Annotated in this window: 106 protein-coding genes, 1 tRNA gene, 1 pseudogene and 1 riboswitch (1 of these 109 running past the window's edge); of the genes and pseudogenes, 66 read left to right on the forward strand and 42 right to left on the reverse strand. The window is 50.9% G+C overall.

What is annotated here, in order from left to right; genetic code table 11:
- The 4 genes from MUB23_RS13755 to MUB23_RS13770 all read right to left on the reverse strand — a co-directional run.
- On the reverse strand, positions 1 to 117 hold a 117-nt coding region (locus MUB23_RS13755; RefSeq protein WP_244801283.1), incomplete at its 3' end, for a formate--tetrahydrofolate ligase.
- Positions 118 to 184: 67 nt separating this feature from the next.
- Positions 185 to 268, reverse strand: a riboswitch (ZMP/ZTP riboswitch).
- A 147-nt stretch (positions 269 to 415) separates the two neighbouring features.
- Complete coding sequence (locus MUB23_RS13760; protein ID WP_244801198.1) at positions 416 to 1,363, reverse strand: hypothetical protein; 948 nt, start codon at positions 1,361 to 1,363, stop codon at positions 416 to 418.
- A gap of 192 nt (positions 1,364 to 1,555) precedes the next feature.
- On the reverse strand, positions 1,556 to 2,836 hold the full coding sequence (gene serS, locus MUB23_RS13765; protein WP_244801199.1) for a serine--tRNA ligase: 1,281 nt from the start codon (positions 2,834 to 2,836) through the stop codon (positions 1,556 to 1,558).
- A gap of 383 nt (positions 2,837 to 3,219) precedes the next feature.
- Positions 3,220 to 3,543, reverse strand: coding sequence for a hypothetical protein (locus MUB23_RS13770; RefSeq protein WP_244801200.1), 324 nt, complete (start codon positions 3,541 to 3,543; stop codon positions 3,220 to 3,222).
- Positions 3,544 to 3,907: 364 nt separating this feature from the next.
- Between MUB23_RS13770 and MUB23_RS13775 the strand changes: the two genes are divergently transcribed.
- The 26 genes and pseudogenes from MUB23_RS13775 (at position 3,908) to MUB23_RS13900 (ending at position 29,018) form a co-directional block, all read left to right on the forward strand.
- Positions 3,908 to 4,105 (forward strand): helix-turn-helix domain-containing protein, encoded by a 198-nt coding sequence (locus tag MUB23_RS13775; RefSeq protein WP_114000934.1) that lies wholly within the window; start codon positions 3,908 to 3,910, stop codon positions 4,103 to 4,105.
- 71 nt (positions 4,106 to 4,176) lie between these two features.
- The gene (locus MUB23_RS20025) at positions 4,177 to 4,698 is read left to right on the forward strand and encodes a DUF5720 family protein (RefSeq protein ID WP_173735537.1); all 522 of its coding nucleotides are present in this window, start codon (positions 4,177 to 4,179) and stop codon (positions 4,696 to 4,698) included.
- A gap of 170 nt (positions 4,699 to 4,868) precedes the next feature.
- Positions 4,869 to 5,765 (forward strand): DUF6017 domain-containing protein, encoded by an 897-nt coding sequence (locus tag MUB23_RS13785; protein WP_244801201.1) that lies wholly within the window; start codon positions 4,869 to 4,871, stop codon positions 5,763 to 5,765.
- Positions 5,766 to 6,257: a PcfB family protein gene (locus tag MUB23_RS13790; protein WP_117485853.1), complete on the forward strand. Its 492-nt coding sequence runs from the start codon at positions 5,766 to 5,768 to the stop codon at positions 6,255 to 6,257.
- Entirely contained in the window at positions 6,254 to 9,175 is a 2,922-nt protein-coding gene (locus MUB23_RS13795; protein WP_244801202.1) for a DUF4368 domain-containing protein, read from the forward strand. Before MUB23_RS13790 ends, MUB23_RS13795 begins: the two co-directional genes overlap by 4 nt.
- The gene (locus MUB23_RS13800; protein WP_117553333.1) at positions 9,172 to 9,516 is read left to right on the forward strand and encodes a TnpV protein; all 345 of its coding nucleotides are present in this window, start codon (positions 9,172 to 9,174) and stop codon (positions 9,514 to 9,516) included. Before MUB23_RS13795 ends, MUB23_RS13800 begins: the two co-directional genes overlap by 4 nt.
- A gap of 135 nt (positions 9,517 to 9,651) precedes the next feature.
- Positions 9,652 to 10,170 (forward strand): ClbS/DfsB family four-helix bundle protein, encoded by a 519-nt coding sequence (locus MUB23_RS13805; protein WP_117485977.1) that lies wholly within the window; start codon positions 9,652 to 9,654, stop codon positions 10,168 to 10,170.
- A 297-nt stretch (positions 10,171 to 10,467) separates the two neighbouring features.
- A complete protein-coding gene (locus MUB23_RS13810; protein ID WP_015516227.1) occupies positions 10,468 to 10,992 on the forward strand; it encodes a hypothetical protein in 525 nt (174 codons plus the stop codon).
- A gap of 127 nt (positions 10,993 to 11,119) precedes the next feature.
- Positions 11,120 to 11,479 (forward strand): DUF3847 domain-containing protein, encoded by a 360-nt coding sequence (locus MUB23_RS13815; protein ID WP_118106548.1) that lies wholly within the window; start codon positions 11,120 to 11,122, stop codon positions 11,477 to 11,479.
- The gene (mobQ, locus tag MUB23_RS13820; RefSeq protein WP_118106549.1) at positions 11,445 to 12,941 is read left to right on the forward strand and encodes a MobQ family relaxase; all 1,497 of its coding nucleotides are present in this window, start codon (positions 11,445 to 11,447) and stop codon (positions 12,939 to 12,941) included. Before MUB23_RS13815 ends, mobQ begins: the two co-directional genes overlap by 35 nt.
- A complete protein-coding gene (locus MUB23_RS13825; protein ID WP_118106550.1) occupies positions 12,938 to 14,809 on the forward strand; it encodes an AAA family ATPase in 1,872 nt (623 codons plus the stop codon). Before mobQ ends, MUB23_RS13825 begins: the two co-directional genes overlap by 4 nt.
- Before the next feature lie 142 nt (positions 14,810 to 14,951).
- On the forward strand, positions 14,952 to 15,110 hold the full coding sequence (locus tag MUB23_RS13830; protein ID WP_006428300.1) for a transposon-encoded TnpW family protein: 159 nt from the start codon (positions 14,952 to 14,954) through the stop codon (positions 15,108 to 15,110).
- A gap of 41 nt (positions 15,111 to 15,151) precedes the next feature.
- A pseudogene (locus tag MUB23_RS13835) lies at positions 15,152 to 15,967 on the forward strand (VirD4-like conjugal transfer protein, CD1115 family); the annotation flags it as partial.
- Between the two features lie 36 nt (positions 15,968 to 16,003).
- Positions 16,004 to 16,219 carry a Maff2 family mobile element protein gene (locus tag MUB23_RS13840; protein WP_071143480.1) on the forward strand — a complete coding sequence of 72 codons (216 nt, stop codon included), beginning with the start codon at positions 16,004 to 16,006 and terminating at the stop codon, positions 16,217 to 16,219.
- Positions 16,220 to 16,239: 20 nt separating this feature from the next.
- Positions 16,240 to 17,109, forward strand: a complete 870-nt coding sequence (locus MUB23_RS13845; protein ID WP_021739912.1) for a VirB6/TrbL-like conjugal transfer protein, CD1112 family — start codon at positions 16,240 to 16,242, stop codon at positions 17,107 to 17,109.
- Positions 17,110 to 17,123: 14 nt separating this feature from the next.
- Positions 17,124 to 17,558 (forward strand): PrgI family protein, encoded by a 435-nt coding sequence (locus tag MUB23_RS13850; RefSeq protein WP_244801203.1) that lies wholly within the window; start codon positions 17,124 to 17,126, stop codon positions 17,556 to 17,558.
- The gene (locus MUB23_RS13855; protein ID WP_442874116.1) at positions 17,476 to 19,905 is read left to right on the forward strand and encodes a VirB4-like conjugal transfer ATPase, CD1110 family; all 2,430 of its coding nucleotides are present in this window, start codon (positions 17,476 to 17,478) and stop codon (positions 19,903 to 19,905) included. Before MUB23_RS13850 ends, MUB23_RS13855 begins: the two co-directional genes overlap by 83 nt.
- Complete coding sequence (locus MUB23_RS13860) at positions 19,898 to 20,071, forward strand: hypothetical protein (protein ID WP_021739915.1); 174 nt, start codon at positions 19,898 to 19,900, stop codon at positions 20,069 to 20,071. Before MUB23_RS13855 ends, MUB23_RS13860 begins: the two co-directional genes overlap by 8 nt.
- Complete coding sequence (locus MUB23_RS20030; protein WP_244801204.1) at positions 20,064 to 21,086, forward strand: DNA cytosine methyltransferase; 1,023 nt, start codon at positions 20,064 to 20,066, stop codon at positions 21,084 to 21,086. Before MUB23_RS13860 ends, MUB23_RS20030 begins: the two co-directional genes overlap by 8 nt.
- Complete coding sequence (locus tag MUB23_RS13870; protein WP_244801205.1) at positions 21,083 to 23,062, forward strand: C40 family peptidase; 1,980 nt, start codon at positions 21,083 to 21,085, stop codon at positions 23,060 to 23,062. Before MUB23_RS20030 ends, MUB23_RS13870 begins: the two co-directional genes overlap by 4 nt.
- Before the next feature lie 26 nt (positions 23,063 to 23,088).
- The gene (locus tag MUB23_RS13875; RefSeq protein WP_005541834.1) at positions 23,089 to 23,361 is read left to right on the forward strand and encodes a DUF4315 family protein; all 273 of its coding nucleotides are present in this window, start codon (positions 23,089 to 23,091) and stop codon (positions 23,359 to 23,361) included.
- Positions 23,351 to 24,427: a CD1107 family mobile element protein gene (locus MUB23_RS13880; RefSeq protein WP_244801206.1), complete on the forward strand. Its 1,077-nt coding sequence runs from the start codon at positions 23,351 to 23,353 to the stop codon at positions 24,425 to 24,427. Before MUB23_RS13875 ends, MUB23_RS13880 begins: the two co-directional genes overlap by 11 nt.
- On the forward strand, positions 24,417 to 26,519 hold the full coding sequence (locus tag MUB23_RS13885) for a type IA DNA topoisomerase (RefSeq protein ID WP_244801285.1): 2,103 nt from the start codon (positions 24,417 to 24,419) through the stop codon (positions 26,517 to 26,519). Before MUB23_RS13880 ends, MUB23_RS13885 begins: the two co-directional genes overlap by 11 nt.
- The gene (locus tag MUB23_RS13890) at positions 26,506 to 26,985 is read left to right on the forward strand and encodes a hypothetical protein (protein ID WP_244801207.1); all 480 of its coding nucleotides are present in this window, start codon (positions 26,506 to 26,508) and stop codon (positions 26,983 to 26,985) included. Before MUB23_RS13885 ends, MUB23_RS13890 begins: the two co-directional genes overlap by 14 nt.
- Positions 26,986 to 26,997: 12 nt before the next feature.
- Positions 26,998 to 28,824: an antirestriction protein ArdA gene (locus MUB23_RS13895; RefSeq protein ID WP_244801208.1), complete on the forward strand. Its 1,827-nt coding sequence runs from the start codon at positions 26,998 to 27,000 to the stop codon at positions 28,822 to 28,824.
- Complete coding sequence (locus MUB23_RS13900) at positions 28,821 to 29,018, forward strand: hypothetical protein (protein WP_118285723.1); 198 nt, start codon at positions 28,821 to 28,823, stop codon at positions 29,016 to 29,018. The genes MUB23_RS13895 and MUB23_RS13900 overlap by 4 nt, the downstream gene beginning before the upstream one ends.
- Positions 29,019 to 29,446: 428 nt before the next feature.
- On the opposite strand, the gene MUB23_RS13905 is transcribed toward MUB23_RS13900, so the two are convergent.
- The 4 genes from MUB23_RS13905 to MUB23_RS13920 form a co-directional block, all read right to left on the reverse strand.
- On the reverse strand, positions 29,447 to 29,779 hold the full coding sequence (locus tag MUB23_RS13905) for a DUF6050 family protein (protein WP_117513598.1): 333 nt from the start codon (positions 29,777 to 29,779) through the stop codon (positions 29,447 to 29,449).
- A 71-nt stretch (positions 29,780 to 29,850) separates the two neighbouring features.
- Positions 29,851 to 31,194, reverse strand: coding sequence for a relaxase/mobilization nuclease domain-containing protein (locus tag MUB23_RS13910; protein WP_244801209.1), 1,344 nt, complete (start codon positions 31,192 to 31,194; stop codon positions 29,851 to 29,853).
- Positions 31,155 to 31,484 carry a MobC family plasmid mobilization relaxosome protein gene (locus MUB23_RS13915; protein WP_021632164.1) on the reverse strand — a complete coding sequence of 110 codons (330 nt, stop codon included), beginning with the start codon at positions 31,482 to 31,484 and terminating at the stop codon, positions 31,155 to 31,157. The genes MUB23_RS13910 and MUB23_RS13915 overlap by 40 nt, the downstream gene beginning before the upstream one ends.
- A gap of 194 nt (positions 31,485 to 31,678) precedes the next feature.
- Positions 31,679 to 32,047 carry a helix-turn-helix transcriptional regulator gene (locus MUB23_RS13920; RefSeq protein WP_117579787.1) on the reverse strand — a complete coding sequence of 123 codons (369 nt, stop codon included), beginning with the start codon at positions 32,045 to 32,047 and terminating at the stop codon, positions 31,679 to 31,681.
- Between the two features lie 192 nt (positions 32,048 to 32,239).
- Here MUB23_RS13920 and MUB23_RS13925 point away from each other — a divergent pair, with 192 nt between their 5' ends.
- The 13 genes from MUB23_RS13925 to MUB23_RS13985 all read left to right on the forward strand — a co-directional run bounded on the left by MUB23_RS13925 (position 32,240) and on the right by MUB23_RS13985 (position 45,532).
- Positions 32,240 to 33,211, forward strand: a complete 972-nt coding sequence (locus MUB23_RS13925) for a helix-turn-helix domain-containing protein (RefSeq protein ID WP_244801210.1) — start codon at positions 32,240 to 32,242, stop codon at positions 33,209 to 33,211.
- Between the two features lie 119 nt (positions 33,212 to 33,330).
- Positions 33,331 to 34,293, forward strand: a complete 963-nt coding sequence (locus tag MUB23_RS13930; protein ID WP_244801211.1) for an ABC transporter permease — start codon at positions 33,331 to 33,333, stop codon at positions 34,291 to 34,293.
- Positions 34,290 to 35,081 (forward strand): ABC transporter permease, encoded by a 792-nt coding sequence (locus MUB23_RS13935; protein ID WP_244801212.1) that lies wholly within the window; start codon positions 34,290 to 34,292, stop codon positions 35,079 to 35,081. Before MUB23_RS13930 ends, MUB23_RS13935 begins: the two co-directional genes overlap by 4 nt.
- Positions 35,081 to 35,875 carry an ATP-binding cassette domain-containing protein gene (locus MUB23_RS13940; protein ID WP_244801213.1) on the forward strand — a complete coding sequence of 265 codons (795 nt, stop codon included), beginning with the start codon at positions 35,081 to 35,083 and terminating at the stop codon, positions 35,873 to 35,875. Before MUB23_RS13935 ends, MUB23_RS13940 begins: the two co-directional genes overlap by 1 nt.
- Complete coding sequence (locus MUB23_RS13945) at positions 35,857 to 36,555, forward strand: ATP-binding cassette domain-containing protein (protein ID WP_244801214.1); 699 nt, start codon at positions 35,857 to 35,859, stop codon at positions 36,553 to 36,555. The genes MUB23_RS13940 and MUB23_RS13945 overlap by 19 nt, the downstream gene beginning before the upstream one ends.
- Before the next feature lie 30 nt (positions 36,556 to 36,585).
- Complete coding sequence (locus MUB23_RS13950) at positions 36,586 to 38,193, forward strand: ABC transporter substrate-binding protein (protein ID WP_244801215.1); 1,608 nt, start codon at positions 36,586 to 36,588, stop codon at positions 38,191 to 38,193.
- 68 nt (positions 38,194 to 38,261) lie between these two features.
- Positions 38,262 to 40,022 carry an ABC transporter ATP-binding protein gene (locus tag MUB23_RS13955; RefSeq protein ID WP_330641893.1) on the forward strand — a complete coding sequence of 587 codons (1,761 nt, stop codon included), beginning with the start codon at positions 38,262 to 38,264 and terminating at the stop codon, positions 40,020 to 40,022.
- Positions 40,019 to 41,767, forward strand: coding sequence for an ABC transporter ATP-binding protein (locus tag MUB23_RS13960; protein WP_244801216.1), 1,749 nt, complete (start codon positions 40,019 to 40,021; stop codon positions 41,765 to 41,767). Before MUB23_RS13955 ends, MUB23_RS13960 begins: the two co-directional genes overlap by 4 nt.
- Positions 41,768 to 41,818: 51 nt before the next feature.
- A complete protein-coding gene (locus tag MUB23_RS13965) occupies positions 41,819 to 42,196 on the forward strand; it encodes a metal-dependent transcriptional regulator (protein WP_244801217.1) in 378 nt (125 codons plus the stop codon).
- A gap of 517 nt (positions 42,197 to 42,713) precedes the next feature.
- Positions 42,714 to 43,142, forward strand: coding sequence for a sigma-70 family RNA polymerase sigma factor (locus tag MUB23_RS13970; protein ID WP_330641894.1), 429 nt, complete (start codon positions 42,714 to 42,716; stop codon positions 43,140 to 43,142).
- 4 nt (positions 43,143 to 43,146) lie between these two features.
- Positions 43,147 to 43,383, forward strand: coding sequence for a helix-turn-helix domain-containing protein (locus MUB23_RS13975; RefSeq protein WP_244801218.1), 237 nt, complete (start codon positions 43,147 to 43,149; stop codon positions 43,381 to 43,383).
- Between the two features lie 527 nt (positions 43,384 to 43,910).
- Positions 43,911 to 44,117, forward strand: coding sequence for a helix-turn-helix domain-containing protein (locus tag MUB23_RS13980; RefSeq protein ID WP_005541444.1), 207 nt, complete (start codon positions 43,911 to 43,913; stop codon positions 44,115 to 44,117).
- A gap of 20 nt (positions 44,118 to 44,137) precedes the next feature.
- Positions 44,138 to 45,532 (forward strand): site-specific integrase, encoded by a 1,395-nt coding sequence (locus tag MUB23_RS13985; protein WP_172680789.1) that lies wholly within the window; start codon positions 44,138 to 44,140, stop codon positions 45,530 to 45,532.
- A gap of 186 nt (positions 45,533 to 45,718) precedes the next feature.
- Here the strand turns inward: MUB23_RS13985 and MUB23_RS13990 are convergent.
- Positions 45,719 to 45,795 (reverse strand) — tRNA-Arg (locus MUB23_RS13990).
- 333 nt (positions 45,796 to 46,128) lie between these two features.
- On the opposite strand from MUB23_RS13990, the gene MUB23_RS13995 reads away from it, so the two are divergent.
- Genes MUB23_RS13995 through MUB23_RS14005 form a run of 3 tightly spaced genes read left to right on the forward strand, consistent with a single transcriptional unit; the run spans position 46,129 to position 49,923 of the window.
- Complete coding sequence (locus MUB23_RS13995; RefSeq protein ID WP_244801219.1) at positions 46,129 to 46,650, forward strand: (2Fe-2S)-binding protein; 522 nt, start codon at positions 46,129 to 46,131, stop codon at positions 46,648 to 46,650.
- A complete protein-coding gene (locus tag MUB23_RS14000) occupies positions 46,637 to 48,910 on the forward strand; it encodes a xanthine dehydrogenase family protein molybdopterin-binding subunit (protein WP_244801220.1) in 2,274 nt (757 codons plus the stop codon). The genes MUB23_RS13995 and MUB23_RS14000 overlap by 14 nt, the downstream gene beginning before the upstream one ends.
- Positions 48,907 to 49,923, forward strand: coding sequence for an FAD binding domain-containing protein (locus MUB23_RS14005; RefSeq protein WP_244801221.1), 1,017 nt, complete (start codon positions 48,907 to 48,909; stop codon positions 49,921 to 49,923). The genes MUB23_RS14000 and MUB23_RS14005 overlap by 4 nt, the downstream gene beginning before the upstream one ends.
- A 54-nt stretch (positions 49,924 to 49,977) precedes the next feature.
- Here the strand turns inward: MUB23_RS14005 and MUB23_RS14010 are convergent, their stop codons facing one another.
- The 5 genes from MUB23_RS14010 to MUB23_RS14030 form a co-directional block, all read right to left on the reverse strand.
- Entirely contained in the window at positions 49,978 to 51,717 is a 1,740-nt protein-coding gene (locus MUB23_RS14010) for a sodium:solute symporter family protein (RefSeq protein WP_244801222.1), read from the reverse strand.
- A 72-nt stretch (positions 51,718 to 51,789) separates the two neighbouring features.
- The gene (locus MUB23_RS14015; protein WP_244801223.1) at positions 51,790 to 52,503 is read right to left on the reverse strand and encodes an aromatic amino acid lyase; all 714 of its coding nucleotides are present in this window, start codon (positions 52,501 to 52,503) and stop codon (positions 51,790 to 51,792) included.
- A 1-nt stretch (position 52,504) separates the two neighbouring features.
- Positions 52,505 to 52,885 carry an aromatic amino acid lyase gene (locus MUB23_RS14020; RefSeq protein ID WP_244801224.1) on the reverse strand — a complete coding sequence of 127 codons (381 nt, stop codon included), beginning with the start codon at positions 52,883 to 52,885 and terminating at the stop codon, positions 52,505 to 52,507.
- Positions 52,886 to 52,947: 62 nt separating this feature from the next.
- Positions 52,948 to 54,042: an aromatic amino acid ammonia-lyase gene (locus tag MUB23_RS14025; protein ID WP_244801225.1), complete on the reverse strand. Its 1,095-nt coding sequence runs from the start codon at positions 54,040 to 54,042 to the stop codon at positions 52,948 to 52,950.
- Positions 54,043 to 54,075: 33 nt separating this feature from the next.
- Positions 54,076 to 55,347 (reverse strand): aromatic amino acid lyase, encoded by a 1,272-nt coding sequence (locus MUB23_RS14030; protein ID WP_244801226.1) that lies wholly within the window; start codon positions 55,345 to 55,347, stop codon positions 54,076 to 54,078.
- 196 nt (positions 55,348 to 55,543) lie between these two features.
- Between MUB23_RS14030 and MUB23_RS14035 the strand changes: the two genes are divergently transcribed.
- Positions 55,544 to 58,390 (forward strand): AAA family ATPase, encoded by a 2,847-nt coding sequence (locus MUB23_RS14035; RefSeq protein ID WP_244801227.1) that lies wholly within the window; start codon positions 55,544 to 55,546, stop codon positions 58,388 to 58,390.
- Between the two features lie 24 nt (positions 58,391 to 58,414).
- Here the strand turns inward: MUB23_RS14035 and hcp are convergent, their stop codons facing one another.
- From hcp to MUB23_RS14050, 3 genes are all read right to left on the reverse strand, one after another.
- Positions 58,415 to 60,007 (reverse strand): hydroxylamine reductase, encoded by a 1,593-nt coding sequence (hcp, locus tag MUB23_RS14040; RefSeq protein ID WP_244801228.1) that lies wholly within the window; start codon positions 60,005 to 60,007, stop codon positions 58,415 to 58,417.
- A 17-nt stretch (positions 60,008 to 60,024) separates the two neighbouring features.
- Positions 60,025 to 60,372, reverse strand: a complete 348-nt coding sequence (locus tag MUB23_RS14045) for a cupin domain-containing protein (protein ID WP_244801229.1) — start codon at positions 60,370 to 60,372, stop codon at positions 60,025 to 60,027.
- Positions 60,373 to 60,505: 133 nt separating this feature from the next.
- Complete coding sequence (locus MUB23_RS14050) at positions 60,506 to 61,216, reverse strand: 4Fe-4S binding protein (RefSeq protein WP_244801230.1); 711 nt, start codon at positions 61,214 to 61,216, stop codon at positions 60,506 to 60,508.
- Between the two features lie 131 nt (positions 61,217 to 61,347).
- Here MUB23_RS14050 and MUB23_RS14055 point away from each other — a divergent pair, with 131 nt between their 5' ends.
- The 3 genes from MUB23_RS14055 to MUB23_RS14065 all read left to right on the forward strand — a co-directional run bounded on the left by MUB23_RS14055 (position 61,348) and on the right by MUB23_RS14065 (position 64,590).
- On the forward strand, positions 61,348 to 62,025 hold the full coding sequence (locus MUB23_RS14055; RefSeq protein WP_244801231.1) for a Crp/Fnr family transcriptional regulator: 678 nt from the start codon (positions 61,348 to 61,350) through the stop codon (positions 62,023 to 62,025).
- Positions 62,026 to 62,168: 143 nt separating this feature from the next.
- Positions 62,169 to 62,837: a DUF1638 domain-containing protein gene (locus MUB23_RS14060; protein WP_244801232.1), complete on the forward strand. Its 669-nt coding sequence runs from the start codon at positions 62,169 to 62,171 to the stop codon at positions 62,835 to 62,837.
- 22 nt (positions 62,838 to 62,859) lie between these two features.
- Positions 62,860 to 64,590 (forward strand): ASKHA domain-containing protein, encoded by a 1,731-nt coding sequence (locus MUB23_RS14065; protein ID WP_244801233.1) that lies wholly within the window; start codon positions 62,860 to 62,862, stop codon positions 64,588 to 64,590.
- A 118-nt stretch (positions 64,591 to 64,708) separates the two neighbouring features.
- On the opposite strand, the gene MUB23_RS14070 is transcribed toward MUB23_RS14065, so the two are convergent.
- Positions 64,709 to 65,599 (reverse strand): DUF3881 family protein, encoded by an 891-nt coding sequence (locus MUB23_RS14070; RefSeq protein WP_244801234.1) that lies wholly within the window; start codon positions 65,597 to 65,599, stop codon positions 64,709 to 64,711.
- Between the two features lie 219 nt (positions 65,600 to 65,818).
- Between MUB23_RS14070 and gdhA the strand changes: the two genes are divergently transcribed.
- Positions 65,819 to 67,168: an NADP-specific glutamate dehydrogenase gene (gdhA, locus tag MUB23_RS14075; RefSeq protein ID WP_244801235.1), complete on the forward strand. Its 1,350-nt coding sequence runs from the start codon at positions 65,819 to 65,821 to the stop codon at positions 67,166 to 67,168.
- Between the two features lie 78 nt (positions 67,169 to 67,246).
- Here gdhA and MUB23_RS14080 read toward each other — a convergent pair whose 3' ends face one another.
- The 12 genes from MUB23_RS14080 to MUB23_RS14135 all read right to left on the reverse strand — a co-directional run bounded on the left by MUB23_RS14080 (position 67,247) and on the right by MUB23_RS14135 (position 85,352).
- On the reverse strand, positions 67,247 to 67,903 hold the full coding sequence (locus MUB23_RS14080; RefSeq protein WP_244801236.1) for a hypothetical protein: 657 nt from the start codon (positions 67,901 to 67,903) through the stop codon (positions 67,247 to 67,249).
- 1,314 nt (positions 67,904 to 69,217) lie between these two features.
- Entirely contained in the window at positions 69,218 to 69,439 is a 222-nt protein-coding gene (locus MUB23_RS14085; RefSeq protein WP_244801237.1) for a hypothetical protein, read from the reverse strand.
- A gap of 430 nt (positions 69,440 to 69,869) precedes the next feature.
- Positions 69,870 to 71,624 (reverse strand): CocE/NonD family hydrolase, encoded by a 1,755-nt coding sequence (locus MUB23_RS14090; protein WP_244801238.1) that lies wholly within the window; start codon positions 71,622 to 71,624, stop codon positions 69,870 to 69,872.
- A gap of 127 nt (positions 71,625 to 71,751) precedes the next feature.
- A complete protein-coding gene (locus MUB23_RS14095) occupies positions 71,752 to 72,882 on the reverse strand; it encodes a CapA family protein (RefSeq protein ID WP_244801239.1) in 1,131 nt (376 codons plus the stop codon).
- Between the two features lie 232 nt (positions 72,883 to 73,114).
- On the reverse strand, positions 73,115 to 75,505 hold the full coding sequence (locus MUB23_RS14100) for a glycyl radical protein (protein ID WP_244801240.1): 2,391 nt from the start codon (positions 75,503 to 75,505) through the stop codon (positions 73,115 to 73,117).
- A 158-nt stretch (positions 75,506 to 75,663) separates the two neighbouring features.
- A complete protein-coding gene (locus MUB23_RS14105; protein ID WP_244801241.1) occupies positions 75,664 to 77,271 on the reverse strand; it encodes an ABC transporter substrate-binding protein in 1,608 nt (535 codons plus the stop codon).
- 137 nt (positions 77,272 to 77,408) lie between these two features.
- On the reverse strand, positions 77,409 to 78,359 hold the full coding sequence (locus MUB23_RS14110) for an ABC transporter ATP-binding protein (protein ID WP_244801242.1): 951 nt from the start codon (positions 78,357 to 78,359) through the stop codon (positions 77,409 to 77,411).
- A complete protein-coding gene (locus tag MUB23_RS14115; protein WP_244801243.1) occupies positions 78,360 to 79,334 on the reverse strand; it encodes an ABC transporter ATP-binding protein in 975 nt (324 codons plus the stop codon).
- A gap of 10 nt (positions 79,335 to 79,344) precedes the next feature.
- On the reverse strand, positions 79,345 to 80,229 hold the full coding sequence (locus tag MUB23_RS14120) for an ABC transporter permease (RefSeq protein ID WP_244801244.1): 885 nt from the start codon (positions 80,227 to 80,229) through the stop codon (positions 79,345 to 79,347).
- Between the two features lie 2 nt (positions 80,230 to 80,231).
- Positions 80,232 to 81,173: an ABC transporter permease gene (locus tag MUB23_RS14125; protein WP_244801245.1), complete on the reverse strand. Its 942-nt coding sequence runs from the start codon at positions 81,171 to 81,173 to the stop codon at positions 80,232 to 80,234.
- Positions 81,170 to 82,711: a serine hydrolase domain-containing protein gene (locus tag MUB23_RS14130; RefSeq protein ID WP_244801246.1), complete on the reverse strand. Its 1,542-nt coding sequence runs from the start codon at positions 82,709 to 82,711 to the stop codon at positions 81,170 to 81,172. Before MUB23_RS14130 ends, MUB23_RS14125 begins: the two co-directional genes overlap by 4 nt.
- Before the next feature lie 637 nt (positions 82,712 to 83,348).
- Positions 83,349 to 85,352 carry a sigma-54 interaction domain-containing protein gene (locus MUB23_RS14135; protein ID WP_244801247.1) on the reverse strand — a complete coding sequence of 668 codons (2,004 nt, stop codon included), beginning with the start codon at positions 85,350 to 85,352 and terminating at the stop codon, positions 83,349 to 83,351.
- A gap of 200 nt (positions 85,353 to 85,552) precedes the next feature.
- Between MUB23_RS14135 and MUB23_RS14140 the strand changes: the two genes are divergently transcribed.
- From MUB23_RS14140 to MUB23_RS14175, 8 genes are all read left to right on the forward strand, one after another.
- Positions 85,553 to 86,389, forward strand: coding sequence for a MerR family transcriptional regulator (locus MUB23_RS14140; RefSeq protein WP_244801248.1), 837 nt, complete (start codon positions 85,553 to 85,555; stop codon positions 86,387 to 86,389).
- Between the two features lie 63 nt (positions 86,390 to 86,452).
- Positions 86,453 to 87,133 carry a VanZ family protein gene (locus MUB23_RS14145; RefSeq protein WP_244801249.1) on the forward strand — a complete coding sequence of 227 codons (681 nt, stop codon included), beginning with the start codon at positions 86,453 to 86,455 and terminating at the stop codon, positions 87,131 to 87,133.
- Between the two features lie 425 nt (positions 87,134 to 87,558).
- Positions 87,559 to 88,200: a helix-turn-helix domain-containing protein gene (locus MUB23_RS14150; RefSeq protein WP_244801250.1), complete on the forward strand. Its 642-nt coding sequence runs from the start codon at positions 87,559 to 87,561 to the stop codon at positions 88,198 to 88,200.
- Between the two features lie 25 nt (positions 88,201 to 88,225).
- A complete protein-coding gene (locus MUB23_RS14155; protein ID WP_244801251.1) occupies positions 88,226 to 88,537 on the forward strand; it encodes a (2Fe-2S)-binding protein in 312 nt (103 codons plus the stop codon).
- Positions 88,530 to 89,633 (forward strand): NAD(P)/FAD-dependent oxidoreductase, encoded by a 1,104-nt coding sequence (locus MUB23_RS14160; RefSeq protein WP_280515805.1) that lies wholly within the window; start codon positions 88,530 to 88,532, stop codon positions 89,631 to 89,633. Before MUB23_RS14155 ends, MUB23_RS14160 begins: the two co-directional genes overlap by 8 nt.
- Positions 89,627 to 90,127 (forward strand): NADH-quinone oxidoreductase subunit I, encoded by a 501-nt coding sequence (locus MUB23_RS14165; RefSeq protein ID WP_244801252.1) that lies wholly within the window; start codon positions 89,627 to 89,629, stop codon positions 90,125 to 90,127. The genes MUB23_RS14160 and MUB23_RS14165 overlap by 7 nt, the downstream gene beginning before the upstream one ends.
- Positions 90,120 to 90,410: a (2Fe-2S)-binding protein gene (locus tag MUB23_RS14170; RefSeq protein WP_244801253.1), complete on the forward strand. Its 291-nt coding sequence runs from the start codon at positions 90,120 to 90,122 to the stop codon at positions 90,408 to 90,410. The genes MUB23_RS14165 and MUB23_RS14170 overlap by 8 nt, the downstream gene beginning before the upstream one ends.
- On the forward strand, positions 90,407 to 91,552 hold the full coding sequence (locus MUB23_RS14175; protein WP_244801254.1) for an NAD(P)/FAD-dependent oxidoreductase: 1,146 nt from the start codon (positions 90,407 to 90,409) through the stop codon (positions 91,550 to 91,552). Before MUB23_RS14170 ends, MUB23_RS14175 begins: the two co-directional genes overlap by 4 nt.
- Positions 91,553 to 91,673: 121 nt before the next feature.
- Here the strand turns inward: MUB23_RS14175 and MUB23_RS14180 are convergent, their stop codons facing one another.
- The 12 genes from MUB23_RS14180 to rpmH form a co-directional block, all read right to left on the reverse strand.
- Entirely contained in the window at positions 91,674 to 92,192 is a 519-nt protein-coding gene (locus MUB23_RS14180) for a DUF4446 family protein (RefSeq protein WP_244801255.1), read from the reverse strand.
- A 16-nt stretch (positions 92,193 to 92,208) separates the two neighbouring features.
- Positions 92,209 to 93,135, reverse strand: a complete 927-nt coding sequence (locus tag MUB23_RS14185; RefSeq protein ID WP_244801256.1) for a ParB/RepB/Spo0J family partition protein — start codon at positions 93,133 to 93,135, stop codon at positions 92,209 to 92,211.
- Positions 93,132 to 93,908: a ParA family protein gene (locus MUB23_RS14190; protein ID WP_244801257.1), complete on the reverse strand. Its 777-nt coding sequence runs from the start codon at positions 93,906 to 93,908 to the stop codon at positions 93,132 to 93,134. The genes MUB23_RS14185 and MUB23_RS14190 overlap by 4 nt, the downstream gene beginning before the upstream one ends.
- A gap of 788 nt (positions 93,909 to 94,696) precedes the next feature.
- Complete coding sequence (locus tag MUB23_RS14195; protein WP_244801258.1) at positions 94,697 to 95,233, reverse strand: GNAT family N-acetyltransferase; 537 nt, start codon at positions 95,231 to 95,233, stop codon at positions 94,697 to 94,699.
- A 618-nt stretch (positions 95,234 to 95,851) separates the two neighbouring features.
- Positions 95,852 to 96,577, reverse strand: a complete 726-nt coding sequence (gene rsmG / locus MUB23_RS14200) for a 16S rRNA (guanine(527)-N(7))-methyltransferase RsmG (RefSeq protein ID WP_244801259.1) — start codon at positions 96,575 to 96,577, stop codon at positions 95,852 to 95,854.
- A 2-nt stretch (positions 96,578 to 96,579) separates the two neighbouring features.
- Positions 96,580 to 98,463, reverse strand: coding sequence for a tRNA uridine-5-carboxymethylaminomethyl(34) synthesis enzyme MnmG (mnmG, locus tag MUB23_RS14205; protein ID WP_244801260.1), 1,884 nt, complete (start codon positions 98,461 to 98,463; stop codon positions 96,580 to 96,582).
- 15 nt (positions 98,464 to 98,478) lie between these two features.
- Positions 98,479 to 99,849, reverse strand: a complete 1,371-nt coding sequence (mnmE, locus tag MUB23_RS14210) for a tRNA uridine-5-carboxymethylaminomethyl(34) synthesis GTPase MnmE (protein WP_244801261.1) — start codon at positions 99,847 to 99,849, stop codon at positions 98,479 to 98,481.
- Positions 99,850 to 99,979: 130 nt separating this feature from the next.
- Positions 99,980 to 100,672, reverse strand: a complete 693-nt coding sequence (gene jag / locus MUB23_RS14215; RefSeq protein ID WP_244801288.1) for an RNA-binding cell elongation regulator Jag/EloR — start codon at positions 100,670 to 100,672, stop codon at positions 99,980 to 99,982.
- A gap of 11 nt (positions 100,673 to 100,683) precedes the next feature.
- On the reverse strand, positions 100,684 to 101,706 hold the full coding sequence (locus tag MUB23_RS14220; RefSeq protein ID WP_244801262.1) for a YidC/Oxa1 family membrane protein insertase: 1,023 nt from the start codon (positions 101,704 to 101,706) through the stop codon (positions 100,684 to 100,686).
- A gap of 38 nt (positions 101,707 to 101,744) precedes the next feature.
- Positions 101,745 to 101,957 (reverse strand): membrane protein insertion efficiency factor YidD, encoded by a 213-nt coding sequence (gene yidD / locus MUB23_RS14225; RefSeq protein ID WP_244801289.1) that lies wholly within the window; start codon positions 101,955 to 101,957, stop codon positions 101,745 to 101,747.
- Positions 101,957 to 102,307, reverse strand: coding sequence for a ribonuclease P protein component (rnpA, locus tag MUB23_RS14230; protein WP_244801263.1), 351 nt, complete (start codon positions 102,305 to 102,307; stop codon positions 101,957 to 101,959). The genes yidD and rnpA overlap by 1 nt, the downstream gene beginning before the upstream one ends.
- Before the next feature lie 62 nt (positions 102,308 to 102,369).
- Positions 102,370 to 102,504, reverse strand: coding sequence for a 50S ribosomal protein L34 (gene rpmH, locus MUB23_RS14235; protein WP_244801264.1), 135 nt, complete (start codon positions 102,502 to 102,504; stop codon positions 102,370 to 102,372).
- Between the two features lie 359 nt (positions 102,505 to 102,863).
- Between rpmH and dnaA the strand changes: the two genes are divergently transcribed.
- The 11 genes from dnaA to MUB23_RS14290 all read left to right on the forward strand — a co-directional run.
- A complete protein-coding gene (gene dnaA / locus MUB23_RS14240; RefSeq protein ID WP_244801265.1) occupies positions 102,864 to 104,210 on the forward strand; it encodes a chromosomal replication initiator protein DnaA in 1,347 nt (448 codons plus the stop codon).
- A 254-nt stretch (positions 104,211 to 104,464) separates the two neighbouring features.
- Positions 104,465 to 105,571, forward strand: a complete 1,107-nt coding sequence (dnaN, locus tag MUB23_RS14245; RefSeq protein ID WP_244801266.1) for a DNA polymerase III subunit beta — start codon at positions 104,465 to 104,467, stop codon at positions 105,569 to 105,571.
- Between the two features lie 8 nt (positions 105,572 to 105,579).
- Positions 105,580 to 105,789, forward strand: a complete 210-nt coding sequence (locus tag MUB23_RS14250; protein ID WP_244801267.1) for an RNA-binding S4 domain-containing protein — start codon at positions 105,580 to 105,582, stop codon at positions 105,787 to 105,789.
- Positions 105,786 to 106,895: a DNA replication/repair protein RecF gene (gene recF, locus MUB23_RS14255; protein WP_244801268.1), complete on the forward strand. Its 1,110-nt coding sequence runs from the start codon at positions 105,786 to 105,788 to the stop codon at positions 106,893 to 106,895. Before MUB23_RS14250 ends, recF begins: the two co-directional genes overlap by 4 nt.
- On the forward strand, positions 106,870 to 108,792 hold the full coding sequence (gene gyrB / locus MUB23_RS14260) for a DNA topoisomerase (ATP-hydrolyzing) subunit B (RefSeq protein WP_244801269.1): 1,923 nt from the start codon (positions 106,870 to 106,872) through the stop codon (positions 108,790 to 108,792). The genes recF and gyrB overlap by 26 nt, the downstream gene beginning before the upstream one ends.
- A 12-nt stretch (positions 108,793 to 108,804) precedes the next feature.
- Entirely contained in the window at positions 108,805 to 111,309 is a 2,505-nt protein-coding gene (gene gyrA / locus MUB23_RS14265; protein ID WP_244801270.1) for a DNA gyrase subunit A, read from the forward strand.
- Positions 111,310 to 111,318: 9 nt separating this feature from the next.
- On the forward strand, positions 111,319 to 112,206 hold the full coding sequence (locus MUB23_RS14270; RefSeq protein ID WP_244801271.1) for a DegV family protein: 888 nt from the start codon (positions 111,319 to 111,321) through the stop codon (positions 112,204 to 112,206).
- Between the two features lie 11 nt (positions 112,207 to 112,217).
- Positions 112,218 to 113,060, forward strand: coding sequence for a fumarate hydratase (locus MUB23_RS14275; RefSeq protein ID WP_244801272.1), 843 nt, complete (start codon positions 112,218 to 112,220; stop codon positions 113,058 to 113,060).
- Positions 113,060 to 113,611, forward strand: a complete 552-nt coding sequence (locus MUB23_RS14280) for a Fe-S-containing hydro-lyase (protein WP_244801273.1) — start codon at positions 113,060 to 113,062, stop codon at positions 113,609 to 113,611. Before MUB23_RS14275 ends, MUB23_RS14280 begins: the two co-directional genes overlap by 1 nt.
- 71 nt (positions 113,612 to 113,682) lie before the next feature.
- Positions 113,683 to 114,483: a response regulator gene (locus MUB23_RS14285; protein ID WP_244801274.1), complete on the forward strand. Its 801-nt coding sequence runs from the start codon at positions 113,683 to 113,685 to the stop codon at positions 114,481 to 114,483.
- Between the two features lie 435 nt (positions 114,484 to 114,918).
- A protein-coding gene (locus MUB23_RS14290) for a DUF3830 family protein (RefSeq protein WP_244801275.1) crosses the window boundary here: on the forward strand, positions 114,919 to 115,343 show its 5' portion. 19 nt of this gene lie beyond the right edge of the window; the window shows 425 of its 444 coding nt (coding positions 1–425); the start codon lies at positions 114,919 to 114,921; its stop codon lies off the right edge, out of view.

The raw sequence follows: 115,343 nt of genomic DNA on the forward strand, positions 1-115,343 counted from the left end.
TTTGTACTTACCGTAATGTTCGAGATATTTCTCGTCGATTCCTGCGGTCTTTGCGATTTCGGAAATCGGCTGCATTTCAGTCTCCTGCGCAATTTCGATGTCGGATTTGTAGCCCATAACTCTTCTTCTCCTTTACCTATTGGATTCCGCCTTGGAGTAAAAAAGGCACCATTTGAGATAGTTCAAATGATGCCCAGACGGTCGGCTTTTTTACGATCTTGACCCACTGTGGTACTCCACATTTCTCCGTCAGGTATCAAAATCGTTTTGATGGGATCATATTATCATATTCCAAACACTTTGTCAAGAATATATCATATGCGTCACAATATCATCCGGAACCGACTAAAAAGCGACGAACGTCTAAAAAAAAGTTAAAAAATCGGGCAAAAAACAAAAGATAACAAACCCTGTTTTATTTCGTCGTATCCGCCGCCTCCCGGCAAATCTTCTGCCAGTCAGAATCGCTGACCTCGCCCTTCGTGTACAGGCTGTAAGCAGAATCCCCGGTCTTCCAGGCCGCCAGGCGGACTCCATTTTCCGCTGACTGAATCGTAATCTCGATTTTTTCATCGTCGTATTCCGCTTCAATCTTTTCGGAATCCGCTTTCCACTCTTCCTCCACGCCGGGATCAACGCTTCCCGCCGCGCCGCGGAACTGATACTCACAGTCTTTCCAGATGAACCGGATCTCAGCGGTATTTTCCCCCACAATGTAGTAGGTAACGTCATCGCTGTTGTCCGGCTCTGCTATCCGCACGCCAAGGGCAGACAGCCCCTCGCGGTTCTCCACCTGCTTTCTCGGGTTTGCGCCTCCGGCTTCGGTGATCGCAATCAGCTCTTCCACTAGTTTTTGAATGGCTTCCTCCTCGACTTCCGAGGACGTATATAAAGAATAGGTGGATGTCTCATCTGCCCATAGCGCCAGGCGTCCGCCGCTTGCCGTCGTCCGGATCTGCGCAGTTGTGTCCGCTCCGGATACACTCAGCGTCTCCCCCTGGAAATTCTCGTAGACGCCGGAGATATCCTCGCTGCCCGCTGCGCCGCGGAAGCTGTAGTGGGCTCCGTTCAGGATAAAATTCACCTCGGCAACGGTATCCGCGATGATATAGTATTCCACATTTTCCGCCCCTTCTGGCACTCCCAGGGCAGCTTTCAGCGCCGCAAAGTCATCCAGCCCCTGGACCTGCTGCATCGGATTCACCACTGCGACCGTGGTAGCCGCCGTCGGCGCCTCGGTTGCGGCCTGCGCCGGCGCCTGCGAAAACTGAACCGTCTCCCCGTCGCTGGCTCCGCTCTGGCAGCCGGAGAAAGCCAAAGCCGCCGCCAGCACGCCTGCCAATAGAATCTGGTTTTTTTTCATGCTCGTTCCTCCCAAAGTATTCGTTGTCTATTCCCTTATAGTATATCCGTCCGCTTTTGTCAAGCCGGTTTCCGTATTTATCTGCGAAAGGAAGCTTCCTTATAATAAGGAAGCTTCGCAAAAAAGGGCGGCCCGCCAAAAGAGCTGCGGAACCGGCCCAGGATCCCATAGCTTTTGGTTTCCATAAACAGCTTATTGGATTTTCTCCATACCGCCCATATAAGGACGCAATGCTTCCGGGATGTTCACGGTTCCGTCGGCATTCAGATTATTCTCCAGGAAAGCGATCAGCATCCGGGGCGGAGCGACCACCGTGTTGTTCAGCGTGTGAGCCAGGTATTTCTTTCCATCCGCTCCGGCTACGCGGATCTTCAGGCGGCGCGCCTGGGCGTCGCCCAGATTGGAGCAGCTTCCAACCTCAAAATACTTTTTCTGACGGGGAGACCAGGCTTCCACGTCCACGGATTTCACTTTCAGGTCGGCCAGATCGCCGGAGCAGCACTCCAGGGTCCGAACCGGAATATCCAGGGAACGGAACAGATCCACCGTGTTCTGCCACAGCTTGTCAAACCACATCTTGCTCTCCTCCGGCTTGCAGATTACGATCATCTCCTGTTTTTCAAACTGGTGGATCCGGTAGACGCCGCGCTCTTCAATGCCATGAGCCCCTTTCTCCTTCCGGAAACAGGGCGAGTAGCTGGTCAGAGTGTACGGAAGGTTTTCTTCCGGGTTTACGGTATCAATAAATTTTCCGATCATGGAGTGCTCGCTGGTCCCGATCAGATACAAATCCTCACCTTCAATTTTGTACATCATGGCGTCCATCTCGTCAAAGCTCATGACGCCGGTTACCACGTCGCTGCGGATCATAAAAGGCGGCACGCAGTAGGTGAAGCCGCGGCCAATCATGAAATCTCTGGCATAGGAGATCACCGCCGAATGGAGCCTTGCAATATCTCCCATCAGATAATAGAACCCGTTCCCGGCCACCTTTCTGGCACTGTCTAAGTCAAGCCCCTGGAACCGCTCCATGATCTCCGCGTGATAGGGAATCTCAAAATCCGGCACAACCGGTTCGCCGAAGCGCTTCACCTCGACGTTCTCGCTGTCGTCCCGGCCGATCGGCACCGAAGGATCAATGATATTCGGGATCGTCATCATGATCTTCCTGATCTTCTCTTCCACTTCCTTTTCCCGCTGGGTCAGCTCGTCTACCCGACCGGCGTTGGCGGCAACCTGTACCTTCACCGCCTCAGCTTCCTCCCGTTTTCCCTGACCCATCAGGGCTCCGATCTGCTTAGAAAGCTTATTGCGGTCCGCGCGAAGGGCTTCCACTTCCTTCTTTATGTCCCGGTTCTCCTGATCCAGGGCAATGACTTCGTCCACCAGCGGCAGCTTCCGGTCTTGGAATTTATTCCGGATATTCTGCTTCACCGCCTCCGGGTTCTCCCGTAAAAATTTGATGTCTAACATAACGAACCTCCTCATTCTATTTCATTGTAATAAAAATCGATCCTTGCGTGCGCTTCCATAGCGGAGCGTTTTTCATTTCCTATAAAATGAAAAAGAGTTCTCCCCCCATATGGGACGGAGAACTCCGCGTTGCCACCCAAGTTGCCGGTAACCGGCCACCTCACATGCGCTGTACGGGGCGCTCCCCTCCGGCTTTTCGCCGGCTGCTCGGAAAAGTGGAACAAGACGTCTCGCCGCCGGTTCGCACCAACCACCGGTTCTCTGAACGGCTCTCCCGTCTCTTAGCTTTCCTCAAACGCATTTTCAATATCATTACCGTATTACCGGCCATTTTGTCCAAATATGGAATAAATTATACCTCCTGGACGAGAAAAAAACAAGTCCTAAAACAGGGAGACCACAACACATGCTTTTATATTTTTGATGGGAAATCCGCAGGCAGATGCTTCGAATAGTCCCTTAACGGGAACGCCTCTTACGTTTTTTTGGACCCCATAGGCAAACAGCGCAAGCGCAAGCAGGTCAAAAAGTGCAAGCACCGTATCTTTTAAATAGTACCCTTGCCAAAATAAGACGATCGTAAGGACAATAAAACAGGTGAGAAGACTTACGTTGATCCCAATATAAAGAATTTGCTTCTTGTTATTCAACCGTTCTCCCAATATTGTTTCTATGATTCCACCGAAATATTCCATAAGAAATTCCATCTAATCCCCCTCTCATCATAGACGGCAAAATATTTTAAAAAACGCCGAAAACCTTTCTCTCAAAAGTTTCGGCGTAATCTTTCGTGTTCCCGAGGTGATTCGAACACCCGACCTACCGCTTAGGAGTATGGCTTACCATGTGATACACGGTTCGGATGTAACTTCCAATATCATCCCTTACGCAGAATGACTTGTAGTAAACGAACTTTATGGTGCAAAACACCTATTCTGACGCAGTTTTATGTGTCCGTTGGGTGGTCCTATTAGCAAATTCTTAGCAAGAGGACACCCCGCCAAAGCCGATTGCTACTGCCATTCTTCACTCCCTTAGTCAAAATGACAAGGCAAATACATGGAGGTTACTATGGACAAGAAAGAGAAAAAGTCACTGCCGGAACCGCGCACATACACCGTGGAACAGATTGCAGCCATGCTCAACATTGGCCGCACAACCGCATATCAGCTCGTCAAGCAGGAGGAGTTCAGGATCGTCCGCATAGGCAATGCGATCCGCGTTTCAAAGAAATCTTTTGACGAGTGGCTGGAAAGTTTGGAATTGTGAATATCGCAAGAAACGCCGTAGGCTCAAAAACCTATGGCGTTTTTTTATACCCATTTTGAAGGAGGCTGGCAATGAAACTGACAGAAGCAGAAATGAGGATGGTGTTTCAGATTGAAAGTACCAATCAGAACGCTGCCCTGAATGAGATTTACATGACATGGCGCTATGCGCCGAACCAGGCAGTAAAAGAAACGGCGGAAAGCCTTCTGGACAAGCTCCGCCCACTGTCGGATCAGGAGTGTATGGATTTGATCCGCAAGGTGCAGGCCGAATACCGTCTGCCGGAGAAAGCCCGCACCATCGGGGAAATGCTGGCAGAGGCCAGACAGCAATCCGGGGCGCAGAAGTTATCCGGCCATGACATTATGGCTTTGGAGCGTTTCGACCCGGCGACCAGACACATGATCGTCTTTGATGTTCTTACCCATGACTCGCCTGTTGGCTGGAAGGGTGAGAAAATGCGCCTGTTCCTGACCGACACCGGATACAGCAAGGCTTTGGAAAATCAGGAAAAGGGGCATATCAAAATCCGTAACCATGCGAAGGTGCTTTCCGGCGATCTCCACTATGACCATAAAGACCGTGAGAGGTAGCCGCCCCCCAAATGTATCAAAATCAGTTGGATATCTTCTGTTTCTTCCTCCGTGGCTTGCGTTCTGAACAGGACGTGGATGTTTTCCCATGCGGGAGGCTATGAAGGCGTACAGACAGATAAACCGCTCAAAATCAACACTTTTTATTTTCACAGGAAGGAGGTGCGAAGATGGCTGTTTTTCGTATTGAAAAGACCCGTGATTATACGGTCATGTCGAACCATCACTTAAAAGATCGGACGCTGACCCTGAAATCCAAGGGGCTGCTGTCCATGATGTTGTCGCTCCCTGACGAGTGGAATTACACCACCAGAGGTCTTGCGGCGATCTGCCGGGAAGGTGTGGACAGCATCGGTGCGGCATTGAAGGAGTTGGAAACCCACGGGTATATCCGGCGCACCCAGCTTCGGGATGAAAAAGGCAAGATCACGGATACCGAGTATGTCATTTACGAAATGCCTCAGTGCGAGCCGCCGTCAAGCCCAGGTACGCCTTTACCGGGTACGGCAAAGCCATATACGGAAAACCCGGATATGGGTATCCCGGATACGGCGGAACCGTGTACGGAAAACCCCGCACAATTAAATACTAATCAAACAAAGACTGATTTATCAAGTACGGAACTATCAAATCCTATCCCATCAAATCCCCCTACCTCCGCAGGGGTAAGGATGGGAACGGATCGGATGGGAGCCAGAGAATGTTATCGTGAAGTGATTTTGGATAACATCGAGTACAGCTATCTGGTGCAGGACAGCCATATCGACCGTGAGCAGCTTGACGAGATCGTTGACCTGATCGTGGACACCGTATGTTCTGCCCGCAAAGTCATCCGCATTGCCGGAGACGATTATCCAGCAGAGGTGGTAAAGTCCCGGTTTATGAAGCTGGACAGTTCCCATGTTCAGTATGTTATGGACTGCATGAAGGACAACACCACCTATGTCCGCAATATCAAGAAATACCTTCTGGCGGCACTGTATAACGCCCCGACCACCATCAACAGCTACTATTCTTCCCTGGTGCAGCACGATATGTACGGGGACGGGCAAAGGGGGCGAGGCTAAATGCAGGAGGAAGTAACGCGGGGCGCCGTAACGCTCATTGTTGACGGAGCCAAGCTAAGTGAGCAGGTCTTTGAAAAGGCCGTCAAAAAGTTCCTGGAGGAAATCCAGAAAAGCCAGAAACCCAAAATCTACCGCGGCAGGCAGAGTCTTAAACAACTTGCCAGCCAGAACGCCGGTCTTGCCAATATCGAGATCAGTGACAAGAATATCAAGGCCTTCTCCCGTGTGGCGAAGAAATACCATGTGGATTTTGCCTTGAAGAAGGACACCACTGCAGAGCAGCCCCGTTACCTGGTCTTTTTCAAAAGCCGGGATGCGGACGCCATCACAGCGGCATTTCAGGAGTTTGCCAGCCGGAAAATGAGCCGTGAGGAAAAGCCCTCCATCCGGGAGCGGCTGACCCAGGCGAAGGAACAGGCGGCGGAGAAAACGGAACACCGCACCATTGACCGGGAAAAAGTAAAGGTCAAAGATCGGAGCGTGCAGAGATGAATATGAAAAAATTGTTTTTGCTGAACCTTCCGTATCTTCTGTTCGTGTATCCCTTCGATAAGCTGGCACAGGCTTTCCGGCTTGCGCCCGGCGCTGACCTCTCCGGCAAGCTGCTCTCCATCGGAGACGGCTTCACGGCAGCATTTTCCTCCCCGTGGCTCAGTTTCCAGCCAACGGACCTTCTGATCGGCATAGCCGGTGCGGTGGTCCTTCGCATGGCGGTCTACCTGAAAGGCAAAAACGCCAAGAAATACCGCCACGGAATCGAGTATGGTTCTGCCCGCTGGGGTACGGCGGCAGATATCGCTCCCTACATGGATAAGGACTTTTTCCAGAACATCCCTATGACGCAGACGGAGCGGATTACGATGGCGAGCCGTCCAAAGCAGCCGAAGTATGCCAGAAACAAAAACATTCTGGTGATCGGCGGTTCCGGCAGCGGCAAGACGCGGTTCTTCTGCAAGCCATCTCTGCTGCAAGCCCATTCGTCCTATGTCTGCACCGATCCGAAAGGGACCTTGCTGCCGGAGATCGGCACTTTCCTGGAACGGAAGAAATACCGTATCAAATGCCTCAACCTGATAAACTTCCGAAAATCCATGAAATACAATCCGCTGGCTTATATCCGATCAGAGAAAGATATCTTAAAGCTGGTGAACGCCCTGATTATGAACACGAAGGGCGAAGGCGAAAAATCTTCGGAAGATTTCTGGGTCAAAGCAGAACGCCTCTATTATTCCGCACTGATCGGCTACATCTGGTATGAGGCCACGGAGGAAGAAAAGAACTTCATCACACTTCTGGACCTTATCAATGCCAGTGAAGCCAGAGAGGATGACGAAACTTATCAAAGCCCGGTGGACCTGCTCTTTTCTCAGTTGGAGGAACGGGAGCCGGACCACTTTGCCGTCAAGCAGTACCGCAAATTCAAGATGGCGGCGGGTGTTGTATGCTCTAAAAGACTTCTTAATCAAGCGGTTGGGAAGTCTCTTAGAACACACAACCTAAAACCGAAGAAAGGAGCGCAAGTTATGAGAAAAAACGAGAAAATCACTGCTCTGTATGAACGATTGAGCCGTGATGACTTTGGCAAAGATGATGACCAGCAGCGTGAGAGCAATTCCATTTCCAATCAAAAGGCTATGTTGGAGGAGTTCGCCGCACGGCAGGGGTTTACGAACATTGTCCATTTCACGGACGATGGCATTAGTGGTACTTGCTTTGACCGTCCCGGATTTTTGGCAATGATGAAAGAAGTGGAAGCCGGGAATGTGGAGTACCTGTGTATCAAGGACATGAGCCGCATGGGTCGTGACTATCTGAAAGTCGGTCAGATTATGGAAATCCTGCGTCAGCGTGGCGTGCGCCTTATCGCCATCAATGACGGCGTGGACAGCGCCAGAGGGGACGATGATTTTACCCCTTTCCGCAACATTATGAACGAATACTACGCCAGAGACACCAGCCGTAAAATCCGTTCCACTTTTCAATTCAAAGGCAAGTCCGGCAAGCACCTCACAGGCACGGTTATTTACGGCTATCTCTGGAACGAAGCCAGAGACCAATGGTTGGTTGACCCCGAAGCCGCCGAAGTGGTAAAGCGTATCTTTTCCATGACGATTGACGGCTACGGTCCGTATCAGATCGCCAGCAAGCTGAAAGAAGAAAAAATCCTCATTCCGTCCGCTTACCTTGCCCGGCACGGCGAGGGTGTGAATAAAAACAAGACTTTCAAAGATGTGTACGGCTGGGGTTCTTCCACCATCTGCAACATTCTTGAAAAGCGTGAATATCTGGGACACACCATCAACTTCAAGACCCGAAAGCACTTCAAGGACAAGAAAAGCCATTATGTCCCGGAGGACGAATGGACGATTTTCGAGAATACCCATGAAGCTATCATTGACCAGCAGACCTTTGACCTTGTGCAGAAAATCCGTGGGAATGTCAGACGCTACCCGGACGGCTGGGGCGAAGCAGCTCCCCTCACAGGCTTGCTTTATTGTGCCGATTGCGGCGGCAAGATGTATGTCCACCGCACCAACAACGGCAAGCGCATTTCTCAATACACCTGCTCACAGTACACCAAAGTTCCTTGCGGAACGCTCTGCAAGACCCAGCACCGTATCAATGAAGATGTGGTACTGTCCCTTGTCTCGGAAATGCTCAAAGCCATTGCCGAGTATGCGAAGCATGACCGAGCCGAGTTTGTCCGTGTGGTGCAGGAAGCGCAGTCCAGCCAGCAGACCACAGAGGTCAGGAAACAGCGGACACGCCTTGCCACAGCAAAGCAGAGAGTTTCCGAGCTGGAAGTCCTGCTCTGCAAAATCTATGAGGACAACATTTTAGGAAAGCTGTCCGACAGCAGATACGCCACTCTGGACGCTCAATACGCAAAGGAGCAAGCCGAGCTTACCGCTGAAATCTCTGCTCTGGAAAAGGCTGTCAAGAGCTATGAAACGCACGAAAAGGACGCTGACCGTTTTATCGCTCTGATTGATAAATATGAGAACTTCGACAAGCTGACCATTGCCATGCTCAACGAGTTTATCGAGAAAATCCTTGTGCATGAGCGTGACCGCAAAGGCAGTATACAGACCACACAGGAGGTCGAGATTTACTTCAATTTTGTTGGGCGATTCGTTCCCCCGGCGTTTGGAGAAGTGGAGCTGACCCCGGAAGAATTAGAGGAAATCCGCAAGCGTGAGGAACGCAAGGACAGGCTTCATCAGAACTACTTGAAGCGGAAAGCCAGCGGAGCGCAGAAGCGATACGAGGACAAAATCAAGGGGAGAAAAAAGGCAGAAATCGAAGCCAAGAAAGCCGCCATTCGTGCGGAGGACATTGCAAAGGGAGTGTTCGTCCCTGTCAGCAGTTTACCGCAGAGAGAGCCGATGAAAGGAGTGCAATCAGCATGAATATCACTTACACACAGAACGGAGATTATCTTATCCCGAACATCGTTATCCGCAAGACAAAGCCCCTCGGACACCACGGCAGACTTCGCAAAGCATATTTGGAAATGCGCCGCCCGATACTGTTCAATGAGCTGGTGCTATCCGACAAGCTCTTTGAGCATTGCGCCGAGATTGACGAAGCGGCACGAAACCGCATGGAGCTGATCGTGCGGTCACTGGCAAAGCAGTACGGCGTGACCGAACAGCTGAAAGCCGAAAACCAAATGGAATGGGTGCGGCAGATGAACGCTTGCAAGGCACAGGCAGATGAGATTGTGAAAGCGGAATTGATTTATGATTGAGTGAGAAAGTCCGGGCAGAAAACCGTCCGGACTTTTCTCATACAGTCCAAAGTTGCGGTAGAATTGTTCACAAGTTTTATGGTATAATTTGAATACGAAATTGAGAAACAAATCGGAATTTGAGGAGATAGAATAGTGAGAACATATGTGAATAAAGACGAACTTAAAAACGAGATAAATAAAAGCTTTGCAAAGTATATATCAGAATTTAATGATATTCCAGAATCCTTAAAAGATGAGAGAATTGATGAGGTTGATCGAACTCCTGCAGAAAATCTTGCTTATCAGGTTGGATGGACAGCGCTCATTCTTAAATGGGAAGCAGACGAAAGAAAGGGTATTCAGGTCAAAACTCCCTCTGATAACTTTAAGTGGAATCAGCTTGGTGAATTATATCAGTGGTTCACAGATACATATGCGCACCTGTCACTGCAAGAGTTGAAAGATATGTTGAATGAGAATATCAATTCTATTTATGCAATGATTGATTCGCTAAGTGAGGAAGAATTATTCAAACCACATATGAGAAAATGGGCTGACGAGGCAACTAAAACAGCTGTCTGGGAAGTATACAAATTCATACATGTTAACACAGTTGCTCCATTCGGAACCTTTAGAACTAAGATTAGAAAATGGAAAAAGATAGCACTATAACTTCAAGTTTGTCGAGAAGTTAAGCCGGAGCAAATCCCTTTAGGAACTAAAGGGCGCACTTCTATACTCTCTGTCGAGAGTAGTGCGTCCTGCGGAGCTTCATTCTCCGTCAGCAGAAGAAAACTGCATGACCGAGAATGTTGCGTCACTTCGTTCCGTCAAGGTGGCTACACCCCCTTGCGCCGCTAAAGCGGCTATCCCCTGTGGACTTGCCGTCCGCAAACGGTTTTGACAAACCGTTCGCCGCCAGCAAGTTTGAAAATCAAGAATCTTAATTTGATAAAGGAGTGTGATTCTATGAAAAAGAAATTACCCATAATCCTCTTGGGTGTTATTTTGGCTTGTGTGTTGGTTTTCGGTTTCCTTTATGCAAACAATGACATTGGTAAAACCGCAAACAGTTTAGAAGCAGACATTCGCCAATCTCAAAAAATTTTGGATGATTGGATTGTTGATGGAAGCATTTCCGACACAATGGCTGCATTTATTTCTTACCCACAGGACAAGACAGACCACACTTTTTCTGTCTATGTAAATCGCCCTGGCTTGTCTTTTGGATATTTCTTCCGTGGTGGTGGAGATATAGTTGAGGTTGATGATTACATTGCAGAGTTTGTTGTTGAGGGAAATAACGAAAGGGCATTTATCTCAATGAATACCCAAAATATTGTTCGACTTGAAGTAGATGATGGCAACGGCATTCAGGTGATTGATATTGATAGTGGCAAGCCTTTCGCCATTGTCCTGCCCCTCAATGTAGGAAACATCTGTTTCTATGATACGAATGGAAATGTTGTGGAATATCTTCGCCAACAACTTTGACCAACTTCAATTTACCGAACTGAACACAACAACTGAATACCGAAAAACTGACCGTTGACTGGTCGCACTATGCGAAAAGTTGACGGTCTTTTTTTATCCCCAAAATCAAAAAAGGAGGTCAATCCCAATGGCAAAACCGAAAACCCTTGAACAGCTCCGAGCCGAAAAGGAACGAGCCGAGACGCAGCTTGCACAGGAACAGCACAAACTTGAGCGTCTGGAGAACCGAAAGAAGTATCTTGAGAAAGGCGAACGCACCAAGCGCACCCACCGCCTTTGCAATCTGGGCGGCACGGTTGAGAGCCTTGCCCCGGAGATCAAAGATCTCACACGCACCGAAATGACAGAGCTGATGGAACACATCTTTTCTCTGTCCGAAGTCCAGCGAGCCGTCCGTCACATGGCGATTACCCACATCAGCCAAGCAAACAGAGAAAAGGAGTTGAAAGCCGATGGCACTATTTCATCTGAGCGTCACGCAGACTAAGCGAAGCGCAGGACAGTCCGCTATCGCTTCTGCTGCCTACCGAGCCGGGGAGCGATTGTATAGCGAGTATTACGGCGAATACAGCGACTACACCCGCAAGGGCGGCGTGATCTGCTCTGACATTCTCCTGCCGTCCCATGCACCGCCCGAATACGCAGACCGCCAGACCCTATGGAACGCCGTGGAAAAAGCCGAGCGTGGAAAGAACGCCCAGCTTGCATACAGCTTTGACATTGCCTTGCAGAATGAATTTTCCCTTGAGGAAAACATCGCTCTTGCAAGGCAATTTTTGTTGGAGAACTTTGTGAGCCGTGGCATGGTGGTTGACTTCGCCGTACACCAGCCAGACCGGGAGGACGGCGGCATACCAAACCCGCATTTTCATGTGCTTTGCCCCATCCGCCCCATCGAGCAGAACGGCAAATGGGGACTAAAGCAACGCCGGGTGTATGAGCTGGACGAGGACGGCAACCGTATCCGAGACGCAGACGGAAAGTTTGTGTTCAACGCCGTTCCCACTACCGACTGGGGCAGTCCAGAAACGCTGGAACATTGGCGGCAGACATGGGCGGAACTATGCAACGCCAAGTTTGCGGAGAAAGGGCTTGATGTTCGTATCGACCACCGAAGCTATGAGCGTCAGGGCGTGGAGCTTCTTCCCACCGTCCATGAGGGCGCAACCGTCCGGGCAATGGAGAAGAAAGGCATACGCACCGAGAAAGGCGAGTTCAACCGCTGGATCAGAGCAACCAATGCCGTTATCCGGGACATCAAGAAGAAAATCGCTCTCCTGTTTGATTGGATTGCCGAAGCGAAAGCGGAGCTTGCCAAGCCGCAGGCACCCAACCTTGTTTCTCTGCTGAACGCCTACTACACCCAGCGCAAAGCCGGGGCTTATTCCCAGAAAGGCAAAATCAGCAACCTAAAGGAGATGAACGAGACTTTCAATTATCTCCGGGCAAACGGCATTTACAACCTTGAAGATTTGGAAAGCCGTGTCAATGAACACAGCTCCACCACAGAGAGCTTGAAGAAAACGCTGGACGGGCAGACCGCACGAATGAAAGAAATCAAGCAGCTCTATGACAGCTCCGCTGCTTTCCAGAACTTGAAGCCTGTCTATGACGGCTTGCAGAAAATCAAGTTTGAGAAGCCCAGAGCCAAGTACAAGGCAGAGCATGAAGCGGAACTGATACAGTTCTACGCCGCCAGACGAAAGCTGACCGGGGAGTTCCCGGACGGCAAGGTGGATATGAAAAAGCTGTCCGACGAGTATGACGAGCTGGAACAGGCGCACGAAACCACCTATGGCGAGTTTAAGGCTGTCAGAGACGATTTACACCGCCTTTGGAAGGTCAAGTCATGCGTAGATACTGCCGCCCGATTTAACGAGCGTACAGAGGAACAAAAGCTCCAAAATCGACCCCAAACACGACAGAAAAAGGAGGAACTATCCCGATGAATTACACCCAAGCACAGATTGACCGGGCAAACGCCGTCAGTCTGGAAGATTTTCTCCGCACACAGGGAGAGACACTTATCAAAAGCGGACGGGAATACCGTTGGAAAGAACATGACAGCCTGACCGTCCGGGGAAACAAGTGGTTTCGCCACAGCCAGAGCAAGGGCGGCTATCCCATTGATTTCGTCATGGAGTTTTACGGCAAGTCCTTTCCCGAAGCTGTTCAGATGTTGACAGGCGAAAACGGCGAGGGACAGACCGAAGCCACCACAGCACCGCCCACAGCGTTCCACTTGCCCTTGCACAACCGAACAGCCGACAGAGCAATTCAATATCTTTGCGAAAGCCGAGGTCTCAACAAAACGCTTGTTGAGACTTTTCTTCTTTCCGGGGATATTTACGAGGACGCAAAGCGGCACAATGTTGTGTTTGTCGGCAGAGACCGAAGCGGTACGCCGAGATACGCCCATGTGCGAGGAACGGCAGACCCATTCAGACAGGACATTGCCGGGTCTGACAAGTCCTATCCGTTCCGCTATGAGGGAAACGGCAATCAGCTCTTTGTCTTTGAAGCACCGATAGACCTTTTGTCCTTTATCTGCCTTTACCCGCAGGACTGGAAAAATCGAAGCTATCTTGCCCTGGGCGGCGTTTCGGGCAAAGCCCTTGACCGTTTCCTTTCTGAACGCAAGGACACCCGAAAAGTGTTCCTCTGCCTTGACAGCGACACCGCAGGAAGCGATGCCTGTACCCGACTGGCACAGTCCATTCCCGGCGAGATCGCCGTCATTCGCCTTGTCCCGGCAAGGAAAGACTGGAACGTTGTTCTCCGTCAGCAAGGGGACATTCCCAGCCGCAAATTCATAGCCGAGACAATCACGCTGCGAGAGCTGCCCACCGCCCAGCCTGTCCCCATGCTCCGCATGGCAGATGTGGAGCTTACGAGCGTGGATTGGTTATGGTTTCCGTATATTCCCTTTGGAAAGCTGACCATCATACAGGGCAACCCCGGCGAGGGCAAGACCTACTTTGCCATGCGTCTTGCGGCGGCTTGCACCAACCGAAAGCCTTTGCCCGGTATGGAGACAATTGAGCCTTTCAATATCATCTACCAGACCGCAGAGGACGGTCTGGGCGATACCGTCAAGCCCCGGCTGATGGAAGCGGAAGCAGACCTTGAAAGAGTGCTTGTCATTGACGATAGGGACACACCGCTGACCCTTGCCGATGAGCGCATAGCAAGGGCAATCCGTGAGAACAACGCAAGGCTTGTTATCATTGACCCGGTACAGGCGTTTCTGGGCGCAGATGTGGACATGAACAGAGCAAACGAGGTGCGCCCGATATTCCGCAGTTTGGGAGACATTGCACAGGCTACCGGGTGCGCTATCGTGCTGATCGGACACCTGAACAAAGCCGCAGGAACGCAAAGCACCTATCGGGGATTAGGGTCTATCGACATCACGGCGGCAGTCCGCAGTCTGCTCTTTATTGGCAAGCTGAAGGACAGTCCGACAACGAGGGTGCTTATCCATGAGAAAAGCTCCCTTGCGCCGCCCGGACAGTCCCTTGCCTTTTCTCTGGGAGATGAGAAAGGTTTTGAGTGGATAGGGGCTTATGACATTACCGCTGACGAGCTTCTTGCCGGGACAGACACCGCCAAGACCGAGAGCAAGACCGCACAGGCGCAAATGCTCATTCTGGAACTGCTTGCGGACGGAAAGCGTATGCCGAGCGCAGAGTTGGAAAAGGCAGTCAATGAGCATGGGATTTCTTCACGCACCATGAGAACGGCAAAGAGCCGTATCGGGGACAGACTTGTGACCGAGAAAGACAGCACAGCATGGGTCTGCTATCTCCGAAACTGACAACAGGAACACGGCAAGCGTGGCAAAGACGGCAAGGTTTTTATAGATACCTTAATGTTGCCGCCTTGCCTTGTTCCATCATACCGACACCGCCCGATGATGAACAGTCACCGGGCATTTTTCATTTACAGGAGGATTTTGAATGAACAATACCGCAACTAACACCGCCACTTGCCCGACTGTCAGAAAGCAGATCGGCAAGACAACCTATATCGTCCGTGTCCATTTCAGCCAGACCGCAAAAGAGACGATGGAGGACAAAATCAAGCGTCTGCTCCGTGAGGAAGTCCGCAAAATGTGACTTCTTTGTGAATTTGATGAAAAAGTCCTTGACTTTTCGTCTCTGGCAAGACCTTAAAATCCATCCTCATTTCCTGCGGTGCCCGGCTTGCTCCCTTCGATATCAAGGAGCTGCGGGACCTGATGGAATATGACGAACTGGAACTGGATACCCTGGGCGACCAAAAGACAGCGCTGTTTGTGATCCTGTCAGATACGGACAGCACTTTCAATTTCGTGGCCGCCCTCATGTATAGTCAGCTTTTCAATCTGCTCTGCGACAAGGCGGATGACTACTACGGCGGACGGCTGCCCGTTCATGTCCGTCTGATCCTGGACGAGTTTGCCAACATCGGCCAGATACCGAACTTCGATAAGCTGATTGCCACCATCCGAAGCCGTGAGATATCGGCTTCTATTATTTTGCAGTCGCAGAGCCAGTTAAAAACCATCTACAAGGACGCGGCAGATACCATCGTCGGTAACTGTGACAGCACCTTGTTTTTGGGAGGCAAGGAGAAATCCACGCTCAAGGAAATTTCGGAGTTGCTGGGGAAAGAGACCATTGATCTCTATAACCAGTCCGAAAACCGGGGCAGCCAGGTTTCCCACGGCCTCAGTTATCAGAAATTAGGAAAGGAGTTGATGACCCAGGACGAATTGGCAGTGATGGACGGCGGCAAGTGTATCTTCATGCTGCGGGGCGTGCGCCCGTTCCTTTCGGACAAGTACGACCTCACCCAGCACCCGAATTACAGATACACGGCCGACGCCGACCCTAAAAATGTCTTTGACATGGAACGGTACATGAAGAAGCAGCGTGCCGTGGTAAAACCCACGGACACCTTCGATGTGTACGAGATTGACGCAACTACTTAAACCCAAATCAAAAACATTTTTTAGGAGGATTATTTTATGGCATTTTTCAACAGTGCAGTTGGTGTTTTGCAGACTCTCGTAGTGGCCCTGGGCGCAGGTCTTGGTATCTGGGGCGTTATCAACCTTCTGGAAGGTTATGGCCAGGACAACCCTGCTTCCAAAAGCCAGGGTATGAAACAGTTGATGGCTGGCGGCGGTGTCGCCCTCATCGGCATCACCCTTGTACCTCTGCTCTCCGGCCTGTTCGGTTGATCGTCCGGCGGTGATCGCTTATGGGCGGCATACTCGACAAACTCGATGAATGGCTCCGAGGGCTGCTCATCGAGGGGATCACGGGAAACCTGTCGGGCATGTTCGATACGGTCAATACCAAAGTAGGCGAGATCGCCGGTGAAGTGGGACAGACGCCGCTGGCATGGAACAGCGGCGTCTTTTCTATGATCCGAAACCTCTCTGAAACGGTGATCGTTCCAATCGCCGGGGTTATCCTGACATTCGTAATGTGTTATGAGCTGATCCAGCTTGTGACAGAGAAAAATAACCTGCACGATGTAGACACCTGGATGTTCTTCAAGTGGATTTTCAAAACATTCTGTGCCGTTCTCATTGTGACGAACACATGGAATATCGTCATGGGTATCTTCGATGTCGGGCAAAGCGTTGTGAACAGCAGCGCAGGCGTCATCATCGGGAATACCTCCATTGATATCAGCAGCGTCATCACGGATATGGAGGCGCAGCTTGAAGCTCTGGGCACAGGAGAACTGTTCGGACTGTGGTTCCAGTCCCTTTTCGTAGGGCTTACCATGAACGCCCTTTCCATCTGTATCATGCTTGTTATCTACGGTCGCATGATCGAGGTGTATTTGACCACTTCCGTTGGACCGATCCCACTTGCCACCATGACGAACCGGGATTGGAGCCATACGGGGCAGAACTACTTGAAATCCCTGTTTGCATTGGCGTTCCAGGCATTTCTTATCATGGTGTGCGTGGGAATCTACTCTGTTTTGGTACAGAGTATCGCCACGGACGGAAATATCTCAGGCGCGATATGGGCCTGCATGGGCTACACGGTCCTGCTGTGCTTCGCCCTGTTCAAGACCGGCAGCCTCTCTAAGAGCCTGTTCGGAGCGCATTAAGGAGGCTTGATAAATTGGCGTATGTAACCATTCCAAAGGATTTGACGAAAGTAAAATCCAAAGTGCTGTTTGGGCTTACCAAACGGCAGCTTATATGTTTCGGAGCGGCGGCACTCATCGGAGTACCGCTTTTCTTTTTGCTCAGACGCACGGCCAGCAACAGCGCCGCCGCGTTCTGCATGATTATCGTCATGCTCCCGTTCTTTCTGCTTGCCATGTATGAGCGGCACGGCCAACCCCTGGAAGTGGTGGCCGGACAGGTCATCCGCTGTATGTTCCTGCGGACGAAAGAACGGCCTTACCAGACAAACAATTTCTACGCAGCCCTGGAGCGGCAGGCCCAGGCGGAAAAGGAGGTGAAAGCCATTGTTCAGAAAGCGAAAGCCAGAGCCGCAGGCACGGCAGGCGGCAAAACCCACGGTAAAGCTAACCGCCGCGGAAAAGCGTGAGATCAGCCGTATCCTGGAAACCGCCAGAGGCGACGGCAGGGTACATTCCGCACAGGATACCTTACCGTTCCGCCAGATGTATCCGGACGGTCTGTGCAAGCTGGACGACCACACCTGGTCGAAGTGTATCGAGTTCGAGGATGTGAATTATCAGCTTGCAAAGCCTGACGACCAGACGGCGATTTTTGAAGCTCTCTGCGATATGTATAACGCCCATGACGCTTCTATCGGGATGCAGCTTTCCCTTGTGAGCCGCCGCATGAACCGGGAGGATTTTGTAAAGCGTATCGAGATCGCGGCGCAGGGAGATCATTTCGACCATATCCGTGAGCTTTACACACAAATGCTCCGCAAGCAGCTTGAACGGGGCAACAACGGTCTTATCAAAACAAAGTACCTGACACTCACCATCGAGGCACGGGACAGCAAAACCGCACGGGCACGATTTTCTCGGATCGTCATGGATGCCCTCAACCATTTCAAGGTCATGGGTGCTCTGGCAAAAGAGCTTGGCGGCAAGGAGTGGCTGGAAATGCTCCACGGCATCCTGCACCCGGATGGGGAACGGTTTGCCTTTGAATGGAGCTGGCTTGCCCCTTCCGGCCTGTCGGTTCAGGATTTTATCGCACCATCTTCCTTCCGCTTCGGTGAAGCACGGAAGTTCACGATGGCGGATAAATTCTGTGCCGTGTCCTTTCTGCAGATCAGCGCACCGGAAATGGATGACCGTATGCTTACCGAGCTGCTGGATACGGACAGCAGGCTGCTTGTCAGCCTCCATATCCACAGTATGGATCAGAACGAGGCGATCAAAACGGTCAAGCGGAAGATCACCGACATTGACAGTATGAAGATCGATGCACAGAAAAAGGCAGTGCGGGAAGGTTTCGATATGGATATCATCCCCACCGATCTTGCCACCTACGCAGGCGAGGCAAAGAACATCCTCCGTGACCTGCAAAGCAGAAATGAGCGAATGTTCCTAATGACCTTCCTGGTGGTGAACTTTGCAGACAGCAGGCAAAAGCTGGAGAATGACCTTCTCCGTGCGGCAAGCGTGGCACAGAAATATAACTGCTCCCTGGTGCGGCTGGACTTCCAGCAAGAGGACGGCTTCGTGTCGGCTCTGCCCCTGGGTGTCAACCGCATTAAGATACAGCGCGGGCTTACCACTTCGGCGGTGGCGGTGTTCGTTCCCTTCACCACACAGGAGATTTTCCACGGTGGCGAAGCTCTCTACTACGGGCTCAATGCCACTTCCGGCAACATGATCCTTGCCGACCGCAAAAAGCTGAAAACACCCAACGGCATGATCTTAGGTACGCCCGGCAGCGGCAAGAGCTTTTCCGCAAAGCGTTCCATCGTTGGGGTATTCCTGAACACAAAGGACGATATCCTGATCTGCGATCCGGAGGCGGAATACTTTCCGCTGGTGAATCGTCTGGAAGGACAGGTCATCAAAATCTCTCCAACCAGTACGCAGTATGTGAACCCTATGGATATCAATCTCAATTACAGCGAAGATGATAACCCGCTGGCGTTGAAATCTGACTTTATCCTGTCGTTCTGTGAACTGGCGGCAGGCGGCCGGAACGGTCTGGAGCCGGTGGAAAAGACGGTCATTGACCGTGCCGTGCGGATCGTGTACCGCCCCTATATCGCAGACCCACGCCCGGAGAATATGCCGCTGCTGGAAGATTTGTATGACGAGATCAAACGGCAGCCGGAGCCGGAGGCACAGCGGATTGCGGCGGCACTGGAACTGTATGTGCATGGCAGCCTGAATGTTTTTAACCACCGTACCAACGTGGATATCAACAACCGCATTGTCTGCTTCGATATCAAGGAGCTGGGAAAGCAGCTCAAAAGCCTGGGTATGCTGGTGATCCAGGACCAGGTATGGAACCGTGTTTCCCAGAACCGGGATCAGGGCAAATCTACCTGGTATTTCGTGGACGAGTTCCACCTTCTGCTGCGCGGCGAGGTTGGTTCCTGGAGCGTGGAGATTTGGAAACGCTTTCGTAAATGGGGCGGTATTCCCACGGGGATCACGCAGAACATCAAGGACTTGCTTTCCTCCCCGGAAATCGAGAATATCTTTGAAAACAGCGATTTTGTGTACCTTCTGAACCAGGCCAGCGGAGACAGGAAAATCCTCTGCGAGCGCCTGAATATCTCCAACCAGCAGGCGGCGCATATCAGCAACGCAGGCCCCGGCGAGGGGCTGATCTTCTTCGGTAATGTGATCCTTCCTTTTGTGGATGACTTCCCGAAGGACAATGAACTTTACAGCATTATGACGACAAAACTTGGTGAAACCGGGAAAGGAGAAAACGAACATGAATGATCCCCGCTATTTGCATACAGAAGAAAAACAGGAGGGCGAAACCTTCTTTGATGTGATGAACCGGCTGATTGCCAGAAGCAAGGCGGTCACGGCGGATATGGAGGCGGTCCTTGCGGAGCTGGAAAGTGAGATCGAACCGTTCCGTGCGCCGAAGGACCATGAATAAACTGAACCATGTGAGCCTGTTTTCCGGCATTGGCGGTCTGGACCTGGCGGCGGAGGCTGCCGGGTTTGAAACCGTCTGCCAGTGTGAGTGGGCGGATTTTCCGCACTCCGTCCTCTCCGCACGATGGCCGGATGTTCCCAGGTTCCGGGATATTACTACTTTTACGAAGGAGGCGTTTTTTGAAAAAACAGGACTTGAAACAGTTACCGTTATCTCAGGCGGCTTTCCCTGTCAGCCCTTCTCCACCGCCGGAAAACGGAAGGGCTTTGCGGATGAACGCTACCTGTGGCCGGAAATGTGCCGCGTTATTACCGAGCTGCGGCCCCGTTGGGTGCTTGGGGAAAATGTTGCTGGCTTCATCAATATGGGGCTCGACAAAACGATCTTTGACCTGGCAAAAGCGGGATACGCTGTTCTCCCATTCGTATTTCCGGCTTGCGGCGTCGGCGCATGGCATGAGCGCCAGCGAACTTTTATCGTCGCGGCTGATGTTTCCCACACCCCTTGCCTCCGACAACAACACCGCCAGGGACGCGGCAAGCCTGGATGTGTTCCTGTCGGACAATGGGATATTCCGCAAGAGGAACCGAAACGGGGCGATTTGGAGCCTGAGCCTGTCGGCGGCGGTATTCTATCTGACCCCGGTGGCGTCGGACGGTTTCCGTTCGACCTTGAAGCCATCAGCCTTCGATCCGGCGAAGAAGGACGGGAACCTGTCGGCGCAGATCATCTCCCAGGAGCGGCCGGTGTCCGAAACAGCGGCACTGAACCCGGATTGGGTGGAATGGCTCATGGGCTTCCCGAAAGGATGGACGGACGTATCCTCTGGACCGCCGAACCGGAAGGAATCCCCCGCATGACCGAGCGCATGGATGACAGGGCACTGCGGCTGAAAACATTGGGAAATGCGGTCTGCCCGCCCCAGGCATATCCCATTTTCCGCTATATCGCCATGATCGAGAATGGCACCTGCGGTGACTTCTGCCCCTATGGAAAGGAAGGTGACTGCCTATGAGGGAACTGAAAGCGACCGATAAGATCACGCAGAAAATGACCCGTGACGGTGCGGTATCGGAAAACCTTGCCACGGGCGAGGTGGAACATATCAGCAGCCGGGAGCCGGAAACGGAGCTGTCCGCTTCTTCGGAAGAATCCGCTGGTGCTGCGGCTGACCTTGCCCTGCGTGCGGCGGAACACCATGAAAAGAAACGCGCACGAAAGGCGGAAAAGGCTGATACCCAGGCGGTGCGGGATGGTTCTGCCGCAAGGCAGCGCCCGTCCTCCCGCCTGCAATTTATCGAGGAAGAACGTGCCGATCCCGCACTTGGAAAGTACATCGACCGTTCCGACCGTGCGGCGGACAGGCTGGACGCGGCAAAGGCCGCTATCCCCACAAAGAAAGTTCTCCGTACCGAGCATGTTTTTGACGAAGCAGCCGGAAAAGGCAAGATGCAGCTTCACTTTGAAGAAGTGGAGAAACGCCCCAATGGACGCCTGCGGCACAATCCGCTTTCCCGGCCGGTCCATGAGATCGTCCATGCCGCCCATGCGAAGGTGCATGAGGTGGAACAGGAAAATGTGGGTGTTGAGGCTGGACACAAGGGCGAGGTGCTGACGGAACGCGGGCTTGCCTACGGAAAAGGCAAAGTCCGTGCCGCCGTTCACCATCACCGCACAAAGCTCTGGCGTGACGCGGCGAAGGCAGAGCAGGCTTCTTTTAAGGCAAACGCCGACTACCTTTACCAAAAGGCACTGCATGATGATCCTGCATTGGCGGCTTCTAACCCGGTATCCCGCTTTCTGCAGAAACAGCGGATCAAGCGGAACTATGCAAAGGAACTGCGACAGACAGAGAAAACCGCAAAGAACACAGCGGCCACGGCGAAAAGTGCGGCGCAGAAAGCAAAGGACGCATTCAAGGAAACATTCCTCTACATCAAGCACCATAGCCGGGCGGTGCTGCTGGTGATTGGCATTGGCGCCTGTGTTGCCCTGCTGTTTGGCGGGGTATCTTCCTGTTCCATGATGGCGGGCTCCGGCATAGGTAGCGTATTTACTTCCTCTTATCTCTCCGAGGACGCGGATATGCTGGCTGCAGAGGCGGCCTACTGCGAACTGGAGCAGGAACTTCAACACGAGCTGGATCACTATGAGGCTTTGCACTCTGGATATGATGAATACCGTTTTGACCTGGACGAGATCGAGCATGACCCTTATGTGCTGATCTCCATTCTCACGGCGTTCCATGAAGGGGTGTTTACCATCGATGAGGTTCAGGAGGAACTGCAAATGCTCTTTGAAAAGCAGTACATCCTGACGCAGACCGTGGAAGTGGAGGTACGCTATCGGACGGAGACACGGACAGACAGCGAAGGAAATGACTATGACGTGGAAGTACCGTACAACTACTATATCTGCAAGGTGAAGCTGGAAAACTTCGACCTTTCCCATGTGCCGGTCTACATCATGGACGAAGAAACACTTTCCCTGTATGCGGTCTATATGGCAACGCTGGGAAACCGGGAAGATTTGTTCCCAGGCTCCGGCTATGTAGACAAGTACACCAAACCGCCCACCACCTATGATATTCCGCCTTCCGCACTGGAAGATGAAACCTTTGCAGCGCTCATTACCGAGGCGGAGAAGTACATCGGCTATCCCTATGTCTGGGGCGGCAGCAATCCGAACACTTCTTTTGATTGCTCTGGCTTCGTGTCCTGGGTGCTGACGCAAAGCGGCGTCTGCAATACGGGCAGGCTGGGAGCCCAGGGGCTCTACAATATTTCCACCCCGGTATCCTCTGCCAACGCAAGACCCGGCGACCTGATCTTTTTCGTCGGAACTTACGATACACCGGGCGTTTCCCATGTGGGTATCTATGTGGGCGGTGGAAAAATGCTGCACTGCGGCGACCCCATCCAGTATGCAGATATTAACACAAGCTACTGGCAATCCCACTTTTACGCTTTCGGGCGACCGCCCTACAACTAAAAAACGATATGGAGGTAATTTGATTTATGGCAACGACACAGAAGATTCGCAATGACATTGCGAAAACCAAAGAAAAGATTGCGGAGCAGCAGAAACGCCTTCGTGCGCTGGAGGCCCAGCTTGCGGAGGAAGAAAATCTGGAAATCGTCCGCATGGTGAAAGCCGTGAAGATGGACAACAAGGAACTGACCGCCTTCCTGAAAGCCTATGCCAGCGGTATGATCTCCCTGCCGGAAGGTATGCTGCAGGAGGGCAACACCGAGAATGAGGAAACGGAGGGATACGAGGATGAAGCATAACTTTATGACAAAAATGGTATCGGCTCTTTTGGCGGTGGTGCTCAGCACTGCCGCTTTTTCTATCACCGCCTTTGCCAGCGGCGGCGAGGAAAGCACGGAGTCCGTGGCTGAACAGGAAACGGCTGGGGATGTCTCTGATCTGCTTTCCGCTTTGGCAGGCAGCCAGGTCACGGTATCCGTCACCGAGGACGGTATCCAGTTCAGTTCCGGCGAAAATGACTCCGGGCAGACCGGCACCGTCACCACGGGCGGCGGCAATCTAAATGTCCGCACTGGCGCCGGAATGGATTATACCGCCTTCACCCAGCTTCCTAACGGAACGACCGTGAAGGTGATCGGCACGGACGGCGACTGGCTGAAGGTCATCCTGCCGGAAAAGGTCGGCTATGTCTATTCCGGCTACATGACGGTAAGTGACGGCGAGGCTGGTCCCGGAGAAGGTTCTTTCTCTCTGGATGCGGAAACACTGGAAAATCTGCTGGGGATGCTGGGCGGTGGTTTGAATGACGGTGCCGCCCTGACGCCGGACGGGAACCTTTCGCTGATTGACGATATCGGCAGTCCGACCGCCAGCGGCAAGCAGTTTATTACAGTGGAAACGAAGAACGGCAATGTGTTCTATCTCATTATCGACCGTGACGACGAGGGCGAGGAAACCGTGCATTTTCTGAATCAGGTGGATGAAGCCGACCTCATGGCACTCACGGAGGATGGAGAAAAGGCGGAAACACCTATTGTCTGCACCTGTACGGAAAAGTGCCAGGCCGGAGCGGTCAACACTGCTTGCCCGGTCTGCGTAAAAAACCTTAGTGAATGTGTTGGCACAGAACAGAAAGCTGCGGAGCCCACCGAACCGCAGAATCCGGAACCCGAAAAGAAAAGCAATACCGGGGCGATCCTGGCGGTGCTGCTGATCCTTGCAGCCGGAGGCGGTACGGCGGTCTATTTCCTGGTGCTGAAACCGAAGCAGGGAAAGAAAGTTCCCGCTGATCTGGATGATTTCGACCTGGAAGATGAAGAAGAATATCTGACCGAGGACAAGGAAACGGAGGAAAATAATGAGTAAACTGATTATCGCAGAAAAACCGAGTGTGGCAAAATCTATCGCATCGGCCCTGGGTGCTTCATCCAGGGCCGACGGCTTTTATGAGGGCAATGGCCTTCTTGTATCCTGGTGCGTGGGGCACTTGGTATCCCCGATGGATGCGGGCGGCTATGACGAGCGTTTCAAGAAATGGCGTTATGACGATCTTCCCATTCTGCCGGAGCCGTTCCGCTATGTGCTGGCACCGGGCAAGGAGGATGCTTTTGAAAATCTCCGTGCCCTGATGAACCGCCCCGATGTGGATACCATTGTCAATGCCTGTGACGCCGGGCGTGAAGGTGAGCTGATCTTCCGACTGGTGTATGAAATGACCGGATGCCGCAAGCCGGTCCTTCGCCTCTGGATTTCCTCGATGGAGGACAGCGCTATCCGAGAGGGCTTTTCTGACCTGCGCCCCGGCGCCGATTATGAAGCCCTGTATCAATCCGCCCTCTGCCGCCAGAAAGCGGATTGGCTGGTGGGGATCAACGCCACGCGCCTTTTCTCCGTTTTCTATCACCGCACCCTGAATGTGGGCCGTGTTCAGACCCCCACACTGGCAATGCTGGCGGAGCGTGACGCGAAGATCACGCTGTTCCACAAAGAAAAATATCATCTGCTGCGCCTGACGCTGGATGGAGCCGAAGCAGTGTCGGAGAAATTCACTGATCCGGCGAAGGCGGAACAGGCAGCGGCCATGTGCAAGGGTGCGGCCGTCACCTGTACTTCCGTCACGAAGGAGCAGAAGAAGGAACAGCCGCCGAAGCTCTATGATCTTACCACCTTGCAGCGGGAGGCGAACCGCCTGTTCGGATACACGGCGAAGCAGACCCTTGACTACGCCCAGAGCCTCTACGAAAAGAAGCTGCTGACCTATCCCCGCACGGACAGCCGGTATCTGACCTCCGACATGACGGAAACAGCCTCCTGCGTCATCCATCTGGCGGCGAAGGTGCCGCCCTTTGACGGGATCAGCAACTTCTTCCCGCTGGTGGAGGCCATGAGCTCCGACAAGGATGTATCTGACCACCATGCTATCATCCCGACTATGGAGATTGAAAAAGCGGATATCAAGGCTCTGCCTCTGGGTGAGCGCAATTTGTTCCTCCTTGTCTGCTGCAAGCTGCTGTGTGCGTCGGCGGAGCCGTATGTGTATGAGGCAGTCACGGCAACTTTCGACTGCGGCGGCCATTCCTTTACCGCAAAGGGTAAGCGCATCCTCTCCGAAGGCTGGCGGGAGATCGACCGCATTTTCCGTGCCTCCCTGAAAGAAAGACCTGCGGACGGGGACGGCGGCACGCTCCCGGACTTCACCGAAGGGCAGACTTTTGACGGCGCGGAGGTTTCCGTCACCGAGCATTTCACCCAGCCGCCGAAGCCTTACACCGAAGATACCCTCCTGTCCGCTATGGAGAACGCAGGCAAGGATGATATTCCCGATGAGGCGGAGCGAAAAGGTCTTGGCACGCCTGCGACCAGGGCGGCCATCATCGAGAAGCTGGTGGCAGCCGGATTTGTGGAACGCAAGGGCAAGAGCCTGATCCCCACAAAAGCCGGTATCAACCTTGTCACGGTTCTGCCGGAGCCGCTGACCTCTCCCATGCTGACAGCGAAATGGGAACAGAAATTGACGGAGATCGCAAAGGGCGGCACTGACCCGGATACCTTTATGGACGGTATCCGCACGATGGTTCAAGAGATCGTGTCCACCTATTCCTGCATTTCCGAGGACGGCAAAAAGCTGTTTGCCCCGGAGAAGGAAGTGATCGGTACCTGCCCCCGCTGCGGCCAGCCGATCTATGAAGGTAAAAAGAATTTTGCGTGTTCGGATCGGTCCTGCGGTTTTGTCCTCTGGAAAAATGACCGCTTCTGGATGAGCCGCAAGAAGGAGCTGACAAAGAAGATGGCAACGGACCTTCTGAAAAAGGGTCGCACCAATGTCAAGGGAATGTGGTCTGAAAAGAAACAGGCCACTTATGACGCTGCGGTGATCCTGAATGACACGGGCGGCAAGTACATCAATTTTAAGCTGGAATTTCCGAAAAGAAAGGTTGGTGCTGATGGCAGAAAATAAGACTTTAGAACATTTACCCGAAGTGAGGGCGGCGGTGGCTGCCCTCTCCCCGGAGGACCGGGAGGTGCTGGCGGCGGTGCAGGCATCGCCCTTCAAGCTGACAGCGCCGGAGCAGTTCAAGGAGTTTGCGGACAACATCGACTATTTCGTATTTGAGCCCAATATCCACGATCTGAACGATCTGGGCTGGCGGTATCTGGCACAGCACATGGATATGCTGCTGCCCCCGGAACTTCTGAAAGCGATCGACCCTGTTCCTTTTGGCAAGTACGCCATGCAGGAGGAACAGGGCCATTTTACGGAACACGGATATATTTCTCTTTCCGGCGACGAGTGGGTGCATGAACGCCCTGCGGAGCCGGAGAAAAAGCCCTCCATCCGGGAACGGCTGGAACAGGGCAAAAAGGAATGTGCGGAGAAAAACAAGGCGCAGCCCCATAAGGAAAAGTCTGTGCCGGAACTGTAAGGAGGTGCTGATATGCCATATTACGATCACGACAAGGATTATCCCTTTGCCGCCTTTATCACCAATCTTGGAAAGTACAATGAGGGCGAGCTTGTGGGCGAGTGGGTGAAGTTTCCCACCACCGCCGAGGAACTGAAAGAAGTGTTCAAGCGTATTGGGATCGGCCAGAAGGATGACTTCGGACAGCCCTATGAAGAATGGTTCATCACGGACTATGACTGCTATGTGGATGGTCTTTACAGCAAGCTGGGCGAATACGAAAGTCTGGACGAGCTGAATTATCTGGCGTCGAAGCTGGAGGAAATGAGCGAAAGCGAATACGCACAGTTTCAGGCCGGTATGGAAATGGGCGACCATTGCGGCAGCCTGCAGGAGATCATCAACCTCACCGAGAATCTGGATTGCTATGAGGTTTACCCCGATATCCATGACTATGACGATCTGGGCCGCTATTACATCGAAGAACTGGACGTTATGCAGGTGCCAGAGCATTTGCAGAATTACATCGACTATGAGGCCTACGGCCGGGACGTTGCGTTGGAGGAAAACGGCACCTTCACGGATCAGGGCTATGTGCGTGATACGGGTGACAGTTTCCATGAGTATTACGACGGTGAGCGCGGCAGCATCCCCGACGAATACCGGGTGATGGCCTTCCAGGACGATCTTCCCGAAGAAGAAAAATCCGAGTGGGCTATGGATATCGCCTTTGACATGGACGAGTTTTTCCGTCAGAACGATCCGCAGTATGCGGCGGAGCACCCGGAGACACACGCCGCAAAGGAAGAACTGTATGAAAATCTGATGGCCGGACGCATTTCCGCACTGGATGAAAAGCTGGCGGCGCTGGGGCAGACGCAGGAGGACTATCTTCCCTCGGAGATCGAAAAATTCAAGGACGCCACGGGCTATGAGGAATTTCTTGATTTTGACCCGGCGGAGGTCAAGGCAGCTTTGGAGGACCCGGAGAAGTCCCATGCGGATGAAATGCTGTCCGCTGCGGAAAGGGCTGCCTCGGAAAAGATGACTGTGCTTGTAGTGGAACCTATGAAGGAACCCTATGTGAAGGAGATCGACCCCGATCTTCATTCCCTGCAGGCGGAGGTCGGCGGAGACATTGGCGCAACTTATCCCTATTCTGACCCGGTGGCGCTGGTTTGCAATGATGAAGGAAAGCTCATCGGGCTTGACCTGAACCGTGGGCTGCGGGATGAAAATGGAAAAATTTATGATATCGTAGCAGGGACTTTCCTGGTGGTTGGACTTGGTGAGGAAGATTTTGCCTCCCTGTCCCCGGAACTAATCCAGAAATACACGGAACAGTTCAAAACGCCGGAACGATTTATGCAGATCAATGGCAATATCGTTGTTCTCCCTGTCCCGGCAGAGAAGCAAGACCTCGCTTATCTGCCAGACCGTTTTGAAACTGGCGAACGTGTGCAGACACCGAGGGGCAGCTTTCAGGTGACGGCTATGAGCCGGGAGCAGATGGAGGCAGCCGGTTATGGTGTCCACCATATTTCCGATGATGGAAAGTATCTTATCATGGGAAACGGTACACGGGCCTTTGCCGTGGCAGCGGAGCAGCCGGAAAAGGACAATCCTCTCCGCACCGCTGAAATGACGCTGGAGGATGACTACGGCATGATCGACGGCGTTATCAACAACGGCAGACGTGGCGAAGAATTGGAAAAAGCCCAGGAGTACGCAGAACGGACAACGCCGGAGAAGCCTTCCATCCGTGATCGGTTAGAGGACGCAAAACGGGAGTGTGCCGAGCATAAGCCACCGGAGGGCAAGAAGCCCGGTCGTGATGTGCCGGAGCATGACTGCCTATGAGCCGAAGCAAGAAGTGGCGGCTGGAATGGGCGTTCTTCCTGGGCGAGAACGGCAGGCGGCAGTATAACCATATCTGCAAAAAATGTGTTCACGGTTGCAAGCAGAGTTTCCGGGTATGTCTGGTCGCTTGCCCGCATTACAGTTCCAAACGGTCTAAAATCTGTGAGGATAAGGGGGCGAAAAACGCAGAATAATTCCCTGTATTCGTATTTTCAAAGAGAGCCTTTATGATTTTTCATGTGTCGGTCTGCTTGCTGGCACATGAAGAAAAAAGCTTGATTTCAAACACTTTCTGTCACGCAAAACGGGAGTACAGCTTTTCGGTTCGTCCGATCGGCTGTACTCCCGCTTTTTCTTTTTAATCAAATTATTTGAACAGGGGTACAAACTGTACCTCAGTTAGAGAAGGATTTCCATAGTATTTTTTTAGGATTGGATAGGAAAGGATGGATAGCCGCCGTAGTAGGCGTTGTGGGAATGTGCGTAAACTGCCAGGATTGTGAGGCTGTGGGAAAGTTGTTTGCAGACCTGTGGGAAAAGGCTTGTCTTTTTCCATCAGGCTGTGAATGGCTTTTCCATCGGCACGAGCGGCAGTTTTCCATATTTCCATGACGCAAAAAAATCATCCAACGATCAGCCGGTACACTGTCAGCGGCACATACCACACTGCCACAATCAGCCGCCATGCCAGAACGAAACCGCCGATCACGCCGCCGATAATGAAGTTCAACGCAAACAGGGCGATCCCTCCACCCAGGGAGCCGCCGCCCGGCACGATCCAGAGACACATCCGATGAAGTCCAAACGGCAGCCCGCAGAGTATCCAGAGCCATACATAGTCAAGCTCTCCGTTCTTCATGCAGGCGGATTTGAAGATACAATACAGGATCAGCGCCACGATTACGGGCAGTACGCTTTTGAAGAAAAATGCTTTGATTGCTTCGCTTCTTGTCATCGGTAAAACCTCCTTCCGCAGTTCCATTATACAGGATGCCAGGAGCTACGCCCAGCGTCTTTTAGAGAAAATTATTCAAGTTCATGCCGCCGCTGTTGTTCCTGTTCCTTTGGAACGGCCAGCAGCGCATCCACATTTTGCTTGACGGTATCGTATTCCTGGGCTTCGGTTCTTGCGGTTTTGTACTCTGTAAGGAGCCGTTCCTTTTCTGCGTTGAGATTAGCAAGCTCCGTTTTCATGCTTTCCGTTGTCGGCAGCGGCACAGCCCCCAGCCGTTTCAATTCTCTGGCGGCCGCTTCAAAAAGGATGATCTCGCTCTCATGCCCCCGCAGAAACTTTTCTTTGTCATTTGATTTGCGGTATCGGTCATAAAGCGGCTTTAGCTGACGGTAAGTTCCGGCATGCTTCATCACAAGGGCAAGTTCGGCACTTCTGCTTTCTATCCGCTTGATCTCTGCATGAGCGGTATCCCTGCGTGCGGATACTGCGGTCAATTTGCTTTCCAGTTCTCCATAACTGCTTATCCCGTGTTCCGTCAGGAAATTCATGGTCTTGGCGGCCTGTTTCAGATTGTTCAGCTTCGCCCAATGGGTGAAGCCTGCACTCTGCTGTGCCTTGATGTTGTTCTGGATATCAATGAGCAGGCTGATCTTTCCGTTCCGCTGTTTCGGCTGGCGGGAAGGTCTGGAACGTCCGGCAATCCGGGCGGCAAGGGCTTCTTCGGTGTAGTCCACACCCAGGGTTTTCAGACGGGTGAATCGTTCCTGATCCGGCGCTCTGGCGGAGATATATTTGCCCCGCTTGATCTCATAGCCTTCTCTCTGCAGGCGACGAAGCAGTTCTTCTAAATCGGAACAGGCTGGCAGAAGCCGGTCAATGGCAGCTTTCAACTTTGCCTTATAGCTGGTGCCGTTCTGTGCAGCCTGATGTTCAATATAGCTCTTGCCCTTGTCCTGTCCGGGGATGATGACAGACAGACCGTGTTCCTTGCAAAGCCGGTCGGAGGTGCGGCGGATATAGTGATAACTCCGCTTGTTGGAATGATAGTGCTTGTGATCCGCAAAGCTGACCGCATTGAAAATCAGGTGGTTATGAACATGATCTTTGTCTATATGGGTGGTAAGTACAAATTCATACTTGCCGCCCAGGATTTCTTTTGCAAGCTCCATGCCGATCTCATGGGCCTGTTCCGGCGTAACCTCCCCAGGCTGAAAGGCTTGGATCAGGTGACGCCCCAGGTTCGTTCCCTTGTCGATGGCATGGCGGCGGGTCCAGGAAAATTCGATATCCGCAGTTTCGGCGGCACAGCCATAGGAAGAAACAAGCAGCTTTCCGTCCGTCTTTTCCGGGTTACAGATATAGTCAATGGCGGCTTTCAGCGTTGACTTGATAGGATGTGTCTTTGTAACTGCCATATCTCATCCAGCCTTTCCCGTATCTCGTCCATGTCGGCCTGATACGCAGGACCTCCGGCGTTGATCCGCTTGGCAATCTGGTTGATATTCCGACCAATGGCGGAAAGCTCTTTGGTAAATGCCTTGATATCTGCGGTGTCCGTATAGATGATATATCCGTCAATCGCCATCTTGCGGAGGTAAGCGCCATATCTGCGTGTGGGTAACTGGCTCATTTTTTCGTCTATGAGCCGTTTTTCGTCCTCCGTGACATAGAATTTTATTTGAATATTTCGCTTTCGGTTTGCCATGCGCCGCCTCCGTTCTTTATAAGGGTTTGGGACTATCCCAACAAGCAATTTTGAATTTTCGGGTAAGGGACCTGAAAATCTCAAAATTCGCAAGCGGGTACTCGCTTGCTGTGCTTGCTACCGTATCTTATCCCTACTTATAAAGCGTTGCGGAAGCCCCAAAATGCCCGCAAAATAAGAAAAACAGAGGATGTTCAGACACCCTCCGTTTCTTCATTCGGCTTTTCAATTTTTAAGGCCCCGTCAATGGCACCTTCCACGATAGGTAAATACTGTTCCGGGCAGAGCTTTAACTTCTGTCCGACCCGCTGACGCAGCTCGCTTTCCTCCCGCATAACCTCTGGATTGAAATACCGCTCCATCGGCAGACCGCAGATTCTTACAAGCTGAATGATGACCGGCAGGCTGGGGATCGTGCCCTCATTTTCGATGTTGGCAAGATACCTGGTATCAATGTTCACCTTTTCGGCTAAATCTTTTCGTGCAAGGTTCTTCGCCTTCCGTGCTTCTTTTACATCCGCACCGAAGGTTTCAAAGCCAGGGCAGTCTTTAACTTTTGCCATTCAACATCACCCATATACATTCTATATTTCATAGTTTGCACATGGAATGATGCTATATGCTCTTTGCCTACATTTTATAATTCCAAAATCCAAACATGTTTTGAGCATGATAAAAATAGACTTTCCTTTATGATTGTGCTAATATAGTATTGATTACTTATGACTAACTACGAAAGGGAGATGGTTTCCTAAATGCGGCTAATGGAAAACGCAGAAATTGCAAAGTTGGATGTTTTTGGAACTAAAGCAAAAATCATGGAAGAAAACGAAAATGAAACTAAGTACCAAATGCAATGCGATACGCCAAACGGATTTATGCACTGCTACCATCTATTTCCTGGTATTGATTTAGCATATTCAACTTTTGAGGCTTCCTCATGCCGTATGCGAAGTAGAGCGATGCCAAACATTTTAGAAATAGCATACTGTCGTGCCGGAAGATTTGAGTGTGAGTATAAGCATGGCTTTGTTACCTACTTGGGTGAAGGAGATTTCGCGGTTAGCCTTCTATCTCCCGAACGAGAACCACCAGAATTTCCGATTGGATATTACGATGGAGTTGCATTTATTATCGACTTAGATATAACCGGACTGATTTTTGAAAATGTTGTAGAGGGCGTTTCAATAAATCTGAAAGAATTGATAGACAAATTCTGTGACGGCCATTGTTGTTCGATTATTAAGACTCCTCCCAATCTGCGTCATGTGTTTCAAGAAATCTGTGAAGTACGAGATACAGCTCCTATGGGATACTTACGGTTAAAAGTATTGGAGAGTCTTTTTCTGCTTTCCCAGATGCTCCCGCAAGAGAATTTTGAGACTGCTGCATACTATTCCGCTAACCAAATCAAAAAGATTAAAGTACTAAAATGTGAGTTGGCAAACCAATTAGATAGCCGAGAAACATTGAAAAGTATTGCAGATAGATATGGGATGAGTCTTACCGCTTTGAAGGACTGTTTTAAGGCGGTCTACGGGAAACCAATCCACGCATTTCAACGTGAATATAAAATGCAGGCAGCTACCCAACTCTTAGTTACAACAAAGATGTCAATAGCGGAGATAGCTGGAATGGTCGGATACGAAAATCCCAATAAATTTTCCACTGCTTTTAAGGAGATCATAGGGCAATCTCCCAGCGAATACCGAAAGAGTAGAAATTGATTGGCTTTTTGGATAGATTGGGGCTTCTGGGAGTGGAGCAATAATTAAATATGAAGTATCATAAGCTTTGCGGTTAGACTTCTCTAACCGCAAAGCTTATTTTTTTAGGAGGGAAACAAATGAGCAAGGCAACAAGGCGATTTATTGTCAATAAAGTCCTTGAAATGCTGATAACGCTTGTTGTTGTCACGCTGATTTCTTTCCTGCTTGTGCGCCTATCGCCCATTGATCCGGCAGAAGCATATGCTCGCCGATCATTTGCAGCATTTAGCTTTACGGATGAGCAGATGGAGGCTCTGCGGGAAGATATGGGGCTCAATGATCCGCTGCCCGTACAGTATGTGACTTGGGTACGGGATGCACTCCATTTGGATTTTGGAAAATCCTTTGTAAGCGGGCAGCCAGTGTTTGAGAAAGTCACAACGGCTATTGGCATTACAGTAACGATTGTATTGATTTCAGCCGTTATTCAAGCAGTTTTCATTCTTCTATTCGGCTGTCTTTGTTATTTGACAAGAAAAAGAATGATTGGTCATGCACTGATTTTTCTGTGTATTGCAGGGGTGTCCATCCCATCCTTTTTCTTTGCCAGCACCTACCTTGATATTTTTGCTGTCAAGCTCGGCCTGACATCGGTGGCAGGAAACACAGGATTGATGCGATATCTCCCAGCCGCAGTCTGCATTGGTATTGGGTGTATTGCACTGTTTTCACCTATGCTGGCGAATAATATTCAAAAAGAAATGGAGCAGGATAGTGCTTTCTATGCTCGTTGCAGAGGCTTATCAGAAGGAAAAATCTTATTGCGATATGCACTCCCCAACGCAGTAGTAACACTTCTTCCCAGCTTTTGCCAGATGCTCGGGCTTTGTATGGCCGGCTCTGCGATTGTAGAGCGCGTGTTCTCATTACCAGGGCTTGGTTATTTGATTATCGACAGCGTGTTGTATCGGGATTCACCAGTTATCCACGCAACAATTCTGTTTCTTGCATTTTCGCTGGTAATGTTCAATATCCTTTCGGATATATTACGGCGGATTTTGCAACGGGACGCTTCTGCGAGAGAGGGGGCCAGACTATGAGCCGGACAAAACATATTCTCTCGTATTCAATCCCGATTGTAATATTGCTATTTTTCTTGTTTGGATCGTTCTTTGCACCCCACGATCCGACGGCCACAAATATTCGGGGTAAATATCTATCCAGCAGCGCAGAATATCCGTTTGGTACAGACGATTTTGGCCGTTGTGAGTTTTCACGCATTCTCGAAGGCGGGAAAATAACTTTAGGCATTGTGTTGGTAGGATCAGCTATTGTCATTTTGCTTGGTATCTTCTTTGGCATCTTGCTGGCAAAGACGGGACGCCGCAGAAATATTCTTGCAGAAAGTATTTTGAACGCAGTTACAGCGATTCCGCCTGTGGCTTATCTGATTATCTTTATTGGTATTTGGGGGAATAGTATCCCCACCATGTTAGTGGCACTGACGGCATCGCTGGTTCTTCGGATGATTAAGTTGGTTAAAACTTTGATTGAGGGTGAGTACGACAAAGCATACATCATGTGCGCGATTGCCTGCGGTGCAAGCAAAATGCGAATTATGCTGGTACATATCCTTCCCAATATTATCCGTGACGTTGTGCAATTTATTTGCCTTTCCTGTGCAGAAATGATTATTGCGATTTCCGGTTTCTCATTCATCGGTCTTTCTCTGGGTGATGATGTAATTGATTGGGGAGTTATGCTTTCCGATGCGAGGGCATTGGCTGGAACTCATCCGCAGTTGCTCTTTTACCCGATCTTCTTTATTTTTATCAGCTCCCTCTGTTTCAACTACTTAGGGAGGCTTTTGGAAAAGGAGGGGGCCTGATGCTTGAGATTAAAAATCTGACTGTGAAAGTAAAAAATGACACACCGATTTTAACCGATGTCTCATTATCTATTGATGAAGGGACTTGTATTGGACTGACTGGGGCTAGTGGCTCTGGAAAAACAACTTTGATTAAATCCATTATGGGCATGAACAGTGGTGATCTGGAGATCGCACAGGGGCAAATTCTCCTGGATGGAGATAATTTGCTGATACATGGTGTGAAAGAGCGCCGAGCGCTCTGCGGGAAGACGATTGGATTTATTCCACAAAACCCAATGACAGCGTTTTTCCCACACGCAAAGATGGAACGTCAGATTATTGAAACGCTCCGTATGCACACTGGTTTGGACAAGAAACAGGCTCATGCGCTTGCGGAAAATGTGCTGCGGCAAGTCAACCTGACCGATACAAAGCGAGTGCTAAGTGCATATCCTGGAGAGTTATCCGGTGGTATGCTCCAGCGGATTGCTATGGCACTGATTTTGGGGACGAAGCCTAAATATGTTCTGGCAGACGAGCCGACCAGTGCCCTTGATGAAGCAAATCGGGATTTACTGCTGGAGTTGCTGAGAAAATATCAAAAGACAGCAGCGATTTTATTCATCTCCCATGATACTGAGGCAATGAAAGCCCTATGCCCTATCACTCATGTGATGGAACGTGGCAAAATTATTGAAACGCAGGCAACTGAGCAGCTATTCATTCACCCGCAACAGCCATGGACTAAGCGCTTTGCCGAAGCTGCTTGCCACCGAGAGGAGGTGAATTGGAAATGGACCGCATTGAATTAGATAACCTCACCAGAACCTACTATGATGCGCAGGGGGAGACATTTTGTGCATTGGATCATGCCACTCTGATATGGGAGCAGGGTCATAGCATCGCCATTATGGGAGAAAGCGGCAGCGGAAAAAGCACCTTGGCTCGATTGATGATCGGATTGGAACGCCCATCTGAAGGACGCATCCTTATCAATGGCGTAGATACCACAAAATGGGGTTTGCGAGAATGGAGAAAATATCGTGGCAAGATTCAAGCGGTATTTCAGGATGCTGGCGGAACGCTAAATCCATCATGGAGTACATCCAAAAATGTGGAGGAAGCCCTTGTAAATCTGACTGATCTTTCTCCGTCACAGCGAAAAAACCGTATTGCTGAATTGATGGAACAAACCGGTTTATCCAAAAAACTCCTTGATACTCCGGTCCGAAGACTATCTGGCGGGGAACAGCGGCGGCTTGCATTACTGCGCTCCCTATCTATATCACCGGAATTTCTAATTCTGGACGAAGTAACCGCAGGTCTTGACTTGATTTCAACAGAAGCGGTCCTTCAACTTTTGGAGAAATACGAGCAGGAACATGACTGTGCCTATTTAGTCGTTACACATGACCTGCAAATCGCCTCGCGGCTCTGCGAGGTCATATATGAGATCGAACACGGCAAAATTACTAAAAAAGCCGTTCGATAAATATAAAATTACAGAAAGGAACAAAACAAAATGAAACGAACCAAACGTGTTTTGGGCCTCGCTCTTGCCGCTGTTATGTGTATGGGTATGCTTGCTGGCTGTGGCGGGACCAAAAATGCTACAAACGGAACCGAAACGAGCGAAAAGATCTTAAACATCGCCACGATTGGCGAAACAACAACCCTTTCGCCCCTCTATATGATTGCGGATAACCGCCCCACGCAGAAACTACTCTATGAGGGCCTTGTGAAATATGTGGATGGGGAAATCCAGCCGGTGTTGGCGGAAGATTGGAAACTGAGCGATGATGGTACACAGCTTACCTTTTACTTGCGAAAAGGTGTAACCTTCCATGATGGAGAACCTTTTAACGCAGAGGCAGCGATTGCTAATATTGAGTCCTGGCATATCAATCCGTCTTTTACATCACTGCCCGGTGTTGTCAATTATACCAATATTGAGGCGGTGGATGAATACACTATCCGTCTGACCTATGATACACCGTACTTTGCATACATCAACGATTTTTGCTGGCCGGATGTATGCACTATGATTTCTCCTAAACAGATTACGCAGGGTGACTTCCAGACAGTCAACGGATATGCTGGTACCGGCCCCTATATCTATGACGAGTATGTAGCAGGACAGTACACCACTTTTGTTCGTAATGAGAATTATTGGGGTGAGCAGCCCTATTACGACAAGATCGTTGCAAAGTATATCCCGGATAACGCCTCCCGCGTACAGGCATTGAAAACTGGTGAAATTGATTTAATCTATGGCTCCGCTGAACTGAGTTATGAGGACTATAACCAGGCGACTGCTATTGATGGAATTGAGGGTAAATTTGCTCCTTCTGGTTCCACGGTCCGTAATATCATTCTGAATTTCAATGGGAATCTGTCTGATCTGAGTGTACGGCAAGCCTTGGCGTATGCTATCGACAAAGAGGCGATTTCCGAAGGCCTGACCTATGGCTATGAACCTGTGGCGAATACGATTGTTCCTGATGGCACGCCTTACTCAGATATTTGCGGTACAGAGGATTATTCCTATAACGTGGATCGTGCTAATCAGCTTCTTGATGAGGCAGGATGGATCATGAATCAGTCCACCGGCATCCGAGAAAAGAATGGAACGCCGCTTCATGTGGTCTTTACTTGCCCTACTGATGACAGTACCATCGGTTCCATTGCCACATTGTTCCAAAGCCAGCTTGCAGAAGTTGGCATTGAAGTAGAGATTAAGAGCATGGAAAAGATGGAGTGGTATGCAAGTTACATGAATCCTGCAGGATGGGATATTACCGCAATGACTGCTGGTTTCTTCAATTATGCAATGCCACAGTGCTGGTTCTCTGCAATGATGGCTCAGATGCCAGAGGATGTTTCCATCTCGCTGTTAGATAATTCTGATGAGTTTATTTCCGCATTGAGCGAGTTTAAGACCTGCAACGATGATGCCCGTTTGAAGGAACTGTTTGAACTGCTCATCAATACCGATCTCGATCAGGTGTTGGATGTTCCTTTGACCCATCAGATGGATATGATTGTCTACAACACGGACAAAATCGCAGATTATAACTTTGCTTCGGATTATGCTTTCCTGGATGTGACACAGATCACTCCGGCAGAATAACACAGTTTGACGATGCGGGGTGGTCGGGAGGTACCGGCTGCCCCGTATTGCTTTTATGGAGGTGAGAGATGATGAAACAAACACCATCGCCAGTCAAGCGGTTATGGGAGCTGACTGGAACACATCGCAGAGCCTATATGCTCTCTATCATCTTGGCTATCCTGAGCGTGGCCTGTGGGATGATTCCATACTTCGCCATCGCTTATATCATGCTCTGTCTGATTGATGGCGTGACTGCCTTAAACACTTATGCGCTGTGGTGCGGCGTAATATTGCTTGGTTTCACACTGAAACTGTTTTTTTCTACTCTTTCAACAACCGTATCTCATACAGCGACATTCCAGACCTTGAAAGAGATCCGTATTAAAATTGCTGACAAACTCTCACGGGTGCCAATGGGTTACATTATGGATCAATCCTCCGGCCGGTTCAAGGATGTCATCGTTGATCGGGTAGAGAGCATGGAGCCAATCCTCGCGCATCTGGTGCCGGAAATGACATCGAATCTGTTTGTCCCGCTGTGCATTATTGTATATCTGTTTGTTTTAGACTGGCGCATGGCACTGGCTTCTCTTGTGACTCTGCCTATTGGTTTTCTGTGCTACATTGGAATGTCACGGGGGTATAGTGAACGCTTTTCCGGCCTGATGAAACGGGTTCAAAAAATGAACGCAACCATTATCGAGTATGTAGGTGGTATTGAGGTTATCAAAGCATTTAATCAGTCAGCCAACTCTTATCAGAAGTATTCTGATGCAGTAAATGATGATGCCAGTTATGCGGTCGATTGGATGAAGGACACGCAGTTGTTTATGTCCATGAGCAATACTATCTGGCCCAGTGTTTGGCTGGCGGTTCTTCCCATCGGTGCAGTTCTGTATCAACATGGAACCTTGTCTGCCCCGGTCTTTCTGACCATTATGATTTTGTCTCTGGGTATTGTCGGTCCGATTTTGGGAGCGATTAAATTTACTGACAATATTTCGCAGCTTGGCACGATTGTCGGAGAAGTGGGAAATCTGCTGGATGCACCGGAACTGGTGCGGCCGGACCATAATGCTGATATTCACAATCAGTCTATTCAATTCCAGAATGTTTCCTTTTCTTATGACCTGAATGACCCGAAGCCGATATTGGATCATATCAATTTGACAATACAACCTGGAACAATGACGGCTTTAGTTGGGCCTTCCGGTTCAGGCAAATCAACGATTACTAAATTGATTACCGGCTTTTGGGAGGCAACATCCGGCACTATTTCTCTTGGCGGGGTGGATTTGAAAAATATTCCCCTGTCGCAGCTTTCCTCGTATGTGTCCTATGTATCGCAGGATAATTACCTCTTTGATGAAAGTATCCGTGAAAACATTCGTATGGGGAGGTTGTCGGCTACCGATCAAGAAGTGGAAGATGTTGCCCGAAAGTGTGGCTGCCATGACTTCATCATGGACCTGGAGCATGGGTATGACACGATTGTGGGCGGTGCAGGCGGCCACTTATCGGGTGGTGAGCGACAGCGAATTGCCATCGCCAGAGCTATGTTGAAAGATGCTCCTATTATTATCTTCGATGAGGCAACAGCCTACCTTGACCCTGAGAATGAAAGCCTGATTCAAGAAGCTATTTCTAAATTGGTACAGGGCAAAACGCTGATTATGGTCGCTCATCGACTCTATACGGTGACAGGTGCGGATCAGCTTGTGGTGGTGAATCAGGGGCGAATCGAGGCAATCGGCACGCATGAGGAACTTCTGAAAAAATGCCCGCTCTATAAAGAAATGTGGCAGGCTCATATTGGGAGCCGCGATGAAGGAGGTGCAACAGCATGATTACTGCCTTAAAGAAAATATATGCTTTTTCTGGCCACTGGAAAGGGGTTTTGAAAAAGTCAGTGGTGTTCAGCTTGCTGCACTCAATCTTTGATATGTTTCAGATCGGTGCTCTTTTTCTGATCCTCAACGGATTGATGGAAGGAATCAGAGGGCAGGATATTTTGTTCGCGTTTCTGCTTCTTTTGGCAGGAGTGATTGGAAAAATCGTTTGCAGTTATATTTCAGACTTTTCTCAAACAAGAGTTGGCTATTTTATGTGCGCGGATAAGCGCATCCATATAGGCGACAGGATGAAGTATATGCCGATGGGCTACTTTAACAGTCATAGTTTGGGGAATCTGACCTCTACCGTCACCACAACAATCAGCGATGTAGAGAATAATGCGCCATCAGTTCTGATTACAGTGATCCACGGTTTTATCCATGTAACGGTCATTACCATTGTGATGTTTTTCTTCGACTGGAGGATTGGTCTGCTGGCTTGCTTGGGGATTGCGCTGTTTTTGCTCTGTAACTCCGTACTTCAAAAGAAATCACAGGAAGTATCTCCTAAACGGCAGGCGGCACAGGAGGATTTGGTAGGCGCCACACTGGAATATATCCAGGGTATGGGCATTGTAAAGTCTTTCAATCTCGGTGGCAAATCGAACCAGAAAATGAAACAGGCCATTGAGGAAAGCCGCGCACGCAATACCAAACTGGAAACTGTTTTTGGACCTTACGGAATGGTACAACTGTTTGTTTTGCGATTGGCGAGTGTGGCAATCATGTTTTGCTCTATCCTGTTCTATCTGCAAGGCAGCATGACGTTGGTGTACTGCTTGCTGATGTGTGTTGCCTCTTTCTTGATTTTCAGTGAACTGGAGGCGGCGGGGGGAAAGTCCTTTGCCCTTCGGTTAATAGAAAGTTCCATCGACAAGGTGAACGCTATTGACGATACTCCAGTAATGGATTTGTCCGGCAAAGATATTGCTCCGAAAGATACCACGATTGAATTACAGAATGTTGGCTTTTCTTATGGCGATCACCGAATTTTGAACCATGTCAATCTGACGATCCCGGCCAAAACCACTACGGCGATAGTCGGTCCATCTGGCTCCGGTAAAACGACATTGTGCAGCTTGATTACTCGTTTTTGGGATGTAGATGAAGGGTGCATTAAACTGGGCGGCACTGACATACGGGAATATAAGCTGGATAGCTTGCTCTCTAATATCAGCATGGTCTTTCAGAATGTTTTTCTCTTTGCGGATAGCATCGAGAACAATATCAAGTTTGGTAAACCGGATGCCACTCATGAAGAAGTTGTCCGAGCAGCAAAGAGTGCGTGTTGCCATGATTTTATCATGGCACTGCCAAACGGTTATGATACTGTCATTGGCGAGAGTGGTGCTACTTTATCTGGCGGCGAAAAGCAACGTATTTCGATTGCGCGGGCTATCTTGAAGGATACCCCTATCATAATTCTGGATGAAGCAACAAGCAGTGTAGACCCGGAAAACGAGGCAGAACTCCAGCAGGCCATTGAGAAGCTGACAGAGGATAAAACGGTTATTATTATTGCTCATCGGTTGAAAACGGTCCGAAATGCACAGCAGATTGTTGTTATTGCGAATGGCGGAATTGCCCAACGCGGTACACATCAAGAGTTGATGACACAGCCTGGAATTTATGCCGATTTCGTAAATATTAGAGAAAAAGCAGTTAATTGGAAAATATCCAGTAGTAAGATACAGCAATAAAAAGAAACAATGCGTTTTTCTTTACTGGTACGAATGGCATGGGAGAAAGAAATGAATAACAAACAACATACCACCACAGCCGGTGAAGATTACTTAGAATCCGTTCTTATACTTCAAAAGAAACTCGGTATGGTGCGTTCTGTGGATGTTGCCCGGTACATGGAAGTTTCAAAACCCAGCGTATGTTACGCAGTAGGAACTTTACGAGAGGGCGGTTTTTTGACAACAGACGAAAACCATTATATACACCTGACCGACCTTGGCCGGGATGTGGCTGAAAAAATTTACGAACGCCATTGCTTTTTAACAAAGCACCTCATATCCATAGGTGTTGATCCTGAAACGGCGGAGGCTGATGCCTGCCGGATTGAACATGATATTAGCGCAGAAACCTATGAACGGCTGAAAGAATTAGTCACGAAAGAATAATTACATAGCGTATGAACCTGCCCCGTCTACGGGGAAAGAAAAAAACCGTTGGTTGGGGCAGGTGACTTTGCGCGCCTATTTTAAGTTATTACCTTAACGGCGGTTTTGAGAAATCAGAGCCGCCGTTTCTTTGCGCTTGCAGACCAATGACGACTTGCAGAGACACGGTAGCCGATTGGAGGTTATTTTGCCGTGTCCTTCTTTTTGTTTCGCAGTATCCATGATCTGCACCAGTTAAAAAAAGCGTAGCCCCTCCGTCGGAGTCGTCTGGCTTTGAGTATGAACTATACCATGTAAGCACTCTTCTTTATAAAACACTTCTGCGCCCAGCAGGTCCGTTGCGACTTGCTGGGCGCTTTTTGCTGTTTTCCGAGGATAAGCCCGCCTCGAAAAAATTTTTTGAGAAATTTTCAAAAAGGAGGCTTTTAGCGGGTAGCGAATGGCTTTGCGTTCGCCTTGTTAGCGGAAAGGGAGAAAACCACCTCATTCCCCCAGGAAAGGGGGTGAAAAGATGGATATGATCCCACGCAATGACTATGGCGAGCGGTGCCAGTTCGATGCTTACTGCAAGCTGGTACTGTACCATGAGGCAATCGACTACCTCCGGGAAATGCAGAGGCGCCGTGACAGGGAACTGTCATTCAGCGACCTTCCGCAGATGGAGATGGACAAGCTCAGCGTTGTAGATCACTACCCCAGTGACAGATTTACATTCTCGTCCCACGGGTATGACCTGCATATCGAAAACGAGCTTGTGGCTGATGCCTTCGCCGGTTTGTCCGTTCAGGAGCAGAGTATTTTGATCCTGCATTTTGTTCTGGACTTGCCGGATCAGGAGGTTGGCCGCCTTGTTGGAATGTCTCGCAGCGCCGTTCAGCGGCGAAGGGCAAAATCATTGACCGAGCTGCGGATCAAGTTGGCCGCACTCATGCCGAAGGGAGGTTGAAGGTATGAAGAAACCCACTTATAAGGGCAAGGAGCTTCTTCCTCTTTCGGTGATCGACGCGGCCCGTGACGGGGACTCTCAGGCTGTGGATCAGGTACTCCGGTATTATGAGGGCTATATCAATAAGCTCTGCACCCGGACACTTTACGATCCTGACGGCCAGCCCCATGTTCGGGTGGACGAGTACATGAAGCGCCGATTGGAGATCAAGCTCATTCATTCCATTGTTATCATGAGCTGACAAGCCCGGTCTGAAAGCGGAAACAGCTTACCCTTTCCCTGTTTCTCTCTTTTGTGGCCGGAGGCAGCACCTTGACAAAGAAAGCCCGTTGGGAGGCCAACGCCGCAGTATAAGGCAAACGGATACATTCCTGTTTGTGCCGAGCCATACGGTCGGTGCGCCATGACCTCGTTTCAAGTCCGCAGGACGGGACCACTGTAACGGGCGAGCGAACAGCACCAGACCGCAAAGCAAGCGTGGCAGCTTGTGGGCGATGACACACGGGCAGGGTCAAAGATACTCGCGCATTGAACGCCCACAAAGCATTGTGCGCCGCACCCATCAGCATGGGCCGGGGTTAGACTCCCGTGGAGCTGTGCCAGCAGCCGTCCGTAAGCCTACTTTTCTTTTTTGAAAGTTTATGGATAGATCGTAAACTTTTCAATTAGCAGCAGACAAACACGGAGCAGCACGGTAAAATAATAGTGGAAGTTATATTACCCACACATATTCGTGCTGTTCCTTTTCATAACTGAAAGGGGGTTCTCATGTCTCAAACATGGAACGGCACGAAGAAAGAAACCCCTGAAAGAAGGACATATACGGTTGACGATATTGCTCAAATTCTGGGCATCGGAAGAACTTCCGCATATATCCTTGTAAAAGAAGGGCACTTCAAAATCGTGCGAATTGGTAACGCCATACGCATTTCCAAGCGGTCATTTGACGAGTGGCTTGACTCCCTCGACCTGTGATCCAAGAAAGGAAGAACGATATGGCATCTATAATCAAGCGAAAGAAAAACTATTCCGTTGTTTACAACTATGTGGATGAAAACGGAGAAACCAAACAGAAGTGGGAAACCTGGCATACCCACAAAGAGGCCTTGAAGCGCAAGGCGGAAATCGAAAATCAGCAGCACACGGGAACTTTTCTCCCGCCAAGCAATCAGACGATCACCGAGTTCCTTTATGACTTCGTATCTCTTTACGGGGAAAAGAAATGGGGCGTGTCTATGTATGACAGCCAAACGGCGCTGATTGCGAACTATATCAATCCAATCATCGGTGATATGGAGGTACAGGCGGTTACGCCCCGTGCGGTTGATGGTTATATCCAGACCTTGCAGAAAACCAAGTCGGTGTCTACCAAGACCCGAAAGGCCGTTACCACTTATGTCAGCGACAAGACTATTGAAAAGATCATCAAGCTCCTGCGGTGTGCGTTTAAGCAGGCGGTACGATGGGAAATCATTGCAAGAAATCCCTTTGACAATGTGATCCTCCCGAAAACGGAGTATGCGAAACGGGATATCTGGACAGCGGATATGATCCGTCTTGCCCTGGACAAATGCACGGACAGCAAGCTCTATGTAGCAATGAACCTTTCCTTTGCCTGCTCTCTGCGTATGGGTGAAATCCTGGGGCTGACCTGGGAGAACGTCCATATTTCCGATGAAGATATTGCGGCGGATAACGCCTATGTCTACATCGACAAGGAGCTGACACGGGCATCCAAACGGGCGATTGAAACGCTGGGTGAGAAGGATATCTATTACATCTTCACTCCGCTCATGCCGAACACCAGCACAAGGATTATTCTGAAAAAGCCGAAAACCGATTCCAGCATCCGTAAGGTGTGGCTGCCGAAAACACTGGCCTACATTCTGCGGGAATGGAAAAAGTCTCAGGACGAGCTGAAAGGTTTCCTGGGCGACGAGTATCAGGACTTCGATTTGGTCGTGGCACTTCCCAATGGACGCCCCTGCGAGGATCGAATCATCCTCAAAGAGTTTGCAAAGCTCCGTGAGGACGCAGGGCTGCCGAAGGTGGTCTTTCATTCTCTCCGTCATTCCAGTACCACCTACAAACTGAAACTCAACCACGGCGATCTGAAAGCCACCCAGGGCGATACGGGCCATGCCGAGATCGACATGATAACCAGTATCTATGCTCACATTCTGGACGAGGATAGAAAGGTCAATGCTCAGAAATTTGAGACAGCCTTCTATGCCAAGCCTGATCTTCGCAATGTCCGTCCACCGGAGGAACCGGCAAAATCGGAGCCTGCGACCCTGGACCTTGAAAGCCTTGTGGAGCAGCTTCAGAAGTCGCCGGAGCTGGCAAGTGCGCTCGCAGCCCTGATAGCGGCGCAAGCCCCGGCAAAGTGATCCGAAAAATCGAATTAGCAAAACGCAGAATTTCCTTAGCAAATTTCTGAAAAGCGTTCGAGTCCAATTAGCAAATATACATCATGCGGCGTATAAAAATCTCCCGGTAACGGAAGTGAAATTACCGGGAGAAGGAGGAACAAAAAACGCTGCAAACCCCGAAAAAAGGCTTGCAGCGGTGCTTTCTGGCGTCCCAGAGAGGATTTGAACCTCCGACCCCACGCTTAGGAGGCGTGTGCTCTATCCAGCTGAGCTACTGAGACATTTATAAGTTTTATGCAATTTTCAAGGCTCAAAGGAATCGAACAATCTGCCGCTTAGGAGGCGGTCGCTCTATCCTGCTGAGCTACGGAAACAAATAAAATACAATTCCAGCACCGCCGGACAATACGCTGGCGGCTGGCCAATCATCCCAAAAACATCTGTTCCCAGGAACGTTATGAATTATACCACAAAAAACATCCCGGTGCAACCCAATCTTGTCCGGATTCTTCCTTCCCGGCGCAACCCTGGTTGACGATCTTTCGACGCCTGCCGGCTATGATAGACTTAGAAAAACCCCCGGAGGGAGTCTGTCGAATTTGCGAGGAAATGCCATGGAATCCAATACAATCACCATAACCTTACAGTTGAACGGTTCAGAAAAACAATTCTCTGTGGACGAAGAAGAGACCTTATTGGAGGTCATCCGGAACCGGGCCGGGCTCACCGGCACCAAGCGGGGCTGTGACAGCGGAGAGTGCGGCGCGTGTACGGTTCTCCTGGACGGACGTCCGGTCAACTCCTGCTGCGTGCTGGCCGTACAGGCAGACGGCTGCCAGGTGGAGACCATCGAGGGCCTGGGCCAGAAGTCGGCTCCCCATCCGCTTCAGGAAGCCTTCCGGGACGCAGGCGCCATCCAGTGCGGATTCTGCACCCCAGGGATGGTCCTTACCGCCAAAGCACTGCTGGACAAAAATCCGGATCCCAGCCGGGAGGAAATAAGGGAAGCCCTCTCCGGCAACCTCTGCCGCTGCACCGGCTACGCGAAAATCGAGGAGGCCGTGCTCCTGGGCGCAGAGCGTCTGAAAACTGCCGGCCAGGCAGCAAAAGGAGGAAACCGCCATGAAAACCTTTGACACGGTAAAACACCGGATTCCCCGGCGGGAATCCCTGGATAAGGCCACCGGCCAGGCCGTCTACACGGAGGATATGAAACTGCCCGGCATGGTGTACGCCGCCATTATCCGCAGCCCCTTTGCCAGGGCGCGGGTGACAGCTATCGATCTGACGGAGGCAGAGGCAACCCCCGGCTATGCCGGAGCGCTGCTGCCGGAGGAGGTTCCTGCCGTTCGGTTCAACTGCTCCGGCAACCCGCCCTCTGCTCTGCTTTATGCGGACGAGGAGGTGCTCACCAAGACGCCCCGCTGTCAGGGGGACCGGATTCTGGTCGTGGCGGCGGAATCGGCGGCATCTGCCAGGGCGGCTGCGGATGCGGTGCGCGTTTCCTATGAAAAGGAAAATCCGGCGCTCTCCCTGAAAGACGCCCTGAAAGACGGCGCCGTGCCCATCCAGCCCCACCTGTCCGAGACCAATGTAATCAATCACCGTCAGGTGGAGCAGGGGGATGTGGACGCTGCCCTGGGCTCTTCGGCGCAGGTAGCGCAGGATCAGTTTTCCACCCAACTGATGCAGCATGTGCCCATCGAACCCACCGGCTGCATCTGTGATTATCAGGACGGACAGTTGACCGTCTATAGCTGTTCCCAAACCATTTACCAGGAGCGCCGCATTCTGGCCGAGCTTCTGGAACTTCCGGAGGGGAATGTGCGCATCATCAAAACCATTGTAGGCGGAGGCTTTGGCGCGCGCCAGCAGCTTCACGCCCAACATGCAGCTGCCTTCCTCTCCCGAAAGCTGAACCGCCCGGTCAAACTGATTTACACCCGGGAAGAGGATCTGACTGCCTCCACAGCCCGCCATGCCATGGAGGTAAAGATGCGCCTGGGCGCCGATGCCTCCGGGACCATCACCGGGGCCGACATCAACCTGTGGGCGGACTCCGGCCCTTACACCACCCACACGCCTACGGTGGTGGCGGCGGCCAGCAGAAAATTCCACTACCGGGCCCCCCACTACCGCTTTTCCGGCCGCAGCGTGCTGACCAACCGGGCGGTGGCCGGGGCTTTCCGGGGATACGGAAACACCCAGGCCACCTTTGCCAGAGAGATCCTGATGGACCGGCTGGCCATGGACCTAGATATGGATCCGGTGGAACTGAGGCTGAAAAATCAAGTACAGCCTGGAGAATCATTCCCCTGCGCCTCCATGCCGGTGACCAGCTGCGCCATGGAAGCCTGCGCCAGGCGATGTCAGGAAATCCAGGCAAAGATCGATGCCGAGGAGGGCCTGCGCTGGGACGATGAGGTCCGCCAGGCCTGGGGCATTGCCTTTTGCTGCCATGGGTCCGGCCCCTCCTCCAAGGAAGGACTCAGCTCTGCTTTGATCATGCTGAACGACGACGGCAGTGCAAACCTGCTGGTTGGCTCCTGCGACATCGGCCAGGGCAGCGAGACCATGCTCAGTCAGATTGCAGCGGAGGAGCTGGGGATCCCCCTGTCTTTGGTGCGGATCAAAGCGGCGGACACGCTGCTGACGCCCTATGACACCGGAACATTCGGCAGCAGCCAGACTTTTGTCTGCGGCAATGCCGTGGCGCTTGCCGCGGCAGATGCAAAAGAAAAGCTGTGTGCGGCCATGGAAAAGCTGGTGCCGGGCCGGAAGGCCGTCTGGGAAAAGGGCCGTCTGCGGATCACGGAGCCGGCGGGAAGCGGCTCCCCGGAGCACCGCCGCATCCTCTCCCTGGCGGAAGCCGTGCGGGAGACCATGTTCCACCCCCTGGGAAGCGTGATCGTGGGCAGCGGCTGCTATAAAGCGGAGCACAGTCCCAATCCATTTTCCGTATGTTTTGTCAAGGCGGAATACCAGCCTGCCATCCACGGAATCCGCCTTCTTCACATAATCGAGGTGGCAGATGTGGGGACTCCCATCAATATTCTCACCGTGGAAGGGCAGCTGGAGGGCGGCATCGCCCAAGGGGTCGGCTACGCCCTCTATGAACGGCTGGAATACCTGCCCGCCATGGGAAGAACCTTTTCCACCGATCTGCTCCACTACCGGATCCCCCTGATGGCAGATATGCCGAAGCTGCACGTGGACATCGCGGAAAGCTTCGAACCCACCGGTCCTCTGGGGGCAAAAAGCGTCGGAGAGCTGTCCACCGTTCCGGTGGCTCCGGCTATTGTCAATGCAGTCCGGCGGGCCAGCGGAATGGAAATCACGAAAATTCCCCTTTGCGATGAATTTTTAATCCTTACGGGAAGGGAGGAAATAAAATGAGCGTATCGATCCCAAAAACCATGGAGGAGGCCGCGGCGGTTACCGGCGGCTGTTTCATCGGGGGCGGCACGGACCTCATGCCGCTGCTGCGTCTCGGCGTCCGCCGGGCGCCGGAAAAGGTCCTGATCTCCCGGATTCCCGAAGGCAAGGTCATTTCCTTTGAGGACGGCCAGGCGGCAATCGGAGCCGGAGTTACCCTGTCAGAGCTGGCGGAGAACATCCGCCTGCGGGAATGTCTGCCCGCTCTGACTCAGAGCGTTCGGGTGACCGCCTCCCCGCAGATCCGGAATATCGCCACTCTGGGCGGCAATCTCATGCAGGAACGCCGCTGTATTTATTTTAATCAGTCTGCCGCCTGGAGACAAGGGATCCCTCTCTGCTTCCAGACCGGGGGCTCTGTCTGCCATCAGGCTCCCGGCTCCCCGGTCTGCCGCGCCATCTACTACTCGGATCCGGCCACCACATTGGTGCTCTATGATGCCCAGGCGGAAATCCTCCGGGGCGGAAAGAGGGAAATCCTTCCTCTGACCGAACTTTTGGCAGAACACGGCGCCGCGGACAGACGGGCCGGGCGGTGTTTCCAGGACAGAGATATGGGGAATGCTGGTCTCCTGTCCCCGCTGCCGGACAGCCCTCTGCTGTGCCGGATTCTGGTCCCGCTGCCGGACAGCGAAGAGAGAAGCGGATTCTATAAATACAGCCTCCGCTCTTCCATCGACTTCCCTCTGATCAACTTTGCCCTGCGGGTGGGAGGAAGCCGGCCGCCCAAGATCGTGGCAGGGGCTGTTCATGAAACTCCTCTGGAGCTGGAGTCGGCGGTTTTGCTGGAGGATCCGTCCCGTCCCGACAGTGAGATCGTGAATGCCTGCGAGGAGGAGCTCCGCCGCAGAGCCAGGCTCATCAAAGAGGCTGTGATCCCTCCCAAGATCAAACGGAAACAGTTCCGGCTGGTGCGTCAGCTGATGGAGCTCCGCCAGGAACCGGAAATAAAAGGATTAGATCAGACCCCGTAAAATAAGGAAATCCCCCGGAGTTGTCCGCTCCGGGGGATTTTCTGTCTTTCTTCTTTATTTCTTTCCATTTTTCTTCCCTTTCGAGAAGGCTAAAATCTCCGAACAATACTTGAAGAAGCTGAATGCGGTGATTGCAAAGGCAATGCCGGGGGCGAGAATCCCCACGACAAAATCCACCTGATGCAGCAGGCCATAGCCATAGATACAGGCCAGGACAATGTAAAGTAACACCAACGCCCCATCGATTCCCAGCCAAGCCACTTTCAGATCCTTCGGATCCGACTGCACCTCCGCCTGCGCTTCCCGGATCATCTTTCGGTCAAACTCATTCAGGCCGCTGTCCTCCAGACTGCGCCCCGCCTGAAGAGCTTTCTCAAAGATACCCTCCCGCTCCGCCGTCAGATCCTTGCCAAAGAAATTGCCGGCGACAAAAGCGAGGAAGGAAACAGGCAAAGCAATGATCACTGCGTCAATGGTGCCGGCGGATTCGAGCGTCACCGGGTTGAAGTTAAACCACAGCCAGGTTCCGGCTCCCGCCACAATGGATGCGATGCCGGCCACATTGGTCTTTTTCCCCCTGTACATAATCCCGGCCAAAACCGGGACAAAGAGAACTCCCATGCTCAGGCTCGTCACCAGGATCACCGCATCATAGATGAAAGCGAACTGGAATGCGGTCAGCAGGCCAATGGCGCCGAAGGCCAGGCAGGCAACCCGGCTGATCAGGATACTCGTTTTGGCAGGAAGCGCCTTATCCCCCCGCAGCATGAAAATGATATCGTTGGAGATAATCTCACCGCCCACCAGGTAGTAGGTATCCATGGTAGAGATGATTGCTCCCATAATTCCCACAATAAACAAGGCTCTGGCGCCTCCCGGAAGCTGACTCAGCACCAGGCGGACGTAGGAAATCTCCGGCTGCGTGGCCAGGGCAAAATCCTGGGACCGGATCACCATGCCGGTGATGATGCAGACCATGTCAAAGGACAGCCAGATCGAAAAACAGGTCAGCATGGCCCGCTTGCCGGTGCTGGGCTTGTTGGCCGCCGAGAATCTCTGGTAAAAAGCCGGATCCTTGTACATATTGATACAGACCAGAATCAGCAGCACGGCCTGTGCGGCGGGGATGCCGCCGAACGGGGTAAACAGCTCCGGCGCCTGAGCCTGCATACTGTCCGCCAAACCGGCCATGCCCCCCATCGAGAAAAACAGCTTTGGGAAGACCAGGCTGACGGAACCCACCATCAGCGCAAAGAAGATCATGTCGGTCACAGCCACCCCCATCAGGCCCCCCAGGCAGGTGATGGCAACGGAAATCAGCACGATGATGGTGGCAATGAGAAAACGGTTGCCGTTCCAGGCTGCCTCCCCCACATATCCGGCCGCCCCGACCTCAGCGATCGACAGACAGGAAACAACAATGACAATGGCCCCTGCGATGGCGGCGAACTTTCCGTAATGCCGCCGGAGAATCTCCGGCATCGTCCCTCTGGCCCGCACGCTGACCCGCGGGGCTACCCACAGGGCCAGCGGAAAACGGACCGCATGAGCGCCGATGGACCAGATAAAATATCCAGCCAACCCCATGGTGGTAGAGTAGGCCACAGTGCCCACCACCCCATTTCCTCCATACCAGGAAGCCATCAGGGTTCCCACCATCAGCGACCAGGGAAGAGCCCGGTTGGCGCGATAATAGGTTTCCATGTCCTGGGAGCTTTTCGCAAAGTGAAGGGCTACAAAAGCGATCCCCACGATGCACACTAAAATAACCACATTATCCAAAGCATTTAACATTCGTCATCCCTCCCTTTCATTCCTGAAGCGTCCGGCTCCAGGATCCCTTACTTTCTCCGGTGGCCGGCTCCGTCAGGCACTCAGCAGTTTCTCCAGCAGCTCCGTGCCTTTTAAAGCCTTCAAAGCGGCAGTGTAGCTGAATTCCACATGATCTTCCTGCCCTCCCTTGGTGGGAATGGAGTCGGCGCTGACCTGCATGGTCAGAAATTTCAGTTGCGTGTGTAAGTACGTCTGCCGCCTGGCGGGCGTACAAGGCTCAGCCTCCGCCGCCATCTCCGCCACCAGAATATTCAGCAGATCCATGGCGTAGCCCACCTGGGTATTGCTGGAATTGCATCCCATCACTGCCTCGAAACTGTCATTTTCCGTCTCAAACAGCAGCGGGTTGTCGCTGTCCACATTGTTTTCCTGCTCCAAAACAGCTCCGATGAATGCCAGCGTCTCCTGCCAAGCCTGGTATTTCGCGTTTTCCCTCTTTCCCTTAGGAATCCTGTCCCGGAGGCTACCAAGAATTTGCAGGCAGCGGGCGTGGGCGGTCACGGCGATGGCCTGGCCCATTGTGCCGCCGCTGATCTGCATCAGCGCCTCCTTGCATTGAAGGGTAAACTCTTCCGGGAGCCCGGCCTTTCGGCATGCTTCGCGGGCAGGCATCAATTTCCCCCGAAAAAAGGCTTTTGCCTCCGGGAGCCCGGCCACCACCATCACACACTGGGCCATCGGGGCCAGATCCCCCAAACCAGTGCACCCTTCCGGGATCACGGCGGGCGCAATTCCCGCCTCGAACAACTCAAGCAGCCTCCGGATCAGCTCCGGGCGCCCTGCGGAGTACCCCTGGGCAGAGAACATTGGCCCGCAGCAGCAGGGCCAGCCGGGTAATTTGGGGCGGAAGCCAGTCTCCGAAACCGGCGGAGTGAGGGTAGGAAAGCGTCCGATTCCACTCCTCATGTTTTTCCGCGGGAACCGCCACGTCCTTTAGGGCTCCTAACCCTGTGTTGACTCCGTAGATAGCCGGAGCGCCTTTTTCCATCCACCGGTCAATCTGGCGGCGAGAACGGCGGCACTGCTCCTCCGCCTCCGGTGTGATGAAGATTTTGGGCGAGGGATCTGCTAATATCTCCGCCACCTTTTCCAGGGTTAAATCATATCCGTTTATTCTATAAATACTCATAAAATTGTTTCCTTTTTTCTATCCGCCGTCTTACTGTCCTGAACGCAGCGATCATTTTCACCTCAGGCACCCAGCAGGTCCTCCAGCAAAGCAGCCCCGCTGGCCGCCTTCAAAGCAGCGGTATAGCTGAATTCCACATGGTCCTCCTGCCCTCCCTTGGTGGGGATGGAGTCGGCGCTGACCTGCATGGACAGGAATTTCAGCCGGCTGTACAAAAAAGCCTGCCGGGGCGAAGGCGCATCGGGCAGAGCCTCCGCCGCCATCTCCGCCATCAGGATGCTCAGCAGATCCATGGCGTAGCCCACCTGGGTATTGCTGCAGTTGCAGCCCATCACCGCCTCATACTCTTCATCGCCGGTCTCAAACAGCAGAGGATTATCACAGGTAATGTTATTTTCCTGCTCCAAGACAGCTCCGATAAACTCCAATGCCTCCAGACAGGCCCGGTGCTGCTCTGCTTTCCGCCGGTGTTCTTTCGAAGGTTCCTCCATCTGCCGCAGAATCCGGATACAGTGGGTGTAGGCGGTTAAGGCGATTGCCTGGCTCATGGTAGAGCCGTTCATCTGCATCAGAACCTCCTTGCACTGCAGCGGGAAAGTTTCCGGCAGCCCTGCCATCCGGCAAGCTTCGCGGGACGAGACCAGACTGCCGCCGTAAAAAGCCTTTGCCTCCGGCAGCCCCGCCACCGTCATCACACACTGAGCCATGGGCGCCAGGTCGCTGAGACCGGTGGAACCTTCGGAAAACACCGCCGGCGCGATCCCCGCGTCAAACACGTCCAGAATCCGGGAAATCAGCTCCGGGCGGGCGGCCGAGTAGCCCCGGCAGAGGATATTGGCCCGCAGCAGCAGAGCCAGCCGGGTAATCTCCGGAGGCAGGTATCTGCCAAAGCCTGCGGAGTGAGGGTAAGGCAAGGTCTGATTCCACTCCTCATGTTTTTCCGCCGGCACCGCCACGTCCTTTAGGGCCCCCAGGCCGGTATTGATCCCATAGATAGCCGGTGCGCCCTTTTCCAGCCAGCGGTCGATCTGGCGGCGGGAACGGCGGCATCTCTCTTCCGCCTCCGGGGTCATCCGGACCTGCGGAGAGGGGTCCGCCAGAACCTGGGCAATCTTATCTAACGTTAAATCATAGCCATCAATCGTATAATCGCTCATATCCAACTCCTCCCTTTCTTCCGCCGGAAGAGCTCACTGCAATGTCCCGGCGGCGGCAGCCAGAAACCCGTCGGCCACCAGGCGTTCCGCCTCCTGCATGTCCGGGGCGGCAAAGCGGTTCTCATCCATCAGCGTTACATCCTGGCGCAGGCGGGCGCGGACCGCGCTGGTCCCCCGTCCGGCCGGAAAATCCGGAATCTTTGCCTGCACAATATCCATCCCCTGGGCACTCATGAGAATTTCCACAGCCAACACCCGGTCCAAAAGCATCAGAATCCGCAGGATACGGCTGGCTGCGGAATAAGGCTGGCTTTCCCGGCAGCACTTCACCGCGGCATCCGGCAGGGTCAGGAGTTTTAGTTCCGCCACCTCCGCCGCCTGGGTGGATTGGATGATGGGAAAGCCGTAATTGATCCCCAGCTCGTCAGGCACCAGATTCATGGGCAGCCCGTAAGACAGCTTGGTTTCATCCAGCCGGAAAGACCGGCGCTCACTGATGTGGGCCAGATCGGCCAGGGCCGTTCCCAGCGCGTTGCAGGCGTATTCCGTGCGGTAGGGGTGCTCCGCCTGCTGCAATAGATCCGTCTGCACCTGGCGGCAAGCCCAATGAAACACGTCCCGGACACCGCCGTGGGTCTGAGGGGTGGCGCGGACGCAGATGGCGTCCTGCACACGGGGCTTCTTATCATACCCATAGGCCCGGCGGCCCTCCTCCGTCACCAGCTTTGACCCCTCGGTCAGACACCGGACATTAGCGGCACACTGGATTTGGCCGGGGAAAGGGCGCGCCAGCTCGTGAAGACGGGCGTCAAAAGCACCCAGCTCCCCGCGGATTGCCTCCAGATTCATGGCAGTCGCCACATCCGCCATGCGGATGCTCCGCCCGGCGCGGAGGCAAGCGTAGGCAGCCAGCCCGATGGGCAGATACGTCCCCTCCCGGAGAAGCTGCTGCTCTGCTTCTGTCAGAGCCGCGCCTCTGCGCCGTTCCAACTGGCTTGCCGCCTGACGGCGGATGGCATCCTCTTCCTCAAAGGAAAACTCTATTTCCTCCGGGGCCCCTTGTTCCAGTATCCGAAGGATCTCTTCTGCCAGGGAACCCATCTGATTCCGGTCTGCCTCCCGGTGCAGCGCACAAAAAATCATGGCCGCCGCCTCGGAGGGCAGACGTCCATTCTGAAACGCATCCCGTGTCCCCGCTTGGTTGATCTGTTCCGATAATTTGGTTACGCCGCAGGCAGCGGCAAAATCTAAAGCGGAATCCATCGGGAAACGAACCGTCGTCATTTCCTGTATTTTATAATACAAATAGGATCCCTCCTTTCCTAATTGATAAATCCTATTTTAGAGATAAGACGTCGAAATAGCGTCGACAACCAAAAGTGAAAGCAGAATCTATTTCTTTTTTTTGGAATCTGTGTATAATAAAAATAGCTGCGGAGCAAATCGGAGTTCGGTAGTGAAATAAAAGTTTGTTTTGATTCATGGGAAATGAGGGATAGACATGAAGAAATACGAAATAAAACTGCTTCAGACGCCGATGACCACGATCGATCAGGTTCCGGTGTCCATTCCCTATAAACGGGCAGAAGGCTTATGGTATTATCTCTGCGTTCAAAAACGGGTGTCCAGGGACGAGGCAGCTGCGCTCTTTTGGGCGGAATGCGATGTATCCTCCGCCCGCCGGAACCTGCGGGATGCCCTGTACAAGCTGCGGCGGGCCGTGGGAAACGAGGCTTTCCTTTTGGATGGGAATCACACCATATGCCTGAATCCGGAGGCCGATATCCGCATCGACATCGATCAGCTGACAGAGGAAACGATTTTAACCTCCTACACCGGAGATTTTCTAGGCTGCTTCTATATCCGAAATTGCCTCGAATTTGAAAATTGGTCCGAGACATTGCGGGATCAATACCGGGCCATGTACCTGCGGGCGGTCAAGAAGAAACTTCACCAGTGTATGGAGCAGGACCGGCCGGAAGACATCCCGGTTCTGGTGGAGTACCTGTTTCAGAGAAATGAATTCGATGAGGAATTAATTGAGGAAATTCTGAATTTCTATCGGGAGTCCGGGAGATATTCCCTGGCGGAAGTTTTGTACTGGCACTACGCCGAAAGGCTGGAAAAAAGCATGGAAGACACGCCCGGCCCGGAGCTCACCTCCGCCTTTCAACGCCTGGAAGCGCAAAAACAAAAACAGCGCAAGATCCAAAAAGAACAGGAACCCTTTCTCTGCCGCAGCTATCAGCTTCAAAAAATCCAGACGGAGCTTCACCGCTTTTTGCTCGGAGAACCCCACTGTTCCGTCCTGATCAGCGGGGAAGCCGGAGTGGGCAAAACCGCTCTGCTCCGTCAGATCCGGCGGCGTTCTTCCGGCGCAGCAGTGCTGGAAACCAGCTGCACTCAAACCCAGGCGGAGCTTTACTTCAAGCCCTGGTATGAGATGTTCCGCCAGTTGCAAAAAAAGCTGAAACAGAAAGGCCGCTGGGATCAGTTTCACACTCAGCCCTATTTCCAACTGCTGTTTTCCCTGGATTTTTTCCAGGAACGGCCGGAGATGATCATGGAAGCCATCAAAAACTTTTTTCAGGAAGGTTACTGCGGCGAGCCGGTGCTGCTGCTCCTGGACGACTTGCAATGGATGGATTCCTTCAGCCTGCGGCTGCTCTCAGAGATTCTGACCGACTGCCGGCAGAACGTGCTGGTGATTGGCGCCGTCCGGAACGACAGCGCGCTCCCGGATCGTTTTCTCTCCTCCTGCCTGGCTAACGGCGTCTTGACCGAAGTGAAGCTGATGCCTTTCAGCCTCGATGAGACCCGCGAAGTGGCGGGTTTCCTGTTGCCGGAACTTCGGGGCAGAGAGGATGCGCTCGAAAAGATTTACCGAAGCACCGGCGGAAATGCCCTGTTTCTCCGGGAACTCCTCCAGGTACTGGCGGAACAGGGAGACCCGTCCAGCCTTTCCCTCCGCACGGCTCCCATCATCCGCAGCCGTCTGATCCATCTGTCATCCGAAGAGGAGCGCCTGTTGGCGATTCTTTCCTATTTTGACGAACCGGCAGAGATGGAGCCCATTCAGAAGCTCTTTGGCAGCGACGGATGGGCGGTCTTTGACGCCCTGGAATCTTTGCAGCAAAAACGGCTGATCCAGGAGCTCACCGTGGATTCCTTGTGCCGCTATACATTCTGCCACCAGTTGGTGCGGGATTATGTCTACGATAACCAATCGGAGGGACGGCGGAAGGCCGGCCACCGGAGGCTAGGGGAATACTGCTGGAACCGATACCAACACACGCAGGAAGTGGACATCTGTCTGGCCGCTGCCCGCCATCTGAAAAAAGGGGGCGAGGAGTATCTTGCCTGCTACTGCAGGCTGGAGTATCTGGAGCGGCATTTTACCTGCTTTCATGAGATTTATCCCGTGCTCCTGCCCAATGAAAATACCCGGACCATGCAGGTCCGGGAAAACGTGGATGTAGGTGAACTGGAAGAATTGGAACGGCAAATCGGCTCCGGCAAGTTCTCAGGAGAACAGGCGGCGGCCCTCCGTATCCGGCTGTTCTATATCGTCGGGCGCTATGCCATTTCCGCGGGAGACTATGTCCGCGGGAAGGAAAACATTGAAAGAGGCCTGGCTCTGGCCGAACAGCATCAAGACACCCGCTACCAATTCCGCCTGGCCCTCCAAATGATCTTCTGGGGAATTCAGACGGCTGATTCGGATTTCATGGAAACTTATCTTAGGTACTGCCGGGAGCGGATCGACGACGGGGCCTTTTCGGAAGGGGATGCCTGCATTGTGCTGCGCCTGTCAGCGCTCTGCCAAATTCAGCAAAAACAGTTCTCCCAGGCGGAAGTCATCCTCCTGGAAGCCATCCGGCGGCTTGCCAAGGTGTGCCGGGAGGACTCCTCCTACGTGGTCAGCCTGACCGCCTGCTACGGCTATCTGGGGGACTGCCAGATGGCTAAGGGTAAGCCGGAGGAGGCAAGACTTTACTACCGGAAAGCGGTGGAGGCCACCGGGCAGCAGTATATGGTGGGAGCCATGGGCATCTTCTACTCCAACTGGGCCTATGCCTCCATCCAGCTGGGAGACTGGCCGGATGCCGAAAGTTGTCTGAATAAGGCCCGTTCTTATTTTCAAGCCTCCCATATTCAGTCCGGGCTGGAGCGGCTAGAGTGCTACTGCGCGCTGCTGGCCCTGCACGCCGGAAACCTGGAAGAAGCCCGGAACTGCTGGCTCCGGGCCTGGGATGTGAACCGGCGGATCGGTAATCCCCAGTCCGCCCGGCTCTTGGATCAGGTGAAGGAGCAGCTGGCCGGGCAAAACCGTCTGTCTCCGGAATAATTCATAATTGCTCCGGCCCATCCATTAACCAAGGATCGCCTTCAGATCCTCTTCCGGCGTCCCAATCGGAGCAATATGATAATGATCCACCAGGTATTTCGTGATGTTCGGCGATAAAAACGCCGGCAGCGTCGGGCCAAGGCGGATATTCTGGATTCCCAGATGAAGCAGGGTCAGCAGGATACAGACCGCTTTCTGTTCATACCAGGACAACACCATGGACAGCGGAAGCTCGCTTACGCCGCAGCCAAATGCCTCCGCCAACGCGGCCGCAACCTTAATCGCGCTGTAGGCGTCGTTGCATTGGCCCATATCCATCAGGCGCGGCAAACCGCCGATGGAACCGAGATCCAGGTCGTTGAACCGGTATTTCCCGCAGGCCAGCGTCAGCACGACGGTATCCGCCGGGGTCTGCTTTACGAACTCCGTATAATAATTTCTGCCCGGACGGGCCCCATCGCAGCCGCCCACCAGGAAGAAATGCCGGATTGCGCCGGATTTGACCGCCTCCACGACCTGTCCGGCAACGCTCAAAACCGCGCCGTGGCCAAAACCGGTCGTCACCGTCTTTCCGCCGTTGATCCCGGTGAACACGGTATCCTCCGCAAAGCCGCCAAGCTCCAGAGCCTTTTCGATCACAGGAGTGAAGTCTTTGTCCTCGCCGATATGGACCATCCCCGGATAAGAAACCACCTCGGTGGTGAATACCCGGTCGGCATAGCTTTCCTTCACCGGCATCAGGCAATTCGTGGTATAGAGGATCGGAGCCGGCAGATTGGCGAATTCTTTCTGCTGATTCTGCCACGCCGTGCCGAAATTCCCCTTTAAGTGCGAATATTTCTTCAGCTCCGGATAGGCATGGGCGGGCAGCATTTCGCCGTGGGTATAAATCTGAATGCCTTTCCCTTCCGTCTGCTCCAGCAACAGTTTCAGGTCATAGAGATCATGGCCGGTAATAACGATGAACGGCCCCTTCTCCACCGTCAGAGAAACCTCCGCCGGCGCAGGAGTCCCAAAGGTTTCCGTGTTGGCCGAATCCAGCAATTCCATACAAGCCAGGTTTACTTTTCCGGTTTCCAGGACGAGCGGCAGCAGCTCCTCCACGCCCCAGTCTTCGGCCAAAGCGTACAGCGCTTTATAGAAAAAGCCGTTGACCTCCTCGCTTACGCGGCCCAGCACCATGGCATGATAGGCGTATGCCGCCATTCCGCGGATCCCAAACAGGAGAAGGGATTTCAGGGAACGGATGTCCTCATCGCTGTTCCACAGGCGGTTCATGTCATAGTTGTCCGTATTGCCGCAGCGGGATTCACAGCTTGCGCATCCGGGAACCACCCGCGTCTTCTCCTCGTTGATCCGTCTGATCCAGTCCCGCAGGGTTTCTTCATTAAAACTGACGTTGGTGACAGTGGTGAACAAGCCGCCCAGGATCAGCCGGTCCGTGTTCTCGGTTTTTGGGTTATTTTCACAGGCACGGGCCAAACCGATCAGGGCGCCGGTCAATTCATCTTGAAGTCTGGCCGTCGCGGCGGTTTTGCCGCATACTCCTGCGCTTTTCGTACATCCGGTACAGCCTGCGGTCTGCTCACACTGAAAACAAAACATTTTTTGCTCCATTGCTATATCCTCCTATCTTACTCACTTTGTTCGGTCGGAAAAACTACTGTCAGCAGCATCTTAAAACTTTCTTGGGCGTAGACGGAATGAGGCTTTTTCGCGGGCATCACCAATGCCTCGCCGGCTTTGCACTCATATACTTTACCATCCACCGTGAATGATCCAGTCCCTTCCAGCACATACACCATGGCGTCGCCGGTGGAATCGTGAGCACTGATCTCCTCCCCTTTGTCAAAGGCAAACAGCGTCACGCTGACCGCTCCGTTTTGCGCCAGCGTTCTGCTGACGATCTGCCCTGGCTGGACGCTCACCTGCCCCGCTAAACTCAATGCTTTTTCATGATCGATATTTTTGATATATGACATCTTCTTCCTCCATTTGCTCCCCGAAGGGCAATTTTTCTATTTTCTTGTCATGGATTTAAAATTTCAGTTTTCATCGGCCGTTCGTTTTACCGGCATAGCTCTGGCCGCTGAACAAAACAGTCTCCGCCGCCTGTCAGTCCAAAATCTTGCCGTCGATGGAAATCGTTTTGACCTGCCAGGGAATAAATTTCCCGCTGTTTTTCAGGGCGGTGACCGCCGCATGCTCGATGCCGCCGCAGCAGGGCACTTCCATGCGGACCACGGTCAGGCTCTTGATCTCGTTCCTGCGGATGATCTCGGTCAGCTTCTCCGTATAGTCCCCTTCATCCAGCTTTGGGCAGCCGATCAGCGTGACTTTTCCCCGGATAAAATCTTGATGGAAACTGCCATAGGCATAGGCGGTGCAGTCCGCGGCTATCAGAAGATTGGCGCCGTCAAAATAAGGCGCGCTGAGCGGGGCCAATTTGATCTGCACCGGCCATTGGCCCAGCTCGGAGCCGGAGGCAGCCTCCGCAGTTCTCATCTCCGGCTTGCCCTCGCGGGAAAGCCGGCGGGACCGGCTGCCCGGACATCCGGCGGAAAGAGGGGTCCCCTCTTCGCTCTTTTTTTTCTTTTTATTCTCCCTGACCGCTTCTTCATCGTAAGCGGCTGCCTCCCGCTCCACAAAGGTAATCGCACCAGTCGGACAGACCGGAAGACAGTCTCCCAACCCGTCGCAATAATCATCCCGGAGCAGCTTTGCCTTTCCTTCCGCCATGCCGATAGCCCCTTCATGGCAGGCATTGGCGCACAGCCCGCAGCCGTTGCATTTTTCCTCGTTAATCTGAATCACTTTTCTAAGCATCTGATTCTCCTCCTTGGCTGATATGTTAAATGAGAGTTTTTTTCTAAATCCTTTGCTCCCTTGACTTTCTGACGATAGTATAATAGAATTTTTCTAACCTGTATGTTGTTATAACAACGAAAAGGAGAAAAATGAACATTTCGTTTTTAACAAAAACCGTCTTATTCCGCGGAATCGAGGCGGATGAATTGGAGACACTTTTGGACTGTCTGAAAGCAGAGCGGAAAGTCTATGGAAAAGGGGAGACCGTCTATCACGCAGGCGATTCGGTTCAGGCCCTGGGCATGGTGCTGGCCGGAAGCGTCCGCATTGAAAGCGACGATGTCTGGGGAAACAAAAGCATTTTGGACCAGATCGGACCCGGACAAGTTTTTGCCGAAACCTATGCCTGTATCCCCAGCGAACCTTTGATGGTCAGCGTGATCGCCGCCGGAGATGCGGAAATTTTATTTCTCAATACCGGGAGGATGCTCCACTCATGCTCCAGCGCCTGCCCGTTTCACAGCAAGCTGATCCGGAATCTGCTGGCGGTCTCCTCCCAGAAAAATCTGAATCTGTCCCGCCGGATCTTTCACACCTCATCCAAGTCCATCCGCGGGAGGCTGCTGTCCTATCTCTCTTTCCAGGCCGCGCGGCAAGGCAGTTTTGAATTTTCCATCCCCTTTAACCGGCAGCAGTTAGCCGACTACTTGAGCGTGGACCGCAGCGCCCTTTCCAATGAGCTGAGCCGGATGCAAAAAGATGGATTGCTGACGGTTGAGAAAAACCATTTTGTCTTGGAACAGGTGAATGAAGACTGGAAGGCCTGATCTGGCCGCTATCCTCTTTCCCCCATTCATCTCCAATTCGGACAGCGGATTTTTATGGCGGGAAGCAGGAATGTTGCAGATACTTTTTGACAACAAAATCGGAAACTGTTATCATTACAATCAAAACTAGGAAGGAGTTTACCATGCCGGATACGATTATCCTTGGATGCCGGACGCTGGAAAATGAATTGGGGAAAGCCCTGACCGAATGTTCCTGTGATTTTCCCGTCCGGTGGATTGAATCGGGCCTGCACAATGTGCCTCAGCGCCTGAGGCAGGTTCTGCAAGAAAACCTCGACCGTTGCCAAGGCTCACGCCGGGTGCTGATGGCGATGGGATATTGCGGAAATGCCATCGCCGGACTGAAAACCGGTGATTTTCAGTTGGTTCTTCCCCGTGTGGATGATTGTATTTCCCTGCTTCTGGGCTCCTGTAAGGAACGTTTGAAGCTGACGAAAGACAACGGCACTTATTTTCTGACGGAAGGCTGGCTGAAAGGGGAGCAGAATATTTGGAAGGAATACCAACATACGATACAAAAATACGGGGAGGCAAGAGGACGGCGGATCTTTGACGTCATGCTCGGCCATTACCGCTCTCTGGCGCTGCTTGACACTGGCTGCTATTCACTGGAAGACGCCGGGGAGGAGAGCAGAAAAATCGCGGATACGCTGGGGTTGCAGCATCAAATCCTGCCTGCCACTCTAGCTTACCTAAAAAAACTTCTGAACGGCCCTTGGCCCGAAGAAGAATTTTTGACCGTGCCTCCGAACACGGAGATCAGTAACGCCGATTTAACCTTACCTTTGTAATATCCAATAAGGAGAAAAGCCTATGACCACTCAATGGGAGGTACGTTTTCTGCCTTCCGGCACAGCCGTGCAGGCAGCCGCCGGAACAACGCTCTTGGACGCGGCAAGGAAAGCCGGTCTTTCTCTGGACGCTCCCTGCGGCGGCCAGGGGACCTGCGGAAAATGTGAGGTTCTCGTCAAAAATGGAACAACGCCCGGCAGATGGCGGGCCTGCCAATTTCCCGTCACGGAACCTCTGCTCGTGGAAATTCCGGATTCTGCGATAAAAGCCAGCATTCTCACCGGCGGCGCAGCCGCAGACCTCTCTTTGGACCCGCCGGTCCGGAGTGTTTCTGCCGCAGTTGAACGCTGTCTCGCCGGTCAGGCTTCCTCCGACTGCCGCCGGGTACAGAATGCCCTGGGGAAAAGGACGCGGATTCCTTTAAGCGTCGCCAAAGACCTCTTCTCCAAGCTGGAGTTATCCGATTACCACCCCAACTTTGTTCTGTTTGAAGACACTCTCTTGGAACTGCGTCCAAATGACGGGCCGCTCTACGTTTTGGCCTGCGATATCGGAACCACCACGGTGGTTTCCTATCTCCTGGATGCGAAAACGGGCCGTCAGCTGGCGGTCTCCAGCAAACAGAATCCTCAGGCATCCTATGGCGCCGACGTCATCAGCAGAGGGAACTATTCCTTATCCGACAAAGAAAACCGCCTGACCCGGCTGATCCAGGAGTGCATCGACGAACTCTGCGCGGAAAATTGCGGGAAAGCCGGAATACAGCCGCGGGAAATCTACTTTGCCGCTCTGGCCGGCAATACCTGCATGCAGCACCTATACCTAGGAGTTTCTCCCGCCTCCCTTCTGCACGCGCCCTACAATGCCACCGTGGATGACATGCAGGTGGAGCGCGCCTGCGATTTCGGGCTGCACATCCATCCGGAAGGGCGGCTGGCTTTTCTTCCTGCTATCGCCGGGTTTGTCGGAGCCGACACCGTGGGCGTCCTGCTCTCCCTCCCGCCCCATACTTTTGACGAATTGACATTGGTCCTGGATATTGGCACCAACGGAGAAATGGTCCTGGGAAAAGGCGGGACCCTTTTCACCTGCTCCACCGCCGCAGGCCCTGCTTTCGAGGGGGCAAAAATCGAATGCGGCATGCGCGGAGGGGTAGGGGCCATCGACCATGTCTGGGAAAATCGCGGAACTTTGCAGTATTCCGTGATCGGAGGGGGAACCCCTTCCGGAATCTGCGGCTCCGGGCTGATTGATCTGACGGCGGTTCTCCTTTCCATGGGCCTCCTGCTCCCCAACGGCCGGTTTTCCAAAACAGCCCCGGTTGTCATGCAAGACGGAATGAAGCGGCTTCCGCTCACAAAGGACGGCCGCGTATTTCTCTCCCAAAAAGATGTCCGGGAGCTTCAGCTTGCAAAAGCGGCGATCGCCACCGGGATTTTGATGCTCTGTGAAAAGATGGCGGTCCGGCAGGAAGAAATCCAAAAAATACTTCTGGCCGGGGCGTTTGGGACGTATCTGTCGCCGGAAAGTGCTTGCCGTATCGGACTGATCCCCGGCTGCCTGTCGGGGCGGATCACAGCCATAGGGAACGCAGCCGGAGAAGGGGCAAAGGCGGCCGCTTTAAACCGGGAAAAGCTGCATGGCAGCCGGGATCTGGCCCAGAAAGTCCATTTTCTGGAGCTGGCGGCGGAACCGGCGTTCCAGGCTGCATATTTGAGACAGCTCAATTTTCCGAACGCGGCGGAATCCTAAACAAAAAACGCTGCTTCCGGACAGGAAACGGAGGACTGGGCCAGATTTTTGGCCAGCCGCCTCTCCTGACGGATGCAGCGTTTCTTATGTTCTTATCTGATACAGCGATGCACGCCCGTTATACTTCTTCGGAGGAAAATTCCGCTCTGCCCTGCAGCCAGACATCTCCTTTAAAGCGGCGTCCTCGCTCCGGTTCTCCCAGCAAATCCGTTTGATTGATCACCACCGACATGTTCACATCGTTGCAATCCACCAACATCCGGTACAGGTTCTCACCGGTCATAGTGTTCCGGATCGTCTCGACATTTAAAATCTCTCCGATGACGGCATACTGGTCGCACTCCAGCCCGCAAGGCATAAAGCAGGTATCCACGATCGAGTAGATATCCTCCTGGCCGATCCGGCCTGAAATCTCCTGCACCAGATTCATGTCCTCCATGGCCAGGGTTTCCATTGCCTTTTCATCGCCGTTTTTTGCCGCCTCGATCAGCATCCCCCTGGTCTTACCCGCCGCGCGGCTGCTGGACCTTTGTTTATCGGTCTTTTTCACCGGCAGCAGAATCTTCCCGGAGACAGACAAGCCGGTCAGGTAGATTCCGGTTATCTTCGCGCTCTCCGCGGAACCGGCCAACCGCCTTGCATATTCCATGCCGTTGCTCAGGTAAAAAATGAGTGACACCCCCAACGACGGGTCTTCGCACAAGCCACCATAAGCATTCTTGTCGCTCTGGCGCTCCACGATGCAAGGCGCAGTCGTAGAGATCGTATCACTGTCTGCATAAGGAAAAAAATACTCCTGGCGGAATTCCTTTCCTTCCTCATACTCCCCATAAATCCGAAGCCCAATGCGGTCTCCGAAACTTTTGCTCAGATGGCCAAACACCTCGTTGCCGTCGCGTACCAAAGAAGACGCTGTCGGGGAATGGGCGACGTAGTCCAACAGAGGCCGGACGGTGTCCGATTTCTTATATTTACTGAATCCTATTGCTCTTAAAAATTTGTGCATCATATCGGTTCCTATCAAATGTATGGTATGGTCATGCTGTGAAGCTCATTATAGTATAATAATCATTCTTTTGCAAGCAGTTCTATTTTCTTTTATATTAAAGCTATTTTGATATATTTAATTTGAATCATATCGTGACTTTTTGGCAAAATCGCGTTATAGTAAGAGCGTAATCGGGTTGGCAACAAACCCCAGTCATTTTTATCCAGGAGGAGAGAGAGTATGTCGTACGTAGATGAAGTGTTGGCACAAATTTCCGAGAAAGATGCCAATGAACCGGAGTTTCTGCAGGTCGTCAAGGAAGTATTAGAATCCCTTCGGCCCATGATTGAAGCAAAAGAAGACCATTATCGCGAGATTGCCCTGTTGGAGCGCCTCTGTGAGCCGGAGAAAATTTCCACCTTCCGTGTTCCCTGGGTAGATGATAAGGGTCAGGCCCATATCAACCGCGGTTTCCGGGTGCAGTTCAACAGCGCCATTGGGCCGTACAAGGGCGGTATCCGGTTCCATCCTACGGTAAACCTGAGCGTCCTGAAATTCCTGGGCTTTGAGCAAATGTTTAAGAATTCCCTGACCGGACTTCCGATCGGCGGAGGCAAGGGCGGCAGCGATTTTGATCCGAGAGGCAAATCCGAAGCTGAGCTGATGCGTTTCTGCCAGTCCTTCGTCCTCGGCCTTTATAAGAGCATCGGCGCAAATCTGGACTGCCCGGCTGGCGATCTGGGCTGCGGCACCAAGGAGATCGGCTACATGTTCGGTTACTATAAGAGAATCGTCGGTGAATTTGACAACGGAGCCCTTTCCGGCAAACCGATCAATTCCGGCGGCAGCCAGGGCAGAAACCAGGCCACCGGTTTTGGCGCTGTATACTTCGCAGAACAGCTGCTGAGATCTCTCGGCAGAGATGTGAAGGGCACCACGTTCTCCCTGTCTGGCTTCGGCAACGTATCTTGGGGCGTTGCCTGTAAGGTAGCAGAGCTGGGCGGCAAGGTTGTCGCGATCTCCGGACCGGACGGCTATATCTATGATCCCGACGGAATCACCGGCGACAAGCTGGACTACATGGTTGAGATGAGAAATTCCCGCCGCGACCGCGTGCAGGATTATGCCGACAAGTACGGCGTAGAATTCCATGCCGGCGAGAAACCTTGGGGCCGCGTGAAAGCCGATGTCTATATGCCTTGCGCCACCCAGAACGATATTCGCCTGGAAGATGCGAAGCGCATGGTGGAAGAAGGCCACAGCACGACTCTGATCGAGGTTGCCAATATGCCGACCACGCTGGAAGCCATCGATTATCTGAAAGAGCAGAAATGGGTCATCGCTCCTTCGAAAGCTGTCAATGCCGGCGGCGTAGCCGTATCCGCATTGGAGATGAGCCAGAACGCTCAGAAGCTTGCCTGGACCGCTGAGGAAGTGGATGCGAAGCTCCATGTGATCATGAACAACATCTTCACGAGCATTTCCGAAGCCGCCGAGAAATACGGCATGGCCGGCGATCTGATCGCAGGCGCTAACCTGGCTGCCGCTGAGAGAATTATCGTTGCGATGGAAGAGCAGGGGATCGTGTAACTGACAGCAAAAATGAGGTGCTGCAAAACTTTGATTTTGCAGCACCTTTTTGTATCCTGTCCCAACTACTTTTTCTGTCTATGTCGTTGTACTCGTCTCCGGGCGCTTAAACAGAGCGTCGGCAGCTTCCATGGCACCGCCTTCCTCCATCATTTCCACATCCTTAATCCGCTCCAAATCATCGGCATTATATTTTATTCTCCATCGAGTCACACAATTTTTCTGTTCCCCTTCTGCATTTGTTAATAGCAAGGAAACATTATAATACTGTACTCCGGATTTCGGCTCCTCCGCTTCCATATCTTCAACAGAGATGGTGAGAGAATAACTAAATGCCAGTGTATGAAAATAATTACGTCCTGTGCAATTTTTCATGAAATAGTCAAAATCACTCTCTGCAAAGAACGATCCCACTACTTTTTTCCAGCGCTCTGCTTCCTCTTCCTGCTCCGCAGATAAATCCTCCGAACTTTTTGACGCCGATTCATCCAAGGGAATATAGTGCATTGTGATAGGCGCAATTTCCTCGTTGGGGCACTCCAATATGGCTCTTAAAACAGTTTCCGCCGCCTGCGATGCCGCTCCAACCGCTTCCGTCCCCGCCTGTGCAGTAGTCTCGCCTGTTGTCTCCGGTGATGTGGAAGTATTCTCCTCCGTCTGGCAGGATACTACAAAGGAAAAGCAAACTAGTAACATAAAAATCCCCAACCATCTCCACGTTTTCCGATGCTCCATAAAGCCCCCTCCTTATTCATCTACTACAAATGCGACTATAGATACGACATTAGCCCCCCATACAAACATCTTTCCAAAAGTATTCGTATGGCTGGAATTATAACCAAAAGATGTGACTTCTATTGTAAACGGTCCGCCTTGTTCCGACCAGGCATCTCTTGTTTTCAGTTTCATGTCTCGTATGGGTTAGGCAAGAGGTTGTGCCCTAACTGCCTTTGTCCTGACTGCATATAACCAAGGTGTCAGCTTAGCTACTTTGCAGGGGTTTTTCCCATGGAAACGTTCTCTGCCAACTACTGGCTTTTTTATATTAGGTTTACTGTCCGTCTTCTTTATCTTTGTTAATCTTAGTTACCTTTCTAATGATAGGTAATAAAAACCATTGGAATCACCTCTTTGCTAAGTTAAAATTGCCAATACAACTATATTTGTATTGGCTAGCATTATAATAACACATTTTTTTAATTCTGTCAATTTCTTTTTAATGCTTGTCCATTCTTATTTTTTCTATAATACTCATTATTTTATTACATATATTAATTATTATTATTTAATTCTAATTTTACATCTGAACGATTAATGAATTAGACCATCTATCTAAAGCCATGAAAATTCAGTGTTTTTTTATCCTTTTTTGCTTTAAGCGTTGCATGTTTGTACTATAATGGACTTGAGGTGACATTTGTGAAACGATACTATGACAAGCGTCCTAAAGACCCGACCTATTCTGCACAGGTCGAAATCCACAATGGAAAAAAGCGACTTTTAAAAACGTATAAAACTGGACAAACATTCCTAATTTATTAAAAATGACAGATGATCCTCTTGCATATTTAAAAGAGATACTCAAAAAGATGAAAGACAAATACCGCCTAGCGAAGGTGTCCTATAGCCTCTCTGCGGATTTTAATGAACAGGTAAGACGCACCAACGGCGATGCTTCCTCTTCTACCTGATTTAACACCGGATATTTTTTTCTGTAAAGTTTCCTGAAAGACTTAAAACTTAAAGAGTTTTTTCAGAATATATGTTTCGATCACAAGATTACCCTCAACTGCTACAAACCCATCTATTTCTGACCTATGCCAGGATTACGGATCCCATGTCCAAACTGGCTCCCCTGCAAAAACTAGATTCTTACCGTGTTTAATGACTGTGATTATGGGCTTCTTTCTGATGACACACTTGTTACCATCGATTTCATGAAAACATTTGATAAGCATACCAATGACAATCTTTCTCATAATAATGTTTCCGCTAGATCGGCTCCACTACAAGCCGAAGGAATTGTTCGGCATGATTAAAAAATGTTACTCACATTACTGCAACATCATTTACCAAATGATTTATCATGTCATGACAGATCGACTCGCTGTACCCATACTCCATCGCTAATTTTTGTCTAGAACCTGGTTCTTCGGATTTTAAAACCAAGATAGGATCTTCTATATCGGGAAATCCTATATCGTATAGAGATGAAAAAGGACCTAGGCCATTTAAAACGCATTCGTTATCTGTTTTCAAATATCCCGCCATTTCTTATCTTTCCCCGCAAGAATCTCGTCAACCGTTTTATTCAAAACTTTAGCCAGCTCTACTAAGACTTCCTCATACGGCAATGTACCTTTTTCTCATTTTGAAACGGCCTGAAAGGAAATTTTTAATTCTTCAGCCACTTAAATTTGCGTCATGCCAAGTTGTTTTCTTTTATTTCCGATAAAACCCGATATTTTTTTGTTATCCAACATTTTGTATCCTCCGATTCAACAAGGTATTTCCATTATAATATATGGGTAAACCCCTTACAATAACCGGATCATTGAATCTATAAACGCCATTCTACCGCTGGCTGAATGCCAAAAGCTATCGGCAGATTCAAATATCAATGTAACCATTCAAAAAAATATTCTTTTTAATACGAAAAAGAGACGAGGATTTTCTTGTTCTCGTCTCTTTCTTCTCTTCCCTACCGCGGAATCACCGGCAGCAGCATATGGGAAGGATACTTCTCACTATGCAGAATCGTCTGGTGCGCGATGACGGCTTCTTTTCCGTATCCCATGGGCTCCGCCGTGTTCAGGTTCCGGTCATATTCCGGGAAATCACTGCTGGTAATTTCAATTCGGATCTGATGTCCCTTCTTAAAGACCAAACTGATCGGGCCCACCTTGAGGTCCACCGGATAGACCTCTCCCGGCGTCATATAGTGGGATTCATAATACCCGTCCCGGTACCGCATCCGGAACACGCCGGACAGATATCCATAGGCCTTCCCGTCGGGCAGCACGTCCACCAGGCGGACAAAGAAATCCGTGTCCACGGCCGAAGACTGGATAAAGAGCTTCGCCCAGATGTTTCCGGTCACTTCCAGATCCTGTTCCAGCGGTTCCGTGGTGTAGACCAGCATGTCCTCCCGCATCTCTTTTTCCCGGCGGTCTTTGATGATCCCTTTGTGAAGGTCGCTGTCCGTATTATCGCAGGGATTCAGCGGATCATAATCATATTCGTCTTTCTCCGTAAGGTGGGGCAGCTCAAAGCTTAAGACCCCGTTTCCCTTTAACGTCCGGGCATCACCTTCGCTGTCCAGATACAGCGGCGTATATTTTGTCCGGGCCAGCGGCCACTCCTGCTCATCCCGCCATACATTGTCGCCCATCACGTAGATCCGTACCGGAGCGCCGGTGTCCACACTGTCATTCCCCTTCAGATACTTATCGTAGAACTTCATAAAGCTATCGTACATTTCTTTTGTATAGCCGGAGTTGGGCGGGAACGTCAGCTCCCCATAGCGGACGCCGGAATTGGAGTCCGTACTGGTTCCGTACTCGGTGGTGTGAATCCAGGGCCCCAGCACCAGCCGGTGACTCTTTGCCAGTTCCGGATCATCGGTGCGGTGGGACAAAAGCTCAAAATTATCCGCCTGTCCCTGGCACATATAGTCAAACCACCCGGTATAGAAGAAACAGGGAACGTTCACGTTTTCAATTCCGAGAGGCTGTCCCATACGCTCCCAATATTCCTTATCGTCGCAGTGATCCACCCACTCATTAAAAAACTTTCGGATCGGAACCCCCTCAAATTTCAGTACCTCCGCGTCGAGGAACGGAAGCACATGACATTCCTCTTCATTCCGGAAGCGCATAATATACTCGATCTCTTCCCGTTTTTTCTGTCTTTCCTCTGGGGTGAAGTCCCCTTTTCCGCTTAAAATCGCATTCCGCAGCTGCTTCATATACCAGAACAGGCTGGTGCGGTGGGACAGCACTCCGTACATCAAGGTCGGCAGAAACCAGCCGCTGGCCCCGCCAGGCGCGGCCGCCGCCAGGGCAGGCGGGTTTGTGGAGGCAGCCAAAATCTGCTGGCCGCCGTTATAGGAGTAGCCGAATGTTCCGACCTTTCCGTTGCACCAGGGTTGCTCGCTGGCCCACTGGATCGTATCGTAGCCGTCATTCTTCTCATTGGCGAAAGGGGTAAACTCCCCCTCCGACTGGCCGCCGCCCCGCACGTCGCAGAGCAGAATATGGTAGCCGCGGAAAACGGTTTCATTGACGGAGTACACCTGCTTCGTGTAAAAACTTTCCTTTAAATAAGGCGTCCGCACAATCAGAACCGGCAGCGGCTCCTCGCTGACTGGCTCCAGATGGTCGGCCCGCAGGATTACCCCGTCCCGCATGGGAATTGGGATATTTTTATGTATTCTCACTTCCGTGATAGTATCCATTTTAAGTCTCCTTTTCTACTTTTTTGCAGAGAAACAAGGGGGGCCGAGCTCAGAGTTGCGATGCTTTCATAAGTAGATTCGCCTACGGCAAATCCTCTATGCCACTGCCGAGCTGGCGCGTGGCGTGTCACTGTTTTTGCTCGGCTGTTTCAATCACAACTGCATCCCCATCTACAGTAAAACGGGTGGAAATTTCCTGATTTTCGGTGATTTCTTCCATATACCGAACAATCTCCAGAAAGGCCGTATCCTCCTGCTTTACCAGGTGCGGATTGGAGTCATCATCGAGGAGTACGGGGAGATATTCCACCTTTTGGATCGCTCCGCCGCGGACCGTCATCCGGGCCAAAATGGTTTTATAGGAATCTTCCGGCATCTTCTTTTTCGAATTTTTCCAATCCTTGTTCAGTTTCATCATTTCCTGATGCTGGTCCTGCTGGTCCAGGTTCTCCGCAAAAGCCTGAGGTGGATCCAGCGCAAAATTTGCCAGACTATAGAAAATAACCTTTCCCTTGTAAACTTCAATCGGTTTTAGAATATGGGTGTGATGGCCAAGGATCACATCCGCCCCCGCATCGATCGCCGCATGGGCCACATCTCTCTGGTAATCTGCAAGAACAGCCGGGATAAAGTGGATGCCCCAATGAATGGAAAGCGCCACAATATCCACCTGCTTCCGCAGCATCCGAATATCCTCCAGAAGTTGTTTCAAGTCATCCCGGTGAGGGAACGTGTGAATCCGGCAGGGCGTTCCCGGCTGATCGTGCTCAATCGGCTCATACACAGTCAGTCCCCGCATGGGCGCGCAGCCAGGCCGGTCTTTGGTGGCATAATAATCCTGGGGAAGGATCGTATTGTATCCGAGGAATCCAATCTTCGTCCCGTTGATCTCCACAATAGCAGGCTTCCTCGCCTCACTGATATCTTTTCCCGCGCCGATCACTCGAAGCTCTTCTTTCTTCAGTACATCAATGGTCTGGAAAAAAGCTTCCCTCCCCCAATCCATACAGTGATTAGTGGCAAAGGAAATCACGTCGTAACCAGCCTCACGGATAGCCCCGGCTCCCTTCGGGTCTCCGCGCATCGGGAGCCTCGACTGGCAAGCCGGCGTCCCCACAGAGGCCAAACACGGTTCCAACTGACCGAAAACCAAGTCCCCCTTATTTAGGGTATCCCGAACCCCGTCAAAAATAGAGGATGGGTTTTCACGGTTCATGCCGATATCGCCGGTTGCTAAAAAAACAAAATCTTTTTCCATATTAAACTCCCGTTTCCATTAAATTTTCCACACAAAAAACAAGGGGGAGGCCAGCTCAGAGTTGCAAATCCTTTATGCCACTGCCGGGCAGGCCCCATGATTGCTTCGCAATCCTGGTAAATTCGCCGAGGAATTCCTACTCCGCTTCTCAGAAGCGTGCCCAAGAAGGGGGGAGTGTGAGGGGGGGGAACTGCGGACATCGCAACTCTGAGCTGTTCCCCCCCTCGCGCCCTTACAAAGTCTGCTCCATCCGTTCAATCACTTCATCCTGCATCTGAGCGTTCAATTGGACGAAGTATGCGCTGTAGCCTGCGATCCTCACGATAAGTTCCCGGTATTCCTTGGGATTCTTCTTGGCGGCTTCCAGGGTTTCCCGGTCTACTACGTTGAACTGGACATGTTTTCCGCCGTGGGTCAGGTAGGTGCGGATCAGGCTGGAAAGTTTTTTCAGGTCTTCATCCGTTTTCAGCGCGGACGGGGTAAATTTCATGTTCATCAGGGTGGCCTGGAAAGGATCCTGATTGATCTTCATGGCGCTGCTCATGACACAGGTGGGTCCGCAGGTGTCCATGCCGTGCATCGGAGATACGCTTCCGTCCGCCAAAATCTCATGGGCGCGGCGGCCGTCCGGGGTGGCTCCGGTCAGCTCTCCGCCGGGCTGGTGGGAAGTGATCGAGATGCCTGTCGGGATCAGAGGATGTCCATAGATGGTCTGCTTGGAATCCACGATGGCGCAGAAGTCTGCGAACCAGCGGGCCATGATTTCGTCCACATAGCTGTCGTTATTTCCGTATTTCGGCGCGTGTTCAAAGTCCAGGCGCATCTCCTCATAACCGTTCCAGCCGGCTTCCAACGCTTGGTTAAGCTCGGCCATCGTGTATTTTTTCTCATCAAACACCAACTTTTTGACCGCAGCCATGATATCACCGATGTTGATCATGCCGATGGGGTTGATCACGGCTCCGTTCTCAAAGGGCATCACCCGGTCAAAGGTGTCTTTTCCGGACTCGATTCCCTGGTACATCAGGGCGGAGCGCAGAGGATCGGGAAGCAGCTCTCTGGTGATGGTCAGCTCCACGTTATCCTTCTCTGCCATGACGCCGATCATATAATCCACCTGCTTCAGGTAGCCCTGATAAAATTCTTCATAATTGGTAAATTCCGTGAAATCGCCGGTTTCAATCCCGCATTTCTTTCCGGTTTTGACATCCACTCCATTGTGGCGGAAAATGTCGAAAATTAGTGGCATAGTCACCATGGGCACCGGGCCGGTCCGGGACTTGCCCGGCACGTTGGCGTCCAGGCAGCCGGTCATCACGTACTCCCTGGCGTCCTCGATGGGTAAGCCGCGGGAGGTAAAGGTCTTGATATAGGACTCGTCCCCGATAAAAGCCGGAAGCCCCATGCCCATCCGGACCACCTCAAGAGCCTTTTGCATCAGTTTCTCCGGCGTTCCGGCATGAACCCGCAAAGTCAGCGTGTGGTGGGGGGTCTTGGTGATGGCCGCCGCTTCCAAAAGCAGATAGGTCAGTTCATTGGTGGCGTCGCTGCCGTCGGCCTTCACGCCGCCGATGGTAAAGTTATGCCACTTGGCCATACCGGCGTTTTTCTTCCGGTTATTCTTTCCGGAAGTCCGGTTCAGCTCCATGTCCTTCAGGCGCAGACAGCAGAGAAGCTCGATGGCCTCTTCCCTGGTGATCCGGCCCTCGGCCAAGTCCTTCTCATAATAAGGGTACATATATTGGTCAAAACGGTTGCCCGGCAGGGTCGTCGACGGGCTCAGCATTAAGAACAGGAACCAGAAACACTGGATCGCCTCCCGGAAACTTTCCGCCGGCTTGGCCGGTACGCGGGAACAGATCTTTGCGATCTCAAGAAGCTCTTTCTTCCTCTCCGGTCTCGTCTCCTTTTCGGCCATCGCCTCGGCCAATTCCGAATATCTCCGTCCCAAGGTTTTCATTGCCTCAAACGCCGAGATAACCGCTTGATAATAGCGGAACCGGTCCGCGGAATCTTTATCGGTAAACCGGATTTTTTCCTTCTGCTCCTCAGCCTGACGGATCAACTCGTCGGCCCCCAAATGGAGCAGCTTTGTATAATCCGCCGCCAGAAGGATCAGGGAGGGCCCCAATCCCAGGCCCGACTGGGCATATCCGCCGCCCACGCCGCTGCCTCTTTCACTTTTCCAGGGCGGCAGGCACAGTCCTGCTTCCAGCACGGAAATAATCCGTTCGTTTTCGTAGAAAATATTTCCCATCTGATTGATCAGCGTGGCAGGCGAATGCTCCTGATTCAGCTTTTGTAATTCCGCCTCGTCCTCCGGGTCAATCAAGTATCCGTCTTCTTTCAGGGAGTCAATCTCATCCTGTTCCCATACGCCATAATCCGGATCAATCTCCAGGCCCATGGGTTTGCTGGCCGCCATGCCGACGATCAGCTCATCTTCATTGATGCCGATGGGCATCTTTTCCGCGATCTCCTCCAGAATCTTTCCCCTCTGCACCATCACCGGCAGATTCTTGTACTTCTTTCTGGCTTCCAGGGTAATTCGGAATTTCTCAATACAGATCGGATAGTGATCAATCACCACCCGTTTTTTGATTCGCTCAATTCTATCAACCATACCTTTTTCCTCCTCTTTTCAAACTCTCCCTGCGGCCCGCCGCCAAGGGAAAGCCTTCGGTTGCTTCGCAGGCGGCGTCCTCCCTTCACGCCCGTACTCCAGGAGGGCAGACCCTCAAAGGGTCTGCCCCGCCGAAGTCCCGGCAGAAAGCAACCTTTCTATTTCCAGGAGAAATAGTTTCCACGGATGGTAATGCCGCCGCGGGCAGGTACCACCTCGTTCAGGTCACCGTTGCTGACAATCAGGGTTGCATTGGACGCAATCGCGTAATAAGGAACTTCCTCGCATACCATCTGGGTCAGTTTCATGGTATTGTCGTGGATCAGCTGCGTGTCCGTGGTGCTGACGGCTGCGGCGGACAGGGCCGCGCCCTCTTCATTGGTGTAGTGCAGGTTCGGGATGATGAAGCAGTACAGGTTGATCAGATCCAGAGAGCTTTTGCTGCCCGCCGTATTCATGGTGTTGAAGCTGATGTCGTATCCGCTGGTCTCATCCTTCTGGGAATCGTCAAACACAGCCGCTTCCACCTGTTTGATTTCCGCTTTCATGCCGCAGCTTTGCAGAGACTGCTGTAAAATCTCGGCGCAGGTGGTGGTAGCGGAATCGCCGCTCTTTACCATGATCGAGAAAGCTGTGCCTTCCGCCACGCCGGCTTCCTGGAAAGAGGCTTTCGCCTTCTCCAGATCATACTGATAATAATCTTCCGGAATGTACATATCATTCAGGTTAATCATGCCGACAGAGCTGCAGGTGGTACAGATCTCCCCGTATCCGCCGTAGGCTGCCTGTAAAATCCCTTCGTTGTCCGTGGCGTAGGCGATGGCCTGGCGTACCTTCGGATCCTGGCAGATGGATGCGGTCGAATTGTTGAACATCAGGTTCAAGGCGCGGTCCGTCAGGATCTGGTTCCCCTGGAAGCCTTCGGCCATCAGTCCTTCATAGTCAGAGGAAAGGACATCGTAAGCGCAGTCCACCTCCCCGGTCTGGAGCGCCGTGGTTCTCTGGGAAGCTTCTTTGATAAACATAACCTTCAAGTTCGGGATCTGAGCCTTCTCTCCCCAATAATCGTCTCTGGCCTCAAAGAGAGCGTAGGAACCGCTGACGTATTCTTTCAGCGTGTAGGGGCCGGAACCGATCGGGGCAGTGGTCATACCGTCGCTGCTGGCCTCATAAGCCTCCTGATAGAACAGGTTGACATTCTGCAGTGTGCTGATCGCAAAGGCGTATTCACTGGTCAGCGCCAGCTCCACCGTCACGCCGTCCGCCGCCTTGGTATTGGACATGTCCAGATATTTCACCCAGGTGCTGGAGTTGGAATCCTCGCTGTACATTTTCAGGGAATATACCACATCCTCAGCTGTCAGCAGATGGCCGTCGGAGAACTTGACGTCGTTGCGAAGGTGCAGCTTATAATGGCTGCCGTCCACTTTCTCCACTTCCGTGCAGACACTGGGAACAAAATTACCTTCTGAGTCGTAGGTAAAAAGGCAGTCATAGACCTGATAGGTCATTTCCGAGTAACCGGACTTCGGCTGGCGCAGCGGGCTGAACGATTCCGGATCGTTGGGGTAAGCGTAAATCACCGTATCTTTTCCACTGCCGGCGTTCTCTCCGCCAGAAGCTGCGCCTGTGCTTTCGGATCCTGCGGCCTGTGTCCCCGCATTACCCCCGGCAGCGGCCGTCGTGTCCGTCTTTCCTCCTGTCGTACAGGCCGTCATGGAAACAGCCATGGCCAACGACAGCATAAGAGCTACCACTTTTTTCATAGCAACAATTCCTCCTTCTTTTTTGGGCTTTTTATTCCCGCGGGCAATGGGCCGTTCAAACGTGCAAGCTTGTTGCTTGGCGAATGCCGCACGGGCCGCAAGACGGTTCTCCGTCCTAACGTCATGATTGTGTTTCTTTAAACGAATTCCTTGCAGCGGCAGCAGGAGACGAAATGTCCTTCCTTTACCTCCTCCAGGGCCTGCGGGTTCCTGCACTCCTCCGAGGCAAACTCACAGCGGGCCGCAAACCGGCAGCCCGGCTTGGGGTTGACCGGCGAGGTGATTTCCCCTTTCAGCAGGATCCGATTCCGCTCCACGTCCACCTTTGGAATCGGGATCGCGGAGAGCAGCGCCTTTGTATACGGGTGAACCGGATGATAAAAGAGCTCCTTGGCCGGGGCCTTCTCCACCATCTGTCCCAGATACATGACCGAGATCGCGTCCGACATATGTTTTACCACCGATAGGTCATGGGTAATGAAGATGTAGGTCAGGCCGAACTGATCCTGAAGATCCTTCATCAGGTTCAGGATTTGAGCCTGAATGGACACATCCAGTGCCGAAACCGGCTCGTCGCAGACAATGAATTTGGGATTCAAGGACAGGGCACGGGCGATTCCGATCCGCTGCCTTCTCCCCCCGTCCAGCTCATGGGGGTAGGAGGTGGCGAAGCGCTGGGCCAGGCCAACCAGGTCCATCAGCCGCTCCACCTCCCGTTCCAGCTCCTCGTTTGATCTCCCGCCTTTCCGTTTCAGCGGCTCCTTGATGATCTCGCTGACCGACATCCGGGGGTTCAGGGAGGAATAGGGATCCTGGAAAATGATCTGCATGTCCTCGCGCAGTTCTCTTAATTTCTTCTTATCCACATGGGTGACATCTTCGCCTTTATAGAAAATCTTTCCCCCTGTGCTCTCATGCAGATGAAGCACCGTGCGGCCTAGAGTGGATTTCCCGCAGCCGGATTCTCCCACCACGCCCAGCGTCGTCCCTTCTTCCATCCGGAAACTGACGTCGTCCACCGCGTGAAGTTCACCGCCTGGAGTCTGGAAATATTTCTTCAAATTTTGAACTTCTAATATCGTCGCCATTTATTCCCCATCCTTTGCTCTAAAACATTTCACCAGGTGGCCTTCTCCAATTTCCACCGCCTCCGGCGCAGCCCTTTGGCAGCGCTCCTCACAGGTTGGGCAGCGGGGCGCAAATTTGCATCCCTTGGGCAGGTCGGTCGGATCCGGCATCAATCCAGGGATCGGGCTGAGACGCTCTACGTCCTCATCCAAGACAATCAGGGAACCGAACAGGCCGATCGTATAGGGGTGAGTCGGATGGTTAAAAATGTCCCGCGCCGTCCCGTATTCGATCACTTCCCCGGCATAGATCACCGCCACGGTCTGGCACATCTCGGCGATGACCCCCAGGTCATGGGTGATCATCACGACGGAAGTGCCGTATTCCTCTTTCAGATGGTTCATCATATCCAAAACCTGGGCCTGGATCGTCACGTCTAGAGCCGTGGTCGGCTCGTCGGCCAGCAGCAGTTCCGGGTGACAGGCCAGCGCCATGGCGATCACCACCCGCTGTTTCATGCCGCCGGAGAACTGATGAGGGTAATCACTGTAGCGCGCTCCCGGAATTCCCACCTGCTCCAGCATATCGACAGCCCACTTTTGAACCTCGGATTTAGGAAGTTTTTCATGGAGACGGATTGCCTCGCTGATCTGGTCGCCGACGCTGCGGATCGGATTCAGGGAGGTCATCGGATCCTGAAAGATCATGGAAATCTTTTTTCCCCGGATCTTTCGCATCTTCCCTTCCGGCATTTTTAGTAAATCCTCGCCGTCCACCCAGACTTCCCCGGCATTGACGCTTCCCTGGGGCTGGGGCAGGATCCGGAGAATCGCTTTGGCGATAGTGGTCTTTCCCGCGCCGGTCTCTCCCACCAGCCCCAAGGTCTCCCCTTTTTTCAAGGACAGGTTGACCCCGTTCACCGCGCAGACCTTTTTCCCGCCTGCCTGGTAGGATACCTCTAAGTTTTTCACTTCCAATAATGTCTGTTCGCTCATTTTTTCCTCCTTAATCCTTCAGCTTCGGATCCAGGGCGTCTCTCAGACCATCGCCCAGGAGGTTAAAGGACAAAACGGTTACCATAATGCACAGGCCGGGCGCCAGGGCCAGATGAGGAAAGTTTCTCAGATAATTGCGGCCTTCCGAAATCATGGTGCCCCATTCCGGCGAAGGCGGCTGAGCGCCCAGTCCCAGAAAGCTTAAGGTTGCGCCGGCCAGGATCGAAAGTCCCAGGCTCATGGTGATCTGCACAATCATCGGCGGGATTGCATTGGGAAGCACATGCTTCCACATAATCTCAAAATCGTTGGCGTTGGTCGCAACCGCCGCCTCCACATATTCCTGATCCCGGCAAACCATGAATTGGGACCGGAGAATTCTTGCGTGAAGCGGAATCGTGCTGATTCCCAGGGCAATGATCGTATTCTGCGTGCTGGCTCCCAGAGCGGTTGCCAAAACCATGGACAGCAAAATGTTGGGGATGGACTGGTAGATGTCCAAAAAACGCATCAGCAGATTGTCCACGACTCCTCCATAGAATCCTGCCAGGGCGCCTAACACCATGCCGATGCTGGCCGCCAGCAAAACCGAAAGGAATCCAATCATCAAAGATTCTCTTGCCCCATAGATCAGGCGGCTGAACACGTCGCGGCCCAATTTATCCGTGCCGCAAAGGTGCCCCGCGCTGGGGGAGGCAAAGGTATTCTTTAGATCCTGTTCCGCATAGCCGTATGGGGCCAGCACGTCGGCAAAGATGGCGACCAGGATCAAAAGGATGATGATCACCAGACCGGCCATGGCGAATTTATTCCGTTTTAACCGCTTCATCACCCCGGCAATCTGGCTTTCCTTTTTTCTCTTCTTTTCCGGCCGGTTGGTTTCTTTTTCGCTCATTGCTACCTCACCTTCCCTTTCTTATACTGAGAGAGAATCCGTGGATCGGCCCACGCGTAGACCAAATCCATTCCCAGCATACAAAGCCCAAACCAGAGGGCGATCACAAAGACGCCGGCCTGCACCACCGCGTAATCGCGGGAGTTGATGGCGTTGATCAGATAGTTTCCCATGCCGGGAATGGAAAAGATGGATTCCACCACCATGGAACCGGCAAGAGCTCCGGCGAACCGGGAACCGATCACCGTGATCACCGGCATCATGGCGTTCTGGAGCGCATGGCCGTAGATGACCTTGCTCTCCTTCTGCCCTTTGGCGCGGGCGGTCGTGATGTAGTCCTGACGAATGACTTCCAGCATACTGGACCTGGTCTGTCTCGCGATGCTGGCCGTGGTTCCCAGAGCCACCGCAAGACAGGGGATGATGTATCCCTGGATCGACTCCACGCCCATGGAAGGAAGGATCCCCAGTTTCAGGGCAAAAACGGTAATCATCATCAGGGCAAACCAGAAATTCGGCATGGATACGCAAAAGAGCGCAGCCAACATGGTCAGGTTATCCCGGAGGGAGTATTGGTGCGTCGCCGCAATGACGCCGCAGGGAATTCCGATTAAAACGGAAATCACCAGACTGACCAGTGATATCGTTAAGGTAAAAGGAATTCGGAACAAAATCTGATCCCGGATGGAATCCCCCGATGTATAGGAGGTTCCGAATTCAAATTGGAAGGCATTCACAACGAATCTTCCGTACCGGACCAGGAAAGGATCGTCCAGCCCCAATTCCTCATTCAGCTGAGCAATGTTTTCTTCTGTGGCGTCGATACCCAGCATGATCTTCGCCGGATCGCCGGGACAAAACTCCATGATCGCCATGATCAGGAAGGATACGCCGAGCAGTACCGGGATCATCCACAGCAGACGCTTCACCGTATATTTGATCATTCTGACACTTCCTTTCTGTTTGTGCCTTTCACCAGAGCTCTTGCTTTCAGGACGAACTGCCCTTTTTTCCGGTTGGTTGTCACTCCGGGAAGAGCCAGCGCCGGCGTTAGGATCGATACTGTCAGCTCATCGCCCTGGAAAACAAAGGTGAATTTATCCGACTCCATGCGCCCGAAGCTTCTTCCGTAGATCCGAAGCGTCTCGCGGTCTCTCCATGCGCCGCTCGCCAGATTGGTTTCCGTATCTTCCCCGTCGATGAAGTTCCCGTGACCGAGGTTGACCGGAATCAGCGCATAATCCTTGGTCTCCGGCCATTCTCCGTGGAAGCCGCAGGCCATGCGGTGGGTTTCCCCCTTCTGAACGGAGACAATTTCCAGACGGCTCCCGCCCTCAGTAAAATCCAATCGGACCGTCTCGCAGCCCAAGGGATTTTCCTCAAACCGGTAAGTCTTTCCGGAAATCTCTTCGATGATACCGCTGCGGTCACAGCCCATCGGAGCCAGATTCCATTCTGCCAGCGCCCTCAGCAGACGCTGATATGCCTTCGGATTTTCCGGCAGGGGATAGGAATGGATATTTTTGTAGACGGTTTCATGGAACAGCTCCTCAAGATCCACCCGGTTTTGTGATTTATTGCAGGCCAGACAGGAAAACACCATATCGGCCTCGGTATAAATGCAGGACAGATTGTCGTTGCCGCCGTGGAACACATAGCCTTCACAGGGCATCTTCCATACCTGGAATCCGTACCCGCTGGTCCGGAAGGCGTGTTTGTGGGTTGCCGTAGGAACATGAAACTTTCCAAATTCCTCACAGAGGGATTCCTGGATCAACTGCCTGCCGTTCCATTTCCCTTTATTTAAAAACACATACCCGATCTTGGTTAGCGCTTCCTGGGTCACACAGACCGTGGAGGGTTCCCGCTCCCCCTGGGCATTATACCGGCAGAGGATGTCGATCCCCAGCGGATCCAAAAACCGCGGCTTCATGTAGCTGAACACATCCACGCCGCTCTTTTTCTCCACGATCGCCGCCAAAATGTGAGGAATTCCGTTATTGTAGCAGAAATAAGATCCTGGTTCATACTCCGGCGCCAGGGAGAGGAAGGTCTTCACCCAGTTGCCGCTCTGAAAAAGCTCAGAGCAGGTATCTTCCGCCTGCCCGGTATTCATGGTCAGCAGATGGAATACCGTGACTCTTTTCATCTTCTCCGACAGATTCTCCGGCAGATTGTCGGAAAATATATCCACAACCTTTTCTTCAAGGGAAAGTATTCCGTCCTGAAGAGCCAACAATACGCCGATGGCTACGATGCCCTTCGCAGCCGAGTAGATCCGGTGATACCGGTTCATGGAAAACGGCCGGCCGGCACCCTCCGCGATGATAAAGTCATTTTTGACGATCTGAAAACTATGCAGATCGACGGCCCCGTCCACATCCTGTTCTCGGACAGCCTCAAAGAACTTCAGGATACTTTCGGAAGAAACTCCCACAGCTTCCGGAGTGCTGTACTTTAAGCTCTGACATCCCAATACCATTGATCCTTCTCCTCTTTTCTTTTTGTCGTACCTTTGGCATCTGACCATTATTATCGCAAATATCGTGCCAATTTTTCAAAAACCGCGGTTTTTCCTTTTTTTCGGTAAATTGTGCATTGACATTTGAATAAGGGAAAGGACTTCCCCTATTTGATTCCGCAAAGGGACAACCAGCACTTCGTGTTCCATGCTTTCGCGCCCGGCAAATGACGTTTTGCGCGGGCAAGGTCTTCCCCTTTGGTCACATTGCCGCTTTTCTGGCTTTTACCATAAGAAAGAATTTCGCAGAGCGAAATTCTGCGCCGCAAATGCGTCGCGTCAGCGACATCTTCCTTTGCATTTGCGTGCGCATCCATAGCGGAGCGTTTTTTGTTTCATAGGGAATTCCAAAGGGATTTCCTATGAAACAAAAAAAGGACACGGGCTTCCGCCCATGTCCTTTTTTCAAATAGCCCTCTATTCCGAACTCCCAAGATCCTGCGTTCCCTCCGCGGGGAACTTTTTTTCTTTCCCACTCCCGCCCTTCTTTTACAGCATTTTCCTTTAACCTGAATTTTTAGTTTGATCTCTTGCCGCCAAAACGAACGTTCCACTTTGTTTTTTGCGTTCCATTTTGAAACGGCTGTTCCTTCTCTGCCTACGCATCATATTGTTCCGTAATCCCATAGTTCTTCATCTTTCTCCATAGGCTGGTCTTGCTGATGCCCAATAGCTCGGCGGCCCGGAGCCGGTTTCCTTTGGTCTGATTCAGTGCCCGGATGATCTCTTCCTTTTCATTGAGAGGCAGGATTCCCTGGGGCTTCTTCGGTTCGGCCTTAACCGGCTCAGGAGCCGGCAGAGACTGCCGCCTCGAAAGTTTCAGCATATAGACATCGGAGAGCTGGCGCTCCACAAACGCTTCGCCCAGTTCCGGCTGGTCCGCGACAATGACGAGGCGCTCGCAGAAATTTTTGAGCTGCCGGACATTCCCTTTCCATTCATACTGGCAGATGCGCTTCTCCGCCTCCTCCAGGATCCGGACATTTTTCTTCAGGTTCTTCCCAAACTCATCCACAAACTTCCTTATCAGGAGAAGAATATCATCTCCCCTCTCTCTCAGCGGTGGGACATAGAGAGTCAGCACATTCAAGCGGTAATAAAGGTCCTCCCGGAACTTCCCCTGTTCGATCAAATCCAGCAGGTTTTTATTCGAGGCCGCAATCACGCGGATGTCCACCGGGATCTCCTTATCGTCCCCAACCCGACGGATCACCCGCTCTTCCAGGACCCGCAGAAGCTGAACCTGTCCGGCCAAATCCATCTCCGAGATCTCATCTAAAAACAGCGTCCCATGGTCCGCAATTTCCACCAGGCCCTTTTTTCCTTTTTTAGAAGCCCCGGTGAAAGCGCCGTCCACATATCCGAACAGTTCGCTTTCCAGCAGATTGACCGGAATCGCTCCGCAGTTTACCGCCACGAAAGGCTCCTCCTTCCGCAGGCTGGCATTGTGGATGCTCTGAGCAAAGATCTCCTTACCCGTACCGGTCTCCCCGACAATCAAAACATTGGAATTATATTTCGCGAACTGCTCCGCCAGCCTTCGGGATTCCTCCATCTCCTCAGAGGCCCCGACAATATCCCGGAAGGTATAGCGGGCATTATAGCCTTTGGAGTAGTATTCCCTCTTGACCGTTGCCTCCAGCTTCTCGATGTCTTGGAATTCCGTGAAGTGAAAGACGGCTCCGATCACCTCTTCTTTCTTCTTTAAGGGGGTGACATTCATCACAAAAACCTGATTTCCATACTCCAATACCTGTCCATAATACTTTTCATCATTTTTCAGGACCTGTTCCGGGATTTCCCTCGGCAGCGCCGGAATCACATCCCAGATCTTCTTTCCAACCACATCCGGAGTCTCGCACTGGAATGCCTTGGCCGCCACCTGATTGCAGACGGAGATTTCGCCGTTTTGGTCAATCGTGATCACGGCCTCAAAAGCATAATTGATCACAGTCTGCATCTCCCCAAAGCTTCGCTTATAGTCGGAGATCGCCTGGGCAACCATTTTTGCAATATCCAGGTCCCGTTGGATCGACTGGGGAAGAGAAGGCCGGGTGATATAATGGGCCTTGATGTCTACGCGGTCCACCACCTCCTGGAAGTTCTTTCCGCAGACCACATAGTCATATCCCTTGCTTTTCAGTTCCAGGATAAACAGTTCACTTTTATTGGCATCTAAGGACGGTACAATCACATTCTTCACATTCATGCGGAAGATGGAGCTGTAAAGCGCTTCATCAATATTCAGAGGAAGATGGGACAGCAGAGCTACCTTCGGGATTTTTCCTTCCCTCTTTTCTTTCTGCTCCATATCCCATTTCTGCCGGACCTCCCAGAGAGCACCGATGGTCACTTCCCCGTAAAAACTGGCCGGAATCGTGGGAATCTGGCATTTCAGCTCCCGCAGGAATGCCAAAACACGCCCTTTGGCGATAATCACATCCACATCCCGATCTTTCGCGATGGCCGCGCACATCCGCACATATTCTTCCTCCGGCGCCGGTATGGTCTTCGGATATAAGGAGATTCCGTTCTTTTTCGCATAGTCCATGGCCAGGCGGAGTTCCTCCTGGTCGCTGGTCAAATACATAATCTTCGTCATGGCGTTTTCCTCCTTCTTCCATGCCTTTCGACATTATAACAGATTCTTTTCGGGGATGCCATGGAAATCCTTTCCCAGTATTGCGACTCTCTGCATAAAAAAGAATTTTCTATCGAATAAAAAAGCCCTTGACTCTCCCACTGTGTCATGGTCTACAATAACCATGAGCTCAAAAATCACATCGATGTGGGAGAAAAGAAATGTTAAAAATCGGCGATTTTTCCAAACTATCCAGAAACAGTGTCCGCATGCTGCGCCATTACGATGAAATCGGCCTGCTTACCCCGGAGGCCACCGACGCCTTTACCGGTTACCGGTATTATACGGAGGCCCAGCTGACCCAGGCCAACCGGATTGCTTCGCTGAAAGCAATGGGTTTCGGGCTCGCCGAAATAGCCGCCCTGCTCTCTTGCTATGAGAATCCGGACAGGCTTGCGCAGACGCTCCAGCTCAAATGCCAGGAGACAAAGCAAGAGATGGAGGCGGCCGCTTACCGGCTTCAGCTGTTGGATGCCGCGCTGAAACAAATCAGAAAGGATTATACGATGATGAAATATGATGTGACTTTAAAGGAATTGCCGGAACGTTATGTAGCCAGTGTACGCCAGCGGATCCCCTCCTATGATCAGGAAAGCCTCCTCTGGCAGATCATGATGGAGGAAACACAGAATCTCCACATGCAGCCCGCAAATCCCTGCCTCACCACAGCGGTCTTTTACGACGGAGAATATAAAGAAAACGACGTGGACGTGGAAGTCACCAAGACCGTCCGGGGAACCTATGCGGATACGGAACATGTGAAGTTCAAGACGCTTCCTCCTGTACAGATCGCTTCTGCTACCTATCAGGGAAGATATGAAGATATCACGGAGGTCAATGTTGCCGTTGCCAATTGGATCGTGGAAAACGGGTATGAATTCAATGGGTTCGGCTTTAACATCTACTACGTCAGCCCCCACGAAACCTCGAACCCAGAGGAATATGTGACGGAAGTCTGCTACCCGGTGAAAAAGAAAGAGACCGCTTCCAAGGCATAATCCACGGTTCTCTGATTCCGGCGGCAGCCTGAATCTCCGGTATCTTCCGAAATATGAAACACCATGCAGCAGCCCTTCTCACCCGCCTTTCAGCCTGAGAGGGGCTGCTTTTTCCGTTTTTCGTTTATCCTTGTTGAACCTTTTGGAAGATGCTATAATGTCGTAAGACATGATACCGGCCAGAACGGCCCGACGCAAAGGAGATTCGAAATGGGGAAATTGGGAGCGGGAAAAAGATTTCACCGAGTTCTGTTCTTTTCTTATTTATTGCTTGTCATCTATCTCATGCTGTTTGCTTTTGGCAGGACCAAGCAATGGGATACCTATCAGTTTTCCTTTACGCTCACTTCCATCCCCTTGTGGATTCCCAAACACTTTACCATGGACATAATCGAAATATGGGTATTCAGTTTAGGGAATCTATTGATGTTTGTTCCATTCGGCGCCTTACTTCCCATCAATTTTCCAACCGCCTGCGGAAAATACGGGAGATCCCTCCTCTTTTTTGTTGCCGGCATCACACTCATGGAGTTTCTGCAAATGATTACTCTGCTGGGAAGTTTTGATGTTGAAGATATTTTGATCAACGCCATCGGTTTTTCTATTGGCTTTCTTTCCTGGAAGATCAGTCAAAAAATGAAACCTCCAGGACGGTTTGTCCTATTTTTTATCCTGTCCGTCTTTGCTTTTACCGTGCTGAGCCTGATCGGGGCAGAGATAATCAATACCATCTTTTTTCGGTAAAGGTATGAGCCAATACACTTCCCCATTCCTGCCGCCGCGTGATCCGCTCAGTTCTGCCTCCTATTCTTTCATGATCCGGGCTGCTGTCGTAGCAGTATGAAAGCCCCTTTTTCCCTCCGGAACACATGTACCTGAGTCTGCGCATTTATTCACCTGAAATTCTGCACATTCCTTTTGCCTAGATTTTTTATTCATTTCTAGTGATCGTGACTTTTTTCCTAAAATCAACTTGATTTTATTCTATTTGCGAGATAATGTATGATTATATCCGAAATACTGCACAGTAAAGTGCTCTTTTTGTGCTACTCTTTTACTAGCAGGAATATTGCCACGACAGAAAGGAATCCAAAAAATTGTCCATTATTTCTAGTTATACGGTTAATTCCTCAGAAGAAATTCAAACGCATGCTCACGAATACGCACATATGATTTTGCCAATCCGGCAAAATTTTTACATCAAATTTCTAGGCCAAACCTACCACCTGACGCCGCGTCAGATTGGCTTTGTCCCGCCGGGAGCCGTCCATGAATTTGGATGTCCGGGGAAAGCTTTGACCTTGAATATTCCTGCCGAAATGGTTAAGTCAACCGATCTTGTTTTCTTGACGGAAAATTGTGTCCTGGATATCGACACCCGCCTGGATCCGCTGATTTTCCTGATCAAGCAGGAGGTGGAAAGCGAGGACACCAGTAAAGAATCTCTCCGCTACCTGTTTTACTATCTATATGACAAGTTTGTGGAGCGCCACCGCCTTCCTTCGCTGCGCTACATGCACGAAAACTATGCCGGGCCCCTAAGCATCGCTAAGCTCGCCTCCATCGAGAACTATAATGTTTCCTATTATACCGATTGGTTTAAGAAAAAAGTGGGCTGTATGCCCAGCGAATACCTCCAGATGGTCCGGATCGACAAAGCGAAGGAAATCCTGGCCACCACCCGCTACCGGATCCTGGACGTAGCGATGCAGGTTGGTTATAACAATGGGTCTTCCTTTGCCAGAGCGTTTAAGGCAGTGACCGGGATCACGCCCAACCAATACCGCCGTCTGGCATCAGAATCAAAATAGATCGTTTGGAAAGAGAGGGAATTTGATGAGAATCGAACAGCACCCAGTTCTACAGTTTGACCGGGGAGAAAAAGTCACGTTCTCCTACAATGGACAGGACGTTGAGGGGTATACGACGGAAACCATTGCCGCCGCCCTCCACGCCGCAGGGATCCGGAAGCTGGGGACCAGCCCGGAACTGCACCGGCCCCGCGGCCTTTTCTGCGCCATTGGAAACTGCTCTTCCTGTTTTATGACAGTCAACGGGGAACCCAATGTGCGCATCTGCGTCACCCGCGTAGAGCCTGGCATGACAGTGGAAGAACAGATCGGGAAAGGAGAAATTCATTATGATTAAAGAAGTGGAAATCCTTGTCATTGGCGGAGGCCCCGCCGGCCTCTGCGCCGCCCGGTCCGCTTCCAAACTGGGAGCCCATGTAATGGTCTGTGAACGGGATTATGTCCCCGGAGGACAGTTGGTCAAACAGACTCACAAATTCTTCGGCTCCGAAAAACAGTATGCCGGAGACCGGGGGATTCAGATTGGAAAAATGCTGATCGATGAAATCGCTGCCGATCCCAACATTGAGATCCTGACCGAGGCTACAGTCCTCGGTATCTACGAAGACGGTGTGGTAACGGTTCTTTATCAGAACCAACATCTGAAGATCCATCCGAAAAAAATAATCATTACCACAGGTGCCGCCGAAAAATTCCTTTCCTTCCCCGGCAATGATCTCCCCGGCATCTACGGAGCCGGCGCGGTTCAGACCCTGATGAATGTAGCAGGGGTGAAACCGGCGGAGCGTGTAGTCATGGTCGGCGCTGGAAATATCGGACTGATCGTATCCTACCAGCTGATGCAGGCGGGCGTAGAAGTGGCGGGCGTCATTGAGGCGGCGCCAAAAATTGGGGGCTATCTTGTACATGCGTCAAAGATCCGCCGGGCCGGTGTTCCGATCCGGACCAGCTACACGGTAAAAGAAGCATTCGGGACTGATTGCCTGGAAGGCGTCGTGATCTGCCGCCTGGATGAGAAATGGCAGATGATTCCTGGTACAGAGGAGACGATTCCCTGCGATACCCTCTGTCTGGCTGTCGGCCTGACCCCCCTCGCAGAGCTCTGCTGGCAGGCAGGATGCCAGATGGCTTTTATCCGCGAACTTTCCGGTCATGTACCGATTTTAGATGAAAATCTGGAAACCACGGTTTCCGGCATTTACGCCGCCGGCGACGTAGCCGGAATTGAGGAAGCCTCAGCCGCCATGGTGGAAGGAAGGCTTGCCGGCTGTTCGGCGGCAGCCAGCCTTGGATATTCTCCCCAGGAAGCAAAGATTATGCTTCAGGCCGCCCGCGAGGAACTGAATGAACTTCGTTCCGGTCCCACCGGTTCTAAAATCCGCGCCGGATTGCAAAAAATGTCTGAAAAGAAAGGAGTGAAGACGGCATGCTGATTCAGGATGGAATTCCCACCAGCGAAGATCTCTCTAAAGTCCTCCCTCCCCAAAACCGTCTGGAAACCGGACCGGTGGCCATGGCAGAATGCTTTCAAAAAATCCCTTGCAACCCCTGCGCCAAGGCCTGCCCGAAAAAGGCAATCCATGTGGAGCCGGACATCAACCAGACGCCGCAGATCGATTTTGACCAGTGTATTGGCTGCGGCATCTGCATCTCCCGCTGTCCCGGACTTGCGATTTTTGTGGTCGATCTGACTTACGGTGAGGACACCGCCCTGGTTCTTCTCCCCTACGAATTTCTTCCACTTCCTGTGAAAGGCCAGTCCGTCCTTTGTCTCGACCGGAGCGGCCGGGAAGTAGGACGGTATCCTGTGGTAAAAGTGACTCCCGGAGGAAATAAAAACCTGACCTATGTCATTTCTGTCGCCGTTCCTAAGTCATTGGCCATGGAAGTCCGCAATATCCGCGTAGGAGGTGACAACAATGAGTGAAAACGCGACGATTCTCTGCCGCTGTGAAGATCTGACGCGTGAACAGATCCTGGAATGTATTGAAGGCGGCTGCCATACCATAGACGAAATCAAACGGGTAACCCGCGCCGGAATGGGCCCCTGTCAGGGCAGGACCTGCCGGATGCTGATTGCGCAGGAACTCTCCAACTATTATCACATTCCCCTGGAGGATGTTTTGATGCCTACCTTCCGGCCGCCCACAAAGCCGGTGACCATGGGAATCCTGGCGGATGCCTATGAGGAAGGAGGTTGTGAGAAATGAAAAAAGGGTATGATGTGGTTATCATCGGAGGCGGGATCGTGGGTTGCTCTACGGCTTTTGAGCTGGCGAAACGAGGAGTAACCGATGTCCTTCTGATTGAAAAAGGCTATCTCAGCTCCGGTGCAACCGGACGCTGCGGCGCAGGTATCCGCCAGCAATGGGGATCCGAACTGAATGCCAGCTTAGCCATGGAAAGTACGGAAATATTTGAACATCTGGAAGAATATACCGGATACAGCCACAGCTGTGAACTGCACCAGGGCGGCTATCTCCTGGTGGCTTACACGGAAAAGGAATGGGAGCAATTCCAGGAAAATTTAAAAGTGCAGCACCGGCTGGGCATTGACTCCCGTGCGGTGGATCTGAAAGAAGCAAAAGAGATCGTTCCCTTTTTAAATACGGAAGGAATGTTTGGGGCAACTTTCTGTCAGAAAGACGGCCATGCCAATCCCTTCCACTGCACTCAGGCTTATGCACAGGGTGCAAAACGTCTGGGCGTAGACATCGCAACCTATACCACTGTCACCGGTCTGACCACCAGCGGCGGCCGTATTTCCGGAGTAGAAACCGACCATGGCTATGTGGAAGCAAGGACCGTGATCAACTGTGCCAACACCAGAGCGCCAGAGCTGGCCCGGATGGTGGGAGACGAGATTCCCGTCTACGCAGAGCGCCATCAAGCCCTGGTAACCGAGCCGGTTGCTCCTTTGATGGACTGCATGGTCATGTCGTTCCACCGCTCCTATTATGTCCAGCAGACGCCTCACGGAAGTTTTGTCATGGGCATCGGTCCGCAGGAAGAACCCAGCCACAATTTCCGTTCCAGCTGGCAGTTCCTGGAGAAAAACTGCGCCATCATCTGTGAAGCGCTTCCGCCTCTTAGAAAATTGAGAGTGGTACGTCAATGGGCCGGTCAATACGATTTAAGCCCGGACCGGAATCCGATCATCAATGAAGCGGAGAAAGCCAAAGGCTTTTATAGTGTCTGCGGTTTTTCCGGACACGGCTTCATGGTATCCCCGCGGGTTGCTATCCTTTTGGCCAATTATTTGACCAACCAGAAGGATTCCCTGGATATCCGCCGTTTCAGCGCCAAGCGCTATGAAACCGGCGAGCTGCTTTTGGAGCCCGCCGTAGTCTAATCGAGTGGTTTTCGGGCTGCCTCGCTTGCCGGTACCGATTTCATCCCCTGATTCTCGGTACCCCTGGCCCTTAACCCAGAAGCGGCAAGATACAAAAACTGTATCTTGCCGCTCCTCCCTTTTAATGGAAAAACCGATCCTTCTTTCCCATCGCGATATCCAAAGCTTGTTTTTCTTCTTTCCCTAAAGCCGCCTCCGGTTCACCTTCCTTGATTTCTTTCACATAGATATAACAAGAATTTCTGCTGTGCATGGCATTCAGCAAAAATCCGGAATTCGCCATGTCCAGAACCGCCAGCGCAAAGCTGGACTGTCCTCCCATTCCTTCAAACGCGTTATATTTGACGACCCCTGTCTTCTGATAAGCACTGGAAAGCCCTTTGCTGATCACCTTCATCACGTCCTTATTGGCCAGGTCCTGATCCATCAGCTGCTGGGTATTTTCGTAGATTTCGGCAATCATATCTTCCAGAGTCTCAGCATCTTTTCCTCTCATAAAAATGTCATACCGCCGGTACAGCTTTTCCATTTTGATCAGATTGATAATGACCAGGCCCCCCAAAAAGACCAACAAACCTGCCATGATGGCAAACAAAATTACGGGGTCAAATCCCAGTTGGTTTAAAATACTATCTGACATCTGTCAGTTCCTCCTTTTAAAGCTTCCGAAATAGATCCACGAGTCGCTCCAGCTCCTCAATGGAATAGTAATCCATCTGAATTTTTCCCTTGCCTTCCTCTTTCCGCTGAATCACAACCTTGGTTCCGGTTGCGGTTCTCAATTCGTCCTCCAACTTATCATAGATAAATTGATCTCGTTCTCTCCAGCCGTCATCCTTTGGCGCAGCCTGCGGTTTCATCAGATCTTTGACCAGCTTTTCTGTTTCCCGCACAGTCAATTGAAGTTCCACTACCCGTTTGGCCGCCTCAATCTGGCGGTCCGGCTGATCCAGCGAAAGCAGCGCCCTGGCATGTCCTTCCGAGAGTTTTCCCTCTTCCAACAGATCTAAAACTTCTTTCGGCAGTTTTAAAAGCCGCAGACGGTTGGCGATGGCGGCGCGGCTTTTGCCTACTTTTTCTGCCACTTCCTCTTGTTTTAAATGAAACTCCTGAATCAGGGTCAAATACGCCTGAGCCTCCTCAACCGCATTCAGGTCTTCTCTCTGAATATTCTCGATCAACGCAATCTCCATCGCCTCCTCGGAAGAAAATTCCTTAATGATAACTGGAACTTCTTTCAGGCCAGCTAATTTTGCCGCCCGCCAGCGCCTCTCCCCTGCAATGATCTCATAGTGATTTCCTTTTTCCTGCACCAAAAGGGGCTGAAGCACGCCGTGACGCCGGATGGACTCCGCCAATTCTTCCAACGCATCCAAATCAAAATTTTTTCTTGGCTGATCCCGGTTGGGTTCAATCTGAGAAAGTTTTAACGATGTTTTGGGGATATCAACCGGGTTTTCCACAGACTTATCCACATTTTCCTCACTTTTTGTGGAAAACTTCGTGGATTTCGTGGATGGCACTGTGGATGAATTGGGAATGAGAGAGTCTAATCCTTTTCCCAGACCACTTTTTCTCGTCATACCTGTTCCTCCCTCTGATACTGAATCACTTCTTCCGCCAATAACCGGTAGCTTTCCGCCCCCGCCGACCTTGGATCATACTGATTGATCGGTAATCCATGGCTGGGGGCTTCCGCCAAGCGGACATTCCTGGGTATAATCGTCTTATAAATGTTTTGCTGAAGGTTATTTTTTACATTTTCCACCACTTGAAGAGAAAGATTTGTTCTGGCGTCATACATGGTAAACACCACACCTTCCATCTGCAAGTCCGGATTTAGGCGCTCTTTTACTAGATTAATGGTATAAATCAGCTGAGACAGCCCTTCTAAGGCATAATATTCACACTGAATCGGGACCAGGACGGAACTTGCCGTGGTCATGGCATTTACCGTCAGCATACTCAATGATGGAGGACAGTCAATCAATACATAATCATATTCGTCCTGCACCTTTGCGATTTGATCCTTTAAGATGTATTCTTTCCGATCCACTCCAATCAGCTCAATCTCTGCTCCGGAAAGATTGACATTGGAGGGGATCAAATCCAATCCTTCCACTACCTGATGTAAGATACACTCTTCTACCGACGCATCTCCGATCAGCATTTCATATATGGTGTTCTCCGGTTCGTTTTTTTCGATTCCGAAACCACTGGTTGTATTTCCCTGGGGATCCAAGTCGATGACCAAAACTTTTTTTCCTAGTTCCGCTAGCGATGCGGATAAATTGATGGCGGTTGTTGTTTTTCCCACTCCGCCCTTTTGATTTGCTACGGCAATAATCCGTTCCATTTGCTGCCTCCCGCCATTTTATGGCTGTTGGATGTTCTGAGGAGTAAAATTGGAATGTTTCACGTGAAACATTCCAATTTGTCATGGCTAGTATAGCATACTTTTCTTTTTATTTCTATAGATAAGGGAGAAAACTTATGAGAATTTAGGTGGAGCCAAGGGGGGCCGATCTCAGAGTTGCGATGCCCGAACGGCCCCCCTCGGCACTCCCCCCTCTTGGGCACGCTTTTGGGCTGGTATTTTAGTGAGTGATTATAATAGTATTGTTAATGTGGTATTTGTAATTTTTTTTACTGTTTCACGTGGAACATTTTGGTTAGTTAATATAGGCTTCATACTTTATATGATACTAGGGTCAAAAGCATGACTTTTGGACTCGCAAAACATGAGATAGTAGCCCGTTCGGGCGGATTTCGATTGTTTTTAGGGTTTTGGGAGCACGCAGTGCGGAGTATTCCGTGGCATCACGAGAGAAAAATACCTTTTGACCTTACATCTTTATATTATATGTATTAGTTTGACGTGGATATGGAATACAATTATTAGAATGCCTTTACTCTGTTTAAAATGTTTCACGTGAAACATTTTAAGATTTTTGTTTTTGGTGTTTTAGTTTAATTTTTTTTCTGGGCTTTTTATTACCTGATTTTCTGTTTTTTACTTTTTGGGCTTTATTTGCCTTTATGTTTCTTCATTTCTTATTTTTTTCTTTGTCATTCTGCTGTAATAATTTCTTTTATTTTTCTCATTTCTATTTTTATCCTATTTTGACGTTTCCGGTTATTTTTCTATTCTTTTTCCCTTTTATGTGCTTGCCAGTCCATTTTGATTAGGGAATACATCTTCATGTCTAGGATTTGACCGTTTTTTACTGCATTTTGTCTTAATGTGCCTTCGAATTGAAATCCGTTTTTTTCGAGGATGCGGCAGGATGCGGTGTTGTAGGCGAAGGGTTCTGCGTATATCCTTATAATATTGGTTTTGGTGAAGATTGTATGGCAAATTTGGCTTACTGCGCAGGTACCTAGGCCTTTTCCCCAGTATGGTTCTCCAATGTAATATCCCATTTCTGCGGTCCGATTGTGGATGTTTTCCTGACGGAAGACGCCGATGCTGCCAGCTACTTGGTTTTCACAGAGAATTGCAAACGCATAAGTTTTATCCGGGTCTGCGTTTAACATGGCTTGTATGTATTCTTCTGCGTCCTTTTTCGTATAAGGATAGGGCAAACCATCTCTTAAGTTATTCATGATATTTTCATTATTGAGTAATAAAGACAAGGTCTCAGCATCTTCTAATTTCCATTTTCTGATCGTACAATTCATTGTAATTCTCACTTTCTTTTATTTGACTTTTTTTCTCTATTCTGGGATACTTTACGAAATAGAAAATTAACCTATGAAAGATATAATTTTGCGCCGCAAATGTGTTGTGCCAGCAACTTTTTTTCTTCTATTTGTGTATATTGCCTTTGCGGAGTGGCATTTCATAGCTGACGGGCTATGAAATGGCACTCCGCTGATCCAGGGGAATTTCATCATACCAATACCATCTCAATCCATTACTTAACAATGGAAAGGTAAATCCTTACTGGTTTTCAAGTGTCTAACTACCACGATATCTATGATAGGAGGAAAAATCAAATGTATTTTAAACTAAATATAAAAAGCAAGCAGATACATGATAATCTGTACACATAATAACCACTTGCTTTTTAATTGCCAAAAAACACGATATTCCGTATCAACTCTCCCCCATTGACTGTCCTAATTAGTCATTGAAGCATCGTCTTTCTTTATCCAGATTGCTTCCTTGGTGAATTTTGTTTTACTTTCTCCATAGCATTTTGAAGTAAAAAGTATACTTTCCTTGCTATTTGTGCTTCCGCTTGGCGGTGGGATGGAAATATACTGGAATATATCGTTAAAAAAGGTTTTTTATCTTTATAATGGCTGTTTGGAGGGCACTCCGGCCTTTCTGGGATATTTTTTGGGGGTAGTTTCTACTTTTTTTATAAAAATCAGGGACCTCCCGATATCGGAGCCCGGCAAAAGGAACTTTTCTGTTCGATCAATCGTTCCTCCCAGGATTTTGACCGCCTTTGCTGCGGTTTGAAGTTCTTCCTCCACTTCACCGGATTTATAAGCGACAAACCATCCTCCTTTTCGGATAAACGGGAGACAGTATTCCGTCAAAGTGGACAAATTAGCCACTGCACGGGAAACGCATAACTCATACTGTTCTCGCTGAACGGGCAGTTTTGCAAAATCTTCTGCACGGCCATGGATTGCTTTTATCTGTTTCAAATCCAGTACCCGAATTACCTCGTTCAAAAAGTTGATTCTCTTGTTCAAGGAATCCAATAGGGTTACTTTCAGATTTGGGAACAAAATTTTCAAGGGAATTCCCGGAAATCCGGCCCCAGTCCCGACATCAATCAGATTTCGGTTCCATGTTTCACGTGAAACATTTTTTAGAAAGGCAATAGCCGCACTGTCCAGAAAGTGTTTCTCCACAATCTCATCAAAATCCGTGATCCCGGTCAGATTCATTACTGAATTCCATTCCGTCAACAAGTCTGCATATTGTACAAACTGGGCAGCTTGATGATCCGTCAATTCCAGGCCGGCAAATTGAAACCGGTCTTTGATCTTCTGTTCTCTCTCCATATCTACTGCTCCTTCCTCTTCCTCTGCTCTAAATAAATCAAGAGAACAGAAAGATCAGCCGGGGATACCCCGGAAATCCGGGAAGCCTGCCCGATGGACGCAGGCCGGTAGGCCGTCAATTTCTGTACTGCTTCTTTTCTCAGACTTCCCACCTGCTGATAGTCCAAATCAGCGGGTATCTTTTTCTTTTCCAGCTTTTTAAATTGTGAAACCTGCTGCATCTGCCGGGCAATATATCCTTCATATTTCAGATTGATATTGACCTGTTCCTGAACTTCTTCCGGCAGGTTAGGCCGATTTGGATCAATCGCTCCAATCGATTCATAGTCTAATTCCGGTCTTTTTAAAAGCTCTGCCAGCGAAATGCCGGATTTAATCCGAGTGGATCCTTTTCGATCTAAAAACGATTGGATTTCTTCACTTCCGCCTACATTTGTTTCTTGTAGGCGTTCAATTTCCTGGGCAATCGCTTCTTTTTTCTCCAATAAGCGCCGGTATCGCTCTTCCCCAATCAATCCCACTTCATAGCCAATCTCCGTGAGACGTAGATCAGCGTTATCCTGGCGAAGAAGTAACCGGTATTCTGCGCGGGAAGTCATCATGCGGTAAGGTTCATGGTTCTCTTTTGTCACAAGGTCATCGATCAACACTCCGATATAAGCCTGCGACCGATCGAGAATTACCGGCTCCTTCCCTTGAATTTTCCTGGCCGCGTTGATTCCGGCGATAATTCCCTGCGCCGCGGCCTCCTCATAACCGGAACTTCCATTGGATTGGCCTGCGCTGAATAATCCGGATATGGATTTAAATTCTAATGATAATTGTAATTGCATTGGATTAATGCAATCATATTCGATCGCATAGGCATTTCTGACAATCTCGGCGTGTTCCAGGCCCGGCACCGTATGGATCATTTCATACTGGACATCCTCCGGCAGGGAACTGGACATCCCGCCTAGGTACATTTCGTTGGTATACTCCCCCTCAGGCTCAACAAAAAGCTGATGCCTGTCCTTATCCGCAAACTTCACCACTTTATCCTCGATGGAAGGACAGTACCTCGGACCGGTTCCCTCAATCACGCCGGAAAACAGAGGCGAACGATCCAGATTTTCTCGGATGATCTCATGAGTTTTTTCATTGGTGTAAGTCAGCCAGCAGGAAACCTGCTCTCTTTGAATCGAGTTCCTGTCAGTCGTAAAGGAAAAAGGAACGATCTTATCATCCCCTTTTTGTTCCTCCATCTTTCCATAATCCACCGTATCCCCATTGACTCTAGCCGGTGTTCCTGTCTTAAAACGAACCAGCTCAATCCCCAGCTCCCTCAGAGAATCGGACAGATGATTGGCGGCCTGCAATCCATTGGGGCCGGTGGGCTGAATGACATCCCCATAAAGACACCTGGATTTCAGATAAGTCCCGGTACAGAGAATCACAGCTTGGCAGAGATATTGGGCCTTGGAAAAGGTTTCAATCCCTTTTACCTTCCCGTCTTCGACGAGGATTTTTGCCACTTCGGCCTGTTTGATCGATAGATTCGGCGTCTTCTCCAACGTTCTCCGCATCCTCCGGGTGTACTGCTGTTTATCCGCCTGCGCGCGCAGCGAATGAACAGCAGGACCCTTGGAACGATTCAGCATTTTGGACTGGAGGAAGGAATGATCAATATTTTTACCCATCTCTCCTCCCAGGGCGTCCACTTCCCGGACCAAATGCCCCTTGGAACTTCCTCCAATATTCGGATTGCAGGGCATAAGAGCTATACTGTCCACGCTTACTGTAAAAATCACGGTTTTCATTCCCAGCCGGGCGGCAGCCAGGGCTGCTTCACACCCGGCATGTCCCGCGCCGATTACAACAACATCACAACATTCTCTGATTCCCATCTATCTGTCCCTTCCTCATTTGCCCATACAAAACTTGGAAAAAATCTCATTCACCAGATCATCCTCCACCTCTTCCCCAAGGATCAGCCCCAGTTCCCGGTAGGAGTCCATCAGGTCAATGGAATAAAAATCTTCCGGCATTTCTTCTTCTATGCTGTGTTCCACCAATTCAAGACTCTTCCTCGCACGGATCAGCGCCTCCTTGTGACGAAGATTCGTGATGGAAACCTGATGATTCGTTCCAATCGAACCCACATCAAACAAATGAAGGATCCGCTGCTCCAGCTCTTTTCTTCCCGTCCCTTCCTTAGCGGAAAAAGGAATCACCGGCTGCCCGGCTTCCCGCTCCATCTCCTTCGCAGTCAAAACCGGCATAAGATCCGATTTGTTTAATAGGATCAGCCCCTTTTTTCCTTTCAGCAGAGAGAGAATCTCCCGGTCATTCTCATCCAGAGGCTCGGAGGAATCCACCACATAAATGATCAGGTCTGCCTTTCCAGCCTGTTCCCTGGCCCTCTCCACGCCGATTTTTTCCACCCTGTCGTCGGTCTGCCGGATCCCGGCCGTGTCAATCAGCCTGAGACTGATCCCGCCGACCCTGACATTCTCCTCTAAAGTATCTCTTGTGGTGCCGGCAATCTCTGTGACGATCGCCCGTTCCTCTCCGACCAGTAGATTCAGCAGAGACGATTTTCCCGCATTCGGTCTTCCCAGGATCACGGTTCGAATCCCATCCGATAAAATTTTTCCTTTTTCCGCCCCTTCGATTAAATCCTGAACTTCATGGATCAACGGATTCAGCAGCAGCTTTAACTTCTCCCGATATCCTTCAGTTGAGATATGCTCCGGATCATCCAATGCCGCTTCGATAAAAGCAATCTGATATAAGATTTGCTCCCGCAGCTCCTTCACCTTCCGGCTGACCGCGCCGTTCAACTGCTCTAAGGAAGCTTTTCTGGCAAATTCATTCTGCGCTTCGATCAAATTCATAACGGCTTCCGCCTGAGACAGATCCAGCCGTCCGCTTAAAAATGCCCTCTTAGAAAACTCTCCCGGTTCCGCCAGGCGAGCTCCGTTTTTTATCACGGTTTCCAGAATTTTTTTCATGATCAATGGACCACCATGGCACTGGATTTCCACGGTGTCCTCTCCGGTAAAACTGTGAGGTCCTCTCATGACGACAGCTAACACCTCATCCACCGGTTCTTCCCCATCATAGACAAAGCCATAATGCAGCGTATGGCTTCTTGATCCGGTCAATGTTTTTCCTTTCAGCCTCACCACCTGGTCTCCCACAGAGAATGCCTGCTCTCCGCTGATCCGGATCACGCCGATTCCCCCATAGGTCAGACCGCTGGCGATTGCCGCAATGGTATCTGCTGCCATGACAAAACCTCCCTTAAAATTCTATGGAAAGAAAAAGATGTCATTCTGAAGGCACCGCTGCCGGAGAAATCCTAACGATTTCCACCCCTTCCGGGTTCAGAATGACACTCTCTTTCATTTTCAAAACCGATTATCTGTTCTCTTCCGCGCTTACGCTGCTGCGGTAATATCCCTGACTTCTCTCGCCCCGTTCCTTCCGGTCTCTCTTTAAGGAAATCACAACATGGCGGAAAGGCTCTTCACCTTCGCTGCGGGTCACCACATAGCGGTCTCCCTGCAGTGCGGAATGGATGACTCTTCTCTCATAAGGGTTCATCGGCTCCAGCGCCACCGGGCGCTTGGTCCTCTTTACCTTATAGGAAATGTTCTTTGCCAGAGTCTCCAGAGTCTCTTTTCTTCTTTCCCGGTAGTTCTCGATATCCACCTTCACTCTGGTGTATTCTTCGGTATATTTATTGATCACCAGACTGGTCAGGTACTGGAGGGAATCCAGGGTTTGTCCCCTTTTTCCGATCAAGATTCCCATATCATCGCCCTTCAGGTCGATATCCATGGTTTTTTCTTCCTCATTGAAAGTGATATCGATTTCCACTTCCATATTCATCGTACGGAAGATATCGGACAGGAAGTCATGAGCCGTTCCTTCCAGGGAGAACTTCTTTTTGGCTTTAATGACGGCAGGGCGGCTGCCAATGCCAAGAATTCCGGAACTTCCCTTATCCACGACTTCATATTCCAGCTGATCACTGGTGATTCCAAGCTGAATCAGCGCCTGTGTGACGGCTTCATCTACATTTTTTGCAGATACGGTAATCGATTCCATCATAACCCTCCCTATTTTTTGTGCTTTTCATTGTACTCGCGAACCATGTTTGCCTTCGAGGCAAGGCTTCCGCCGCCGGACTTATTCTGATAATATTGAGTCGATTCCTTTATTTTGGCGTCTCTCTCATCTTTATTCAGGTTTGCCTTTGCGCTGGCCGCGTTCGCTTGCTGAATTTTCTTCGCGTTGATCGTTGCTTTATCGTTCAAAGGAGGTAGGCCTTTTTTCGCCCGCTTCTTATTCTTTTTCTCAATATTCTGCTTGATCAGATCTTCTACGCTGTATCTTGACATATGTTTATTGACGATCAGCTGCTGAATAACCATGACCAAAGACTGCATAATCCAGTAAACGCCAAGGAATGCCGGCAGGGAAATACAGAACACCACAGACATAACCGGCATCATGTAGTTCATCATCTTCATGCTGCCGCCCATCGGGCTGTCATTCATGTTCGGCTGGTTCGCCATCATCAGCTTAGTGGAGATAAACTGGGTCACACCGGCTAAAATCGGAATCAGGATTGCAACGCTCAGACGAAAGCCCGGCGCTTCCTGCAGGTTGATTCCAAAGAAATTGTACAGACGGGCTGCATCATAGGTAGCCATCGCCGGTACATACTTCGTGATGTTATAAATAACCGGATACAGGGCAAACAGGATCGGGAACTGAATCAAAGTAGGCAGACAGCCGGCGGTCATCGAAGCGCCGTATTTGTCGTAGATCATCTGCTGCTCCGCCTGCATCTTCATCATTGCCTGCTGGTCTCTGTTTTTGCCCGCATATTTTTTCTGCAATGCCTGGATTTCCGGCATCATAATTGCGTTCAATTTGGTCAGCTTCTGCTGTTTCACCGTAAGAGGATACATCATCATACGGGTAATGATCGTGAATACAATAATACAGGCGCCGATATTGACAATGCCAATCTGGCTCAGCACCCAGAAAATCCCCCGCATGACGTAGCCAAGCAGCCAGGCCAGCTGTTTGATGATCGGCCAATTTTCATAGACCGTTGCCGCTAAAAAAGTCATAAACTTCCTCCATACCTTTCCGTTCGTGCTCTTACATCTTAAGGAACCGGATCAAAACCACCCTTTGAGAAGGGATTACAGCGAAGAATTCTCCAGCACGCCAAAGCGCCCCCTTTAAATATGCCATATTTTTCGATCGCTTCAATGGCATACTGGGAGCATGTAGGAATATATTTGCAATGGCTGTAACGTTTGAGAGGTGAGAGATTGCGCTGGTAGAAACGAATACAAGCAATAAAAACCTTCCTCATCATCCCTCACCTTCCAGTTCCAACAGCTTATGATGCCGCCCTAAGTGCAGTAAAGCACTTTCAATTTCCTGATAATTCTTGTCTTTTACGCTCTGTCTGGCTATCACCACAATATCATAGCCAGCCTTCCATTGCTGCCAATGGGTTCGGAAGCACTCCCGCACCACCCGTTTGATCCGATGGCGCACGACGCTGTTTCCGACTTTCTTACTGACAGAGATTCCCACTCTGTTTTCCAGACCCTGGCCCTTCTCCAATACATACATGACGAGAAGTTTATTCCCGTAAGATTTACCCTGCCGGTAAACCCGGCCAAAGTCTTCATTTTTTTTTAAGGAAACAAAACTCATTCCTTCTCCTTCAGTCTAAAGGAAAAATAGCTGCGAATGAAAAGCATAGACCACTGTGCGGCCTATGCTGAAAGCTGTTTTCTTCCCTTTGCTCTTCTGGAAGCCAATACTTTCCTTCCACCTGCGCTGCTCATTCTGGCACGGAAACCGTGAACTTTTGCATGAGAACGCTTTTTCGGCTGAAACGTCATTTTCATTTGGACACACCTCCTCACTATAAGAAATAGCATTTCTAGTATATTCAAACAAAACCAATAAGTCAAGCAGTTTTTTCTTTCCCCATAAAATCCCCCAAAATATACCTTTTTCCCCATCCCATGCACAGGTTATCCACAAAATGTGTATAATTTGTTGATAACCTGTTTTTTTCTCCCCCATTTTTACAAAAATCGACGGGTTTTTCGGCCTTTTCACCGTGGATAACTTATTCACAACACCTTTTTTGGGGAAAATTTTTTAACATTCCTCATTGAAAAATCCACAATAGTAAGGTAGAATAAGATTAATTATTGTTTTTTAAAGTGGGTAAATAGCGTAGTTAGGCAGGAGACGTTTTATGTTGCAGAAAATCAAAGAAAATTGGGAAGCCATTTTAAATACCCTAAAGGAAGACCAGGAGCTGACGGACGTGTCCTTCAAAACCTGGCTTCTCCCCTTAGAGCTTGTTTCTGTGGAAAACAATGTGATCACCATTCTTTTCCCCGGAGACAAGCCCAGTGTTTTGTATATCGAAAAGAAATACAAATTTTTTATCCAAGTCGCCATTGAAGAGGTGACCGGTTTTAAATACGAGATAAAATTTATCACTCCTCATTCCGACTCCGAGCCGGAAGCCAAAAAAGGAGCGATGGACCTTGCCCTTTCTGCCGAAGCAAACCTGAACCCCCGGTATACCTTCGACACCTTTGTGGTAGGTTCCAACAATAAAATGGCTCACGCCGCTTCCTTGGCTGTCGCCGAATCCCCGGCCGAGATTTATAATCCGCTTTTTATCTACGGTGGAGTGGGACTGGGAAAAACCCACCTGATGCACTCCATTGCCCACTTCATCCTGAAACAAAACCCGGCCGCCAAGGTGGTTTATGTCACCAGTGAAAAATTCACCAACGAGCTGATCGACGCGATCCGGAACAAAAACAACATCACCACCACGGAATTCCGCGAGAAGTACCGGAACGTGGACGTGCTTTTGATCGATGATATTCAGTTTATTACTAATAAGGAAAGTACTCAGGAAGAAGTCTTCCATACATTCAATACGTTATATGAAGCGAAGAAGCAAATTATTATCTCCAGCGACCGCCCTCCCAAGGATATCGAAACCCTGGAAGAACGTCTCCGCTCCCGTTTCGAGTGGGGCCTGACCGTAGATATCGGTTCTCCCGACTATGAAACCAGAATGGCTATTTTAAGGAAGAAAGAAGATATCGAAGGCTATAACATCGACAATGAAGTAATCAAGTACATAGCAACCAATATTAAATCAAATATCCGTGAACTGGAGGGGGCGCTGACCAAAATCGTCGCCTTTTCCCGCGTAACCAAGACGGAAATCACGATTGAACTGGCGGAGGAAGCCCTGAAAGATCACATTTCCCCCAATCAGGTCAGGGAGATCACGCCAGAGATCATCATTGGCATCGTTTCCGATCACTTTAAGCTGAACCCTTCCGACTTAACCTCGGAAAAAAGGAATAAGGAGATCGTAAAACCGCGCCAAATCGTCATGTATCTATGCCGTACCATGACGAACACCTCCCTGCAGATGATTGCCAAGTACCTAGGAAAACGAGATCACTCTACGATCATTCACGGAATTGAGAAAATTACCGCGGAACTTGAGAAGGATGAATCCCTTCGCTATACCATAGACATCTTGAAGAAGAAGCTGAACCCTAGTTGATAACCATGAGGATAAAGCTGTGGACAGAAGGTGAATAAAAAACACGGAAATTTCGCCGTGGAAAAACCAGGAGTTATCCGTTTTTTATCCAAACCTTCTGCACAGGGTTATCCTATAAGGGAAATGTGGACAAAACCCTTGAGAAACTGTGATTTTCTTCTGCTTGTCCACAATTCCACAGCCCCTATTACTGCTATTACTAAAATCCCTTTTAATTATATTAATCTCACAGCGAAAAGGAGTTACCCACAATCATGAAGTTATCCTTTCAAAAATCCAATCTACTCAATGGAATTAATATCGTATCAAAAGCTGTTCCTTCTAAAACTACCATGCCGATTCTGGAATGTATTTTGATTGACGCCACAGAAGAAGAAATCAAACTGACTGCCAATGATATGGAATTGGCCATCGAGACCAAAGTAGAAGGCAGTATTTTGGAAAAAGGAAAGATCTGTATTGACGCCAAACTTTTTTCTGAGATCATCCGGAAACTGCCGGACAGTGAAGTAATCATAGAAGAAAAAGATGAGAAGATCGCCATTCTCTGCGAAAAAGCGAATTTCAGCATTTCCGGGCGGAGAGGCGATGACTTTGCCTATATGCCTTCGGTGGAGACGGATCAGTATATCTGCCTTTCCCAATTTACTTTAAAAGAAACAATCCGTCAGACGATCTTTTCCATTGCTGTCAATGAGAACAACAAATTGATGACAGGCGAACTGTTTGAGATCGAAGGAAATCAGCTGAAAGTGGTTTCCCTGGACGGACACCGGATTTCTATCCGAAACGTGGAACTGAAAGACAGTTATGAAAAGAAGAAAGTGGTCGTCCCTGGAAAGACCCTGATCGAGATCAGCCGGATTCTCCCCGGTGATGCGGACAAAGACGTCTATATTTTCTTCAGCAAAAATCATATCCTGTTCGAGTTTGACCAGACCATGGTGCTTTCCCGCTTGATTGAAGGGGAATATTTTAAGATCGACCAGATGATTTCCAGTGATTTTGAGACAAAGATTACGGTAAACAAGAAAGATATCTTGGATTCCATTGAGCGCTCGGTTCTTCTGATCCGGGAATCGGACAAAAAACCGATTATCATGGATATCAAGGAAGAGAGTATGGAACTTTCCCTGAACTCCGTGATTGGTTCCATGAAAGAAGATATCCTGATCCACAAAAAAGGAAAAGATATTCTGATCGGCTTTAATCCTAGATTTTTAATTGATGCCCTTCGCGTGATTGACGATGAAGAGATCACGATCTATATGGTGAATTCTAAGGCGCCTTGCTTTATCCGGGATGAGGAGAATCAATACATTTACCTGATCCTCCCGGTCAATTTTAACGTGAGCAGATAGGAGATCCGATGCAGGTCATTAAACTGAGAGAAGAATTTATCAAACTTGGACAGGTGCTGAAGGCGGTTGGTTTTGTAGAAAACGGAGCCGATGCCAAGGATGTGATCAAGCAGGGCATGGTCAAGGTAAACGGAGAAGTGGAAACGCGGAGAGGAAAAAAGCTTGTGGATGGGGACGAGGTCTCATTTGACGGGCAATTGGTTAAAATAGAGAAATGATTGTACAGTCCCTGGAATTGAAAAATTACAGAAATTATCAAGATATAAAGATGGATTTTCATCCGGGGACGAATCTGCTCTATGGGGATAATGCCCAGGGAAAGACCAATGCTCTGGAATCCATCTATCTTTGTGCGACCTCAAAATCCCACAAAGGGGCCAAGGATAAGGAGATCATCCGCTTTGGCGAGGAGGAAGCCCATATCAAGCTGATTGTGGAAAAGAGAGGGGTTCCCAACCGAATTGATATCCATCTGAAAAAAAACAAAACAAAGGGCGTGGCCGTGAACGGATCTCCGATCCGAAAGGTGACGGAACTGTTCGGTATTTTGAATGTGGTTTTTTTTGCGCCGGAGGATTTGAATATCATCAAGAACTCCCCGGCGGAGCGGCGGCGCTTTCTGGATTTGGAGCTCTGTCAGCTGGATAAAATTTATGCCCATAATTTGGTTAATTATAATAAAGTTATAGTTCAAAGGAATAAGCTCCTAAAGGAAATGGATGGCCGCGCCGGCTGGTATGAGACCCTAGATGTTTGGGATGAGCAGATGACGTCTTACGGGGTTCCCCTGATCGCCAGGCGGAGAGCTTTTGTGCGGGAGCTTGCCGGGATCGTACAGGAGATCCACTATTCCTTGAGTGGTGGAAGGGAACAGGTAGAAATATGTTATGCGTCGAATGTATCCGAAGAGGATTTCAAAAAGGTCCTGGCCAAAGAACGGGGCCGGGATCTAAAAATGCGGGCTTCTCTGACGGGCCCCCACCGGGATGATATCCGTTTTTTGATCAACGGAGTGGATGTCCGTCATTTTGGGTCACAGGGACAGCAGCGGACAGCCGCTCTTTCTTTGAAGCTGGCGGAGATCGAAATTGTAAAACAAAGGGTGAAGGACAGCCCGATTCTGCTTTTGGATGACGTGCTGTCGGAGCTGGACGGGAGCAGGCAGAATCAACTGCTTCAAAGAATTTCCCATATTCAGACAATTATGACCGGTACGGGTCTCGACGATTTCGTCGAACATTGTTTTCATATAGACAAGACATTCCATATTGAGAATGGAAACGTAGTAGGAGGATTCAATGAGCAACAACAATCAGGAATATAATGCGAATCAGATACAGATTCTGGAAGGATTGGAGGCAGTACGGAAGCGTCCCGGTATGTATATCGGCAGCACTTCTTCCCGTGGCCTCCATCATTTGGTATATGAAATCGTGGACAATGCGGTGGATGAGGCTCTGGCCGGATTTTGTGACACCATTTTGGTCCAGATGAACGCGGATAACTCCATCACCGTGGAGGACAATGGCCGCGGCATCCCAGTGGATATCCAGGAAAAAGCGGGAAAATCCGCTTTGGAAGTCGTTTTTACGATCCTTCATGCCGGCGGAAAATTCGGCGGCGGGGGATATAAAGTATCCGGCGGGCTCCACGGCGTAGGCGCTTCCGTCGTCAACGCACTTTCCACTTGGCTGGAAGTAGAAATCTACCGTGAAGGTAATGTCTATCATCAGCGGTATGAGAGAGGAAAAGTGACGCGTCCGGTCGAGATTACCGGAACCTGCAAAAAATCGAAGACCGGGACAAAGGTCACCTTCCTCCCGGATGATACGATTTTTGAGGAGACGGTGTACGATTATGATATCTTAAAGCAGCGTCTTCGGGAAACCGCGTTTCTGACGAAAAATTTGAAGATTGTTCTGCGGGACGACCGGGAAGAGAAAAAAGAAAAGACCTTCCACTATGAGGGCGGAATAAGACAGTTCGTCGAATATCTGAATAAAAGCAAGACTGCTCTGTACGAAAAGGTCGTCTACTGCGAAGGCACCAAGGATAAGGTATACGTCGAGGTGGCTTTCCAGCACAATGATTCCTTTACGGAAAGCACTTACACTTTTGTCAACAATGTCATTACACCAGAAGGAGGAACCCATCTTTCTGGCTTTAAGAATGCCTTGACCAAAACGTTTAATGATTATGCCAGAAGGAATAAGCTCTTAAAGGAAAATGAGCAGAATCTTTCCGGCGACGATATCCGCGAGGGATTGACGGCGATCGTCAGTATCAAGATCGAGGATCCTCAGTTTGAAGGCCAGACAAAACAGAAACTGGGGAACAGTGAAGCCCGCGGAGCCGTGGATACGGTGGTCAGCGAGCAGGTGACATATTTCCTGGAGCAGAATCCGACCATCGCAAAGATCATCTGCGACAAGGCAATCCTGGCTCAGAGGGCCAGGGCGGCCGCAAGAAAAGCCCGCGACCTGACACGGAGAAAGACAGCGTTAGAGAGCATGGCTCTTCCCGGAAAACTGGCGGACTGCTCGGACAAAAATCCGGAAAACTGCGAGATCTACATCGTAGAGGGAGACTCCGCCGGAGGCTCCGCCAAGTCGGCCCGCTCCCGCAGCACCCAAGCGATCCTTCCTCTACGCGGCAAAATTTTGAATGTGGAGAAAGCCAGCCTGGACCGTATTTTTGGAAATGCAGAGATCAAGGCTATGATCACTGCGTTCGGAACCGGAATCCATGAAGAATTTGATATCTCAAAACTTCGCTATCACAAGATTATCATCATGACCGATGCGGATGTGGACGGGGCGCACATCAGTACGCTGCTCCTGACCTTTATGTACCGTTTCATGCCGGATCTGATCAAGCAGGGCCATGTGTATCTGGCGCAGCCCCCGCTTTTTAAAGTGGAGAAGAATAAAAAAGTTTGGTATGCCTACAGCGATGTCGAACTGGACAATATTTTGAAAGAAATCGGCCGGGACAACAACAATAAGATTCAGCGTTACAAAGGACTCGGCGAGATGGATGCCGAGCAACTCTGGGAGACTACCATGGACCCGGAGAAGCGGATCTTAAAGCGGGTGATGATGGATGAGGAGATGGAGTCGGAGGTTGACGTAACCTTTACCACCCTGATGGGGGATAAGGTGGAGCCCCGGCGAGAATTCATCGAAGCCAATGCGGAATATGTAAAGAACCTGGATATTTAAGCGGAGGGAAGAATGGACGCAACAATTTTTGATTTTGATAAGATTCACGACGTGGATTTGAAAAAAACCATGGAGGATTCTTATATCGATTATGCGATGAGCGTAATCGTCTCCCGGGCGCTTCCCGATGTAAGGGACGGCCTGAAACCGGTACAGCGTAGAATTCTGTATTCCATGATTGAACTGAACAACGGACCCGACAAACCCCACAGAAAATGTGCGCGTATTGTCGGCGATACCATGGGTAAATATCATCCCCATGGGGACAGCTCCATCTATGAAGCGTTGGTAAAGCTGGCCCAGGATTTCTCCACCCGGTATCCCCTGGTGGACGGTCATGGAAACTTTGGATCCGTGGACGGAGACGGCGCGGCCGCCATGCGTTATACGGAAGCGCGTCTCAGCAAGATTTCCATGGAAATGATCGCGGATATCAACAAAGATACCGTGGATTTTGCCCCGAACTTTGACGAGACGGAAAAAGAGCCCCTTGTACTTCCTTCCCGGTTTCCCAACCTTCTGGTAAACGGAACTTCGGGAATCGCCGTGGGAATGGCCACAAATATCCCCCCTCATAACCTGAGGGAGACCATCGAGGCCGTGGCGAAAATCATCGATAACCAAGTGATGGAGGAACGGGAGACCACGATCGAGGAAATTCTAAAGATCGTCAAGGGCCCGGATTTCCCGACCGGCGCTATGATTATGGGAAAAGCCGGTATTGAAGAAGCTTACCGTACCGGGCGCGGAAAAATCCGCGTCAAGGCAGTAACGGATATTGAAGCCATGCCCAACGGCAAGAACCGGATCGTCGTCACTGAGCTGCCTTATATGGTGAACAAGGCCCGTCTGATCGAGAAAATTGCCGAGCTGGTAAAGGACAAGAAGATCGACGGCATCACGGATTTAAGAGATGAGTCCGACCGTACCGGCATGCGCATCTGTATTGAACTGCGCCGGGATGTGAATCCCAATATTGTGCTGAATCAGTTGTTCAAGCATACGCAGCTGATGGATACGTTCGGCGTCATTATGCTGGCTCTGGTGGATAATAAACCGCGGGTTTTGAATCTGTCCGAGATGCTTCATTTCTATCTGGATCACCAAAAAGAAGTGGTGACCCGCCGGACCAAGTATGATCTCAATAAGGCGGAGGAGCGGGCCCATATCTTACAGGGATTGCTGATCGCTCTGGATCATATCGACGAGGTAATCCGGATCATCCGTGGTTCGGAGAACGTTCAGGCGGCTAAGCAGAACTTGATGGAGCGCTTTGGCCTCAGCGATGCCCAGGCCCAGGCCATCGTGGACATGCGTCTCCGCGCTCTGACCGGTCTGGAAAGAGATAAGCTGGAGAAGGAATTCCAGGAATTGCAGCTGCGCATTGCGGAATTAAAGGCAATCCTGGCGGACGAAAAGAAACTGCTGATGGTGATCAGAGAAGAAATCTTAATCATTGCGGAGAAATACGGCGATGAGAGGAGAACGAAGATTGGCTTTGACGTGGATGACATTTCCATCGAGGACATGATCCCAGATGAGCCGACTGTGATTGCCATGACGAATCTGGGTTATATTAAACGGCTGAGCGTCGGCAATTTCAAGAGCCAGCACCGGGGAGGCAAGGGAATCAAAGGAATGCAGACCATTGAGGAGGATTTCATTGAAGATCTCCTGATGACGACCAACCACCAGTATATCATGTTCTTTACGAACTGGGGGAAGGTGTACCGGCTGAAGGCCTACGACATTCCTGAGTCCAGCCGCACGGCGAGAGGGACGGCCATCGTCAACCTGCTGCAGATCGCGCCAGGGGAAAAGGTGACCGCTATTATTCCGATCCGGGAATACCGGGAAGGGCGTTACCTGTTTATGGCGACCAAACAGGGAATGGTAAAGAAGACGCCAATCAAAGAATATGAGAACATTCGCCGGTCCGGCCTTGCCGCCATTACCTTAAAGGATGGCGACGAGTTGATCGAGGTGAAATTTACAAACGATGAAAAAGACATGCTGCTGGTGACAAAGTGCGGCCAGTGTATCCGTTTCCACGAGACCGACGTGCGTCCGACCGGAAGAGTTTCCATGGGCGTGATTGGAATGAAGCTGGATAAAGAAGATGAAGTCATCGGGATGCAGATGAATACCCAGGGAGATGCTCTGCTGATCGTTTCGGAAAACGGAATGGGCAAGAGGACCCTGATGGAAGAGTTTACCCCTCAGAACCGGGGCGGCAAGGGAGTGAAGTGCTATAAGATTAATTCCCGCACCGGAAATATCGTCGGGGCAAAGGTGGTAAAAGTAGAACAGGAGATTATGCTGATCACCACGGAAGGCATTATTATCCGAATCAACGTGGAGGATATCTCAACGCTGGGACGGATTACATCCGGAGTAAAGCTGATCAACATGGACAAAGACATCAAAGTGGCAAGCATAGCCAAAGTAAGGGAGGGAAGCTCGAAAGAGACGGACGAGCAGGTCCTTTTAGATCTGGAAAATGAAACGGAAAAATAGGAGGATAGAATGGCTTTTCGGATAATTACCGATTCTGCGACAGATATGCCGATGGATATCCGTGACAAATATCACCTCCATGTAATCCCTACCCCGTTTATCGTAAACGGGGTGGATTACTTGGACGGCGAGAAAATGACGACGGAAGAATTTTATCAGCTTCTGGATGATGAAAAAAATATTATTTCCACATACCACATCAACGAGTATATGTTTAAAAATGCGTTTGAGCCTTATGCGAAAGCGGGCGACGAGGTGCTGTACTGCTGTTTTTCAACCGGGATAGCAGGCACTTATAATGCGGCGAATCTGGCGAAAAGGGAGCTTCTCGAACAATATCCGGATTTTAAGATTACGATTAAGGACTGCAAGAGCGCGTCGCTGGGTTTTGGCCTCATTGTATATAAACTTTTAAAAATGCAGGAAAACGGAGCTCCCAAGGAACTGATTCTGGAGGCGGCGGATTATTTTACCTCCCATATCCGCCATGTGATTACTCCCCAGACCTTGAAGTACCTGATCAAGGGCGGCCGGATCAGTAAAGTCAGCGGCATCGTAGGGGAGGCCCTTGATGTTAAACCGATTATTATTGTCAACAAAGAGGGAGCATTGGAGCCAATCTCCAAGGTTAGGGGAAGAAAGAAATCGTTAAAAGCCCTGGTGGATTATGTGGAAAAAAATGTGGCGCCCATCGAGGGACAAGTTCTCGGTATGTGCCATGCGGGAGATCCGGAGGCGTTTGAATATACTAAGTCTCTGCTGTTAGAGCGGATGCAGCCCAAGCTGATTTTAACTTCGATGATCGGCTGTGCCATTGGAGCTCACACAGGCCGGGGTCTGATCGGAATTGTATTTATGGACGCGGATGACGGAAAATATGCGGAATACCTGAAATAGGAGATACTGCCATGAGAGTCGTACACACCAAAGAGATTATCCGGAATATCCGGGACATGTGCATCGAGGCAAACTATACTTTGTCGGAAGACATGGTGGAAGCGCTGAAAGCCGGGGTATTGGTGGAAGCCTCCCCCCTGGGAAAACAGATTTTGAAACAATTAAAAGAAAATCTGGTGATTGCCGAGCGGGATGAGATTCCGATCTGCCAGGACACCGGGTTGGCGGTTGTCTTTGCCGAGGTCGGCCAGGATGTGATGATCGAGGGGGGGAGCCTGACCGAAGCCATCAATGAGGGCGTCCGACAGGGCTATGTGGACGGATTCTTAAGAAAATCTGTGGTGGAAGATCCCATCGAGAGGAAAAATACCAAGGATAATACGCCGGCTGTGATCCATTATGAGATTGTGCCGGGGGAAGAAATCGCGCTGACCGTGGCTCCCAAGGGCGCGGGAAGTGAAAATATGAGCCGGATCTTTATGCTGAAGCCGGCGGACGGCATCGAGGGAGTCAAGTCAGCGATTTTGGAGACCGTCCGGGAGGCTGGGCCGAACGCCTGTCCTCCGATGGTAGTTGGAGTCGGAATCGGCGGCAATTTTGAAAAATGCGCCGAGATGGCAAAATTTGCCCTGACCAGGGAACTCTATGAGGAATCTCCGATCCCCTATGTGAGAGATCTTGAAAGTGAGATGCTGGAAAAAATCAATCAGCTCGGAATCGGCCCGGCCGGACTGGGCGGAACCGTGACGGCGCTGGCCGTAAACATTGAGACCTATCCGACCCACATCGCTTGTCTGCCGGTGGCGGTCAATCTATGCTGCCATGTGAACCGCCATGTAAGGAGGGTGCTGTAATGAACCAAACATTGACTATGCCCTTGACCAAAGAGGCGGCCGCCGGACTTACGGCCGGAGATTATGTGACCATCAGCGGCGTGATCTATACCGCTCGGGACGCGGCCCACAAAAGAATGATAGAGACTTTGGAAGCAGGCGGGGAGCTTCCGATCCCCATGGAAGGGACAGTTCTTTACTATATGGGACCTTCCCCGGCCAGAAACGGAAGACCCATCGGGTCTGCGGGACCCACAACTGCGAGCCGGATGGACCGGTATGCGCCAAAGCTGATGGAACTGGGTCTGGCTGGTATGATTGCAAAAGGAAAGCGGAATCAGGAAGTACAGGACGCAATCGTAAAAAACGGAGCGGTTTATTTTGCAGCGGTAGGCGGAGCAGGGGCTCTGCTCTCACAGAGGATTAAAAAGGCGGAAGTTGTGGCCTATGAGGATTTGGGAGCGGAGGCGATTCGGAAACTCCTGGTGGAAGATTTCCCTGTCATCGTTGTGATTGACAGCAAGGGAAACAATCTCTATGAGACCGCGGTAAAGGAATATCAGAGTCAGTAAAAGCCGTTAGGCAATTTCCTCATCCTAAGCAATGTGTGAGAAAAGACGAGGTGAAAGGAGTTGCTGTTGCCATGAGAACAATTCTTGTAGATGATGACCCCGTTACACGGAAAGAGTTCCTGACAAATGCAGAGGAGATTGCTTCCATCGAATTGGTGGAGGTCTTTGACAACATCCGGGATGCTCTGACGTATAGCCAGATCAACAAAGTGGATCTCGCCGTGCTGGACGTGTGGGACGGGGAATGGAATGGAACCTATTTTGGGGAGAGGCTGAAGGATTTAAATCCGGATGTCATCATCATATACATAACGGGTCAGAAAGAATTGAGTCTGGCACTGGAAGCGATTCGCCTGACAGCAGCGGCCTATCTCCTCCGCCCTTATCAGTTGGAGGACCTGAATTATGCCCTGGAAACTGCGAAACTTCTTTCCCGGAAGAGAAAGAGGAGAATCTATGCCAGGACCTTCGGACATTTCGATTTATTTGTGGATGGAAAGCCGACGGAATTTAAATCGGCCAAGGCAAAAGAACTACTGGCGCTTCTGGTGGACCGGCAGGGAGGGATTGTGACCAACGACCAGGCCATCGGCACCCTGTGGGATTATCGCATGAACGACGATGCGACCCAGAGCCTGTATTCCAAGGTCAGAAAGTCTCTGCAAAATCAGCTTCAGGAGATTCAGGCGGAGAGGATTTTGATCGTGACGAGAAAAGGATGCAGCCTGGACTTGGATGAGCTGGACTGTGACCTTTACCAGCTGCTGCGGGGAGACGATGAAATCAAAAAGCATTACTATGGCCAGTACATGGCGGATTATAGCTGGGCGGAATATCGGATTGCCGGGCTGGAGCGCCTGATCAATGGTTAGTGCGTATGGTCTGTGTTGGAGTGATGAAAAGACGTTTGCCAATAGATATGAAGTTAAGAGAGTTCCGCATAGCGGGGCTCTTTTTATATAAAAATTCCAGTTCTATTCCGCTTTTATTCCATTTCAAATCCTCTTTTAGTCAAGAACGGTTCCATGATACTTGTTATAATTATCATACAATGAATTGAAAAACAGGATGAAATCAGAGATAATAATTTAGCAAATCGTAAATTTTATTAATATATAAATTAAATAGAAATTGAGCGGGAAACTAGTAGTTACTATCTGTAATGCAGTGCCTAAAATCACAAAGAGGTGAAAATATTAACGATTTCACCTCTTTTTCTATCTATCAAATAATGCGGAACCTGTCCTTGTCAGGAAGGCGGATGGACAGGAGAAGCTTTGCAATAAAAAAATAGGGAGGAGAGACGAATGGAGTACATACGCATGATTTTTGAAAAGGGAGGAGAGCTGACCATTGGGCTGAACTCCGATCAGGCGCCGCAGACGGTTGCAAGTATCTTAAACAGCATACCGTTTGAGAGCAGGCTGACCCATACCAGGTGGTGTGGAAGGGAAGTTTATTTTGATTTTTACACAAAGAAACTTCCGCCCATGGAGAATAACACGGGAATCGTCAGCAAGTTTGATGTGGGATATTGGAGAGAGAACTGGGAACAAACTTTTCCCTCCGGGGAAAGGCCGGTGGAAACCTTATCCTTCTACTACGGGCCGGAACATCTTTCCTTTCACGGAGGATGGATTACGGTCAATGTAATAGGGAGAGTCCAGTGGGAACAGGAAGAAATGCTTGACAAAATCGGGGAGAGAATCTGGAAAGAGGGAACGGAAAAAGT

The sequence above is a fragment of the Cuneatibacter sp. NSJ-177 genome (assembly GCF_022867805.1).
In the GTDB taxonomy this organism is placed as follows: Bacteria; Bacillota; Clostridia; order Lachnospirales; family Lachnospiraceae; genus Pseudolachnospira.

Excerpts from the sequence above, each read along its gene's own strand:
- MUB23_RS13995 (WP_244801219.1), top strand. The coding sequence starts at position 46,129 with ATGGAATCCAATACAATCACCATAACCTTACAGTTGAACGGTTCAGAA.
- MUB23_RS14085 (WP_244801237.1), bottom strand. The coding sequence starts at position 69,439 with ATGGCGGGATATTTGAAAACAGATAACGAATGCGTTTTAAATGGCCTA.
- MUB23_RS14150 (WP_244801250.1), top strand. The coding sequence starts at position 87,559 with ATGATTTTGCCAATCCGGCAAAATTTTTACATCAAATTTCTAGGCCAA.
- MUB23_RS13785 (WP_244801201.1), top strand. The coding sequence starts at position 4,869 with ATGGCTGTTTTTCGTATTGAAAAGACCCGTGATTATACGGTCATGTCG.
- MUB23_RS13900 (WP_118285723.1), top strand. The coding sequence starts at position 28,821 with ATGAGCCGAAGCAAGAAGTGGCGGCTGGAATGGGCGTTCTTCCTGGGC.
- MUB23_RS13925 (WP_244801210.1), top strand. The coding sequence starts at position 32,240 with ATGCGGCTAATGGAAAACGCAGAAATTGCAAAGTTGGATGTTTTTGGA.
- rnpA (WP_244801263.1), bottom strand. The coding sequence starts at position 102,307 with ATGAGTTTTGTTTCCTTAAAAAAAAATGAAGACTTTGGCCGGGTTTAC.
- MUB23_RS14005 (WP_244801221.1), top strand. The coding sequence starts at position 48,907 with ATGAGCGTATCGATCCCAAAAACCATGGAGGAGGCCGCGGCGGTTACC.
- MUB23_RS14160 (WP_280515805.1), top strand. The coding sequence starts at position 88,530 with ATGATTAAAGAAGTGGAAATCCTTGTCATTGGCGGAGGCCCCGCCGGC.
- MUB23_RS13890 (WP_244801207.1), top strand. The coding sequence starts at position 26,506 with ATGGCAGAAAATAAGACTTTAGAACATTTACCCGAAGTGAGGGCGGCG.
- MUB23_RS13935 (WP_244801212.1), top strand. The coding sequence starts at position 34,290 with ATGAGCCGGACAAAACATATTCTCTCGTATTCAATCCCGATTGTAATA.
- MUB23_RS14270 (WP_244801271.1), top strand. The coding sequence starts at position 111,319 with ATGGCTTTTCGGATAATTACCGATTCTGCGACAGATATGCCGATGGAT.
- MUB23_RS14180 (WP_244801255.1), bottom strand. The coding sequence starts at position 92,192 with ATGTCAGATAGTATTTTAAACCAACTGGGATTTGACCCCGTAATTTTG.
- MUB23_RS13845 (WP_021739912.1), top strand. The coding sequence starts at position 16,240 with ATGGGCGGCATACTCGACAAACTCGATGAATGGCTCCGAGGGCTGCTC.
- dnaA (WP_244801265.1), top strand. The coding sequence starts at position 102,864 with ATGTTGCAGAAAATCAAAGAAAATTGGGAAGCCATTTTAAATACCCTA.
- MUB23_RS14285 (WP_244801274.1), top strand. The coding sequence starts at position 113,683 with ATGAGAACAATTCTTGTAGATGATGACCCCGTTACACGGAAAGAGTTC.
- MUB23_RS13980 (WP_005541444.1), top strand. The coding sequence starts at position 43,911 with ATGTCTCAAACATGGAACGGCACGAAGAAAGAAACCCCTGAAAGAAGG.
- MUB23_RS14055 (WP_244801231.1), top strand. The coding sequence starts at position 61,348 with ATGAACATTTCGTTTTTAACAAAAACCGTCTTATTCCGCGGAATCGAG.
- MUB23_RS13830 (WP_006428300.1), top strand. The coding sequence starts at position 14,952 with ATGAACAATACCGCAACTAACACCGCCACTTGCCCGACTGTCAGAAAG.
- MUB23_RS14095 (WP_244801239.1), bottom strand. The coding sequence starts at position 72,882 with ATGGAAAAAGATTTTGTTTTTTTAGCAACCGGCGATATCGGCATGAAC.
- MUB23_RS14010 (WP_244801222.1), bottom strand. The coding sequence starts at position 51,717 with ATGTTAAATGCTTTGGATAATGTGGTTATTTTAGTGTGCATCGTGGGG.
- MUB23_RS13870 (WP_244801205.1), top strand. The coding sequence starts at position 21,083 with ATGAGGGAACTGAAAGCGACCGATAAGATCACGCAGAAAATGACCCGT.
- MUB23_RS14250 (WP_244801267.1), top strand. The coding sequence starts at position 105,580 with ATGCAGGTCATTAAACTGAGAGAAGAATTTATCAAACTTGGACAGGTG.
- MUB23_RS13840 (WP_071143480.1), top strand. The coding sequence starts at position 16,004 with ATGGCATTTTTCAACAGTGCAGTTGGTGTTTTGCAGACTCTCGTAGTG.
- MUB23_RS13960 (WP_244801216.1), top strand. The coding sequence starts at position 40,019 with ATGATTACTGCCTTAAAGAAAATATATGCTTTTTCTGGCCACTGGAAA.
- MUB23_RS13970 (WP_330641894.1), top strand. The coding sequence starts at position 42,714 with ATGATCCCACGCAATGACTATGGCGAGCGGTGCCAGTTCGATGCTTAC.
- MUB23_RS13955 (WP_330641893.1), top strand. The coding sequence starts at position 38,262 with ATGATGAAACAAACACCATCGCCAGTCAAGCGGTTATGGGAGCTGACT.
- MUB23_RS14275 (WP_244801272.1), top strand. The coding sequence starts at position 112,218 with ATGAGAGTCGTACACACCAAAGAGATTATCCGGAATATCCGGGACATG.
- MUB23_RS14220 (WP_244801262.1), bottom strand. The coding sequence starts at position 101,706 with ATGACTTTTTTAGCGGCAACGGTCTATGAAAATTGGCCGATCATCAAA.
- MUB23_RS14035 (WP_244801227.1), top strand. The coding sequence starts at position 55,544 with ATGAAGAAATACGAAATAAAACTGCTTCAGACGCCGATGACCACGATC.
- mnmE (WP_244801261.1), bottom strand. The coding sequence starts at position 99,849 with ATGGCAGCAGATACCATTGCGGCAATCGCCAGCGGTCTGACCTATGGG.
- MUB23_RS14090 (WP_244801238.1), bottom strand. The coding sequence starts at position 71,624 with ATGGATACTATCACGGAAGTGAGAATACATAAAAATATCCCAATTCCC.
- MUB23_RS14145 (WP_244801249.1), top strand. The coding sequence starts at position 86,453 with ATGCAGCAGCCCTTCTCACCCGCCTTTCAGCCTGAGAGGGGCTGCTTT.
- MUB23_RS14080 (WP_244801236.1), bottom strand. The coding sequence starts at position 67,903 with ATGGAGCATCGGAAAACGTGGAGATGGTTGGGGATTTTTATGTTACTA.
- MUB23_RS14165 (WP_244801252.1), top strand. The coding sequence starts at position 89,627 with ATGCTGATTCAGGATGGAATTCCCACCAGCGAAGATCTCTCTAAAGTC.
- MUB23_RS13810 (WP_015516227.1), top strand. The coding sequence starts at position 10,468 with ATGAAAAAGAAATTACCCATAATCCTCTTGGGTGTTATTTTGGCTTGT.
- MUB23_RS13950 (WP_244801215.1), top strand. The coding sequence starts at position 36,586 with ATGAAACGAACCAAACGTGTTTTGGGCCTCGCTCTTGCCGCTGTTATG.
- mobQ (WP_118106549.1), top strand. The coding sequence starts at position 11,445 with ATGGCACTATTTCATCTGAGCGTCACGCAGACTAAGCGAAGCGCAGGA.
- MUB23_RS14190 (WP_244801257.1), bottom strand. The coding sequence starts at position 93,908 with ATGGAACGGATTATTGCCGTAGCAAATCAAAAGGGCGGAGTGGGAAAA.
- gdhA (WP_244801235.1), top strand. The coding sequence starts at position 65,819 with ATGTCGTACGTAGATGAAGTGTTGGCACAAATTTCCGAGAAAGATGCC.
- MUB23_RS14105 (WP_244801241.1), bottom strand. The coding sequence starts at position 77,271 with ATGAAAAAAGTGGTAGCTCTTATGCTGTCGTTGGCCATGGCTGTTTCC.
- MUB23_RS14045 (WP_244801229.1), bottom strand. The coding sequence starts at position 60,372 with ATGTCATATATCAAAAATATCGATCATGAAAAAGCATTGAGTTTAGCG.
- MUB23_RS13975 (WP_244801218.1), top strand. The coding sequence starts at position 43,147 with ATGAAGAAACCCACTTATAAGGGCAAGGAGCTTCTTCCTCTTTCGGTG.
- MUB23_RS14185 (WP_244801256.1), bottom strand. The coding sequence starts at position 93,135 with ATGACGAGAAAAAGTGGTCTGGGAAAAGGATTAGACTCTCTCATTCCC.
- MUB23_RS13985 (WP_172680789.1), top strand. The coding sequence starts at position 44,138 with ATGGCATCTATAATCAAGCGAAAGAAAAACTATTCCGTTGTTTACAAC.
- MUB23_RS14120 (WP_244801244.1), bottom strand. The coding sequence starts at position 80,229 with ATGAGCGAAAAAGAAACCAACCGGCCGGAAAAGAAGAGAAAAAAGGAA.
- MUB23_RS13920 (WP_117579787.1), bottom strand. The coding sequence starts at position 32,047 with ATGGCAAAAGTTAAAGACTGCCCTGGCTTTGAAACCTTCGGTGCGGAT.
- MUB23_RS13790 (WP_117485853.1), top strand. The coding sequence starts at position 5,766 with ATGCAGGAGGAAGTAACGCGGGGCGCCGTAACGCTCATTGTTGACGGA.
- MUB23_RS13800 (WP_117553333.1), top strand. The coding sequence starts at position 9,172 with ATGAATATCACTTACACACAGAACGGAGATTATCTTATCCCGAACATC.
- MUB23_RS14020 (WP_244801224.1), bottom strand. The coding sequence starts at position 52,885 with ATGAGTATTTATAGAATAAACGGATATGATTTAACCCTGGAAAAGGTG.
- MUB23_RS13825 (WP_118106550.1), top strand. The coding sequence starts at position 12,938 with ATGAATTACACCCAAGCACAGATTGACCGGGCAAACGCCGTCAGTCTG.
- MUB23_RS14130 (WP_244801246.1), bottom strand. The coding sequence starts at position 82,711 with ATGGTATTGGGATGTCAGAGCTTAAAGTACAGCACTCCGGAAGCTGTG.
- MUB23_RS13875 (WP_005541834.1), top strand. The coding sequence starts at position 23,089 with ATGGCAACGACACAGAAGATTCGCAATGACATTGCGAAAACCAAAGAA.
- yidD (WP_244801289.1), bottom strand. The coding sequence starts at position 101,957 with ATGAGGAAGGTTTTTATTGCTTGTATTCGTTTCTACCAGCGCAATCTC.
- MUB23_RS13905 (WP_117513598.1), bottom strand. The coding sequence starts at position 29,779 with ATGACAAGAAGCGAAGCAATCAAAGCATTTTTCTTCAAAAGCGTACTG.
- dnaN (WP_244801266.1), top strand. The coding sequence starts at position 104,465 with ATGAAGTTATCCTTTCAAAAATCCAATCTACTCAATGGAATTAATATC.
- rpmH (WP_244801264.1), bottom strand. The coding sequence starts at position 102,504 with ATGAAAATGACGTTTCAGCCGAAAAAGCGTTCTCATGCAAAAGTTCAC.
- MUB23_RS13940 (WP_244801213.1), top strand. The coding sequence starts at position 35,081 with ATGCTTGAGATTAAAAATCTGACTGTGAAAGTAAAAAATGACACACCG.
- MUB23_RS14135 (WP_244801247.1), bottom strand. The coding sequence starts at position 85,352 with ATGACGAAGATTATGTATTTGACCAGCGACCAGGAGGAACTCCGCCTG.
- MUB23_RS14000 (WP_244801220.1), top strand. The coding sequence starts at position 46,637 with ATGAAAACCTTTGACACGGTAAAACACCGGATTCCCCGGCGGGAATCC.
- MUB23_RS14195 (WP_244801258.1), bottom strand. The coding sequence starts at position 95,233 with ATGAATTGTACGATCAGAAAATGGAAATTAGAAGATGCTGAGACCTTG.
- MUB23_RS13915 (WP_021632164.1), bottom strand. The coding sequence starts at position 31,484 with ATGGCAAACCGAAAGCGAAATATTCAAATAAAATTCTATGTCACGGAG.
- MUB23_RS14140 (WP_244801248.1), top strand. The coding sequence starts at position 85,553 with ATGTTAAAAATCGGCGATTTTTCCAAACTATCCAGAAACAGTGTCCGC.
- MUB23_RS13815 (WP_118106548.1), top strand. The coding sequence starts at position 11,120 with ATGGCAAAACCGAAAACCCTTGAACAGCTCCGAGCCGAAAAGGAACGA.
- jag (WP_244801288.1), bottom strand. The coding sequence starts at position 100,672 with ATGGAATCGATTACCGTATCTGCAAAAAATGTAGATGAAGCCGTCACA.
- MUB23_RS13880 (WP_244801206.1), top strand. The coding sequence starts at position 23,351 with ATGAAGCATAACTTTATGACAAAAATGGTATCGGCTCTTTTGGCGGTG.
- MUB23_RS13965 (WP_244801217.1), top strand. The coding sequence starts at position 41,819 with ATGAATAACAAACAACATACCACCACAGCCGGTGAAGATTACTTAGAA.
- MUB23_RS14125 (WP_244801245.1), bottom strand. The coding sequence starts at position 81,173 with ATGATCAAATATACGGTGAAGCGTCTGCTGTGGATGATCCCGGTACTG.
- MUB23_RS14175 (WP_244801254.1), top strand. The coding sequence starts at position 90,407 with ATGAAAAAAGGGTATGATGTGGTTATCATCGGAGGCGGGATCGTGGGT.
- MUB23_RS13895 (WP_244801208.1), top strand. The coding sequence starts at position 26,998 with ATGCCATATTACGATCACGACAAGGATTATCCCTTTGCCGCCTTTATC.
- MUB23_RS14025 (WP_244801225.1), bottom strand. The coding sequence starts at position 54,042 with ATGAGCGATTATACGATTGATGGCTATGATTTAACGTTAGATAAGATT.
- MUB23_RS13775 (WP_114000934.1), top strand. The coding sequence starts at position 3,908 with ATGGACAAGAAAGAGAAAAAGTCACTGCCGGAACCGCGCACATACACC.
- gyrA (WP_244801270.1), top strand. The coding sequence starts at position 108,805 with ATGGACGCAACAATTTTTGATTTTGATAAGATTCACGACGTGGATTTG.
- MUB23_RS14280 (WP_244801273.1), top strand. The coding sequence starts at position 113,060 with ATGAACCAAACATTGACTATGCCCTTGACCAAAGAGGCGGCCGCCGGA.
- gyrB (WP_244801269.1), top strand. The coding sequence starts at position 106,870 with ATGAGCAACAACAATCAGGAATATAATGCGAATCAGATACAGATTCTG.
- MUB23_RS13760 (WP_244801198.1), bottom strand. The coding sequence starts at position 1,363 with ATGAAAAAAAACCAGATTCTATTGGCAGGCGTGCTGGCGGCGGCTTTG.
- MUB23_RS14115 (WP_244801243.1), bottom strand. The coding sequence starts at position 79,334 with ATGAGCGAACAGACATTATTGGAAGTGAAAAACTTAGAGGTATCCTAC.
- MUB23_RS13860 (WP_021739915.1), top strand. The coding sequence starts at position 19,898 with ATGAATGATCCCCGCTATTTGCATACAGAAGAAAAACAGGAGGGCGAA.
- MUB23_RS14050 (WP_244801230.1), bottom strand. The coding sequence starts at position 61,216 with ATGCTTAGAAAAGTGATTCAGATTAACGAGGAAAAATGCAACGGCTGC.
- MUB23_RS13795 (WP_244801202.1), top strand. The coding sequence starts at position 6,254 with ATGAATATGAAAAAATTGTTTTTGCTGAACCTTCCGTATCTTCTGTTC.
- serS (WP_244801199.1), bottom strand. The coding sequence starts at position 2,836 with ATGTTAGACATCAAATTTTTACGGGAGAACCCGGAGGCGGTGAAGCAG.
- MUB23_RS14060 (WP_244801232.1), top strand. The coding sequence starts at position 62,169 with ATGCCGGATACGATTATCCTTGGATGCCGGACGCTGGAAAATGAATTG.
- MUB23_RS14110 (WP_244801242.1), bottom strand. The coding sequence starts at position 78,359 with ATGGCGACGATATTAGAAGTTCAAAATTTGAAGAAATATTTCCAGACT.
- MUB23_RS14065 (WP_244801233.1), top strand. The coding sequence starts at position 62,860 with ATGACCACTCAATGGGAGGTACGTTTTCTGCCTTCCGGCACAGCCGTG.
- MUB23_RS14070 (WP_244801234.1), bottom strand. The coding sequence starts at position 65,599 with ATGATGCACAAATTTTTAAGAGCAATAGGATTCAGTAAATATAAGAAA.
- MUB23_RS13910 (WP_244801209.1), bottom strand. The coding sequence starts at position 31,194 with ATGGCAGTTACAAAGACACATCCTATCAAGTCAACGCTGAAAGCCGCC.
- MUB23_RS13945 (WP_244801214.1), top strand. The coding sequence starts at position 35,857 with ATGGACCGCATTGAATTAGATAACCTCACCAGAACCTACTATGATGCG.
- recF (WP_244801268.1), top strand. The coding sequence starts at position 105,786 with ATGATTGTACAGTCCCTGGAATTGAAAAATTACAGAAATTATCAAGAT.
- mnmG (WP_244801260.1), bottom strand. The coding sequence starts at position 98,463 with ATGGGAATCAGAGAATGTTGTGATGTTGTTGTAATCGGCGCGGGACAT.
- MUB23_RS14170 (WP_244801253.1), top strand. The coding sequence starts at position 90,120 with ATGAGTGAAAACGCGACGATTCTCTGCCGCTGTGAAGATCTGACGCGT.
- MUB23_RS20025 (WP_173735537.1), top strand. The coding sequence starts at position 4,177 with ATGAAACTGACAGAAGCAGAAATGAGGATGGTGTTTCAGATTGAAAGT.
- hcp (WP_244801228.1), bottom strand. The coding sequence starts at position 60,007 with ATGGAGCAAAAAATGTTTTGTTTTCAGTGTGAGCAGACCGCAGGCTGT.
- MUB23_RS13930 (WP_244801211.1), top strand. The coding sequence starts at position 33,331 with ATGAGCAAGGCAACAAGGCGATTTATTGTCAATAAAGTCCTTGAAATG.
- MUB23_RS14155 (WP_244801251.1), top strand. The coding sequence starts at position 88,226 with ATGAGAATCGAACAGCACCCAGTTCTACAGTTTGACCGGGGAGAAAAA.
- MUB23_RS14100 (WP_244801240.1), bottom strand. The coding sequence starts at position 75,505 with ATGGTTGATAGAATTGAGCGAATCAAAAAACGGGTGGTGATTGATCAC.
- MUB23_RS13770 (WP_244801200.1), bottom strand. The coding sequence starts at position 3,543 with ATGGAATTTCTTATGGAATATTTCGGTGGAATCATAGAAACAATATTG.
- MUB23_RS20030 (WP_244801204.1), top strand. The coding sequence starts at position 20,064 with ATGAATAAACTGAACCATGTGAGCCTGTTTTCCGGCATTGGCGGTCTG.
- rsmG (WP_244801259.1), bottom strand. The coding sequence starts at position 96,577 with ATGGAGAGAGAACAGAAGATCAAAGACCGGTTTCAATTTGCCGGCCTG.